Here is a 113,869-nt window from a genome sequence, read left to right on the forward strand (position 1 = left end):
GATGGTACTGCACTCGGGAGGGTGTGGGAGAGTAGGTCGCCGCCGGACAATTTTTTGTGTGTGAGGGCCGCCCTTCGGGGCGGCCCTTTCTGTTTTTGCGGGGGTGTGGGGTCGGCCGGTGGGTGTTGCGGGGCGGGGGTTCCGGTTTCTGGAGGGCCGTCCTGCGGGGCGGCCCTTCTTGCGTTCCCGGGTGTCCTCAGGTTTCCCCGGGTGCTCTCAGGTTTCCGGGCGGTCGGGAGCCCGCCGCCCGAGTCAGTAGGCTGGGAACGTGGACTATCGAGCGGTTGAACGAGCAATCATGCAGCGCGGCGTCGAGTGGAACTTCGAGCCCACTCTGGACAGGATCTCCGCTCTCATGGACGTGCTCGGCTCACCGCAGCACGCCTATCCGGTCGTTCACGTCGCCGGCACGAACGGCAAGTCGAGCACGACGCGAATGATCGAGACCATCCTGAGGGAGAGGAACCTCCGAGTCGGCCGGTTCACCAGCCCTCACCTGATCTCCATGCGTGAGCGCATCTGCATCGACGGAGTTCCGTTGGAGGAGGAGCGCTTCGCGGAGGTCTACCAGGACGTCGCGCCCTATCTTGAGATGATCGACGCGCAGGGCAGGAGACTGTCCTTCTTCGAGACCCTCACGGCGATGGCGTTCGCCGCCTTCGCCGACGCCCCGGTGGACGTCGCGGTCATCGAGACGGGAATGGGCGGCAGCTTCGACGCCACCAACGTCGCCGACGGCACGGTGGCCGTGATCACGCCCGTCTCCCTCGACCACGTCGACTATCTGGGGCCCGACGTGGCGACCATCGCGGGAGAGAAAGCCGGCATCATCAAACCGGGCGCGACCGCCGTACTGGCCCAGCAGGAGCTTCCCGCGGCCGAGGTGCTGATGCGCAGGGCCGCGGAGACCGGGGCCGTCGTGGCGCGTGAGGGGCTGGAGTTCGGGGTCGTCTCCAGAGAGCTGGCGATCGGCGGGCAGCTGCTCCACCTGAGAGGTCTGAAGGGGGACTACGAGGAGGTCCTGCTGCCGCTGTACGGCGCGCACCAGGCGGGCAACGCCGCCTGCGCGCTGGCGGCGGTCGAGGCGCTGACCGCCGGTGACGAGACGCTCGATCCCGAACTGGTCCGGCAGGCGTTCCTGCAGGTGCGGTCACCCGGCAGGCTCGAGGTCGTACGGAGGGGTCCCACGGTCCTCGTGGACGCGGCGCACAACCCGGGTGGCGTCCAGGCGACGCTGGAGGCTGTGCACGAGTCCTTCGACTTCGCCAGGCTCATCGCGGTGGTGGCGGTCTTCGAGGACAAGGACGTGCGGGGCATGCTGGAACTGCTGGAGCCCATGGTCGACGAGATCGTGGTGACCAGGAACTCCTCGCCCCGGTCCATGGACGTCGACGAGCTCGCGGCGCTCACCGGGGACGTCTTCGGTCCTGAGCGGGTGCGCCGGGCCGAGCGGCTCGACGACGCCATCGACCTCGGCATCGGGCTGGCGGACGAGGCGGGGGAGTTCGCGGGAGCGGGGGTGCTGATCACCGGTTCGGTGGTCACCGCCGGAGACGCGCGGCTGCTGCTCAAGGCGGGCGAGGCCGGATGAGCCCGTCCGGAGAGGAAGGACGAAGGATGATCACGGTCACGCCGGGCATGCGCCGGCTCTGTGCCAGCGTGCTCGGGATGGAGGCGATCGTCGCGGGACTGCTCACCCCCGTGGCGATCAACACTCAGGACGTCGCCCCCGCTCCGGCGGTGGCCGTGGGCGTCGGGCTGGCGGTCCTGTGCGTCATCGTCACCGGCCTGCTCAAGCATCCCTTCGCCTACGTCGCCGGAAGCATCGTCCAGGTGCTGGCGATCGTCTCCGGACTGCTGGTCCCGATGATGTTCTTCCTCGGATCGATCTTCGCCGCGCTGTGGATTACGGCGATATTCGTCGCTCACCGTGTCGAGGGCGTGACTTCCCGCTAAAGTCGGCCAACATGGCCGTCCCCCCAACTCAGCCGACGCGGACGGTGGCCGCCGAGCCTGCGGTCCCCACGCGTGCGCCCCGTTCATCCGTGCTGCTCGACGTCGTCCTCGGACTGCTCGTCGCGGTGGCGCTTCCGCTGGCGATCGTCGCCATCCCGAACACCATCTCGGTGGTGGCGGCCCTCCTGCCGCCCGGCGTCTCCCAGATCGAGCTGATCCGGGCGCACGGCCTGGCGCTGCCCTCGATGGTGATGACCGTCCCGCTGGCCGCCCTGATCGTGCGCCGGCTGCGGGCCGCCCCGGTCCTGATGGCCGGGCTGACACTGCTCGCGATCGCCGATGCGGCGGGCGGTTTCGCCGACTCGGCGCTGATGGTCGGAGTCCTCCGGGGGGCACACGGGATCGGTGCGGGCCTGCTCATCCCCGCCACGCTGGTGGCGGTGTGGGAGCGGCCCCGCATGCTGCGGGCCGTGTGGGCGGGCATGCTCGCGACGAGCCTCCTGGCGGCGCAGGCGCTCGCCCTGTGGCCGCTGGACGAGGCCACCTCGTGGCGGGTCACGCTCCAGCCGTACCCGCTGCTGACCGGGATCGCCCTCACGCTCGCGGCCGTCTATCTCGTACTGCGGCTGAAGGGCGGTCAGAACACCGCGCCGCCGCCCGGACCGGGTCCGGCGGAGCGGAGGCGGCTGCTGCTGGCCGCCGTGCCCTCTGTGGGCATCGCGTTCCTGGCCTTCGGCACCACCTTCGACTGGTCGCCGGGACTGGTGATCCTCACGGCGCTGCTGGCCGTCGCCGTGTTGGCGGGGTTCGCCTCCGCGGGGTCCTTCGAGGGGACGGACGGGCGGATTCTCGCCTACACGATGCTGACGGTCGGGGTCGTGATCCTGTCGATGGCGGCCCAGGTCACCTACGTCGAGCTCCGCGGGCTGGGAGGCCCGGGCCTGGCCGCGCTCTGGCCCGCCTTCGTGCTCGCCGGCGTGGCGGCGGTGGCCGCGGCCGTACTGGTGAACCGCCTGGACGACGCGGTCATGCCCATGACGGCGGCGGGCGGCCTGGTGCTCGTGGTGGTCGGCCTGTGCACGGTGAGGTTCCTGCTCCCGGCCGTCGCGGGGCCGGTGCTGATCGCCCCGTTCGTCCTGCTGGCGGCCGGCTCGGCGGTGGCTCTGGCCTCCGCTATGCGGTCGTCCGGCGTGGGGACCTCGCTCTTCGCGCTGTCGCTGTTCTTCCCAGGGGTGCTCGTGGGCTTCCTGCTGGGCAGCGGGATACAGGTCGCCCGCCTGAAGGAGGCGGTCGTGCGGTCGAGGGGCGGCGCGTCCTCGCAGGCGCTGGTCGACGCGTTCGTGAGCGCCCTGCACCTGTGGGCGCTGGTCGGCGGGGGCCTGGTGGTCGTCGTGATCGTGCTCTGTGCGCTCCTGGCGCGCCGGTCGGCGGCGGTGCGGCCGGGTACGGCCGCCGGGGAGCAGGCCGACGTCGGGGCGGAGGAGCGGGTCCCGGACGCGGCCGGGCCCCGGAAGGCCGCACAGGCGGCGGACCGTGCCGGAGCGCCGGAACGCCCGGCCGCCGGGGAGCGGCCCGGCGCCGGTCCGGTGGCGGACGAGCAGGGGAGCCGCTCCGCGGGGGAGCCGGAGACTCCGGAGGGGCCGGACACGGGGCCGGTGGTCCCCTCTCCCATGCCGTCGCCGGAGGACTCCGGGGGGGACGGGCCCGCCGATCGCGGGGAAACCGGCCGAGGACGGTAAACTGCGCCCGTTCACCGCAAGTCTGCGGTCCCATCCCGTTCAAAGGAGAACTTCAGTGTCCGAGCGGACTCTTGTCCTGATCAAGCCCGACGGCGTCGCGCGCGGTCTCATCGGCGACGTGATCGCCCGTGTCGAGCGCAAGGGCCTGAAGGTCGTCGCGATGGACCTGCGCACCCTGGACGCCGAGACCGCCAAGGCCCACTACGCGGAGCACTCGGAGCGGCCGTTCTTCGGTGAGCTGGTCGAGTTCATCACCTCCGGTCCGCTCGTCGCCATGGTGCTCGAGGGCCCCCGCGCCGTCGAGGCGTTCCGTGCGCTGGCCGGTCTGACCGACCCGGTGAAGTCCGCTCCCGGCACCATCCGCGGCGACCACGCCCTGGAGATCGGCGAGAACGTGGTCCACGGCTCGGACTCGCCCGAGTCCGCCGCCCGCGAGATCAAGATCTTCTTCCCGGACCGCTTCTAGGCTCCCGGTTCCGCAGGCCCCGTGAGGCCCCGTCGTCCCGCTGGGACGGCGGGGCCTCACGCATGTGACTGAACGTGAGATTTTTCCGGGACAGGACGGCTCATTGTGGATGGAGATGGGTACATACGGTCACAAAGCGAGTTCGCTCCGTAGTTCTCGCCGATGACCGACGGAAGGAAGGCGGCTTCCCCATGGGCAGCAGGCTCGCATTCCTCGGCCGCGACATGGCGGTCGACCTTGGCACCGCCAACACCCTCGTCTATGTGCGGGGCCGCGGCATCATCCTCAACGAGCCCTCCGTCGTGGCGATCAACACGGTCACCGGGAAGATCGTGGCGATCGGCATCGAGGCCAAGCGGATGATCGGCCGTACCCCCGGCAACGTGACGGCCGTCCGGCCGCTCAAGAACGGTGTCATCACCGACTTCGAGGTCGCCGAGCGCATGCTCCGCTACTTCATCCAGCGGGTGCACGTCCGCCGTCCCTGGGCCAAGCCGCGCGTCATCGTCGCGGTGCCGAGCGGGATCACCGCCATCGAGCAACGCGCGGTGAAGGAGGCCGGCTACCAGGCGGGCGCGCGGCGGGTCTACATCGTGGAGGAGCCGATGGCGGCGGCCATCGGCTCCGGCCTCCCGGTGCACGAGCCGACCGGCAACATGGTCGTCGACATCGGCGGCGGGACCACCGAGGTGGCCATCATCTCGATGGGCGGCATGGTGACCAGCCAGTCGATCCGGGTGGGGGGCGACGAGCTGGACCAGGCGATCGTCAACTTCGCCAAGAAGGAGCACTCGCTCATGCTCGGCGAGCGCACCGCCGAGGAGATCAAGATCTCGATAGGTTCGGCCTGCGCCATGCCGGAGGAGGGGCACGCCGAGATCCGCGGCCGCGACCTGGTCAGCGGCCTGCCGAAGATGATCGTCGTGTCGGCGGGGGAGATCCGGGCGGCCATCGAGGAGCCGCTGAACTCGATCGTGGACGCGGTCAAGACCACGCTGGACAAGTGCCCGCCGGAGCTCTCCGGAGACCTGATGGACCGGGGCATCGTGCTCACCGGGGGCGGCGCGCTCCTGCGGGGCCTGGACGAGCGGCTGAGGGACGAGACGGGGATGCCGATCCACCTGGTGGACAACGCGCTCGACTCGGTCGTGCTGGGCACGGGCAAGTGCGTCGAGGACTTCGAGGCGCTGCAGCAGGTCCTCATCCCGGAGCCGAGACGCTGATGAAGGACACACGGCAGGCACGGGCGACGGTCGGGTTGCTGCTGGCCTCGGCCCTGGTGCTCATGACGGTCGACCACAGGGCGGGAGGGGACTCCCCCCTCGGTCCGCTCCGAGGCGCGGGCACGGCGGTGTTCGGCGCCGTCGAACAGGCGGGCGCGAGTGTCGCGCGGCCGGTGGTCCGCTTCTTCGAGGCGGTGGCGGCCGCACCCGAGGCGCAGCGCAGGGTCGAGGAGCTGCGCGGGGAGAACGAGCGGCTCAGGTACGCGCTGGCCGCGCAGGCGCTGGACCACCGGCGCTCGGCGGAGCTGCACCGCCTGCTGGGCACGGCGGGGCTCGGCGGCTACGAGGTCGTGCCCGCTCAGGTGATCGCCCGCAGGAACGTGCCCGGCTTCGAGGAGGCCGTGGAACTCGACGTGGGCAGCGCCGACGGGGTGCGACCGGAGATGACGGTGCTGAACGGCGACGGCCTGGTCGGAAGGGTGGTCCAGGTGGGACCGTCCACCTCGACCGCCGCGCTGATCAGCGCCCCCGCCTCGTCCGTGGGCGCCCGGCTGGAGGGCAGCGGCGAGATCGGAGTGGTGCGGGGGGCCGGGGAGAACGGCCGGCTGCTGCACTTCCGGCTGCTCGACTCGGCCACGCCGGTCACCCGGGGCCAGCGGATCGTGAGCTTCGGCTCGCAGCGCGGCGTGCCGTACGTGGCGGGGGTGCCGATCGGGGTCGTCGAGCGGGTGGAGGCGACTCCGGGTGAGCTGACCCGGGTCGCGTACGCGCGGCCGTACGCGGACCTGACCGCGTTGAACGTGGTGGGGGTGGTGGTGCGGCCGCCGGCGCGCGATCCGCGCGACGCGGTGCTGCCGCCCGCCGGGCAGAACGGAGCCGGACGGTGAACCGCGACGCGCTCTCCGCGGGCCTGGTCCTGCTGCTGATGACCGTCCAGGTCACGTTCGTCAACCGGCTGCCGCTGCCCGGTGACGCCGCGCCCGACCTGGTGCTGCTCGCGGTGGTGGGGTACGCCCTGGCCCGCGGGGCCCGGGCCGGGGCGGTGATGGGCTTCGCCGCGGGGCTGTTCGGGGACCTCCTGCCGCCGGCCGCCCACGAGATGGGGCAGTACGCGCTGGTGCTGTGCCTGGTCGGGTTCGTGGCCGGGCGTTGGACGGAGAGCCGCCCGGAGGCCGGGCTGGCGGTGGCGCTGGGCTGCGCGGCGCTGGGGCCGGTGGTCGCGGTGGTGGTCGGTGTGGTCTTCGGCGGTGCCGAGGCCGGGGTGGTGGCGCTCTCGGGCGGGCTGCTCCCGGTGATGATCTACAACGTGCTGGCCGCGCCGCCCATGGTGTGGGCGGCGACGAGGGTCGTCCGGGGCCGGGACCGCTCCCGGGTCCGGAGCCGGGAGCGGCGCGCGGGGCGCGCGGGACGTCTGGTGGGAGGCCGTCCATGATCCATATGCGGCGGAGGCTGGCCGTGGTGCAGGTCCTGCTGGTGGTGCTGCTGGTGGTGGTCACCGCGCGGCTCTGGCAGGTGCAGGTGGTGCGCGGCGCGCAGTACGCGGCGGCGGCGACCGAGACGCGCACCCGCGACGTCGTGGTGCCCGCCGTCCGGGGGCAGATCCTCGACTCGGCCGGACGGCCGCTGGTCCGCAACCGGACCACGCTGGTGGTCTCGGTGGACCGGACGAAATTGGGCCGGATGAAGGACAAGGGGGCGGCCGTGATGGCACGGCTGGGATCGGTGCTGGGCCGCGATCCGCAGGATCTCACGCTGCGGCTCCGTCCGTGCGACGCCCGGGTCTCCCGCCCGTGCTGGGCGGGTTCGCCGCACCAGCCGATCCCGGTCGACGCCGACGTGGACACCCCGGAGGCGCTGCAGATCCTGGAGCGGCAGGAGATGTTCCCGGGGGTCACGACCGAGGTGCAGGCCGTACGGGACCATCCGGGCGGCGGCGCGGCCGTGCAGGCGCTCGGCTACCTGCAGCCGGTCACGAAGGAGGAACTGGAGCGGCGCCAGGGGCTGAAGGCGGAGTTCTCCGGGGTGGACATGGCGGGCAGGGACGGCCTGGAGTCGGTGTACGACCAGGAGCTGCGGGGCACCCCGGGGTGGCGCCGGGTCCAGGTGGACCGGCTCGGCAGGGTGCTCGGGGTCGAGCACGAGGTGCAGGGCAAGGCCGGCCACACGCTCATCACCAGCATCGACGCCAGGGTGCAGGCCGTGGCCGAGCGGGCCATCGCCGAGGCGATGAAGGCCGCGCCCAAGGCCGACGGTGCGGCGGCGGTGGTGCTGGACGCCAGGACCAGCCGCGTCATCGCGCTCGCCAGCGCCCCCTCCTACGACCCGGCGGTCTGGGCCGGCGGCATCGGCGAGGAGGAGTACGAGCGGCTGCTGTCCGGCAAGTCCGGCAAGCCGCTGGTCTCACGGGCGATCAAGGGGGAGTTCGCGCCCGGATCGACGTTCAAGATGTCGTCGGTGGCCGCGATGTTCAAGGCCGGCTACCCGATGAACGGCCACTACAACTGCCCCGGCTCCTTCATGGTCGGCAGCCGGGCGTTCCGCAACTTCCGCGGCCGGGCGCTGGGCTCCATGACGCTGCACACGGCGCTGGTGAAGTCGTGTGACACGATCTTCTACAAGGCGGCCTACGAGCAGTGGCTCAAGGACGGCGGGCTGCGGCCGAAGGGCAAGCCCCGCGAGGTGATGGCGAAGACGGCGCGGGCCTTCGGGTTCGGCCGCCCCACCGGGGTCGACCTGCCGGGGGAGTCGCCGGGGCGGATCCCCGACCGGGCCTGGAAGAAGAAGATGTGGGCCGCCACCAGGGACGTGAACTGCAGGCGGGCCAAGGAGGGCTACCAGGACGTCGCGAAGACCGACGCCGGCCGGGCGGCCTTCCTCACCAGGCTGGCGCACGAGAACTGCCTGGAGGGATACCAGCTGCGGCCGGGCGACGCGGCCAACTTCTCCATCGGGCAGGGTGACGTGCTGGTGACGCCGCTGCAGCTGGCGGCGGCGTACGCGGCGCTGGTCACCGACGGGAAGCTGCGCAGTCCCCGGCTGGGCTGGATGCTGGTCCGGCCGGACGGCACCAGGGTCAAGGAGATCAAGGCGCCGGTGCGGGGCACGCTGCCGGTCTCCGCGACCGAGCGGGCCTACATCAAGCGGGCGCTGAGCCAGGTGGCCTCCGACGGTACGGCGGCCGGGGCGTTCACCGGGTTCCCGATGAAGAAGGTGAGGATCGGCGGCAAGACCGGTACCGCCGAGGTGTACGGCAAGGCCGACACCTCGTGGTTCGCCTCGTTCGCCCCGGTGGAGGACCCGCGGTTCGTGGTCGTCGCCATGGTCTCCCAGGGCGGCCTGGGCAGCGCGGCCGCGGCGCCCGCCGTACGGAAGATCTACGAGGGCATCTACGGGTTCACCCCCAAGGGGAAGCCGGCGCCCGCGGCGCTGCCGGGCGGGGCGCCCGCGGCCAGACCTCCGGTGATCAAGCAGGACGGGACCCTCGCATGGTGAACCGGGTGATCGCCGCGGCGGACCGCTCCTTCGCCCGCAGGGCGGTGGGAGCGGCCTCGCCGGTGTGGCGGGTGGACGGGGTGCTGGCGGTCGCGGTGGCGGCGCTGGCGGTGATCAGCGTGCTCATGGTGTGGTCGTCGACCAGGACCTGGGCGCCGGGCAGCACCGGGCTGGTCAAGAAGCACGTGCTCAACCTGGGGGTCGGCGCCGCGCTGGCGGTGGCGGTGACGGCGGTGAGCCACCGGACGGTGCGGGCCTACGCGCCGCTGGTCTACGGGGCGGCCCTGCTCGGGCTGATCCTCGTGATCACACCGGTCGGCGCGGAGGTCAACGGTGCCCACTCCTGGATCATGCTGGGCGGCGGCTTCGCCTTCCAGCCGTCGGAGTTCGCCAAGCTCGGCCTGGTGCTCATGCTGGCGATGCTGCTGGCCCAGCCCGCGGAGGGCAGCGACCGGCCGCGCGGGCCGGACGTCGCGGTGGCGCTGGTGGTCGCGGCCGTCACCATGGGACTGGTCATGCTCCAGCCCGACTTCGGCACCACGATGGTGCTGGGCGTGATCACGGCGGCGGCGCTCGTCCTCAGCGGGATCCGCAAACGCTGGCTCGTCCTGCTGCTGCTCGCCGTGGCGGCCGCGGGCACGGCCGTCTGGCGGCTCGACGTGCTGGAGCCGTACCAGGTGGCCCGGTTCACCGCCTTCCTCGACCCGTCCACCGACCCGCGCGGCGTCGGCTACAACAGCACCCAGTCGCTGAACGCGGTCGGGTCGGGGCGGCTGTTCGGCAAGGGGCTGTTCGGCGGCGGCCAGACCATGGGCAGGTTCGTGCCCGAGCAGCACACCGACTTCGTCTTCACGGTGGTGGGGGAGGAGTTCGGGTTCCTCGGCTCGGTCACCGTGGTGATGCTGCTCGGGGTGGTCCTGCTGCGCGCGGTGCGGATCGCGCGGCGGTGCGGCGACCGGTTCGGCACTCTGGTGGCCGGTTCGATCGTGTGCTGGCTGGCCTTCCAGGCCTTCGTCAACGTCGGCATGACGATCGGGATCATGCCGATCACCGGGCTTCCGCTGCCGTTCGTCTCCTACGGCGGCACCGCGACCTTCGCCAACATGATCGCGATCGGGCTGCTCCAGGCGGTCCATCTGCGGTCGCGGCCCTTCTGACCTCCCCGGGCGTCCCCGGGGAGCGTTACATGAGAGGCTCCCGCATGTGTGCGGAATCCGGCTCTCACTGGCGTTTCCCGCGTCAGGCGAACATTCTGGGAACGACGCCGGAACCCGCGATGACGGAGGGGTCGTGACATCGGAGCTCGCCGAGCGGGAGCGCGCGCTGGAACTGTTGCGCACCGCGTTCCCCGACTACCGGATCGTGTTCAGCAGGGGCCGATGGGCCGCGGTCTCGGCGGGCAGCCCTCCGGGGGTCTGGTTCGCCGAGACCCCGGGCAGCCTGTGCGGGCAGCTCTTCCAGGCCCAGCTGCGCAACGGCGGCACGGTCGTGCCGTTCGGCCGATGACTCCGGGCCCGCGGGGCGGGGACCGTGCCACCCTGGCCTACGCGACCATCATCCGGAACCGGACGCTGGCCGCGCTGCCCGGCCCGCCGACGGCGGCCGACGTCCAGCGGATGGTGGACGAGATCCACGCCTGCGCCCCGCAGCAGACCAGGTTCAAGTGCTGGCGGCTGGCGCACGGCTGGACCGTGGAGGAGGCGATCGAGCACTTCCACGCCATGTGCGACCGGCACGGCGTCAAACGGCGCGGGCTCAGCGAGCGCTCCTGGCGGGAGTGGGAGGCCGGGGCGCGGCCCGACCGCGACTACACCGACCTGCTCTGCCGGCTCTTCGAGACGGGGCCGGTCCAGCTGGGCTTCGCCCAGGACTACACGCCGGAGGGGTTGCGCGCCGCGACGGCGCCGCCGGCGCTGGACCTGATCGCGGCCGCCGCGGACGAGGCGGGCAGCCACGCGGAGCTGGCCGAGGCGAGCGAGCTGGGCGCGGGCGCGCTGGAGCGGTTGCGCACGCAGGTGGTCTGGGTGGGCAAGCGCTACGTCTCCGAGGCCCCGCTGCCCCTGTTCGTGGAGATGCGTGAGCTGCAGGAGCGCACCCGCAGGGCACTGGAGAAGCGCATCCACCCGGGCCAGGCCCGGGAGCTGTACTTCCTCACGGGCGCGCTGTGCGGGCTGATGGCGAACGTCAGCATGGACATGGACCGCCGGATCCCCGCCGACACCCTGGCCCGCGCCGCCTGGACCTACGGCAAGGTGGCCGGGCACGCGGCGCTGATGGGCTGGGCGCGCGGCATGCAGTCGTCGGTGGCGCTGTGGGACCGGCGCCACGGCGACGCGGCCAGGTACGCCGAGGAGGGCCTGACCCACCTGCGCACCGGGTCCGGCGCGACCCGGCTGCACATGCTGCGGGCCCGCGCCTACGCGATGCAGGGCCGCACCGCGGAGGCGGCCGAGGCGCTGGCCCGGGCCGCGGACGCCCGCGCGGGCGGAACCGACGAGCTGCACGACGAGATCGGCGGGGAGTTCGCCTTCCAGCCCGCCAAGGAGCGCTACTACGCGGCGGTCACCCACCTGCACCTGGGAGACCCGGCCCGGGCCGCCTCCTCGGCGCGGGAGTCGCTGCGGCTGTACGCGGCGGGGGAGCCGGAGAACCGCTCCTACGGCTGCGAGTCGATGGCGAGCGCCCACCTGGTGATCGCCCACCTGATGGAAGGGGACGCAGAGGGAGCGGAGGAGGCGATGGCGCCGGTCCTAGCGCTCCCGCCCGACCGGCGGATCGGCAGCCTGGGCGCCACCCTGCGCACCGGGCGCGCACTCGTCGCGGCCCGGCCGGACGGCGAGCGGCTGGCCCGCCGGATCGAGGGCTTCTGCGCCGCGGGCCTGCCGCAGCAGGCCCGGCACGCGATCTCCGAGAGGAACCGATGATGACGATCACCGCCGAGGGCGGGATCCTCGGCCGGGCCGACGCCGCCGCGCTCGCCCTGACCTGTGCGAGGGCCGGCCTGAGCACCGGGGGCGTCACCCTGCTGCGCGACTTCGCCAACGCCGTCTACCACCTTCCCGCCGAAGGCGCGGTGGTACGGCTGGCGCAGGCGTCGCCGGGCCGCCTCGACCGGCTCGCCATCTCCGTCCGGGTCACGCGCTGGCTGGCGGAGCAGGGCTTCCCGACGGTCCGGCCGCTGGAGGTGCGGCAGCCGGTGGCGGCCGAGGGATATCTGGCGACCTTCTGGCACTACGCGGCGCACGTCGGCCCGCGGCCGGAGCCGGGGGACCTCGGGGTGCTGCTGCGGCGGCTGCACGAGCTGCCGCCGCCCCCGTTCGAGCTGCCCGTGCACGACCCCTTCGGGCCGGTGCGCCGGGCGATCGGCGCCAGCCTCGTGCTGGGCGACGACGACCGGGACTGGCTGCTGCGCCGCTGCGAGGGCCTGGCCGAGGCCTATTACGAGCGGGTGAGGTTCGCGCTGCCGTACGGGCTCGTCCACGGCGACGCGCACCGGGGCAACCTGATCCGCGGTGCGGAGGGCCTGCTGCTGTGCGACTGGGACTCGGTGTGCGCGGGGCCCAGGGAGACCGACCTGATCCCGACCCTGCAGGGGGTGCGGTTCGGGCTGACCGCACGCCAGCGCGCGGAATTCAGCCGGGCGTACGGCTGCGACCTGACGGAGTGGGAGGGCTATCCGGTGATGCGCGACATGCGTGAGCTGCAGACCCTCACGGCCGTGCTGCGCAACGGCCACCGCGACCGGCGGGCCCGCGAGGAGCTGCGGCACCGGCTCGACTCGCTGCGAGCGGGCGACGACCGCCCGTGGCACCCCTTCTAGGCCGATACGCTTGAAGGTATGCCTGTCGAGTCACTGTTTCCCCGCCTGGAAGCGCTCCTGCCCAAGGTGCAGAAGCCGATCCAGTACGTCGGGGGTGAGCTCAACTCGACCGTCAAGGACTGGGACTCCGCGGGAGTCCGTTGGGCTCTGATGTATCCCGACGCCTACGAGGTGGGACTGCCCAACCAGGGCGTCCAGATCCTCTACGAGATCCTCAACGAGCTGCCGGAGACGCTCGCCGAGCGGACCTACGCGGTCTGGCCGGACCTGGAGGCGCTGATGCGCGCCGAGGGCGTCCCGCAGTTCACCGTCGACGCGCACCGGCCGGTGCGGGCGTTCGACGTGCTCGGGCTCTCCTTCTCCACCGAGCTCGGCTACACCAACATGCTGACCGCGCTGGACCTGGCGGGGATCCCGCTGATGGCCGCCGACCGCGGCGACGACGACCCGATCGTGCTCGCGGGCGGCCACGCCGCCTTCAACCCGGAGCCGGTCGCCGACTTCCTCGACGCCGCGGTGCTGGGCGACGGCGAGCAGATCGCCATCGCGATCACCGAGGTCGTCCGCGAGTGGAAGGCCGAGGGCTCGCCCGGCGGGCGCGACGAGCTGCTGATGCGGCTGGCCGAGTCCGGCGGGGTCTACGTGCCGAGGTTCTACGACGTCGACTACCACCCCGACGGCCGGATCCGGCGGGTCGCGCCGAACCGCCCGGGCGTGCCGTGGCGGGTGCACAAGCACACCGTCATGGACCTGGACGAGTGGCCTTACCCGAAGAAGCCGCTGGTCCCGCTGGCCGAGACCGTGCACGAGCGGTTCAGCGTGGAGATCTTCCGCGGCTGCACCCGGGGCTGCCGCTTCTGCCAGGCGGGGATGATCACCCGTCCGGTGCGGGAGCGGTCCATCACCACGATCGGCGACATGGTCGACGCGGGCATCCGGGCGTCCGGCTTCAACGAGGTCGGGCTGCTCAGCCTCTCCAGCGCCGACCACTCCGAGATCGGCGACGTCGCCAAGGGCCTGGCCGACCGCTACGAGGGCACCAACACCTCGCTCTCGCTGCCCTCGACCCGGGTCGACGCCTTCAACATCGACCTGGCCAACGAGTTCTCCCGCAACGGCCGCAGGTCCGGTCTGACGTTCGCCCCCGAGGGCGGCTCCGAGCGGATGCGCAAGGTGATCAACAAGATGGTCACCGAGGAGGACCTGATCCGGACCGTCACCACGGCCTACAGCCAGGGCTGGCGGCAGGTGAAGCTCTACTTCATGTGCGGTCTGCCCACCGAGGAGGACATCGACGTCCTCGGCATCGCCGACCTGGCCAAGAAGGTCATCCAGGCGGGCCGGGAGGCCACCGGTTCCCGGGACGTGCGCTGCACGGTCTCCATCGGCGGGTTCGTGCCCAAGCCGCACACGCCGTTCCAGTGGGCGGCCCAGGCCGACCACGAGACGGTCGACCGCCGGCTCAAGGCGCTGAAGGACGCCCTGCGCGGCGACAAGGAGTACGGCCGCGCGATCGGCCTGCGCTACCACGACGGCAAGCCCTCGATCGTGGAGGGCCTGCTCTCCCGGGGCGACCGCCGGGTGGGCGCCGTCATCCGGGCGGTGTGGGAGGACGGCGGCCGGTTCGACGGCTGGAGCGAGCACTTCTCCTACCAGCGCTGGATGGACGCCGCGGCCAGGGCCGGGGTCGACGTCGACTGGTACACCACGCGCGAGCGCGAGGAGAACGAGGTCCTGCCCTGGGACCACCTCGACGCCGGTCTCGACCGCGAGTGGCTCTGGCAGGACTGGCAGGACGCCGTGAACGACGTCGAGGTCGAGGACTGCCGCTGGACGCCGTGCTACGACTGCGGCGTCTGCCCGACGATGGGCACCGAGATCCAGATCGGCCCGACGGGCAGGAAGCTCCTGCCGCTGACCGTGGTGTGACGCGCGGCGCCGCGCGTCACCCCGGGGAAGAAGCCCGCCCCATCGGAGGTTGTCTGGGGTAGACCGTGCCGGGCACGGTCTGCCCGCCGTCAGACGGACCACCACGACCGGAAAGGAAGACACCACTCTGAAACCCGTTCCCGACGGGCCTCCGCCCGCACCCGTGGCGCAGCGCCTGCGCGTGCGCTACGCCAAGCGCGGCCGCCTGCGTTTCACCAGCCACCGCGACATCTCCCGGGCCCTGGAGCGCGCGATCCGGCGCGCGGACGTTCCCGTGGCGTTCAGCGCGGGCTTCTCGCCCCATCCGAAGATCTCCTACGTCGGAGCGGCCGCCCCGACCGGAGTCGCCAGCGAGGCCGAGTACCTCGAGATCAGCGTGACGCGGGAGTGCGACCCCGGCGGCCTGCGCGCCGCCCTGGACGCGTCCCTCCCACCGGGTCTCGACGTGCTCGACGTCGTCGAGGCCGGCACCGGCAGCCTGGCCGACCGGCTGGAGTGCTCGGCGTGGCGGATCCGGCTGCCCGGCGCGGACCCGGCCCTGGCCAGGGCGGCGGTGGAGCGGTTCAACGCCGCCGAGCGGATCGAGGTGGAGCGCCTGACGAAGAAGGGGATGCGCCGCTTCGACGCGCGTGAGGCGGTGGTGAGTCTCGAGGCCGCGGAGGAAGCGGAGGCAACAGCAGGTCAGGCGTCCAGTCAGTCATGTGTCATACTTCGCATGGTTGTACGGCACGCAACTCCTGCCGTTCGACCCGACGACGTTCTCACTGGATTGCGTCTCGTGGCCGACTTCGCGCCGCCGGTCCCTCCCGAGGTGACCAGGCTGGCGCAGGGGCCGCTGGACGTGCGCACCGGTGCGCCCGCCGATCCGTTCGGCCTGGACCGCGACAATTCGCGCGGCGGCGAAACGGAACCGGTGAGCGAGCACGTCGGCGGCGACCTATAGGACTTGGCGCCGGGCTTCGGCCCGGCGGACAGCGAGAGACGAGAGCTCCCGCGCGGCGCGGAGACGCGCCCGGGAGCTGACGGGAGAGCGCCCGCATGCTCGACAACGAGCCCAACGTCGGGGCCAATGGCCCTGCCGGGGACGTAACGGAAAAGACAGTTCAGCCGCGTCGCCGGCGAGCCGCCAGCAGGCCCGCGGGCCCGCCGCCGGAGCCGGAGGATCTGGAGCCCGCTCCGGAGCCGGCCCGGCGACCGGAGCCGGCCGCCGGGATCCCGGAGGCCGTGCAGGCCCCGGCCCCGGAGGAGAGGTCCGCCGGGGCTCCGGCCCGGGAGGAGGAGCCCGCTGTGGCTCCTGGACCCACGCAGGAGGAGGCGCCGCCGAAGCGCGCCACCCGGCGCAGGGCGGCCGCCCCGGCCTCCGCGGAGGAGGCCGCGCCGCCCGCGCGGCGCAGCCGTACCCGCAAGGCCGCGGCCGAGCCCGCCGCGGAGGAGGCCGCCGCCCCGGGGCCCGAGGCCGCCGAGGAGCGCCCCGCGGCCCCGGCCAAGCGGACCCGCACGCGCAAGAAGGCCGTCGAGACCGTTGAGGCGGAGCCGGAGCCGCCCGTCGACCTGACCACGGCCGAGGCCGCGGAGGTCGCGGCGTCGCTGCTGCTCTCTGTGCCCGCCGAGGCGCCGGCGGAGGAGGCCGAGGAGGAGGCCGGCGAGGACCGGCCCGGCCTCTTCACCGACCCGTTCGGGCTGACCGTCCAGGGACACGCAGAGGTGCCCTCGGTGACCTTCCAGGCCCCCGCGGCGGTGTTCCAGCCGCTGTTCCAGGCTCCCGACCCCTCCCTGGTCCAGCAGCCTCCCGCCCGCCCCGCTCCGGCGCAGCCGTTCGAGCCCGCCGGGATCGAGGAGGAGCCCGAGGAGGAAGAGGGCGAGGAGGAGGAGGCCGACGGCGACGACGAGGCCGCCGGCCGCCGTCGCCGCCGCCGCCGGGGCGGCCGCGGGCGCGGGAAGACGCGCGAGCAGGAGGAGGCCGAGAACGGCGACTCCGAGCAGGGCGCGGACGAGTCCGCCGCCGGATCGGCCGAGGCCGAGCGGGAGGAGGCCGAGACGGAGGAGGGCGGCACCTCGCGCCGTCGCCGCCGTCGCCGCCGCCGGGGTTCCGAGGAGGCGGAGGACGTCCAGGAGGTCCCGCCGAACACGGTGGTGCGCATCCGCGCGCCCCGGGCCGGGCGCGGCAGCGCCATGGACGAGGTGCAGAGCGTGCGGGGCTCGACCCGCCTGGAGGCCAAGAAGCAGCGCCGCCGGGAGGGCCGCGAGCTCGGCCGCAGGCGTCCGCCGATCATCACGGAGTCGGAGTTCCTGGCCCGCCGGGAGTCCGTCGAGCGGGTGATGGTGGTCCGCCGCACCGGCGACCGGACCCAGATCGCGGTGCTGGAGGACGACGTCCTCGTCGAGCACTACGTCAACCGCGAGGCGAGCCAGTCCTACGTGGGCAACGTCTACCTCGGCAAGGTGCAGAACGTCCTGCCGAGCATGGAGGCGGCCTTCGTCGACATCGGCAAGGGCCGCAACGCGGTGCTGTACGCCGGTGAGGTCAACTTCGACACCGCCGGGCTGGAGGGCCAGCCCAAGCGCATCGAGGTGGCGCTCAAGTCGGGACAGGCCGTCCTGGTCCAGGTCACCAAGGACCCGATGGGCCACAAGGGCGCCCGGCTGACGTCGCAGATCAGCCTGCCCGGCCGCTACCTGGTCTACGTGCCCGACGGCTCGATGACCGGCATCAGCCGCAAGCTCCCCGACAAGGAGCGGACCCGGCTCAAGAGCATCCTCAAGAAGGTCATGCCGGAGAACGCCGGTGTGATCGTCCGCACGGCCGCGGAGGGCGCCTCGGAGGAGGAGCTCGGCCGCGACGTGGCCAGGCTCTCGGCCCAGTGGGAGAACATCCAGCGCAAGGCCAAGTCGGCCAGCGCGCCCGAGCTGCTCTCCTCGGAGCCGGACCTGACCGTCCGGGTGGTCCGGGACGTGTTCAACGAGGACTTCACCTCGCTGGTCGTCGCGGGCGAGGTGTGGGACACGGTGGACGAGTACGTCCGCTACGTGGCCCCGCACCTGGCCGACCGGCTGACGAGGTGGGACGAGAACGGCGACGTCTTCGCGGCCTACCGGATCGACGAGCAGATCGCCAAGGCGATGGAGCGCAAGGTCTGGCTGCCCAGCGGCGGTTCGCTGGTGATCGACCGGACCGAGGCGATGACCGTCGTCGACGTCAACACCGGCAAGTTCACCGGGCAGGGCGGCAACCTCGAGGAGACCGTCACCCGCAACAACCTGGAGGCGGCCGAGGAGATCGTCCGCCAGCTCAGGCTCCGGGACATCGGCGGCATCATCGTCATCGACTTCATCGACATGGTGCTGGAGAGCAACCGGGACCTGGTGCTGCGGCGGCTGCTGGAGTGCCTGGCCCGTGATCGGACCAAGCACCAGGTCGCCGAGGTGACGTCCCTGGGACTGGTCCAGATGACGCGCAAGCGCGTCGGACAGGGCCTCCTGGAGGCGTTCTCCACCGTCTGCGAGTGCTGCAACGGCCGGGGCCTGCACATCTCGGCCGAGCCGGTCGAGGGCAGGCCCGAGCCGCGCGGCACCCAGGGCAAGATGGCGGTGGAGAAGGCGGTCGCGGAGAAGCTGGCCAAGGACGCGGGGAGCGCGGTCGCGGCCAGCGGGCAGTCCGGACGTGATACGGTGACCGATGCGCTTGACGATGTCCCGGATGAGGACACGCAGGCCGTACAGGCTGCCGGAAGGGGGCGGCGACGCTCCCGCAAGGCCAAGCCGGCCGACTAGGTCCAGCCCGCCCCAGGGCGGGGGACCCATCGGTCCGGTGACCGCCGGCGCGCCATGCCGCGCCGGCAACCCGACGTTCCGCCCGGTTCGACCAGGGCACCGCAGTCCGGTACCCTGGTGAATCGGTGCGCTAGTGGCGCGCCCTGTTCGCGCGCCTACCCGGTTCGTCGGTCCAATTTCGGTGACCACAGCCGGATGCGGGGCGCAGCATCCAGCGAGCAAGTAGGCAGAAGAAGGGTTCCGCGGTGTACGCGATCGTTCGTTGCGGCGGCAGGCAGCAGAAGGTCTCCGTCGGTGACGTCCTCGAGGTGGACAAGGTCGCCGGCGAGGTCGGTTCCACGGTTACGCTGCCGACGGTGCTCGTCGTCAACGACGGCGACGTGACCACCGAGGCGGGCAGGTTCACGGTCGCCGCCGAGATCCTCGGCGAGACCAAGGGTCCGAAGATCCGGATTCTGAAGTACAAGAACAAGACCGGTTACAAGAAGCGCCAGGGTCACCGTCAGCGGTACACCCAGGTGAAGATCACTGGCATCGACCAGGCCTGAGTTTCGGGAGTTTTGCGAGATGGCACACAAGAAGGGCGCGTCGTCCACTCGGAACGGCCGTGACTCGAACGCCCAGCGGCTCGGTGTGAAGCGCTTCGGCGGCCAGCTGGTCAACGCCGGTGAGATCATCGTCCGCCAGCGTGGCACCCACTTCCACCCGGGCGACAACGTCGGCCGCGGTGGCGACGACACGCTGTTCGCGCTGGCCGCGGGCCACGTGCAGTTCGGCTTCAAGCGCGGTCGCCGCGCGGTGAACATCGTCCCGGTCGCGGAGTAGATCCGCACCGACAGACGTTAGGGCAGGGGTGGATCGCGTCCAGCGGTCCACCCCTGTTCGTGTTGCGAAACGGGGCATCCCCGACAGCGGGTCCCGAAGATGGGGGTAGGAGAGCAGACATGCCGGACTTTGTGGACCAGGTGGTCCTGCACATCAAGGCCGGTGACGGGGGACATGGCTGCGCCTCTGTGCATCGGGAGAAGTTCAAGCCGCTGGGCGGCCCCGACGGCGGCAACGGGGGACGCGGCGGCGACGTGATCCTGGAGGTGGACGCGAACACCGCCACCCTGCTGGACTACCACCGCCGCCCGCACCGCAAGGCCGACAACGGCAAGCAGGGGTCGGGCTCCAACCGCGACGGCGCCAACGGGGCCGACGTCGTCCTGCCGGTCCCGTCAGGGACCGTGGTGAAGAACGCCGCCACCGGCGAGGTGCTCGTCGACCTGGTCGGCGCGGGCACCCGCTACGTCGTCGCCGAGGGCGGCCACGGCGGCCTGGGCAACGCCGCGCTGGCCTCCGCCAAGCGCAAGGCCCCCGGCTTCGCGCTGCTCGGCGAGCCCGGCGACGAGCTCGACGTGATGCTGGAGATGAAGAGCGTCGCGGACGTGGCGCTGGTCGGCTTCCCCAGCGCGGGCAAGTCCTCCCTCATCGCGGCGCTGAGCGCGGCCCGGCCGAAGATCGCCGACTACCCGTTCACCACGCTGGTGCCCAACCTCGGCGTGGTCACCGCCGGGGACACGGTCTTCACCGTCGCCGACGTGCCCGGCCTGATCCCCGGGGCCTCCGAGGGCAAGGGCCTCGGCCACGAGTTCCTGCGCCACGTCGAGCGGTGCAGCACGCTCGTGCACGTGATCGACTGCGCGACCATGGAGCCGGGCCGGGACCCGATCAGCGACTACGAGGCGATCGAGGCCGAGCTGGCCGCGTACGGCAAGCTGGAGGACCGCCCGCGCCTGGCCGTGCTCAACAAGACCGACGTGCCCGACGCGCGCGAGCTGGTCGACATCGTCCGGCCGATGCTGGAGGAGCGCGGCATGCGGGTCTTCCCGATCTCCGCGGCCACCCACGAGGGACTCCGCGAGCTGACCTTCGCCATGGGCGAGATGGTCGCCGCCGCCCGCGCGGCCGTCCCGGTGACCGAGCCGACCCGCCTGGTCATCAAGCCCAGGCAGCTCGGTGACGCCGGGTTCGCCGTGCGCCGGGTCGACGAGAACACCTTCCAGGTCACCGGGGTCAAGCCGGAGCGGTGGATCCGCCAGACGGACTTCACCAACGACGAGGCCGTCGGCTACCTCGCCGACCGGCTGGAGCGGCTCGGCGTCGAGGAGGAGCTGCTCAAGGCCGGCGCCAAGGCCGGCGCCGAGGTCGTCATCGGCTCCATGGAGAACGGCTACATCTTCGACTGGCAGCCCACCCTCAACGCCGAGGCGGTGCACCAGGGCCCGCGGGGCACCGACAACCGGCTCGGCTGACCCGATCCTTCCTCCCACCTGCTCCAGAAGAAAGGCACGCGTCGTGACCCCTGCGCGCGATCGGATCCGTACGGCAGCACGTCTCGTCGTGAAAGTGGGTTCGTCCTCGCTCACCACCCCGCAGGGGATGATCGACGTCGACCGGGTGGACGCCCTGGTCGACGTGCTCGCCGCCCGGCGGAGGACCGGCACCCAGATCGTGCTGGTCTCCTCCGGCGCCATCGCGGCCGGGCTCGGCCCGCTGGGCCTGTCCGCGCGACCCCGCGACCTGGCCACCCAGCAGGCCGCCGCCTCGGTCGGCCAGGGCGTGCTGGTGGCCCGCTACACCTCGTCCTTCGCCCGGTACGGCCTGCGCGTCGGCCAGGTGCTGCTGACGGCCGACGACATGATGCGCCGCGCGCACCACGCCAACGCCCAGCGCACGCTCGGCCGCCTGCTGGAACTCGACATCGTCCCGATCGTCAACGAGAACGACACCGTCGCCACCGACGAGATCCGCTTCGGCGACAACGACCGGCTCGCCGCGCTGGTGGCCCACCTGACCCGCGCCGACGCGCTGGTGCTGCTCTCGGACGTGGACGCGCTCTACGACGGCGACCCCCGCAAGGCGGGCTCGCGCCGGCTGGCCGACGTGCGCGGCCCCGAGGACCTGGACGGGGTCGAGCTCGGCGGGAGCGGCGCGGTCGGCACGGGCGGGATGGTCACCAAGGTGCAGGCGGCCAGGATCGCCACCGGCGCCGGCGTGCCCGTGGTGCTCACCGCCGCCGCGCACGCCGCCCAGGCCCTCGCCGGGGCCGACATCGGCACCTACTTCCACCCGGCCGGGCGCCACCCGGGCACCCGGCTGCTCTGGCTGGCCCACGCCGCCACCGGCCGCGGCCGCCTCCACCTGGACCCGGGAGCGGTCGAGGCGGTCGTCGGCCGCCGCAAGTCGCTGCTGCCCGCCGGGGTCACCGGGGTCGAGGGCGATTTCGCGGCGGGCGACCCGGTGGACCTGTGCGGGCCGTTCGGAGGGGTCGTCGCCAGAGGCCTGGTCAACTTCGACGCCGCGGAGATCCCGGACCTGCTCGGCCGGTCCACCCGGGAGCTGGCCAGCAGCCTCGGTCCGGAATATGAACGCGAACTGATCCACCGTGACGACATCGTCATACTGGAGCCCACCCACTAGTCCCCATGGAGTGCGACATGTCTGCGTCGTCGGGAGACCTCACGACCGCTTCCGAGGTCTCCGAAGATTTCCTGAAGGTGGCCCTGGCGGCGAAGGAGGCCGCCACCGAGCTGGCCCCGCTGCCGCGGGCGCCGAAGGACGCGGCGCTGCGGGCGATCGCCGACGCGCTGGTGGCCCGCTCCGCCGAGATCATCGAGGCCAACGCGATCGACGTGGCCAGGGCCCGCGAGAACGGCACCTCCGAGTACATGGTCGACCGGCTCAGCCTGGACGCCGCCCGGATCGAGGCCGTCGCCGACGCCGTGCGGCAGGTCGCCGACCTGCCCGACCCGGTGGGCGAGGTCGTCCGGGGGAGCACGCTGCCCAACGGGCTGGAGCTGCGCCAGCTCCGGGTGCCGCTCGGCGTGGTCGGCATCATCTACGAGGGCCGTCCCAACGTCACGGTCGACGCGGCGGCGCTCTGCCTCAAGAGCGGGAACGCCACCCTGCTGCGCGGCTCCTCCAGCGCGTACGAGTCCAACACGGTGCTCGTGCGGGTCATGCAGGAGGCGCTGGCGGGCACGGAGGTCCCGGCGGGAGCCGTACAGCTGGTGCCCGGGGTGACCCGCGACTCGGTCAAGGCGCTGATGAAGGCCCGCGGGCTGGTCGACGTGCTGATCCCGCGCGGCGGGGCCTCGCTGATCGAGTCGGTGGTGCAGGAGTCGACGGTCCCGGTCATCGAGACCGGCACCGGCAACTGCCACGTCTACGTCGACGCCGACGCCGACCTCGACCTGGCGGTCGAGATCCTGCTCAACGCCAAGGCGCAGCGGCCCTCGGTCTGCAACGCCGCCGAGACGTTCCTCGTGCACGCCGCCGTCGCCGACGCCTTCGTGCCGCGCGCCCTGGCGGCGCTGGCCGAGGCGGGGGTCACGGTCCACGGCGACACGAGGATCGCCGCGTACGGCGACGCCGTGGTCCCGGCCGGCGAGGAGGACTTCCGCGCGGAGTACCTCTCGCTGGACATCGCCGCCGCCGTGGTCGAGTCGCTGGAGGACGCGGTCGCGCACATCAGGAAGTACGGCTCCGCCCACACCGAGGCGATCGTCACCCGATCGGTCACCGCCTCCCGCAGGTTCGTCGCCCTCGTCGACTCCGCGGCCGTGGCGGTCAACGCCTCGACCCGGTTCACCGACGGCGGCGAGTTCGGCTTCGGCGCGGAGATCGGCATCTCCACCCAGAAGCTGCACGCCCGCGGCCCGATGGGGCTGCCGGAGCTGACCTCCACCAAGTGGGTCTACACCGGGGAGGGCCACCTGCGCACGTCCTCGGGCACGGCCATCGCCTCCTGCCCGGGCGAGTCGCGGTAGGGGCGGACGGACCGCGGGGCCCGGGACCGGGCTCCGCGGGTTCCTTCACGGCCTGGTGAAGAGCATTGAAAGTCGCGGTGTGTGAACGTGTCGATGCGCTCCGCAGTGGGCATGGGTGGTTGGATTGGCGTCCATGCAGACCGTGATCGGGATTCTCTTCGTGGGCGTCGTGCTGTTCGGCGTCGACCGTCTGATGCTGTTCCTGGAGAGCCGGGGACACGTGAACTGGCGGCGGAAGGGCCGCCTGGACCTGTCGGCCGGGCCCGTGGCCGAGCTGGAGAGCCTGCTCGTCCCCGACCGGGGGGACGGGGACGGCGGGGACGGCGACGACCGGTGGGAGTCCGCCGAGCGGCACGGGTCCGCGGACCGGCGCGAGTACGCCGGCCGGCCGTGAGCCGCCTCCTCCTCCGCCGCGGTCTCCCTGCACGCTGATGCTTCCGGCTCCGGCGCGTCGCCGGAGATTCGTCGTACCCGCCCGCTATGGTGTGGTCTCCTATGGGTGGAGGGCGGGTGGGCAGGCTCGGGCGCGTCGGCCCGTACACGCTGGTGGATCGCCTCGGCAGGGGCGGCATGGGCGAGGTCTACCTCGCCACGGCCCGGCGTGGGGAGAAGGCCGCGCTCAAGATGCTCCATGACACGGTGGACGCCGACTCGGAGGCCGGCATACGCCTGGAGCGCGAGGTCCGTGCGCTCCGGCGGGTGGAGAGCCCCTACGTCGCCCGGGTGCTCGACGCCGACCTGGACGGCGACCGGCCCTACCTGGTCATGGAGTACATCGAGGGCGACACCCTGCTGGACCGGGTACGGCGCGACGGCCCTCTGGAGGGCGCCGACCTGATCGGCCTGGCGCACGGCCTGGCCACGGCGCTGGCGATCATCCACGCGGCGGGGGTCGTCCACCGCGATCTCAAACCGGCCAACGTCCTGCTCAGCGCTTCGGGTGAGCCCGTGCTCATCGACTTCGGCATCGCCCAGGTGCTGGACGCCACCCGGCTCACGATGACCGGCACCTTCCTCGGCACACCGGGCTACGCCGCTCCCGAGCTGTTCGCCGACGAGCCGGTGGGGGAGCCGGCCGACGTCCACGCCTGGGCGGCGACGGTCGCCTTCGCCGCGACCGGCCGTCCCACCTTCGGCCGGGGCACGGTCGAGGCGCAGATGTACGCCATCCTCAACGGGCAGGCGGATCTGGCCGGTGTTCCCGCGGCCCTCCTCCCGCTGATCCGCGCGGCCCTCCACCGGGAGGCCGCCAAGCGGCCCACGGCGGCCCTCCTCGCGGGCAGGCTGTCCCGGCTGGCGCGGGCCTCCTTCACCGATCCCGTCTCCGCAGGGACGCCGGAGCCGTCCGCGAGGGCGACCGGCCCGCGCCGGGCGGGCACGCAGCAGCCGGGGGCGCAGCGGACCGGCCAGGAGCGGACCGGCCAGGAGAGGACCGGTCTGGAGCGGACGGGCTCGGAGCGGACCGGTTCCGCTCCGGTGGGGTCCGAGCCCCGGATGAGGACCGCGCTGAGGAACGGCGGGGCGCCGCGCGGCGCGCGCTCGACCACGGGGGAGAACGCGAAGGCCGGACGCCGGCTCCCGGTGGTGGAACGGGCGGCTCCGGGAACGGGCAGAGGACGGCAGGGGGACGGCTCTCCGGCGGCGGAGGCCGTGGCGGGCTCTCCGGCGGGGCCGCTGCCCGCGGGGAACCTGACCCTGATCGTCCTCGCGGTGCTGGCGATTCCCTGCGTCGTGACCTCGGTGATCTGGCCGCCGGCCACCTTCGCGGTCACCGCCGTGTTCGTCGTCCTGACCCGCGCTGTCTGGACGGGGCACTGGCTGGTCAGGAGGCACAGGTCGGCCGCCGTCCGGAGGGCCCTGCGGGTGCTCGGCTTCCCGCTCGCCCTCACCGGATCTCTGCTGACCGCCGCGGTCTGGCCGGGCGCCCCCGCGGCGGGGCTGGCCGCGCTCACCCTGTGGCTGACCATGGGCGGGTCGCTGCCCCCGGAATGGTGGCTGCAACCCGCCCCGGTCCCCGTCGCCGTCGCCGGTGTCGTGTTCGGTGTGGTCTGCGGATGGATCACCGGCCGGGAGGTGGAACGGGCCGGTTCCCGGCTGCCGGAGCTCCGCCGGGAGGGCCTGCGCGCGATGGTCGTGCTGGGCGGTTTCGCCGCCGTGTGCACGGCGGCCGTGCGCGTGGTCGCGCTGGTGCTCTGAGAGCCGGTCTTCGCGGGGCACCGGCCCCGGTCGGACTGTCCTAGCTCACCTTGGCGGGAGAGGCGGCCCAGGTGTTGCAGGAGGCGGGGTCACCGGTGGCGTAACCCTGCTTGGACCAGTGGACGCGGCTGGCACCCTTGCCGTAGACGCGGTCCTTTCCCTTCACATCGCCGGTGTCCTTCACCATGCCCATCAGGTGGTTCCAGTTGGAGACCGGCCGTTCCAGCGAGGACCACACGCTCTTGATGAACACGCCGGCCAGGCAGTCCATCTGCAGAGAGTGCCGACGGTGCTGCTCGTTCAGCTCGGAGGTGTTCTTGTAGGGAGCGGCCCGGTAGGCCTCGCCGATTCCGGCGAGCTCCTGCACGTGGTAGGCGTACATCTGGCTCATGAGGTGGAGCAGGTAAAGATCGCCCGTGTTCTGGAGCAGGTTCTTGTGGAGACGGATGGCGATCGTTCTTGACTCAGGGCAGTGCCACGCCTCCGAGTCGCCGAACTTGTGACCGCAGAAGCGGGCGGGGGCCTTGGTGTAGAACTTGACGACGGGCTTGGTGAACTGCAGGCCCGCCGCTTCGAGATGCGTCTTCCACGAGGCGTTCAGGCAGTTCAGCACTGCGGTCAGATACTTCTTGGCCGAAGCGGGGTCGCCGTCCTTGACGGATTTCTCGGCGCATTCCTGCTCGGCGAGTGCGCCGGTGCCGTACAGGGCGTTCTTCGTCAGCGCCTCGTCCTTGATGGGGTAGGCGTGGCGGCGATCATACGGATTCTCATGGGGCCGAACAGTAAACTAGGCCCGTTTTGTGTGCAAATTAGTTTACCTATGCGAAAGGCCCGGAAGGTGAACTCCCGGACCTTTCGTGAACGATAAGGGAACGATACGGCTCAGTTGCCGTCACGGCGGGCGAACCGGTTGAAGATCCGCTCGCCGGCGTTGACCGCGCCCTCTGCCACGTCGCGCAGGACGCCGATGAACGGGTCCTGGGACTGCGACCACGACTCGCGGTAGGACCGGGCGGCGGCCTTGACCTCCTCGGAGATCTTGGCGCTGGAGTCGTCGGCGCGGCGGGGGTAGGCGCCGCCGAGGATCGTGTCGTACTCCCCGCCGCGGCGCCACTTGTCGAGCTCGGCGACGCGGGAGACCGCGAACGGATGGGTCGTGCCGAGCAGGTTCAGGACCTTCAGCAGGCCGTCGCGGACGTCGCCCGCCGTGTCGTACTCGCGGGCCTGGTCGAGGAAGGCCTCGATGTTCATCTCGTGCAGGCGCGAGCCGCCGGCGAGCTTCATCAGCGCCCGCAGGGCGGCGTCGGGGTCCTGGCCGACGAGGAGGCCGCCGCGGTCGGCGGAGAGCTCGGACTTGCGGTGCCACTCCTCCAGGCCCGCCACGATCGCGCGCAGGCCGATGTAGCCGAGCGGGATCCAGGCCACGCGGGTGGCCAGCCGGGTGAGGATGTCCAGCATCGTGCGGTAGACCGCGTGACCGGAGAGGATGTGCGCGGTCTCGTGGCCGATGACGAAGCGCTGCTCCTCCTCGTCCATCAGGTCGAGCAGGCCGGTGGTGACGACGATGAACGGGTCGTCGAAGCCGATGGCCTTGGCCTGGACCTGCGGGCTCTGCTGGACGTAGACCTCCGGGATGCGGTGGAGGTCGAGCACGTAGGCGGCGTCGCGGCCCATGTCGTGCAGGGCGCGGAACTGGGTGTCGCTCGTGCGCACCGCGGAGGCGAGGTAGATCAGGCGCAGGCGGCGCTCGCTGATCAGCCCGGACATCTGCTTGAGGACCGTGTCGAACCCGCTGAGCGAGCGGAGGGCGACCAGCGCGGACCGGTCGGCGGGATGTTCGTAGGCGCGGGAGCTGATGCCGGGGAGCTGCACGCGGTTGCGATCCGGGGTGGTGGTCATGCCCGGCATGCTACGTCGGCCCCGGGCGGCACGCGCGGGGGCTGGTTAAAAGCTCTGTGCGGTTCACGCGTATGGTCCATTTCATGATGAACGCTCCCACCGGCTACGGAAAGCGCCGTCTGGGTGTGATGGGCGGGACCTTCGACCCGATCCACCACGGGCACCTGGTGGCCGCCAGCGAGGTCGCCCACCACTTCGACCTCGACGAGGTCGTCTTCGTGCCGACCGGCCGACCGTGGCAGAAGGCGGACCAGGTCGTCTCGGCGCCGGAGGACCGCTACCTGATGACCGTGATCGCGACCGCCTCCAACCCGCGCTTCTCCGTGAGCAGGGTGGACATCGACCGGCCGGGTCCCACCTTCACCATCGACACCCTGCGGGACATCTCCGTGGCCCACGGCCCGGACACGGAGCTGTACTTCATCACCGGCGCCGACGCCCTCGCCCAGATACTGAGCTGGCGCGACGTGGACGAGCTGTTCACCATCGCGCACTTCGTCGGCGCGACCCGGCCCGGCCACCACCTGCACGACCCCGGCCTGCCCGAGGGGCGGGTGAGCCTGCTGGAGATCCCGGCGCTGGCCATCTCGTCGTCGGAGTGCAGGCAGCGGGTCGCCTCGGGGGAGCCCATCTGGTACCTGGTACCGGACGGCATCGTGCAGTACATCAACAAGCGCGGGCTGTACCGGCGGCCGGAGGGCTGACCGGGCCGTTCGTCATGAACGAACGGCGGGGCACGCCCGTACACCGGGTGGGACACGTCATCGGGGCGGCGGAGCGGGCCGGTCCGCGGGGCCGAGGAACAGGGCGGCCAGGCGGGGGAGGCGGCGGCGGGTCTCGTCGTCGTCGTCCACGTCCCAGTCCTCTCCGGTGGGGTGTTCCAGGAGGTCCATGGCGGCCACCGCGGCCGTCACCACGTCGTCGAACGACTCCGATTCGCCCTGAACGCGTTCGTACGCCCGCTGCGCCGCGTAGGAGGCGTCCTCGCAGCCGATCCAGCCGCCTTCGTCGCGGCTCATCCGTACCACCACGGGAAGCTCCGCGAGCGAGTCGGGGTCGGCGACGGCCCGGGTGAACGTCGCGCGCCCCAGCAGCACCAGCCCCGCGCGGAAGTCGATGAAGCCGTCGTCCCCGCATCCGCCCTGGATGAGATGGGCGGCGTTCCACAGCGGCCACCGGTACGCGGAGTCCGCGACCTGGACGAAGAGCCGCTTGAACGCGATGATCTCAGCGGGTTCCAGCTCGGCGAGCGAGCCGGTCAGGATCTCCACTATGGGGTCGTCCGGCGGGTCCCGGTCGTCGGCCCGGTCACCGGCGGATCTCCGTACTCGCTCGATGATGTCCCACCAGGTGTCGATGTCCACCCTGGTCACCATAGCGACCGGTGCCCTCCCGCCGGTGCGGGCGGAACCGGGCGGCCGGGGTCCGTGCTCCGGCCGTCCCGGCAATCGGTTTGCGGTGTGGAATCGGGTGGCACACGATAGGCGTTGTACTGACTGCCCGCTTTCGCCGCGGGCCGTGCCGGGCATCCTTAGGGGTGACAGCGCCGACTACCGGAGGACTGACCCACACCGTGACCGCAACCGACAGATCCGTCCAGCTCGTCAGGATCGCCGCCGAGGCGGCGGCGGACAAACTGGCCGACGACATCCTCGCCTATGACGTGAGCGACCAGCTCGTCATCACCGACGCGTTCCTGCTCTGCTCCGCCACCAACGACCGCCAGGTCCGCGCCATCGTCGACGAGATCGAGGAGCGGCTGCGGGTCGAGGCCGATGTCAAGCCGGTCCGCCGCGAGGGCGAGCGCGAGGGCCGCTGGGTCCTCCTCGACTTCATCGACATCGTCGTGCACGTCCAGCACGAGGAGGACCGCACCTTCTACGCGCTCGAGCGCCTCTGGAAGGACTGCCCCGCCATCGCCCTGCCGGACAGCGTGACGCAGGTCGCCGCGCAGCGTGCCCGGCCGGCGGCGCCGGAGGACGCTCTGTGAGGCTGAGGCGCACGAGCGCCGGCGAGCACGGCCGCACGGCGGCTCACACCTGGCGGCAGGGGGCCGGATGAGCCGCCGTGTCGTGTGCCTGCGGCACGGCCAGACGCTGTGGAACGTCGAGCGGCGGTTCCAGGGGCACACCGACATCCCGCTGGACGAGACCGGTGCGGCTCAGGCCGCCCGTGCCGCCGGACTGCTCGCCTACCTGCGCCCCGACATGATCGTCTCCTCCGACCTCCAGCGCGCCCTGCACACCGCCAGGGCGCTGGGCGGGGTCACCGGCCTGGACGTGGCCGTGGACAAGGACCTGCGCGAGCGCGGCGGCGGCGAGTGGGAGGGGCTCACCCGGGAGCAGATCTCCACCGGCTGGCCCCGTGAGTTCGCCGCCTGGGAGGCTCCGGGCGGAGAGGACGTCGCCGACGTCGCCGAACGGGTCTCGGCGGCGGTCCGCCGCTGGGCCGCCCGGCTGGAGCCCGACGGGCTGCTGGTCGTGGTCTCCCACGGAGCCGCGATCAGGCTCGGCGTCGCCAAGCTGATGGGACTGCCCCAGGAGCACTGGCCGGCGCTGGGCGGCCTGGGCAACTGCTCGTGGTCGGTGCTGGAGGAGGGACGCAAGGGCTGGCGCCTCATGGAGCACAACGCCGGGACCCTGCCCGAGCCGGTCCAGAGCGACGACAGTCCCGAGGCCACGCGGACCTGATCGCCTGGTCGTACGGCTCGCCCCGGTGACGGGCGCGAGCCGTACGGACGTCGATTAGGTGAACGGGACGATGTCCCTATATGCTTCCGGAGCGCCGCGACGAGAGCACTCGGAGCGGTGACCAGGGGCTATGGCGCAGCTGGTAGCGCGCCTCCATGGCATGGAGGAGGTCTGGGGTTCGAATCCCCATAGCTCCACTCCGGGGCCGTTCTCGAAATGGCCTGGAATGCGTTGACGGGATCCCGTCCGATCACCCGATCGGGCGGGATCCCGTCGTTTTCCGGGTCGGCGCGGCCGCCGGGCGGACTCGCTGGAGCGGCGGGCCGCGGCGCGTGAGACGGCCGTCTCGGAGTCGCTTCACAGGGTGGTCAGACGTTCGCGTTCCGGCGGGACCAGCGGCTGCCGACCAGGCGGCGTGCGGTGCGCGGCGTGCGGTCGCGGGTGTCGGTGCGGAACCAGAGCTGGACCCGGGCGCCGCCGAGGGAGGAGGCGTCGATCCTCAGATCGCCCCCCGAGGACTCCGCGAGCCGGCGGGCGATGTCCAGGCCCAGCCCGGTGGAGCCCGCGCCGCTGGCCCCGCGCCGCAGCGCCGCCGCCGGGTCGGGGATGCCCGGTCCGGCGTCGGCGATGAGCACGCCCACCGTGCCGGAGCCCTGGTGCAGGGTCACGGTGAAGGCGGTGCCCTGGGGGGTGTGCCGGAAGACGTTGCCGAGCAGGGCGTCCACGACGGCGCTGAGCTCGGCCGCCGGGACCGGGACGCGGACGGGCGCGTCCGCGCCGATCAGTTCCCACGGCCGCTGCTGGTCCTCGGCGAGGGCGGACCAGAAGGTGAGCCGCTCGCGCAGCACCTCGGCCGCGTCGCAGGAGACGGCTTCCGGGGCACGGGAGGGGGCGCGGGCCGCCGCGATGATCTGGTCGACCTCGGACTCCAGCCGGCTGAGGGAGTGGCGGCTCTGCTCCGCCTCCGGGCCCAGGTGGTCGAGGCTGAGCCGCAGGGCGGTCAGCGGGGTGCGGAGCCGGTGCGACAGGTCGGCGGCCATCTCGCGTTCGGCGGCGAGCAGCTGCACGACCCGGTCGGCCATGGCGTTGAAGGCCTCCGCCGCGGTGACGAGCTCGGGCGGGCCCTCGGGCCGGATGCGGACGCTGAGGTCGCCGGCGCCCAGCGAGCTCGCGGCCCGGCCGAGCCGCCGAGCCGCCCGCACCATGCGCACGCCCAGCCGGTCGGCGACCAGCACCGACCCCGCGGCCAGCACCACGGCGAGCCCGGCCAGCACCGCCCACGACTGGGCGACGCCCCGGGTCAGCTCCTCGGCGGGCACGAAGACCTCGACGACCACGGTCCGTCCGCCGTCCAGGGCGACCGGGCGCAGCAGGAGGTAACCGGTGCCGGTCTCGACGGTGTCGGCCCTCGTCAGCCGGGAGACCGCGGCCACGGTCGCGGCGGGCGCGCGGACGGTGCCGACCGTGCCGCCGCCCGGCAGGTGCACGGCGATGCGGTCCCGGGCCCCGCTGCTGGCCAGGGCGTGGGGGAGCCGGTTCGGGTCGAGGGTGATCGCCAGCACCGGGACGAGCGCCGAGGCCTGCCGTTCGGCCTCGGAGATGGCCCTGGTGTGGGCGATCTCCTTGACGATGATCCCGAGGGGGATGAGGAAGGCCAGGGCGATCATCGAGGCGCCGGCGAGTGCGAGCAGGGCGAGGGTCCGCCTCATCGGGGTGTGACCAGCATGACGCCGACCCCGCGCACGGTGTGCAGGTAGCGGGGCGCGGAGGCGCTCTCGCCGAGTTTGCGGCGCAGCCACGACAGGTGGACGTCGATGGTCTGGTCGTCGCCGTAGGACTGCTGCCACACCTCGGCGAGCAGCTCCTTGCGGGAGACGACCCGGTCGGCCCGGGCCGCGAGGTAGGCCAGCAGGTCGAACTCCCGGCGGGTCAGCGTGAGCGGCACGCCGTCCACGGTGGCCTCCCTGCGGTCCAGGTCCACGGCGAGTCCTCCCGCGCGGACCACCTTCGACGGTCCGGCGGGCCGCGCGCGCCGCAGGACGGCCTCCAGCCGGGCGTTCAGGTGGTCCCCGGAGAACGGTTTGACCAGGTAGTCGTCCGCCCCGGCCTGCAGCAGGCGGACGATCTCCGCCTCGTCGTCCCGGGCGGTGGCCACGATCACCGGGACGCTGGAGACGCTGCGCACCATCTTCAGCGCCTCCGAGCCGTCCAGGTCGGGCAGGCCGAGGTCGAGGATCACCGCGTCCGGGGGATGCTGGGTGATCTCCCGCAACGCGTCGAGAGCACGCCCCGCGCTGCGCACGGCGTGCCGGCGCCTGCTCAGTTCCTGGATGATCGCGGAGCGTACGTACTCGTCGTCTTCCACCACGAGAACGGTCGCCATGGGGCGTAACCGTAGTGAACAAACAGGCATCTAGGGTAATAATTCACCGCATGCGGCAGAGCTTGGGATTCATCGCGGTGTGGCTCGGCGCCACCGTGCTGGCGACGTGGGTCGCCTGGTTCGGTGTCCGCGACGTGCTGCGCAGCGAGGTCGTCGACGACATGAGGATCGAGCCGCTCAGTGCCGTGAACGGACGGACGGGGGCGGCGGTGCTCCCCGTCGGGGTCCCCGCCGAGTCGACCGCGGGCGTGGGCACCCCGACCGCGACCGCGCGGTCCGAGGCGCCGGAGAAACACGCCCGGACCCGTCCCCCGGCCACCCCCGCGCCGACGGGCACCGCCGAGCCGGTGAGCCCGACCACCGCTTCCGCTCCGCCGGCGACCCGCCCGCCGAGCAGGCCGGCGAGCTCCGGCAGTCCTCGGTCCCGGCCGGACCCGTCCCCCGAGCCCACGGCCACCCGGACCTCGTCGGCGCCGAAGGCCTCGGCGTCGAAGGCTCCCGAGGCCAAGGCGGCCCCGGACGCGAACGTGCGGGTGGTGAACGTGAAGGGCGGCTCGGTGTCGTTCGTCATCGAGAACGGCGTCTGCCGGCTGGTCTCCGCCGCGCCCAACGCGGGCTACGAGACGAAGGTCTCCCAGGCCGACGGGTGGATCCGGGTGGACCTGATCCAGGGGGCGCACGGCTCGTCGGCCTTCTGCATCGGGCACGAGAACCGCACCGACGTCTGGGAGTTCTGACCCGCCGCCTCCGGGAACGCGGCCGGATGACCCGCGGGGACCGCCCCGGGCGGCGGACCCGGACCGCCCCGGGGTCGCGGGACGGGAGGCCACGGGGGCCTCACCGTCCGGAGGTCGCGGCCGTTCGAGTTCGCGGAGCCGTACGTCGGTGTCCGGAGGTCACGGTCGTTCGAGTTCGCGGAGCCGTACGTCGGCGTCGGCGATGCGGTCCTCGCCGAATACGGCCACGCCGTGCTCCTCCAGCAGCGCGGTGGTGACGCCCCGGCCCGGCAGCAGGCGGCCGCGGAAGGTGCCGTCGTAGACGGTCAGGCTCCCGCAGGAGGGACTGCCCTCCTTCAGGATCGCGATCCGGGCGCCCGCGGACCTCGCGGCGGCCAGCGCGGCCCGGGCGCCCGCGAGGAACTCCCCGGTGACGTCCGTGCCGTCGGCGGCCAGGACTCTGGCGGCGCCCGCGAGCACGGCCGCGCCTCCGGCGCCGCCGGAGATCTCCGCGGCGGGGCGGGGGACGGGCAGCCCCCCGGAGACCTCGGGGCAGAACGGGACGAGCCTGCCCTCCTGCCGCCAGCGGGCCAGTACGGCGTCGCCGCTCGTCTTGGCGGCACCGTCGTAGCGGACCTTCCGCCCCATCAGGCAGGCGCTGACCACGATCATCTCCACGCCCTCCAGCGTACGCGCCTCGGATCGGAGGGCGGGAGGGGCGGGCAGTACCCTGTCTGCCATGTCCGCAAACCTCAGGGCGTCCCGATGATCGGGCCGCTCGCCACCGGTCTGATCGTGTTCGCGCTGCTGGTCGCGTTGGCGAGTCTGCTGACCACCGCGCTGAACAAGTCGATGGGCACCGTGCTCCTCGTCGCGCTGGGCGTGCTCGAGATCGGCCTGCTGGTCCAGGCGGGATTCGTGGTCGCCGCGCTGGCCGGAGGAGAGGGGCCGGACGACACCGCCACCTTGATCGGCTACACGGCGGGCACCGTGGTGATCCCTCCGGTCGCCGCGTTCTGGGGGGTGGGCGAGCGCTCCCGCTGGGGTCCCGCCGTGATCGCGGTCGCGGGTTTCGCGATCCCCGGCATGGTCGGGCGGATGCTGCAGATCTGGCAGGGGATGGGATGACCGGGCGCGCAGAGGAGGGCCGGATGGAGAAGGGCCGGCCGGTGGACGGCGGGCACGCGACGGGCGCCGGGCCGGGCCGGGTCCTGGTCGCGGTCTACGGGATCTTCGCGCTGGCCGCCGGAGCGCGGGCGGCGGTGCAGATCTCACGGCAGTTCGGCGAGGCCCCGCTGGCCTACACGCTGTCGGCCTTCGCCGCCGCGGTCTACCTCCTGCTGGCCGTGGCGCTGGGCCGGGGGATGCGCCGCCTGGCGCTGGCGGCGTGCGGCATCGAGCTGGCCGGGGTGCTGATCGTGGGCACGCTGAGCCTGGTGGACCCGGAGGCGTTCCCGAAGGCAACGGTCTGGTCAGGTTTCGGGAGCGGTTACGTTTTCATCCCGTTAGTCCTTCCTGTCCTGGGTCTTTATTGGCTTTCCCGCCGTAGGTAGTTAGGCCGGAGCGCGGCTGGGCAGTCCAGCCTCCCCAACCGCAAACAAGGGAGGCAGACTGTGAGCACGATCGAGCAGTCCATCGACGTGAACGTGCCGATCCGTACGGCGTACAACCAGTGGACGCAGTTCGAGAGCTTTCCCGAGTTCATGGAAGGCGTCGAGTCGGTCAAGCAGCTGAGCGACACCCGGACGGCGTGGATCGTGGAGATCGCCGGCGTCCGCCGCGAGTTCGAGGCGGAGATCACCGAGCAGCACCCCGACGAGCGGGTGGCCTGGAAGTCCGTCGAGCGGCCGCACCAGGCGGGTGTGGTGACCTTCCACCACGTCGCCCCCGACACCACCCGGGTCACGCTCCAGATGGAGTACGACCCGGAGGGCTTCGTCGAGACGGTCGGAGACTGGCTCCAGATCGTCCGGGTCCGCGTCAAGGGCGACCTGGAACGCTTCAAGGCGTTCATCGAGTCGCGCGGCGCCGAGACCGGCGCGTGGCGCGGGGACGTCCCGGACCCGCAGGACCGCGGCGCCGACCCGCTGCTCGGCGGCGGCCTGCCGCCGACCACGCCGGGCCAGGGCCTCTGAGGCTCTCCCGGGGACTCTGAGCTGAGCGAAGGAGCCCGGGTTCCTCTCTGTCAGAAGAGAGGGACCCGGGCTTCCACCTTGTCAGGGATCTGTCAGGGATCCGGAATGTCAGGAACAAATACGGATTTCAGTCCTGTTACAGTTGGAGTCAGCCAATCATCCTATGAATTCACGGACTGAACCGGGAGGACCGAAACCGCATGAGCGTGCTCACCCAGGGGACCCGGGGCCGCACAGGGGAAGCGGCAGGATCCCTGACCTGGCTGCTCGTGCTGGGGATCGTCCTGGCCGCGCTGAACCTGCGCACCGCGGTCACCAGCGTGGGGCCGGTCCTGGACGAGATCTCGGCCGGCCTCGGCATGTCCGGCGCCGGCATCGGGCTGCTCACCACCCTCCCGGTGCTCATCTTCGCCACCGTCGGAGCGGCGACCCCGGCCCTGGCCCGCAGGACCGGAGAGCACCGGCTGCTGCTGCTCGCCCTCCTGGCGCTCGGAACCGGCCTGGTGATCCGCGCGATGGCGGGCTCCGCCGAGCTCTTCCTGTTCAGCAGCGCGCTGGCGCTGTCCGGCGGCGCGGTGGGCAACGTGCTCATCCCCACGCTGATCAAGCGTCACTTCCCCGGCAGGGCCGGGACGATGACCACGGTTTACACCACCGCGCTCGCGGTCGGCACCATGCTCGCCGCCGCGGCGACCGTGCCGATCGAGCGGGCCGCCGACGGCAACTGGCATCTCGCGCTCGGCGTGTGGGGCGCGCTGGCCGCCGTCGCCGCCCTCCCCTGGCTCGTGCTGCTGCGCAGCGAACCGGACAAGGACGCCGGCGCCGGCCGCCTCGGCCTGCGGACGCTGCTCCGCAGCAGGCTGGCCTGGTCGGTCACCGCCTACTTCGGCACCCAGAGCATGGTGGCCTACATCATGTTCGGCTTCCTGCCCCAGATCCTCGTCGACGGCGGCTACACCTCGGGGCAGGCCGGGCTGGTGCTGGGCGTCTTCACCGCGATCGGCATCCCGGTCTCGATGATCACGCCCTCGGTCGCCTCCAGGTTCGCCGACCAGCGGCCGGCGGTGGCCGCGTTCGTCGCCTTCTACCTGGTCGGCTTCCTCGGCCTCTGGCTGGCCCCCGCCGCCCTGGCCTGGCTCTTCGCCGTCCTGGTCGGCATCGGGATGGGGTCCTTCCCGCTCGCGCTGACCATGCTCGCCCTGCGCACCCGCACCCCCGAGGCCACCGCCGCGCTGTCCGCCTTCGGGCAGAGCGCCGGATACCTCATCGCGGGTGCGGGCCCCCTGGTCGTCGGCGTGATGCACGAGGCGACCGGAGGCTGGACGCTCACCTTCCTGCTCCTGCTCGCGGTGGTCACCGTGCAGCTCGCCGCCGGCTGGTACGCCGGCCGCGCCCGTTACCTGGAGGACGAGCGGGTCCAGGCCCGCTGACCCCTCCCGCCCGGCCGCGGCCTGCGCCTCCTCGGGGGCGGCGCAGGCCGCGGCCGGCACCGCGGACGGTACGCGGGCCCGGCGCGGGAGGTCAGGCCGCGACCCGCGCCCCGGCCGCCCGCAGCGCGGCCCGCGCGGCGGCCAGGGCGCTGTGCGTGGAGACCTCGCTGAGCATGCCGGGGGCCGCGACCGAGTCGCCCGCCAGCCAGACGCCGTCCCCCCGGTCGATGACGAAGGCGGCCGCCGTACCGGAAGCGCGAGCGGGCGAGCTCGCCGGGCGTGGGCCTGCGGAACGGCCGGACCAGCCCGCGGGCCGCCATCCGGTGCCACGGCTCGCCGTCGGAGTAGAAGACGTGCGGGCCGTCGTTGGCGACGTACGGCGCCGCGGAGGAGCGGGCCCGCCCGCCCAGGGACCGGTGGGCCTCGTGGAGGGTGACGCGCGCGCCGCCCTCGGCGCAGGCGATGGCCGCGGTGAGCCCCGCGAGCCCGCCGCCGATGATGGTGATCTCTGTGGTCATGCCCTCACGACGCGGCGGGCGGGCGTGTTCGTGACACGGCGGGGACGACGTCCTGGCGGTCCCGGGGGCCGGGAAAACCGTTTGCGGACGCGCCGGGCCGTGTCCGAGCATGGACGGCATGTTCCGGCACGCCGCCTCCGTGACGCCCGCCACCGCGGGCGCACCGGCGCGTGCCTCGATGCCGTTCGGCGGCGCGGAGCGCTGACCTCTTCCCGTGAGTCCGGGTGATCCGGCGGGGAGGGGTCGGCAGGACGCACGGGTCACCGGGGAGACGAGCATCGAAGGAAAGGGAACATGGCCGGGAGCAAGGCCGCCAAGCAGGTCTACACGTGGACCAAGCCGCACCTCAACATCGGCACGATGGGTCACGTCGACCACGGCAAGACCACGCTGACCGCGGCGATCACCAAGGTGCTCAGCGACCGGGGCGGGGCCGACTACGTGCCGTTCGACCGGATCGACCGGGCTCCCGAGGAGGCCGCCCGGGGCATCACCATCAACATCTCCCACGTCGAGTACGAGACGGCCACGCGGCACTACGCCCACGTGGACATGCCGGGCCACGCCGACTACGTGAAGAACATGATCACAGGTGCGGCGCAGCTCGACGGCGCCATCCTGGTGGTGTCCGCGCTGGACGGGGTCATGCCACAGACCCGCGAGCACGTGCTGCTCGCGCGGCGGGTCGGGGTGGAGCACGTCGTCGTCGCGCTCAACAAGGCCGACGGGGCCGACCCGGAGCTGGCCGACCTCGTCGAGCTGGAGCTGCGGGACCTGCTCACCGAGCACGGCTACCCCGGGGCGCCGGTGGTCCGGGTCTCCGGCCTGCGGGCGCTGGAGGGCGACCCGGAGTGGACGGCCTCCGTCGAGAGGCTGCTGCGGGCGGTCGACGACCACGTGCCGGTGCCGGTCCGCTACACCGACGCGCCGTTCCTGCTCCCGGTGGAGAACGTGCTCACCGTCACCGGGCGCGGCACCGTGGTCACCGGGGCGATCGAGCGCGGCACGGTCAGGGTCGGCGACACCGTCCAGGTCGTCGGCCTCGGTGAGGGGTTCACCGCGGTGGTGACCGGGGTGGAGACCTTCGGCAAGGCCATGGAGCGGGGCGAGGCCGGCGACAACGCGGCGCTGCTGCTGCGCGGGGTCCGCCGCGAGCAGGTACGGCGCGGCCAGGTGCTGGCCGCCGTCGGCAGTCAGACGGCCCACCGGCGCTTCACCGCCAGGATCCACCTGCTGACGGCGGCGGACGGCGGACGCGGCACGGCGGTCGCGACCGGTTACCGGCCGCAGTTCTACCTCCGCACGACGGACGTGCCGGGCCGGCTGGAGCTGGGCGGGACCGGGAGCGCGCAGCCGGGGGAGACCGTCGAGGCGGCGGTCGAGCTCGGCCGGCCGGTCGCCCTGGAGGCGGGGCTGGGCTTCGCGATCCGCGAGGGCGGCCGGACGGTGGGCGCGGGGACGGTCCTCGCCGTGCTCGACTGAGGGTTCGCGCTGTTCCCGGGACTGTTCCCGGGACTGTTCCCGGGCCTGTTCCCGGGCCTGTGCTCGAGGTCTGTTCTCCGGCTCGTGCGAGCCGGAGAACGGCGCTCGCCGGCGGTACGCTCCGGTGCCCCGCTCTCCGGGGCGGGCCGCCGGAGCGGCGTCAGGCCGGGGAGGCGAGGCGGGTCAGCTTCTCCGGGTCGGCGACGAGGTAGACCCACGCGCCGATGAACCGCTCGGTGATCCGGCGGCGGCTCGTCCGGTCCACGTCGAACCGCGGCCGCCGCTCCTCGACGTGTTTCCTGGCCCGGCGCGCGAGCTGCCGCACCGTCGCCTCCGTACGGCCGACCGCCTCGCCGATCTCCGCGTACGGCAGGCCGAACGCCTCCCGGAGCACGAACACCGCCCGCTCCAGCGGCGACAACGTCTCCAGCACCACCAGCAGCGCCAGCTCCACCGAGTTGGTCAGCTCGACCCGTTCGGCCACGTCCGGGACGGCGCCCGCCGGATCGGTGCCCACCGGCTCGGGCAACCACTCCCCGACATGGGACTCCCTGCGGGCCTTTGTCCGCCGGAGCCGGTCGACGGCCAGGCGGGTGGTCACCCTGATCAGGTAGGCCCGGTCGTTCTCGACCGCCGCGGTGTCCGCGCCGGACCAGCGCAGCCATGCCTCCTGCACGACGTCCTCGGCGTCCGCGACGGTGCCCAGGATCCGGTAGGCGACCCCGGTCAGCAGGTCGCGGTGCTCCTCGAAGCGCTCGACGGTCACGAGTACACAGACGTATCACGGTCCCCCGCCCGTGACACGGCAGGGAAGGCACTTCCGCCGGGAGGAACGGTGGCGCGAGAGGGGTCCGAAGTGGGCTAGTATTTCTCTGCACCGCAAGGGGCTATGGCGCAGCTGGTAGCGCGCCTCCATGGCATGGAGGAGGTCTGGGGTTCGAATCCCCATAGCTCCACCTCGGGGCCGTTCTCGAAACGGCCCGCAGGTGGTTGACGAGATCCCGCCCGATCGGCTCGATCGGGCGGGATCTCGTTGTTTTCCGGGCCGGTGCGGCCGTCGGCGGGCTCGTCCGGGCGGGTGCTGCGGCCGCTGAGAAGCGGTACCGGCGCTCGTGGGGCCGCTGTCAACAATTGAGGGTGGCGGTGGTCTGGGGCCGGCCAGAGGCGGGATCCAGGGTCACGGGGAATGTTCGCCCGTCGGACACCCGGATCTCGACCGAACTCGGTCCCGTCCACTTGACCGAGTCGAAGGCGTCGTCGGGGACGTCGTCGTTGAAGCAGCCGAGATCCCACTCCCTGCTGAGTAACCCGCTGTCCCGGCGGACGCTGAGCCACATCACCGTGTCCGGACCGAGACCTGCCAGAGACTTCTGGAGCCGGATCCTGTACGGGGCCGGTCCGTCGATGAAGCCGGCCTCCTGGGTAGAGGCGAACGTGAGGGCGACCCACCCTCCGAACAATGCGACACTCGCGCCCAGCCCGGCAAGGACGACGATCACGATCCGCAGCCACATCCGTCGTAGTCCGACGGCAGCCCACGCCATCAGGAGGCAGGCCAGCACACCGAGCGCGAACGGATGGTTCAGATGATCCCTCAAGAGCACCAGGTGGGAGTCATGGAAGTACACCAGGACTGCGAGGCCGCCTGTGCAGAGGGAGGCGGCCGACAGCACGAGTGAGCGAGGAGACATCGCGGCTCCCATCGACGGGGTGACATCAAGATCATGGCAGTACCGCGGTGCGGCAGTCGTGGAGTGCATGGAATCTCGACGAAACCCACACAGCCTTCGGGCCGGTGCTCGGCCGCTGGACGGAGTGGGCGCGGCGATCGTGGAGAGGTGCGCGGGTGGTGTGCGGGCGCGTCACGGGCCGACCGCGAGGGCGGCCGATTCGTGCCGCGCTCTAGGATCGGGTCATGCCGTTGACCGCGAGCGACGTCGACCGGTTCGAGGCCTCCAGGCCGCGCCTGGAGGCCATCGCCTACCGCCTCCTGGGCTCCGCGGAAGAGGCCGAGGACGCCGTGCAGGAGACGTTCCTGCGCTGGCAGGCCGCCGACGTCGGCCGCATCGAGGTTCCCGAGGCCTGGCTGACGAAGGTCCTCACCAACCTGTGCCTCAACCAGCTCACCTCCGCGCGGGCACGCCGCGAGACCTACGTGGGCCAGTGGCTCCCCGAGCCGCTGCTCGCCGGGGACCCGATGCTCGGCCCGGCCGACACCGCCGAGCAGCGCGAATCGGTCTCGTACGCGGTCCTCACCCTCATGGAGCGCCTCTCCCCCAACGAGCGGGCGGTGTACGTGCTGCGGGAGGCCTTCGACTGCCCGCACCGGGAGATCGCCGAGATCCTCGACATCACCGAGGCCGCCAGCCAGCAGATCCTCCACCGGGCCAAGAAGCACCTCGCGGACGGCAGGGCCCGCACCGAGATCGACGGGGCCGCCGCCCGGCGGATCGTCGAGGAGTTCCTGGAGGCCGCCACCAGCGGCCGGATCGAGCCGCTCGTACGCCTGCTCACCGAGGACGCCGTCTCGATCGGCGACGGCGGCGGGAAGGTCCCGGCCCGCGCCAAGGCGTTCGAGGGCGCCGTCGCGGTCGCGAAGTTCCTGCGGGGCCTGTTCAAACCCGGCGAGGCCAAGCGCGCCCTGGTCGGCGGCACGGTCGAGGTCTACGCCTGGACCGCCAACGGCGACCCCGCCGTCGTGGCCGTCGTGGACGGCCGGGTCGTCGGGATCATGTGCCTGGAGGTCACCGCCGGGGGCATCGCCGCGTTCCGCAACCAGATCAACCCCGACAAGCTCGAGCGCGCGACCGCGCACTGGGCGGCCGCCCACCACGGGGAGCCCCTGTTCAGCGCCTTCTGATCGCGGTGTGAGGTGCTTCACACCGTGTTCCTGTCAGGAAACGGCGGGCCGTCCGGTTCAGGTGGCGAACCCCCGCAAGACAGGAGCAAGGAAATGCAGCACCGCATCGTCGTCCTCGGCGCCGGATACACCGGAGCCGTCGTCGCCGGCCGTCTCGCCAAGCGGCTCCGCCGCGAGGACGTCACCGTCACCCTCGTCAACGCCGAGCCCGACTTCGTCGAACGCGTCCGGCTCCACCAGCTGGCGGCCGGCCAGGACCTCAGGCCGCGGCCGCTGCGCGAGGTGTTCGCGGGCACCGGCGTCGAACCGAGGCTCGCGAAGGTCACCGGCGTCGACGTCGACCGCAGGACCGTCGCCGTCACCGACGAGGACGGCGACGGCGAGCTCGCCTACGACACGCTCGTCTACGCCCTGGGCAGCGGCTGGGACACCCAGGGCGTCCCCGGGGTCGCCGAGCACGCCCATGAGATCGCCGGTCGCCCCGGAGCGCTCCGGCTGCGCGAGCGCCTGGCCGGCCTCGACGCCGGGCGGACCGTGGTCGTCGTCGGCGCCGGGCTCACCGGCCTGGAGGCCGCGGCCGAGATCGCCGAGGCCCGCCCGGACCTCGACGTCGCCCTCGCCGTCCGCGGGGGCCTCGGCGACTGGCTCTCGCCCAAGGGCCGCGAGCACCTGCGGAAGGTCTTCGGCAGGCTGGGGATCACCGTGCACGAGCACACCGATGTCACCGGCGTCGAAGCCGACCGCGTCACCACCGCCGACGGCAGGGCCGTCCCGGCCGCGGTCACCGTGTGGACCACCGGCTTCGCGGTCCACCCGATCGCGAAGGCGACCGCCCTGGAGGTCACCGGCACCGGTCAGATCGTGGTCGACGGGACCATGCGCTCGGTCTCGCACCCGGACGTGTACGCCGTCGGCGACGCGGCCATGGCGACGGGTCCCGGAGGCAGGCCGCTGCGGATGTCGTGCGCCTCGGGGACTCCGGCCGCGTGGCAGGCCGCCGACGCGATCGCGGCGCGCCTGACCGGCGGGAAGCTCCCGGCCGCCTCGATCCGCTACTTCAACCAGTGCATCTCACTGGGCCGGAAGGAGGGTCTGATCCAGTACGTCACCGCCGACGACCGCGCCGTGCGGGCGGCCCTGACCGGGCGGCTCGCCGCCGTCTACAAGGAACTGGTCTGCAAGGGGGCCGCCTGGGGTGTCGCCAACCCGACGCTCGGGCTGCCGGTCCGGCGCCGCCGCGTCACGCGGGAGGGGGCCGCGGCGGGCTCGGCCGTCAAGGCGCCGGCGTAGCGCACGAAGCGAGGCGTGCGGACCGCGGGGCAGGCGCTGTGCCGTACCGGCGCGCGCCGGGACGGTCGCCGCCGTGCCCCGGCCGCCGCGGAGGAGTGCGCCACCCTCCTAGAGTGGGTGTCCGTGCTCTACGGCAGATCTGCGGAAATCAGCGCACTCGACGAGGTGATCGAGCGGGCCCGGGGCGGCTCCGGCGGCGCGGTGGTGCTGCGCGGCGAGGCGGGCGCGGGCAAGACGGCCTTGCTCGACGCGGTGGCCGCGCGCTGCGGCGCGATGCGGGTGCTGCGGACCACCTGCGCGGAGCCCGAGGCCGATCTCGCGTTCGCGGTGCTGCACCAGGTGCTGCGGCCGGTGATCGGCTCGCTCGACGCGCTGCCCGAGCCGCAGCGCGACGCCGTGCGCGCGACCCTGGGACTCGCCGCGGGCGGTGCCGGCGACCGGTTCCTGCTGGGCGCCGGCGTGCTCTCGCTGCTGGCCGAGGCCGCCGCGCCGGACGGGCTGGTCTGCCTGGTCGACGACTTCCAGTGGGCGGACCGGGCCTCGGCCGACGCGCTGCTGTTCGCCGCCAGGCGGCTGGGGACGGAACGGATCGCGCTGCTGCTCGCCGTACGCGGGGACGCTCCGGTCAAGGGCGTGCCGCTGACGGTGGACGTGCGGGGCCTGTCCGAGCCCGCCGCGGCCGAGTTGCTGGAGTCCCGCCACGGCGTGCTGCCCGCCCGTGTGGTGGGGGAGCTGGTCAAGCTGACCGGCGCGAACCCGCTCGCCCTGGATGAGATCGCCGCCCGCCTGACGCCCGCGCAGCTCGCCGGGCGCGAACCGCTGCCCGACCCGTTGCCCGGCGGGGTCCGGCTCTTCGGCGAGCGGGTGGCCGCGTTGTCCGCCGCCGCCCGGCTGGTGGCCCTGGTCGCCGCCGTCGAGGCCGACCTCGGCCTGGTCCTGCGCGCCGCCGACCGGCTCTGCGCCGAGCAGGCGATGCGGCCGGGGGCGGAGGCGGACCGGCCGTCCCCGGCCGAGCCGGGGACGGCCGGTCCGGAACCCGCGGAGCCGGAGGCGGCGGCCGGGGCGGGGCTGGCGGCGCTGGCCGGGCTGGAGGAGAGCGGGCTGGCGGCGCTGGCCGAGCTGGAGGAGAGCGGGCTGGCGGGGGTGTCGGGCACGAGCGTGCGCTTCCGCCATCCGCTCGTCCGGTCCGCCGTCCACGAGGCGGCCGCCCCCGCAGACGTCCGCCGGGTGCACGCCGTCCTGGCGGAGCTGACCGACGGCGACCGCCGCGCCTGGCACCTGGCCGGCGCCGCTCTGGGCCGGGACGAGTCGGTCGCCGCCGCGCTGGCGGAGGCCGCGGAGCGGGCGCGTGACCGCGGCGGGTACGGCGCCGCCGCCGCGGCCCTCGCCAGGGCCGCCGGGCTGACCCCCGAGCCGCGGGCCAGGGCCTCCCGCCTGAAGGACGCCGCCGTCGCGGCCTGGCTCGGCGGCCGCCCCGGACAGGCCGAGTCGCTGCTGGCCGAGGCCCGCGAACAGGCCGGCGGGGACGCCGCCCTCGTGATGGAGATCGCCCGGCTCCGGGGCCGGTTCGAGCTGAACTCGGGCAGCGCCGCCGAGGCCGTACGGATCCTGGCGGCGGGCGAGAGCCTGGACATGCTGGCCGATGCGGCGGAGGCGGCCTCCTACGTCGGCGACACCGCGGCCATGGTCGAGCTCGGCCGCAGGGCCGCGGCGCACCCCGAGGGGTTCCTGCGGGACGCGGTGGCCGGGATCGGCCTGACGCTGGACGGCGACGCCGCCGGGCCGGGCCTGCTCCGGAGAGCGCTGGCGCGGGCCGGCGAACTGGAGGAGGCGGCGGAGTACCTGTGGGCGGCGGCCGCGGCCAGCTACCTGGGCGAGCCGGACCTGGCCACCGAGATGGCCGACCGGGCCGGGCGGGTGGCCAGGGTCTCGGGGATGGCCGGGCAGCTGCCCGTGGTGCTGGAGTTCGTGGCCACCGCCGAGCGCATCGCCGGGCGGCTGGCGCGCAGCCGGGCCGTCTCCGAGGAGGGCCTGGAGCTGGCCCGCGAGGCCGGTTACGAGAACACGGTGGCCGCGCACCTGGCCAACCTGGCGGTGCTGGCGGCGCTGCGGGGGGAGCAGGAGGACTGCGAGCGGCACGCCCGTGAGGCGCTGGCCATCGCCGTCCCCCATCGCGTTGGTCTGCGGGTGGGGGTGGCCGCGTACGCGCTGGCGCTGCTCGACCTGTGCCTGGGCCGCTACGCGGCGGCGTACGACCGCTTCACGGCCGTCGTCGCGGCGGGACCGGGCGCCGGGCATCCGACCGTGGTGTGGCGGACGGCGCCGGACCGGGTCGAGGCCGCCGTGGGCGCGGGCGACGAGAGGGGCGCGCGGGCGGCGCTGGAGGCGTACGAGAGGTGGTCGGCGCACGCCGCGACGGCCGAGTCGCGCGCGCTGCTGGCCCGCTGCCGGGGGTTGGTCGAATCGTCGCAGGACGCCCTCGGCGAGGCGCTGCGGCTGCACACCAACCCGTTCGAGGCGGCCAGGACGGCCCTGCTGCTGGGTGAGCGCCTGCGCCGCGATCAGCGGCCGGGCGAGGCGCGGGCGCATCTGCGGACGGCGTGGGAGGCGTTCGAGCGGGCCGGCGCGCGGCCGTGGGCGCGGCGCGCGCAGGCCGAACTGCGGGCGGCGGGCGAGAGCGGGCAGGCCCCGCCCGCATCCGTGCTCGACGCGCTGACCCCGCAGGAGCTGCGCATCGCCGGCCTGGTCGCCGACGGGCTGTCGAGCAAGCAGATCGCCGCTCGGCTCTTCCTGAGCCCGCGCACGGTCGAGTACCACCTGTACAAGATCTATCCGAAGCTGGGCATCGGCTCCCGTACGGAACTGGCGCGGCTGGTAGTTCTACGGAAGGCACCCGTGGCGGAGGACGGCATGCTCTGAGGCATGCAAAATGTGGACATCTGGAGTGAAGAGTTCGGCGCCGAGACCGACGCGCCGATCCTGCTGATCATGGGTTCGATGTCGCAGGGCGTCCTGTGGCCGGACGAGTTCGTCGGCCGGCTGACCGCCGGAGGCCGCCGGGTGATCCGCTACGACCACCGCGACACCGGCATGTCGGGCACCGTCGACTTCGCGGCCGAGCCGTACACCTGGGACGACATCAAGAACGACGTCTACCGCGTGATGGACGCCCACGGCCTGGACAGCGCCCACCTGGTCGGCCACTCGGCGGGCGGGCTGCTCGCCCAGTTCGTCGCCGTGGAGGCACCGGAGCGGGTGCGCTCGCTGACCGTCATCGGCTCCTCCCCGCTCGGCGGCGGCGAGGGTCAGGTGATCATGCGGGCCCTGACAGGGCAGCCGCAGCCCGAGGGGAGCCTGCCGGAGCCGGCACCGGAGTTCGTGGAGTTCTTCAGCGCGCTGATCGCCGCCCCGCCGCCGCAGGACCGGCGCGCGCGGATCGACGTCATGATCGCCGAGCAGCGCGTGCTGCACGGCACCGGGCTGCCGTTCGACGAGGACGCGGCGCGCCGGCTGCAGGAGCGGATCTACGACCGGGCCCGCGACCTGTCGGCGGTGGCCAACCACCGGCTGGCCGCGATGGCCAGGCCTGATTTCGAGCCGGTGGGCGTGCTGCACCGGGTGAAGGCGCCCACCCTGGTCATCGAGGGCAGCCACGAGCCGGCCAAGCCGGGCCACGGCGCGATCATCGCCGAGCGGATCCCGGATGCGCGGCTGATGATCGTGGCGGGCATGGGGCACACGCTGCCCCCGGAGGTGCACGAGGAGCTGGCGGCCGCCGTCCTCGCGCACACGGCCGGGTGAACGCGGCCGCCGGGACCGGGTCGGTCCGGAGCGGGGCCGCCGGGACCGGGTCGGTCCGGAGCGGGGCCGCCGGGGCGGCCGTCGTCCGGACGGTGGACGGTGAGCTCGCCGTACGCCGACAGGAGCCCGGCCAGGTCGCCGGACGCGCCCCGGAGCGTGTGATCCAGGAACGCGGCGCTGGCCCCGGCGGTGATCCGCAGTCCCGAGGCGCGGTCCAGGGAACCGACCAGCGAGGGCACGGGCGGCAGGTAGAACGGTGCGTCGGTGAAGGTGAGATGCGCGGTGCCGGGGACGGTGAGCCGGTAGCCCGCTGCGGTGCCGAGCTCGAGGACCCGGGTGAGGCGGGGGAGGTAGTCCGGGTCGGTGCCCGGTCCGACGGACTGGGTGAGGGCGAGCACCGGCTGGCGCAGCGGCCGTGAGTCGGGTCCGTGGGGATAGCCGTCCAGGTCGATGACGGCCGCGAACCGCGGGTCCTGCCGGGCGGCCTGCAGGGCGGCGGCCCCGCCCAGGGAGTGCCCGGTCGCCGCGGCCCGGCCGGTGTCGAGGCGGCCGGTCATCCCCCGGGCGGGGCCGGGGATCTCACCGCGGTCGACCCGGCCGAGCTGGGTCAGGACGAAGCGGAGGTCGGCGGCCCGGACCGCCGTCCAGGCGGCCGAGCGCCTGGCGTCCTCCGCCTCGTCACCGGTGGCCGCGATCCGGGTGCGGACCGTACGGCCGTCGGAGAGGACGACGGCGGCCGAGTCGTAGGGGTGGTCGAGGGCCGCGACGACGTAGCCGCGGCCGGCCAGCTCCTCCGCCCAGGCGGTGTTCTGGGTGCGCACCCCGCCCAGTCCGGGGGAGAACAGCACGAGGGGGAGCCGTCCGCCGTCCTGGGCCACCGCCGCGCCGGGCACCGCGTTCGTGCGGGCACGCGGAAGTCCGTCGAGCAGGAAGCCCGGCGCGCCGAGATAGTCGGCCAGGCCGTGGGCGACGGTACGCGCCTCCTGGGGGGTGCGCCCGAGGTACTGCGCCTTGGCGGACCTCCCGGTGCCCGCGGGTTCCCTCCGCGCGGGATACCAGAGCTGGACCACGACCGTGCGCCGGTCACCGGGATCGGGGGTGGCGGTCTCGGGGCGGTCCGGGTCGTCCCACTGCACGACGGCGGTGCCGACCGCGTGCGGCCCCGTCGGGTCGGGGAACACCGGCACGGGCAGCGCCCACGCCGCCCCCGCGCCCGCGGCGACCAGGCCGAGGCACGCCGCCGATCCCAGCAGGGCCGGCCACCGCCGGGCCCGCCGCGGGGACGGCCCGGTACGCCGCCGCAGCAGGGGGAGGACGGCGGCCGGGAGCGCGAGCGCGGCGCCCGCGAGCACCGGCACCAGCTGCCAGCGCAGCCCGAGCACGACCAGCAGCGCTCCGGCGGGCACGGCGATCGACGCGGCGGCGAGCGCGAGCGGCCGCCGGGCACGGGCCGGTGACCAGCGGGCCGCCACCAGGGCGACTGCGGCCAGCACGGCCAGGATCTCCAGGGGGGACATGCCGGGTCCCGCGATCATCTCGGTCATCCGGTCATCGTCGGCGGGAGGGCGGCGCGGGCGCATCGGCCGTGAGGCGGGAGTCGTCTACCGCCAGGGTGGCACCGCGCCGGAGGTCTGCGACCAGGGTCGTACCCGCTGCCGCCGGCGCCGCCGGGCGCCGATGCCGCCGACGCGGTGGGCCGCTTCGCGTCCACGGCCCGGGAACGGGCCCGTCACCGGCCTCCGACCCCGCACGCGACCGCCGGTCCGGGGCGCGGCGAGGTTTGGATCTTCCGGATCCGGGCAGCCGTCGGCCGTCCCGATGACGGTTACCAACAGGAGGCGGCCATGCTGCGCAAGCGGCCCGAGGTCGGCACGGTCGCGGTGGTCGCCCACCGGAGGAAGTCGCTCGGCGGAGGACTGGACGAGCTGCGCAGGCTCCTCGCCGACGAGGGGGTGGAGGAGCTCCTCTGGTACGAGGTGCCCAAGAGCAAGAAGGCGCCGAAGAAGGTGCGGAAGGCCCTCAAGGAGGGCGCTCAGCTGCTCCTGGTGTGGGGCGGCGACGGCATGGTGCAGCGGTGCGTGGACGCCGCCGCGGGGTCGAAGGTGACCGTCGGCATCATCCCCGCCGGTACGGCCAACATGTTCGCCGGGAACCTCGGCATCCCGGAGGACCTGCCGGAGGCGGTGCGGATCGCCTTCCACGGCCGGAACCGGAAGCTGGACCTGGGCAAGGTCAACGGCGAGCACTTCGCGGTGATGGCCGGCGTGGGCTTCGACGCGGAGATGATCAAAGACGCCGACCGGGGGCTGAAGGACAGGATGGGCCGGGCGGCCTACTTCTGGACCGGCCTCCGGCACGTCCGGGGCGAGCTCGTCCCGATGAAGATCAAGGTCGACGGGACGAAGTGGTTCGAGGGCGAGGCGAGCTGCGTGCTGTTCGGCAACGTCGGCACGATCACCGGAGGCATCGAGGCCTTCGACGACGCGCGGCCGGACGACGGCTGGCTGGAGGTCGGCGTGACCACCGCCAAGGGGCCCGTCCAGTGGGCCCGCACGCTCGGCCGGATGAGCGTGAGCCGCTCCGACTCCTCGCCCTTCGTCCGCATGACCCGGGCCAGGAAGATCACCGTCAGGCTCGGTGCGCCGATGGCCTACGAGCTGGACGGCGGCGCCAAGGGGACGGTCACCGAGCTCAGGGCCGAGGTCGTGCCCGGCGGGCTCACCCTGCGGGTCCCGGAGCCGGACGAGCCTGAGGCGCCGGACGCGCCGGACGCGCCGGAGTGAGGGCGGCCCGCGGGCGGGGACGCGCCCGGCGGCGGATAACCGGTTGGACCCGGCGCCGCGAGCGGGCAGCATGACGGGCATGTCACTGCGTTTCCACGAGATCGCCGAGAGCGGTCACCGCATCCTGAACCCGTTCACCGAGGAGAAGCTGGCGCTGCTCGGCAGGGTCGCCCGGCTCCGGCACGGCATGCGCCTGCTCGACCTGTGCTGCGGGAAGGGCGAGATGCTCTGCAGCTGGTCCCTGGAGCACGGGATCGAGGGCACGGGCGTCGACATCAGCGAGGCCTTCCTGGACGCGGCGCACGAACGGGCGGTGGAGCTCGGGGTGGCCGGCCGGGTGCGGTTCGAGCGGGGGGACGCCGGGGCCTACCGGGCCGAGCCGGGCTCCTACGACGTCGTGTCCTGCCTGGGGGCGACCTGGATCGGGGGAGGCGTGGAGGGCACGGTCAAGCTCATGCTCCCCGCGCTCGCGGAGGACGGGATCCTCCTCGTCGGCGAGCCGTACTGGACCGACGAGCCGCCCGCCGCGGCGTACGAGGCGTTCGGCTTCGGGCCGGACGACTTCACCTCGCTGGCCGGGACGTTCGACCGCTTCGAGGCGGCCGGGACGGAGGTGCTGGAGATGGTCCTGGCCGACGGCGACAGCTGGGACCGCTACGCGGCGAGCCAGTGGTGGACGGTGAGCGACTGGCTCCGCGCCAACCCCGGCGATCCCGACGCCGGGGAGATGCGCACGTTCCTGGAGCGCGGCCGCCGGTCCCACATCGAGTACGGCAGGCGGTACCTCGGATGGGGCGTCTTCGTGCTGCGCCGCCGTTGACGGTTACCGGCGAGTAGGAATAGGTTCTGCATACCGTCCGGTCGGTCCAAGGGTGCGCCCGTGCGATCCCGGCCGGAACGGCCTGCTCCGCCGACTCCTGGAGGCACGATGACCGACGCCCAGCTCGCCCGGCAGTCCTGGCGCCGCCTGGAGCCCGTCCACGGGATGATCTACTTCGTCCCCGAGGCCGCCGAGCGCTACGCCGCCCTGGGGCTCGACGCCCGCGCGGGCTACTTCGCCTCCCGCTCGGCCGCGTTCGGCGCCGCCTCGCCGGAGCTGGTCATCGCGACCTTCTACAACTTCTGCCCCGAGCTCGTGCGCAAGGCGCTCCCGGCGGCCTGGGACGTCGTGACCCCGGCTCAGATGATCGAGGCGCGCTACGAGGCCGCCGGCGCCGCGCTGCGCCGGGGCGGGGTCCACGAGGTGCCCGGCCTCGCCGAGACGACGGCGCTGGCCAGGCGGGCCGCGGAGCGCGCCTGCGAGCACCCCCAGGGCCGGGCGCTGTTCGCCGCGCACGCCACGCTGCCGTGGCCGTCCGATCCGCTGCTGGAGCTGTGGCACGCCCAGACCCTGCTGCGCGAGTTCCGCGGCGACGGGCACGTCGCGGCCCTGCTCGCCGAGGGGATCGGGCCGCTGGAGGCCCTGGTCCTGCACGGCGCCACCGGGACCACCCCGACGGTCTTCCTGAAGGTCAGCCGGGCCTGGCCCGCGGAGGAGTGGCTGGCGGCGGAGGAGTCGCTGCGCGGGCGCGGGCTGCTGGCGGGGGACGAGCTCACCCGGGAGGGACGGGCCCTGCGGCAGCGCGTCGAGGACCGCACCGACGAGCTGGCCCTGCCCGCCTACGCCGCGCTCTCCGACGACGAGCTCGCCCGCCTGGCCGAGCTGGCCAGGGCCTTCGGCCGCCGGGTGGTCGACGCGGGCCTGCTCAGCATCGGCGGCTGACACCGCCCTCGCGGCCCGCCCGTGCCGCGCCCGCCGACCGCCCCCGTTCGCGCCCGCCCGCCGCGATGACCGGTCGCTGCGGCACGACCGGCCGGGAAGGCCGGACCGGTCTGCTCCTCGGCCCAGGCGTCGATCGCACCGGCGGCGTCGGAGGCGAAGTCCACCTGGAGAGCGCCCGCGTCGTACTCGGCGGCGACGTCCCGGCAGATCCGGCGGAACAGGGAACGGTTCAGGCGGCCCGCACGCCGGTCGTACCGCTCGGCGTCCCGGCCTTCGAAGGTGGACATCGGAGAACACTTCCTCTCGGGGTTGACTTCCGGCCCCACCCTGCATGTTCATGTGAACGTGAAGTCAAGCCCGGAGAGACGGTGGAGATCGGTGCGCTGGCGGCCCGGTACGGCCTGGCCGCGCACGTCCTGCGCCACTGGGAGGCGGTGGGCCTGCTCAGTCCGGCTCGGCAGGGCAACGGCCGCCGCCGCTACGGCCCGCAGGACGACGCCCGGGTCGCGCTGATCGTGCGGGCCAAGGAGGCGGGAGCCTCACTGGAGCAGATCCGCGACCTGCTGACCGCGGGCGACGGGGCGGGCAGGCGCGAGGTCCTCGCTCGGCACCGGGCCGCCCTGGTCCTCCGGATGGAGCGCATCCGCTCGTCCATGGAGATGATCGGGCACGTGATGGAGTGCCCGGCGGAGGACTTCTTCGAGTGCCCGGAGTTCCGGCGGATGCTCGGGGCCGACCAGGCTCAGGCGCCGAAGGCGCGGCGGTAGGCCGACGGTGAGGTGCGCATCGCCCGGGTGAAGTGGTGGCGGAAGGTGACCGGGCTGTCGAAGCCGACCGCGGCGGCGACCTCCTCGACCGGGACGGAGGTGGACTCCAACAGGGGCAGGCTGGCCGCGATCCGCTGGGAGACGACCCAGCGCAGCGGGCTGGTCCCGGTCTGACGGCCGAAGCGCCTGATGAAGGTGCGCGGCGACATGCGCGCGGCCCCGGCCAGGTCGGCGACCGTGATGGGGCCGGAGAGGTGGCTCAGGGCCCAGTCCATCGCGCGGGCCACCGCGTCGTCGTCCTCCACGGGAGCGACCGCCGCCTGCACGAACTGGGCCTGCCCGCCGTCGCGGTGCGGCGGGATGACCAGCCGGCGCGCGACCGTGTTGGCCACGCCCGCGCCGTGGTCCCGGCGCACGAGGTGGACCAGCAGGTCCAGCCCGGCCGCGCTGCCCGCGCTGGTCAGCACGTCGCCGCCGTCCACGTAGAGCACGTCCGGGTTCACCCGGACCGAGGGGAACCTCCGCTGGAGCAGCTCGGCGTACCTCCAGTGGGTCGTCGCCTCCCGCCCGTCCAGCAGGCCGGCGGCGGCCAGCGCGAACGCCCCCGAGCAGATCGAGACGACCCGCGCGCCGCGGTCGCGCGCCGCCCGCAGGGCCGCCGCCACGCCGGGGGAGACCTCGCCCCGCACGTCCGGCACCCCGGGGACGATCACCGTGTCCGCCGCGGCGAACACCTCCAGCCCGTGCGGGGCCCGCATGGTGAGCCCGCCCGCCACCCGCAGGTCCGCCGGGCTCTCCGCGCAGACCGCCAGCTCGTACCAGGGCACGTCCAGCTCGGGCCGGGGGAGCCCGAAGATCTCCACCACGCACCCCAGCTCGAAGGGGGCCATGCCGTCGAAGGCCAGCACGGAGACGGTACGGCGCACGCCGCGCGGAGCCGGGGACGGGAGGGGAGACGCCATGGCGAGATCTTAGCGATGGACGGCGTTCACGCCACTGGTGACGCCGTGCGGGACGCGGCAGCATTTCCCCATGTCCGCAGTCACCGCAGTCCCCGCCGCCGCGAACGCCGCGGCCCTCGCCCACTTCGCCGCGCGCCTGGCGTTCGAGACCGACGTGTCCGACGTCGCCGCCGACCTGGCCGCCGGTGTGCCCGGCATCGTCGTGGTCGACTCCCGCAGCCTGGAGAGCTGGAACCAGGGGCACGTCCAGGGAGCCGTCCACCTGCCCACCGCCGAGATCGCCGCCCGCGCCGCCGAGGCGGTGCCCGCCGGGGCGACCGTGGTCACCTACTGCTGGGGCCCCGGATGCAACGGCGCCACCCGCGCGGCCCTGGAGTTCGCCCGGCTCGGCCACCCGGTCAAGGAGATGCTGGGCGGCTTCGAGTACTGGGTCCGGGAGGGCTTCCCGGTCGAGACCGCCCACGGGGTCTCGCGCCGCCCGGCCGACCCGCTGACCGCTCCGGTCTCCGGCGCCGCCTGCGCCTGCTGACCTCTCAGCCCGCCGGGCGGCCGAGGGGCCGGCCGGGCGGGCCGTACCCGGTGAGGGACGGGCTCATCGTCCCCGGTACGGCGGGCCCGCGCCCATGCGGGGCGGCCCGCCGTACCGGGGACGGGACCGGAACCTCAGGACGGGATCGGAACGCGGATCGGCTCCAGCCCTTCGGGCTCCTTGCCCGGGTAGGCGCCGCTCAGCATGGTGGCGACCGTGTAGAGGTGCCAGGCCGTACCCGGTTTCTTCACGACCGGGTCGGCGAAGAGCCTGCGGACCTCGTCGGGCCTGACGATGGGGGCCAGCAGGTCGAGGTGGGCCAGGACGTGGTCGCGGAGCACGGCGCTGAGCGCCTCGCCCGGGCTGGTCCGCCAGCTCCAGCCGCCCCCGGTCTTCGGCGCGGTCAGGAACCCGGGCCTGCGCTGCCACGGGTAGTACTTCCGGCCCTCGGTGAACCGCCACGGCTTGCCCTCGATCGGCACGTGCCGCAGCCGGGGCGCGAACGTCACGATCAGCTCGTGGATGACCTCCTCCGAGAGCCGCCACGACTGGTCCAGGGCGAGCGCCGCCCGGACCACCCGGTTGTCGAGGAACGGCCGTACCGGGTCGCCCCGGCGCAGCGAGCCCGCCCGGGCGCTCGCCTGCCAGCGGCCGACCTTGTACCAGACGTACATGTGGTCGAGCGCCTCCATGGCGTCCGGCCGCTCCTGCCAGGGCGCGGCGAGCGCGCGGGCGTGCTCGTTGGCCTCGTCGGTGAAGAGGGCGACGTCCTTGGCGAAGAAGGTGGTGTCGATCCGCTTGCGCAGGGCCTTGTCGCTCAGGTCGCTCTGGAGCAGCAGCAGGCTCCCGGCGCGCAGGGTCTCACCGCTCTGCCCCGACATGGTCGGCTTGGCGCTGTAGGGCAGGTAGGTCACGATCGACTCGTAGGCCGAGGTCATGCCCTCACAGGTGCGCAGCGTCTCGTAGGTCCGCGCCAGCGGGTGCTCCACCAGGACCGCGTCCTTCTTCTCGGCGCGGGCCGGCGGGATCACGGTGTGCCCGACTCCGAGCTCGTGGGCGATCCGCCGGGCGAGGACCACGTCCGGGTGGTCGTCGAGACCGTTCGTCGTGGCCCGGAACGGCACCTTCGCGGCGTGCAGCAGGGCCGCCAGCACGCGGGTGTCCCGGCCGCCGGTCAGCGCCAGGTTCACCGGCTCGCCCGCCTCGCGCAGCGGCGCCACGGTCGCCAGCAGCGCCTCGGCCAGCTCTCCGACGAGGGCCCTGCGGCGACGGCCCGAGGCGGGCGCGGGCCCGGCGGCCGGGAGCGGGACCGAGGTGACCGTACGGCGGCCGCCCCGGACGGTGATCGCCGACGACGGCGGCAGCGCGGAGACCCCCGCGTAGGGCGTCTCGTCGGAGAGGAAGAAGCCCTGGCGGACCATCGTCTGCAGCGCGGGCACGTCCCACTCGACACGGTCGCCGCCGCAGGCCAGGTGGACCAGGAGGGCACGGCTGCCGACCACGTGCAGATCGGGGGTCTCGGCGTGGAAGACCGGGCAGACCCGGTTGATCGCGGTGGCCGCGGAGAGCTCGCCGGGGGCCGCCCGGAACACCGAGAAGCACCCGCCGACGGCGTCGGTGCGCAGCTCGGGGGCGTGCGCGAGCCGCTCGACCTCCCGCGGCTCGGCCAGGTGCCCGTTGATCCCGGTCACCCGGTCGGGCTCGGTGAACAGGAGCTCGGGGCGCCGGGAGTCGTCGGGCTCGTTGGTCCAGGCGAACAGGGAGACGCCGGGCCGGTGCCACTCGCGGGCCCGGATGACCTCCGGGGGGACCGGGAACGCGGCGTCGATCGCGCCTCTGACGGTGTGCAGCACCGCATCGGGGATGCCCGCCTGGGGATCCTTGGCCGCCAGTCCGAGATACACGCGCATGGTCCTGGATCATATGTCGTGTTTTTCCACGACAACCCGAGGTTCGGGGAACGACGGGCGTCGCGACCTGACCGCCTCCGCGTGCGGTCGGCCGCGCGGCGGGTCCGGCGGGCGGGATCCGGGACGGCGCGGTTCGAGCGCACGCCCGGGCCCGTGGACGGGACCCGGCCCGGAAGGGCCGATCACACGCCGGACACGGTTCGCGCTCGCTTGGGTCAAGCGCCCGGCGCACGCGGCGGGGGCGCCGTCATAGACGGTGACGCGCATCCCCTGGAGGCGACATGAAGATCCGCCCGCCCGCCATCATCCTCGCCGTGATCGCCCTGCTGCTCGCCGCCGCGTGCGGCGGGCCGTCGTCGGAGAGCGGCACCAGCAAGCCCGTCGGAGAGCCGAGGATCCAGCAGGGCGAGGCCGCCGCCTCGCCGGAGCGGCCGGCGGGCCGGGAGGCCGGAGCCCCGGAGCCCGCGGAGACCGGCGCTCCCGAGGAACGCGACTCCGCTCCCGGGCAGGTCTCCACCTTCGCCCTCGACGTGGACACCGCCTCCTACGGCCACGCCAGGCGGATCCTCACCGAGGGCGGCCGGCCCGACCCCTCCCAGGTCAGGCCGGAGGAGTTCGTCAACTCCTTCCGGCAGGACTACGCCGAGCCCGGCGGGGACGGCTTCGCCGTGCACCTGGACGGGGCGCGCCTGCCGGGCAGCGGGGCCGCGCTGGTCCGGGTCGGCCTGCAGACCCGCGGAGCCGACCCGGAGACGCGGCGCCCGGCGAACCTGACCTTCGTGGTGGACGTGTCCGGTTCGATGGCCGAGCCCGGACGGCTCGACCTGGTCCGGGAGTCGCTGCACAGGCTCGTCGACCAGCTGGGACCGGGGGACCGGGTCGCCGTCGTGGCCTTCAGCGACGAGGCGGAGACGCTCGTCCCGATGACCCCGGCCACCGGCAGGGCCGAACTGCACGCGGCCGTCGAGCGGTTGACCGTACGGCGGTCGACGAACCTGGAGGCGGGACTGACCGCGGGTTACGCCGAGGCGGCCCGGACGTTCCGGTCGATGGCCACCAACCGGGTCATCCTGCTCTCCGACGGCCTGGCCAACACCGGTGAGACGAGCTGGCAGGGCATCCTGAACCGGGTCAAGGAGTCCGCTGGAAGGCGGATCACCCTGCTCTGCGTCGGGGTCGGCCGCGAGTACGGCGACGCGCTGATGGAGCAGCTGGCCGACAACGGCGACGGCGCCGCCGTCTACGTCGGCTCGGCCGACGACGCGCGCGAGGTCTTCGCCGAGCGGCTCACCACGACCCTCGACCTGCGGGCTCGCGACGCCAAGGCCCAGGTCGCCTTCAACCCCTCGGTCGTGGAGTCCTACCGCCTCATCGGTTACGAGAACCGGGAGCTGGCGGCCGAGGACTTCCGCGACGACGCCCGGGACGGCGGCGAGATAGGACCGGGCCACTCGGTGACGGCCCTGTACCGGGTGAGGCTGCGCGCCGGGGCGTCCGGCCAGCTGGCGACGGCGACCGTGCGCTGGCAGGACCCCGACACCCGCCACCCCGCCGAGGCCAGCCGGTCGCTGGACGAGGGCGACCTGTCCGGCGCCCTGTGGGAGGGGACGTCGCCCCGGTTCCAGGTGGACGTGGTGGCCGCGTCCTTCGCCGAGCACCTGCGCTCCCGCGAGGCGACGGCCGGCCTCGGCCTCCGCGAGCTCGGCGGGCACGCGGCCCGCCTGGCGGAGACGACCGAGGACCCGATGGTGACCGAGCTGGCCCGCCTGATCGACCGGGCCGCCGCACTCGGGTAGGGCCGTCCCCGGGAGCCGTGACCGCCGGCCGTGCCCGGCGGTTACGGGGTGCGGGCGGTTGTCCTATACACTGGCGTGGTGCCGCTGGGGTGAACGCCCCGAGCGCGCACCGAGGGGCTATGGCGCAGCTGGTAGCGCGCCTCCATGGCATGGAGGAGGTCTGGGGTTCGAATCCCCATAGCTCCACCTCGGGGCCGTTCTCGAAACGGCCTGGAGTCCGTTGACGAGATCCCGCCCGATCACCCCGATCGGGCGGGATCTCGCGTTTTCGCCACCCGGCGTGTCCGTCCGGTGCGGGGGCGCCGAGCGTCGCCCGGCCCGCCCCGGCTCGCCGGAGAACCGCGCGCAGGCCCCGCCGCGCTCTCCGCAAGGAGATACGGCTGCGGAGCCGGGAAGCCATCGGTCGCCGCCGGATGTGTCGGTGGCGGCGCCTAGGGTCGAGGGGTGGTGGAGACGTCGACCGGTGAGGGCTCCCGGCTGGAGCCGTTCCGGACCGAGCTGACCGGTTACTGCTACCGGATGCTGGGTTCCGGCTTCGAGGCGGAGGACGCGGTGCAGGAGACGCTGCTGCGTGCCTGGCGGTCGTTCGACCGCTACGACGAGCGGCGGGCGTCGCTGCGGACCTGGCTCTACCGCATCGCCACCAACGTCTGTCTCGACATGCTGCGCAGCGCGCAGCGCCGGGCCCTGGCCATGGATCTCAGCCGGGCGGCGGACGCCGGGACGGGCATCGGTGCGCCGCTGCCGGAGCGGGTCTGGATCCAGCCGGTTCCGGACGGCCTCGTGCTGCCGGCGGACGACGGTCCGGAAGAGGCGGCCGTGCGGCGCGAGACGATCCGCCTGGCGTTCGTCGCCGCGCTGCAGCACCTGCCGCCCCGGCAGAGGGCGGTGCTGATCCTGCGTGACGTGCTGTGCTGGAAGGCCGAGGAGGTCGCGCGCCTCCTGGAGACCACCACCGCATCGGTGACCAGTGCGTTGCAGCGGGCGAGGGCGACGCTCAGAGCGGTCGGCGTCCCGCCGGGCGAGCCGTTCCGGCCGTCCGATCCCGCGCAGCGCGAGCTGCTCGCCCGCTACTGCACGGCCTTCGAGCGGCACGACGTCGCCGGGCTGGTGGCCCTGCTCCACGAGGACGCGACGATGTCGATGCCGCCCTTCACCTGGTGGCTCCGCGGCCGTGACCGGATCAGGCAGGCCCTGCTGAGCCCGGCGGCGTCCTGCGAAGGCGCGAGCCTCGTCCCGGTCGAGGCGAACGGATCGCCGGCGTTCTGGCAGCTGCGGCCCGGTCCCGACGGTTCCCGCACGCCGTTCGGGCTGGTCCTGCTGGACGTGTCCGGAGGGCTGATCGGCGGCATCACCGTGTACCTCGACGCCGAGCGGCTGATCCGGCTCCTGGGCTCTCCGGTCGTCTCGACCGGCGTGCCCCGAGGGGCGGCGGGTGGCCCGCGTTCACGACCCTGACGGGAGCACGGCCGACCTGCCCCGGTCCCTCCAGCTTCCTCCCTGCGGTTCTACGCCCTGGTGAGCCAGGTGACCTGGGTGCCGTTGTCGAAGGACTCGCGTCGGGTGGGGGTGAACAGGGTGGGGCTGAACCCTCCGGCGAACATGGGGATGCCCCCGCCGGCCACCACGGGATAGCTCTTGAGGATGATCTCGTCGATCTCCGGGAGCAGGGAGGCGGCGAGCCTGCCGCCGCCGCAGAGGTAGATGTCCATGCCGGTGTCCTCGGCCTTCAGCCGCCGCACGAGCCCGATCGGGTCGCCGGCCTCCACCCGCACCGTGGGGTCGTCGATCGTCAGGGTGCTGGAGACGACGTACTGGCGCAGGTGCGAGTAGGGGCTGGTGGTGGGGACGTCCAGGGCCGGCTCGTAGGTGCCGCGGCCCATCACCAGCGTGTCGAAGACCTTGTTGGGCACGTCGTCGAGGCCGACGAGCCTGCGGATGTGGGTGGGGAGAGTCTCGGGGTAGCGCGCGTTGATCCAGGCGGCCATCTCCTCCGACACCGGGTAGAAGTCGAACTCGGCGTCGGGACCTGCGATGTAGCCGTCGAGGGAGACGCCGATGTAGTAGACGAGCTTTCGCATATTCGATAACTCCTGATGTAGTACTCTGTCTGTAGTGGTTGAAACGTAGTACTACAAGCGGAGTGGTGTCAAGTGCGGAAGAATCCTGAGCGGCGGCAGGCGCTGATCGACGCGGCCATCGAGGTCCTGGCCAGGGAGGGAGCGCGCGGACTGACCTTCCGGGCCGTCGACGTGGAGGCGGCCGTGCCCCCGGGCACGGCCTCCAACTACTTCGCCAACCGCGATGATCTGTTCACCCAGATCGGCGGGCGCATCTACGAACGGCTGCTGCCCGACGAGGCCGCGATCGCCCGCAGCCGGCAGGGCGCGCAGGACGAGACCCGCTACGCCGAGCTCATGCACGAACTGGTGGACCGGGTCTCCGCCTTCGACTCCGGCTACCTGGCCCTGCTGGAACTCCGGCTGGAGTCCACCCGGCGCCCCGAGCTGCGCGCCGTGCTGACCAGGCGCATCCGCGAGGACATCGACGCCAACATCGGCCACCACGCCGCCTCGGGCCTGCCCGGCGACCCGACCTCGGTGGTGCTCCTGTACCTCGCGCTCAACTGGCTCATCGTGGAGCGGCTGACCCTGCCCGACATCTTCACCGAGCAGGAGATCCGCGAACTGGTGGACGCCGCCGTACGAAGGGCGCTGCACACCTGAGGCGTGCGGCCGCCCGGCGGCCCGGGAACGATCACCCCTCGCGGGAGGGAGGGCTCCGGCCGCCCTCCCGCGTTCCGGACGGCTCCGGCGTCAGGCGCGGCTGGGCTCGGGGGTCTCGTCGAGGACCTTGGGCACGCCCCGCAGCGCGAACAGGGACGCCACCGCGAGGACGGCGAGGATGCCCGCCCCGGTGAGCACGGTCGTCTGCAGGGCGTCGACGAACGCCTGCCGCGCGGCGCCGGCGACGGCTCCGGCGAGCTCCCCGGGCAGCGTCGCGGCGGTGGCGAGCGCGCCGCCGAGCGTGTCGCGGACCTGCTCCGCGGCTCCGGCGGGGAGCCCGGCGGGCAGCTCCAGCCCGCCGCGGTAGGCGCTGCTCAGCACGGTCCCGAGTACGGCGATGCCCAGGGCGCCGCCCATCTCGCTCGCGGTCTCGGAGATCGCCGCGGCGGCTCCGGCGCGCTCCCGGGGCGCCGAGGCGATGACGGTGTCGTTGACGACGGCGAAGGTCAGCCCGATGCCGGTGCTGGTGAGGATCATCGTGGCGGCGAGGTAGGGGTAGTGGACCTCGAGGCCCACCTGGCTGTAGAGGGCGAACCCGGCCGCGGCCAGCGCCATGCCCAGCGCGACGGTCCGGGCGCGTCCCATCCTGCTGATCAGCGGGGCCGCGGCCGATCCGCCGATCGCGGCCCCCACCCCGCCGGGCAGGCCCGCCAGGCCCGCCGCCAGCGGCGACCAGCCCAGGACGAGCTGGAAGTACTGGGCGAAGAGGAGCGACATGGCGATCATGGCGAACATGGCGACGAGCGTGGAGCCGACCGCGGCGGAGAACGCGCGGTTGCGGAAGAGCCGGACGTCGATGAGCGGCTCGGCCAGCCGGGCCTGCCGGCGGACGAACACCGCCAGCGTGACGAGGCCGACCACGGCCGCCGCGATCACCGGGGTCTGGCCGACGCCCCCGTGCGCGGCCTCCTTCAGCGCGTAGACGACCGCGACGATCCCGGTGAAGGACAGCGGCACGCTCACCAGGTCGATCCGGCCGGGACGCGGGTTGCGCGACTCGGGCAGCACGGCCAGCCCCGCGACGAGGATCACCGCGACCACCGGCAGGTTGATCAGGAAGACCGATCCCCAGAAGAACTCGTTCAGCAGGGCGCCGCCCACCAGCGGGCCGAGGGCGAAGCCGGCCGCGCCGATGCTGCTCCAGATGCCCACCGCGGTGGTCCGCTCCGTGGAGTCGGTGAAGACGTTGCGGATCAGCGAGAGGGTCGACGGCATGATGGTGGCTCCCGCGACGCCCAGCAGCGCCCGCGCGGCGATGAGCAGTTCGGGGGTGGGGGCGTAGGCGGTCACCAGGGAGGCGGCGCCGAACGCGGCCGTGCCGGCCAGCAGCAGCCGCCGGCGTCCGATCCGGTCGCCCAGGTTGCCCATGGTGACCAGCAGCCCGGCCAGCGCGAAGCCGTACACGTCGGCGATCCAGAGCTGCTGGGTCGCCGACGGGGCCAGGTCCTCGACCAGCTTGGGCACGGCGAGGTGGAGCACGGTCAGGTCGACGGAGAGCATCAGCATGGCCAGGCACGCGATCACGAGCGTGCCCCACTTGCGGGAGTCGTTTCTCATGCCGTCAGCGTCGGCGACGGCGCTGACGGATCACCGACCGAGCACTGACCGAGCACTAACGGACATCGACCGGCTGCTGACGGGTCATCGACCGAGTACGGACGGACATCGACCGGCTGCTGACGGATCATCGACCGAGTGCGGACAGGTGCTCACCGATGACGGTGAGCGGCGCCGGGCGCGGCGCGGCGCCGAGGACGGACCCGCCGCCGCGGACCGCCTCGGCGCCCCGCGCGCGGGCCGCCTCGTAGGCGGCGTCGCCGATCAGGGCGCGGCACCGGGCGGCGACCCGGACGGCGTCGGGATCGTCCGCGGAGGGAAGGCCCCGCAGCGCGGCGCCCGCGCCCAGCAGCAGGGCGGCCCGCTCGCCGTCCCGCTCCAGCATCGCCACCCCGGCGAGGCCTTCGGCGACGCGGGCCGCCAGAGTCAGGTCGCGGGTCCCGCGCCCGGTCGTGAACGCCCGCCGGTACCAGGCCAGGGCCCCGGCGGCGTCGCCCTCCGCCTCGGCCACCCACCCCAGCGCGATGCACACGCGGGCCCGCGTCTCCTCGACGTCGAACCACCCCGCCGAGCACTGGGCGAGCGCCGCCTCGCAACTGCGGCGCGCCTCGTCCAGGTCGCCCCGGAACCGGGCGATCTCGCCCAGTCCGAGGTGGGCGGCGGCCAGCACCTCCCAGGCGCCCGCCCGCCGCCCGAGCTCGGCCGCCCGCTCGTAGTCGGCGCGCGCCCCCGCGGTGTCCCCGTCGCGGAGCCGTCCGTCGGCGCGGCGGTGCAGCAGCTCGGCCACGTCGAGGGTGGCGCCCAGCCGCTCGGCGAGGGCCAGCGCCTGGTCCGTCAGGGAGGAGGCCTTCGCCCGCTCCCCGCGCCGGCCGGCGATGTCGGCCAGGCCGGAGATCGCCTGCGCCATGCCCCACCGGTCGCCGACGGACCGGAAGTCCGCGAGCGCGAGGGCGAACTCCTGCCCGGCCTCCTCCAGATCCCCGTCGAACAGCCGGAAGTACGCCCATCCGAAGTGGCCGATCGCCGAGAGCCACGGATCGTCCAGCTCGATCCGCTCCCAGCGGCGCATCATCTCCTGGGCGACCTCCGGCTCCGGCGGTCCGGCGACCATCGCCCACAGGACGTTGGCGAACGGCTGCCGGGGCATGGTGTCCCGCTCGGTCATGATCTTCCGGACGGTCTCCAGACGGGCGTCCAGCCGGCGGTCCCCGCCGCCGCCCGAGACGGCGGTCATCACGCACAGGGCGTACTCGTCGGCCAGCCCGGCCGGAGGACCGGCGCCGAGCCCGTCCAGGAGGTCGCGGGCGAGCGCGGACGCCTCGCTGCGCAGGGCGCGCAGCCACCAGTAGCACGTCAGGGCGGAGAGCAGCCGCAGGGCCGGTCCGAGATCTCCTGCCCTGATCGCCCGGTGCAGCGCGGCGTGCAGGTTGTCGTGCTCGTGGTCCAGCCGCTCCAGCCACTCCAGCTGCCCGTCGCGGCGCAGGTGGGGGTCGGCGGTCTCGGCGAGGCCGAGGAAGTGGTCCAGGTGGGCCCGGCGCAGCCGCTCCTCCTCGCCCGCCTCGGCGAGCCGCTCGGCGCAGAAGGCGCGGATCGTCTCCAGCATCCGGTAGCGCCCGCCGACCACCTCGACGAAGGACTTGTCCACGAGCGAGGCGAGGACGCCGTCGGCGTCGGCCACCCCGCAGACCCGCTCGGCCGCCTCCAGGGTGGCCCCGCCCGCGAAGACGGTCAGCCGCCTGGCCAGCGTCCTCTCGTCCTCGTCCAGCAGGTCCCAGCTCCAGCCCACGACCGCGTGCAGCGTCCGGTGGCGGGGCTGCGCCGTACGGCTGCCGCGCGACAGCAGCCGGAAGCGGTCGTCGAGCCGGGCGGCGATCTCCACGGCGGTGAGCGAGCGCAGCCTGGCCGCGGCCAGCTCGATCGCCAGGGGCAGGCCGTCGAGGGACCGGCAGATCTGCACGACGGCCCGGGCGGTGGCGTCGCCCGCACCGGGCTCCCCGCCGGAGCCCAGGGTGAAGTCCGGACGCACGGCCGAGGCCCGCTCCGCGAACAGCCGCACCGCGGCCGCCCGCTCCGGGGGGTCGCCCGGTCCGGGCAGCTCCAGGGGCGGGACGGGGCAGAGCACCTCGCCCGTGATGCCGAGCGCCTCCCGGCTGGTGGCCAGCACCCGGACCCCCGGGCAGGCGCTCAGCAGCCGGTCGGCGAGGCGCGCGGCGTCGTCCACCACGTGCTCGCAGTTGTCGAGGACCAGCAGGAGGCTCCGGTCGGCGAGCGCGGTGACCAGCCTGCCGGTCGGGTCGGGCGCGGGCTGCTGCCGGTTCGGCGCCGAGAGCAGACCGGTCTCACGCAGTCCGAGCGCGCCGAGCACCGCCTGCGGCACCTCCGCGCCGTCGCTGAGCGGTCCGAGCTCCACGAAGCGGACCTCGCCGTCCAGGCGCCCGGCGGCCTCGGTGGCGAGCCTGGTCTTGCCGGTCCCGCCGGGACCGGTGAGCGTGACCAGCCGGTCGCCGCCGAGCAGGGCCCGGATCCGCTCCAGTTCGTCCGCGCGGCCGATCAGCGGGGTGAGGTGGGCCGGCAGCCCGCGAGGCCGGTCCGGGGGATGATCCGCGGCACCCGCGGCACCCGCGGCACCCGCGGTGCCGGTGGCTCCGGCGGCGGCGAGGGAGGGGTCGGCCCGCAGGATCGCGAGGTGGGTCGCCGCCAGTTCGGCGGACGGGTCGGCGCCGAGCTCCTCGGCGAGCCGCCGCCGGATCCCCTCGAACACCGCCAGCGCGTCGGCCTGCCTGCCGCACGCGTACAGCGCCCGCATGAGCTGCCCGGCGGGCCGCTCCCGCAGGGGGTGCGCGGCGACCAGCTCCTGGAGCGCGGTCACCGCCTCCCGGTGGCGGCCGGTCGCCAGCCCGGCCTCCGCGCGGTCCTCGGCGGCGGCCAGGCGCGCCTCCTCCAGCCGTACGGCCTGCGCCGCGGCGAACGGCGCGTCGCCGACGTCGGCCAGCGCGGGCCCGCGCCAGAGGCCGAGCGCCTCCTCCAGCAGCGCCGAGGCGCGCTCCGGGTCGCCGGCGGAGAGCGCGCGGCGGCCTTCGGCGGCCAGCCGCTCGAACCGGCACGCGTCGACGGCCTCGGGGTCGACGGCGATCAGGTAGCCCGCCGGGTGGCGGACGACCAGCTCACCACGACCGCTGTCGCCGCCGCCGCCACGGCCGCCGCCGTCGCCGAGGAGGGCGCGGAGCCGGGAGACCTGCGCCTGGAGGGCCCCCACGGAGTCGCCGGGGACCCGGTCGTCGCCGTAGAGGCCGCCGACCAGCCGCTCGACGGTGACGACCCGTCCGGCGTCGAGCAGCAGCAGGGCCAGCAGCGCCCGCAGCCGGGGCCCGCCGACGGCGACGGCGCGCCCGTCGCCGAGCCGGACCTCCAGAGCCCCCAGGACACCGAACCGCATGGGGGGATTGTCCCAGGAGCCGGGGAATCCGGCGAACCAGGAGAACCGGGGAAGAGCCTGAGAACGCGGGCGAGCCGTACGGGAGGGTTCCCGTACGGCTCGCCCCGGCACGGCACGCGAGGATCGCGGAGGCTCGCTGACCATGCCTCTGCGGCCCTCCGCGGCTCTCCGCGGTACGGTCAGCGGACGGTGACCTCCGCGAAGTGGCAGGCCACGGGGTGGCCGTTGCCCCGGTCGACGAGGGCGGGCTCCTCGACGGCGCAGATCTCCTGGGCCTTCCAGCAGCGGGTGCGGAAGCGGCAGCCGCTCGGCGGGTTCAGGGGGCTGGGCACGTCGCCGGTGAGGATGACGCGCTCGCGGGCGCGCTCCTCCTTCGGGTTGGCCGTGGGGGCGGCCGAGAGCAGCGCCTGCGTGTAGGGGTGCGCGGGGCGGTCGTAGAGGTCGTCCCGGGGACCGGTCTCGATGACCTTGCCCAGGTACATCACCGCGACCCGGTCGGAGATGTGGCGGACCACCGACAGGTCGTGCGCGATGAAGATGTAGGCCAGGCCGAGCCGCTCCTGCAGGTCCTCCAGCAGGTTCACCACGCCCGCCTGGACCGACACGTCCAGCGCCGAGACCGGCTCGTCCAGCACCAGCAGCCTCGGCTCCAGCGCCAGGGCGCGGGCGATGCCGACGCGCTGGCGCTGGCCGCCGGAGAACTCGTGCGGGTAGCGGTTGCCGTGCTCGGGGCTGAGCCCGACCAGGCGCAGCAGCTCCGCCACCCGGTCCGGGCCGCCGTCCTTCCAGCGCCCGTGGACCTTCAGCGGCTCGGCGATGATGTCGTTGACCGGCAGCTTCGGGTTGAGCGAGGCGTACGGGTCCTGGAAGACGATCTGCATGTCCCGCCGCACCGGCTGGAGCTGCTTGGCCGACAGGCCGACCAGCTCCCGGCCCTGGAACCGGACCGAGCCGGAGGTGGGCCTGTGCAACTGGAGGATGGCGCGGCCCGTCGTGGACTTGCCGCAGCCGGACTCGCCCACCACGCCGAGGGTCTCACCCTCGTCCACGTGCATGGAGACCCCGCTGACGGCCTGGACCTGGGCCACCACCCGGCGCAGGAGACCGCCGCCGCGGACCGGGAAGTTCATCACCAGGTCCTTGACCTCGAGCAGGTGGGCGCCGGTGTCCGGCTCGCGCTGGGGCGCGGGCGTCTCCTCGGTCTTCACGCTCATGCCACGGTCTCACTCTCGGTGCGGAAGAACTCGGTCGGGTCCTCGGCCGCGGCCAGCCGGTCCCAGTGGTGGCAGGCCGCGTAGTGCCCGCCGCTGTCGGTCTCGGCCAGCGGCGGCTCGGAGGTCCGGCAGACGTCCGTGGCCAGCGGGCAGCGCGGCGAGAAGGGGCAGCCGCTCGGCAGGTTGATCAGCGACGGCGGGGTGCCCTTGATCGGGCGGAGCCGGGCCGAGCCGCTGCCCTTGTCCAGCGAGGGGATCGAGCCGAGCAGGCCCGCGGTGTACGGCATGCGGGGCTCCTCGAACACCGGGTCGGTGTCGCCGAGCTCGACCGGGCGCCCGGCGTACATGACCAGGACCCGGTGGGCCATGCCCGCGATGACGCCCAGGTCGTGCGTGATCAGCACGATGGCGGCGTTGACCGCGTCCTTGACCTCCAGGAGCTTCTCCAGGATCTGCGCCTGGACGGTCACGTCGAGGGCCGTGGTCGGCTCGTCGGCGATGATGACGTCCGGGTTGTTGATGACCGCCATGGCGATCATCGCGCGCTGCCGCATGCCGCCGGAGAACTCGTGCGGGTAGCTGCGCAGCCGCGCCTCGGCCTGCGGGATGCCGACCAGGTCGAGCATCTCCCTGGCCCGGGCCAGCGCGGTCTTGCGCGGCATGAGCTCGTGCGCGAGCACGGCCTCGGCCAGCTGGTCGCCGATGGTGTAGACGGGGTTCAGCGCGGTCATCGGGTCCTGGAAGACCATGGCGATCTTCCGGCCGCGCAGGCCGCGCTGCTTGCGGGCGGACATCTTCAGCATGTCGTCGCCGCGGAACAGGATCCGCCCCTTGACCCGGGCGCTCCTGGGCAGCAGGCCCATGACGGCCAGCGACGAGACCGACTTGCCGGAGCCGGACTCGCCGACGATGCCGAGCACCTCGCGCTCGCGCAGGGTGTAGGAGACGCCCCGGACCGCGTGCACGACGCCGTCCTCGGTGGGGAACTCCACGGTCAGGTCCTCGACCTTGAGGATCTCCTCCTCCGACGGCGGGCGCACGGCGTCCAGCGTCAGGCCGACGTGCACCTCCTCGGCGGAGTCGGTCACGTGGGAGGAGAGCTCGAATGCGTGCGGGTCGTCCGCGCGGGGCTCGATCGGCACGTTCGGGGAAGTCGTCATTAGGCACGCACCCGGGTCTGTCGGGGGTCGAAGGCGTCGCGCAGGCCGTCACCGATGAAGTTGATCGAGAGCGCGATCAGGATGATGAACAGGCCGGGCCACCAGAACAGCCACGGACGGGTCACCATGGCGCTGCGGTAGCGGCTGATGAGCTGGCCGAGCGAGGTGTCCGGCGCCTGGACGCCGAGGCCGAGGAAGGACAGCGCCGACTCCAGCAGCACCGCGTTGGCCACCGAGAGCGTCGCGGCGACGATGATGACGCCGACCGTGTTCGGCAGGATGTGCCGGAAGATGATCCGCTTGGCGGAGGTGCCGACCGCCCGGGCGGCCTCGACGAACTCCTTCTCCCGCAGGGAGAGGAACTCGCCGCGGACCAGGCGGCCCAGCGTCGGCCAGAGCACCACTCCCAGGAAGAGGCCGAGGACGACGGCGCCGCTGTCGCCCATCATCCGGCCGATCACCGCCGCGATGATGAGCACCGGGATGGTGATCATCACGTCGGTGAGGCGCATGAGCGTGGCCTCGGCCGCGCCGCGGAAGTAGCCGGCCACGGCGCCGACGACGGTGCCGATGGCGGTGGCGACGACGCCGACGAGGAACGCGATGATCAGCGACTGCTGGGCGCCGCGCATGGTCAGCGCGAAGTAGTCGATGCCGATGTCGTCCTGGCCGAAGGGGTGCTCGCCGATGCGGAGGCCCTCCCCGCCGAGGAACTCGGGGACCAGGCTGAGGGTGGGCTTGCCCTGGTTCACCAGCGCGCCGGTGTCGAGGTAGCTCTTGTCCCACCAGCCGGGGATGCCGGCGAAGCCGATCGAGCTGAACGCCAGGACGACCACGAAGCCGAAGATGATCATTCCGGCGAGGGCGGCGCGGTGCCGGAAGAACCGGCGGCGGACCATCTGTCCCTGGGTGCGGGCGGTGATGGTCATGCCCTGCGCGTCGGGGGCGGTGTCGGGCCCCGGTGCCTGCGCATTGAGCGTCATGATGGTTCTCCGATCTCAGGACAGCCGGATGCGCGGGTCGAGGTAGGCGTAGAGGATGTCGGCGATCATGTTGAAGACGACGATCGCGGTCCCCGTGACGATGAAGAACGCCATGACCGGTGCGGGGTCGACCTCGCGGAGCCCGTCGATGAACAGGTTGCCCATGCCCTGCCAGCCGAAGACGTTCTCGGTGACGACGGCGCCGCCGATGACGCCGGCGAAGTCGACGGCCATCAGGGTGGTGATCGGGATGAGCCCGTTGCGGAAGGCGTGCTTGACCACGACGGTCCGCTCGGGCAGGCCCTTGGCGCGGGCGGTCCGGACGTAGTCCTGGTTCATGACCTCCAGCATGCTCGCCCGGCTGTAGCGGGTGTAGGTCGCCAGCGAGATCAGGATGAGCGCCATGGTCGGCAGCAGCAGGTGACCGGCGGTGTCCAGGTTCATCTGCCAGAAGTCGCTCTCGAAGTTCGGCGTGCGGGCGCCGATCGTGGAGATCGGGCGGCCGCGCACCGCGGCGCTGTAGCCGTTGAAGGCCTGGAGCATGCGGTCGACGAAGACGACGCCGCCGGTGAACAGGCCGGTCAGCACCGCGGCGGTGATCGCCTGACGGCGCTGGAGCCCGCCGATGCCGTACCCGAGGCCGGCGCAGACCGCGACCGTCAGCAGGGCGAGACCGGCGATCTCCAGCCAGCTGGGGTCGGCCAGCAGCGGGCCGAGGACCTCCGAGGAGGCCGCGCCGATGACGGCGGCGGCCAGGGCGGCGTAGAGGGGTCCGCGCTGCCGCAGCCCGGCGGCCAGGACGGTGAAGCCCACCGCCCCGGCGAGCGCGATCGCGAGGGTGAGCGGGAGTCCGAAGCCCGGGTCGGCGAACCAGCGGGTCACCGACAGGAACGCGAACAGCGCGCCGCCGACGGCGAGGCCGACGGCGAAGGAGATCAGCCGCCGTCTGCGGTCGCCGACGGTGAGGGCGCCGAAGACCAGGCCGGACAGGAGGGCGAGGGCGCCGATGATCGCCGGCGGGATGGCCGGGTCCTTCAGCCAGTTGTTGAACTCGATGGCCATGTACTGCTTGAGCATGACCGCGATCCAGAAGATCGGGAGCGAGAAGCAGACGAAGGCGGCGAAGGTGACGGTGTAGTCGAAGCCGCTGTACTGGCGGAGCGCCGAGATGATGCCGATGATCACGCCGATGATGATGGCCATCACGGTGGCGGCGACGACGAGCTGGAGCGTGGCCGACAGGGCCTCGCCGAGCATGGTCGCCACATCGTGGCCGTCGCGGTTGACGCCGAGGTCGCCGCGGACGATGTTGCCCAGCCAGCTGAGGTAGCGGACGGGGATCGGTTCGTCGAGCTGCATGCGTTCGGTGCGGTCCGCGATCTTCGCGGCCTTGTTGGGGCTGGCGTCCTGGCGGAGGTCTTCCAACGGATCGCCCGAGAGCGCCGTGAGAACGAACATGATGACGGTGGCCGCCAGGAGGACGAAGAACGAGATGACCAGTCTCCGCGCGATGAAGACGATCATTCCGTCACCTCCTGCTCTGTGAGGGGACTGTATGTGCGGACCAGGGCCGGGACCGGAGTCTGGTGATTCTCCGGTTCCGGCCCTGGGGGTGGGTGTTCCGTCAACCGCACGTGCGGTCTGCGGGACCTAGGACGACGGGCAGGCTACGACGCCTACGACATCGCCCACTTGTCCATGTTCCAGGTGATGGTCGACTGCGCGGGGTTCGGAACGACGCCCTGCAGGGTCTCGTCCCAGGCGCTCAGACCCGGGTGCTGGAACAGCGGGATGGTGGCGAGGTCGGCCCAGAGGTTCTTCTCGATCTCGGCGATGATCGGGTCCTGGGCGGCCACGTCGACGGTCGAGTTCAGCTGCGCGACGAGCTCGTCGACCTTCTTGCTGGAGTAGCAGCCGTTGTTGTTGCCCTTGCTCTCGCCGTCGCACTTCTTCGGCGTGGTGAAGGTGGAGGCCCAGCCGCTGACCAGCGAGGAGCCGGACCAGGCGAACAGCGCGACGTCGTAGTTGTTGGCGGGCATCACGGTGCCGAAGAAGTCCTCGGAGCCGCCGTCCTCGATCTTGAAGCCGGCCTTGTTGCAGGAGTCGGCGATGAGCTGCACCGCGGCGGTGCGGCGCGGGTTCGGGGTCTGGTAGCCGATCTTGACCTTGAGCCCGGTCTTGCCGGCCTTCTCCAGGAGGGCCTTGGCACCCTCGATGTCCTGCTGGGCGTAGGCGCCGGGGCCGCCGCTGGCCTGCAGAACGGGGGCGTAGTTGCTCTGGAACGGCGCGACGTTGCGGATGTCGAGGGTCTTGGCGTTGGGGTCGACCGGCTTGATCAGGTTGTCGACGATCAGCTGCCGGGGCACGCACTTGGCGAAGGCCTCACGCAGCGCCTTGTCCTTGAACGGGCTGGAGTCGAAGTTGAAGTCCAGGTGCTCGTAGGTGTACTGGGTGGTGGCGTTGACCTTCACGCCCTCCAGTGCGTTGAGCTGGTTGAGCACGTCCGGGCCGGGCTGCGGCTCGACGATCTGGACCTCGCGGTTCTGCAGCGCCTGGGCCTGCTCGTCCAGGGCGATGAAGCGCTCGACGACGGTCGGGGTCGCCGGCGGGGCGCCCCACCACTTGTCGTTGGCCACGAAGGTCAGCGACTGGCCGGCGTCCAGCTTGGAGAGCTTGTACGGGCCGGAGGAGGGGATCAGAGCGGGGTCGGGCAGCGAGCCCTCGATGACCCAGCCCTCGTTGAAGAACTTGATGCCCTTGGCGAGCTTCTTGTCGTCGAAGTCCTTGACCGCGGCGATGAAGTCCTCCTCCGACAGCCCGTCCTGCTTGGCGATCACGTGGGCCGGCATGACCTCGGCGGTGGCGGGGCCGTTGGCGTGCCAGTCGGCGAAGGGCTTGCTGTAGACCAGGGTGAACTTCTTGCCACCCTTCTCGCACTCGGGGGTCTTGGTGTCCTGCACGCCGTTGGTGTCGGCGGAGGAGAAGCCCTTGACCTTGCCGGACTTGTAGGCCCACCAGAGCATGACGTCGTCGCAGTCGATCGGCGTGCCGTCCGACCAGACGGCCTTGTCGTTGATCGTGTACTCGACGGTCAGCGGGTCGTCGGAGGTCTTCTCGTAGGTGCCGAAGTCCGTGTTCGGGGTGATCTTGCCGTTCTCCCCGTAGATCCAGAAGCCCGTCAGCACGCGCTGCAGCGGGCCGGCGTTACGGGTGGCGTTCTCGGCGGTGGTGTTGTTGTTGTAGGAGTGGAACTCCTGCTCGTAGGCGTAGGTGACCGTCTGCGCCGCGGGAGCGGAGGCCGAGGCCGAACCCGAGGTGGCGGGTTCGCTCGCCGAGTTCTCGCCCGCGCAGGCGCTCAGCAGGAGTGCACCTCCCGCCACTGCAGCTAGAAACTTGCCAGATGTCCGCGTGTGGAACACGGCAGCACTCCTTAGGGATTCGATGTGAGAACAGCCGCCAGCATGATTGAGCAAAGCTGACCATCATGACTTGCAGTCGGACAAGTGGGACTCGGGGTGTGTTGCAGACCTGAGACCGCTACCGTCCCAAGCTGTAACAAAGTCGGGCGTGAAGCGCGAAACCCTGAAATAGGTGATTATCAGGAAAAACGTAACCTTTGCCCGAATAATCCCAATATGTGGGATGACGGAGAGTGATAGGTGGCATCCATCCGGGGAGGGGGTGCATCGGGGAAGTGGTGTATTTCCTGGTCGCGATGCCATCCGAGAGTGGGACTCTCGTCACTTTAGGTGATCATCTGGCCGGAAAGAGCTTTTTCTCTTTCCCTTCCGGAGAGCGACCCCTGACCGCGGCTCGGATCTCCACCGGGCGCCGGGCCGCATCCCCGCCGGACCTCTGACCGGGGGGCCGGCGCCCCGCCCCCCGGCCCCGCCTCGCCCCGCGGAGGGCATCCTTGAAGGCGTGAGCGAATACGACACGGCGGAGCAGAGGGTCCTTCCCCTGGTGGTGCGGATCGAGAGGGCCGCGCCGCCCGAGCGGACCGACGCGCTGGAGGCCGCCGCGCTGGCCGTACTGGCCCTGCTCGGCGACGCCCGGGCGGCGGAGGGCGGAGAGTGGGCCGAGGCCGTGCGGAGCTGGGAACGGGGCCGGATCAGGAAGGTCGTACGGCGGGCGCGCGGAGCCGAGTGGCGGCGCGTGCTCGAACTGCCGGGCCTGACCGTCGCGCACGGCACCGCCGAGGTACGGGTCCATCCGCCGGTCCCGCTGGACGCCTGGCCCCGGGAGCTGGCGAGGCTCCAGGTCTCCGGAACCGAGCTGGCGGACTCCGCCGAACCCGGGCCGCCGGGGGAGGGGGCGGTGCTCTGGATCAACCCCCAGCTCGCGATGTCGGCGGGGAAGGCGATGGCCCAGGCCGGGCACGCCGCCCAGTTCGCCTGGTGGGGGGCAGGCGAGGAGGTCCGGCGGGAGTGGCGCGGGCGGGGGTTCGCGCTCGCCGTGCGGACGGCCGACCCGGCGGCCTGGGCGGCCCTGTCCGGCGGGGACCTGCCGGTGGTCCGGGACGCGGGCTTCACCGAGATCGAGCCCGGCTCGTGCACCGTGGTCGCGGACGCCCCGTGGCTGCGCCCCGGCGGCTCCCGTGCGGGCGGCTCCCTCCGGGGCGCGGCCTCCGGGTAGCGGCCGGGCGGCGACCGGAACGGGAGGAGGGCCGCCAGGCGAGGGGGCGGGAGGAGGCGGACCGGGGGAGACCGGGGGAGACCGGGGGAGACCGGGGGAGACCGGGGGGACCGGGGGAGACCGAGCGGGGGCTGGACGGGGGCTGGGCGGGAGCGGCTCCCGTGCCCGAATCGGAAGGCGAGCGGAACCCACTCGTTCCCGAAGTGTGATGGGTATCGCGGACGAGAAAAGAGGATTTGTCGTACGCTCCCGATCGTGCTCGATGGGTTGGGTGGTACTCCGGGGGCCCGGGAGACGGGTGTCGCCCCCACGTATATGGCGGCCGAGGCGGAGACGTCCGAGCTGCCCAAGATCGTCGTTGAGACACCGCCCGTCCGTCCGGCATCGCCGGTGAAGCGCTCCCGGATCGGCGACCTGCCGATGCGCGTGATCTACCGCGTCCTGGCGGGGGTCACCGCGGTGGTGGTGGCCGCGATCGCCGTCCTGGTCGGGTTCGTGTCCTCCGACTCCGCTGACCGGCCGGGCGAGGAGGCGCCGGGGCGGGTCGCCGCGCCATCCGCCGCGGTGCCCTCGCCCGGCCTCGGTTCGCCGCAGCCCTCCCCTCCGGCGGCGACCCCCTCGCCCCTCGCGGCGACCTCCTCTCCCGCCGCGGCGTCGCCCTCTCCCGGCCCGACACCGGACGGCAGCGCCGTGACCGCCGCGCTGGCGGATCCCCGCGTGCCAGGGCCGCCGCGCGACAGGAAGCTCGCCCGGTTCCCCGGCAAGGCGCTGCCGTCCAAGCGCCGCGTCGAGGACGAGAAGTCCGGCGTGTCGCTGGTCCGGCTGGGCAAGCCGTGGAAGACCTACGGCGCCTCGCCGTTCTCGACCAAGCAGGTGCTGCCCCCGGTGAAGGGCGCGGGGCACCGGGCGATGCTGGTGAGCTGCCCGGTGCCGATCGAGGCGCAGGCGAGCCTGAAGGACACCGCCATCCTGGCCGCGCGCTGGACGCTCAACCACCACCCCAAGGGGAGCAGGCTCCACTGGAGCGCCTCCCAGCCGCTCGAGGACGGCTGGCTGCTCGCCTACCGGGTGACGTACAAGGTGAAGGGCAAGAGCCGCTCCTCCATGGCCGCGGTGGTCCTGAGCGAGTCCGGCCGGGCCAAGCCCGCCATGGTCTTCGTGACGATCCCCGACGCCCAGCGCAAGCGCTGGCGCGACATCAACACCGCGGCCCTCTCCGTCGAGCGGCTGTAGGGCCCGGAACCCGTCCCCTGGCGGACGGGCCCCGCCCGGCGGCGGACCGGCGCGCGGGCGGACGCCGATAGGGTGGGCGCCGTGACCCAGCTCGTGCTCGCCTCGGCCTCGCCCGCCCGCCTCGCCCTGCTCCGCAGCGCCGGGCTCGATCCCAAAGTGATCGTCAGCGGCGTGGATGAGGACGCCGTCACCGCGGACACCCCCGCCGAGCTCTGCCTCACCCTGGCCAGGACGAAGGCCGCGGCGGTGGCGCGGGACCTGGCCGGCCCCCTGGTGATCGGCTGCGACTCGGTCCTGGAGCTCGACGGCGGAGCGTACGGCAAGCCCTCCTCGTCCGAGGACGCCGCGGCACGCTGGCGGCACATGCGCGGCCGGAGCGGCCGCCTGCTCACCGGGCACTGCGTGATCGACACAGCCACCGGCAGGGAGGCCGCCGAGGTCGGCGCCACGACGGTCCGCTTCGGCACCCCGGACGACGCCGAGATCGACGCCTACGTCGCCACCGGCGAGCCCCTGCGCGTCGCGGGGGCGTTCACCCTGGACGGCCCGGGGGGCTGGTTCGTCGAGGGCATCGACGGCGACCACGGCAACGTGCTGGGCATCTCCCTCCCGCTCCTGCGCCGTCTCCTCTCCACCCTGGGCGTCTCCGTCCCCGACCTCTGGCGTCGCGCGGCGGGCGGCGGATCCCGATAATCTTCGCGGCATGGGTGTAATCCGCTCCTTCACCGGCGGTATGGGGTTCTTCCTCCAGGGACTGCGCTGGGTCGCGCGCAACCCGGGGTGGTGGCTGTTCGGCCTGATCCCGGCGCTGATCGTGTTCGTGCTCTACGCCGTGGGGCTCTACTTCCTGGGAACGAGCGCCGGCGACCTGGCCGGGTGGCTGACGCCGTTCGCCGACGGATGGGGCGAAGGGCTCCGGAACACCTTCCGGATCATGGTCGGCGCGGTGGTCTTCGGGGCGGGGCTCGTGCTGGCCGTGGTGACCTTCGCCGCGGTGACCCTGGTCGTCGGCGAGCCGTTCTACGAGAAGCTCTCGGAGAGGGTCGAGCGGACCTACGGCGAGGTGCCCACCGGACACGAGCTGCCGCTGTGGAGATCGATCCCGCGATCGGTCAAGGACAGCCTGGTCACCCTCGGATACGTGCTGCTGTTCACGGTCCCGCTGTTCTTCCTGGGCTTCGTGCCGGTGATCGGGCAGACCGTGGTCCCGGTGCTGGGCGCCATGGTCTCGGGTTTCTTCCTCACGGTCGAGCTCACCGCACTGGCCATGGAGCGCAGGGGCCTGGCCCGCAGGAGCCGGTTCGCGCTGCTCCGCGGGGACAAGGCGCTCGCGCTCGGTTTCGGGGTGCTCCTGTTCCTGCTCTTCCTCATCCCGCTGGGCGCGGTGGTCGCCATGCCCGCCGCCGTCGCGGGGGCGGCCATCATGGTCCGCACGCGGCTGGCCGCCGGCGGTCCGCCCGCCGGGACCACCCCGCGCCAGGCCTTCCCGCCGGGCGGCCCCCCGCCGCAGGCCCCTCCGGGTCGCCTTCCGCCCCGGAGCTCGCCGCCCGGGCCTCCGCCGGGTCGTCTCTGATGCCGGCGACCGGGCCTCCGCCGGGTCGTCTCTGACCCCGCCGGGCCTTTCGGAAAGGGGCCTCGTCCACAGGCGCGCCGGCCGGCCACCGGTCGTCCACAGGGCCGCGGCGGAGAGGGGAGGACCGGCCCCGGCCCGGCGATGCTGTCTGCCATGACGACCCACACCACCGCCTCGCCGGGCCTCCCGGCCGGCCCGCCCGACCTGCTGCTCGGCTCCACCGAGGACGTCCTCGGCGCGGTGCCCTACCTGCTGGGTTTCCACCCCGCCGAGAGCCTCGTCGTGATAGGCCTGCGCGGTTCTCCGCCCAAGGGCCGCGTGCACCTCACCGTCCGGTGGGACCTGCCGCTGGCCGACCGCGATCTCGGCCGGATCCTCCCGCTGCTCCGCAAGGAGGAGATCACCCAGGTCATCGTCGCCGGCTACGGTTCCGGCCCGCTGGTGACCCCGGCGGCGGACGCGGCCGTCGCCCTGTTCCGGGAGGGCGGGATCGGGCTTGTCGACGCGCTCCGGGTGGAGGACGGCCGCTACTGGTCCTACGTCTGCTCACGCACCGACTGCTGCCCTCCCTCCGGCGCGCCGTACGACCGCGAGGCCGGTGCGGTCGCGGTCCGCGCCGTCGCGCACGGGCTGGTGGCGCTGCCCGACCGGGAGACTCTGGAACGCTCGCTCGCCCCCGTCGGCGGGACCGCCCGGACGGCGATGCGCGCGGTCACCGGCCGCGTCGCGGAGGAACTGCGCCGGCGCATCGCCGGCTGCGAGGACCCCGACGGGCTCGCGGCGGAGCTCGTCGCCGACGGGACGGCCCGCGTGCGCACGGCGATCGAGGTCTACGCCGCGGGCGGGCGGCTCGACGACGAGCAGGCGGCCAGGCTCGGGTTCGACCTGGCCGTGATCCGGATCCGGGACGAGGCGTGGGCGCTGATCACCGACGACGCCCACGACGCGCACCGCAGGCTCTGGCAGGACCTCACCCGCAGGCTGGAGCCGAGGTTCGTGCCACCGGCCGCGTCGCTGCTCGCCATGGCCGCCTGGCGCGACGGAGACTCCGCCCTGGCGAGCGTCGCCCTGGCCCGCGCGCACGAGGCCGATCCCGGCTACTCCATGGCCAATCTGCTCATGGACGCGCTGCGGTGCCTGCTCCCGCCGCACGCGCTCAAGGACAGGATGCCCAGCCCCGAGGAGCTGGACCTGCAGATGGGCGTGCCCCGGACGTCCTGGCTGCTCCCCATGGTCGTCCTGCTGGAGGAGCCGCCGACGGGCCCGGCCGGCCCCGCGGGATGAGGCGTCAGCCCTCTTCGCGCTTGCGGCGCTCGTTGTAGGCCCGCATGCGGGGCGGATAACCGGTGAGCTGCACATCGTAGACGGGAAGGGCGAGATCGCGGGCGACCTTGCGGATCACCGCGGGGGCACCGACCCGGCGCCGGGTCCACTCGCCGTCGTCGGCCACGGCCACGGCGGTGGTGTCGGTCGCGAAGGTCTCCGGTTCGACGTAGAACTCCACGCCGCGGCGCGACTTCGCGAAGGCGATGAGCGCCTCGATGTCGGAGTCGTTCGCAGCCCGGTCGAACTTTGCGATCTTCGGCCCGCGCAGACGCCTCAAACCATAGCGATCCCGCCATCTCATGCCCCTTGTTATACCTCCCCTGGCCCCTCCATGGTGGACGCCAGGGGAACTCCAGGGACGGCGTCAGGGGTAACCCCGATGCGCGGGACGACCGCCCCGGACGAACATGGAGGTCACAAGGGCGACGAAGGGAAGGTCGGTTCCATGGCGGGCACAGCGACACCACCGGTGAATCCGCGGCACGGGGGCGTGCCGGCGACGGGGCCCGGGTCCGGTTACGCCGGCCTCCGGGTGAGCAACCAGGACCGGGAGCAGGTGGTCGAGCACGTCAAGGCCGCCTACGCGGAGGGACGGCTCGACGAACTCGAGTTCGACGACCGGCTGGAGCGGGCGATGACCGCCCGGGTCCACGGTGACCTCATCCCGATCATGCAGGAGCTGTACGGCTCCCGCCCACCCCTGCCCGCCCCCTACCCGCCGCAGGCCCGCCCGGCACCGGGCATGGCACACCACGGGCGGCCCCAGGCGCGGACGGGCGGAGACCGGGTGGGCGCGGCCGCGGCGCACCTGCTCCCGCTGGCGGGCCTGTTCGTGCTGGGGCCGCTCGTCATGCTGCTCGCGGCGGGCCGGACCTCCCCCTACATCCGCAGGCACGCCGTGGAGGCGCTGAACTTCCACCTGACCCTGATCGGCGCCACCATCGTGCTGGCGATCACGTTCGTGGGCGCGGTGCTGGTGCCCCTGCTCTGGGTCGGCGGAGTGGTGCTGTCGGTCGTCGGCGGGCTGGCGGCGCTGGGCGAGGGCGACTTCCGCTACCCGTTCACGCTGCGCCCGGTCAAGTGACCCGCGAGGGCGCGCCGAGGACCGGGACGGACCTGGGGGCACACGGGGCGGACCCCGGAGCACGCGGGGCGGACTCCGGAGCACGCGGGGCGGACTCCGGAGCACGCGGGGCGGACTCCGGAGCACGCGGGGCGGACTCCGGAGCACGCGGGGCGGACTCCGGAGCACGCGGGGCGGACCTGGGAGCGCCGGGGCGTGGACGTGCCCGTCGGCGAGGCGGGGCACCGCCGTGCCCGAGGCCCGCGGGCGGGCCTCAGAGCAGCAGCGCGCGGACCGTGTCCACGGTGTCGGCCTGCTCCGGGGTCTTGTCCGGGCGGTAGCGGATCACCCGGGCGAAGCGCAGGGCCATGCCGCCGGGATAGCGGCTGGAGCGCTGGACCCCGTCGAAGGCGATCTCGACGACGAGCTCGGGCTGGACCGTGACGGTCCAGCCGTCGGAGGGGCCGTCGGCGAGCGCCAGGAAGCGCTCGGTCTGCCAGGCGAGCAGCTCGTCGGTCAGACCCTTGAAGGTCTTGCCGAGCATGACGAAACCACCGCCGACCGGATCGCGGGCGCCCAGGTGGAGGTTGGAGAGCCGGCCCTCCCGGCGGCCGCTGCCCCACTCCGCGGCCAGCACGACCAGGTCCAGCGTGTGGCGGGGCTTCACCTTGACCCAGCCCGCCCCGCGACGGCCGGCGGCGTAGGGGCTCTGCGGTGACTTCACCACCACGCCCTCGTGCCCCCGCCGGAGGACCTCCTTGAAGAACGCCTCGCCCTCGGCGGCGTCGTCGGTGACCAGCCGGGGTGTGATCAGCTCCGCGGGAACGGCCCGGACGAGCTCCGCGTGGCGCGCCTCGTCGGGCAGGTCGAGGAGATCGGCTCCTCCCACCCGCAGCGCGTCGAAGAAGAACACGCTGAGCGGGGTCGACCGGCGGGCCCCCGCCACGTCGGCCCGGCTGGCCACCCGGCCGGAGGTGACCTGGAAGGGCTCCGGGAGGCCGTCCGGCCGCAGCGCGATGACCTCGCCGTCCAGGACGAGGTCGGTGCCGGGCAGGGCGCCGACCGCCTCGACCAGCTCGGGCACCTGAGCGGTGATGTCGTCCAGGGTGCGGGTGAAGACGGACACGGCGTCGCCGGACCGGTGGGCCTGGACCCGCACGCCGTCGAGCTTCCACTCGATCGCGGCCCGCCCGCCCACCCGCTCCAGTGCCGCGGCGACGGAGGGCGCGCTCTGCGCGAGCATCGGCGAGACCGGGCGGCCCACCTCCAGCCTGAAGGAGCGCAGTGCCTCGACCCCGCCGGACAGAGCCGCCGCGCCCACGGCGGGCAGCCAGCCGCGCAGCGTCAGCGCCCGCCGCACCTCGGCGGCCGGTGTCCCCGACGCCTTGGCGACGGCCTCGACCATCACTCCGTCGAGCGCGCCCTGGCGGAGCTCACCGCGGACGAGCCGGGACAGGAAGGCCTGCTCGGGACCGGTGAGCGCGGCGAACAGCTCGTTCAGCAGCGCCCGGCGCGCGCTCTGGGAACCGGGACCGCTCTGCGTCTTGACGCGGGTGAGGAGGGCGTCGACCTGCAGCAGGGTCGCGGTGGCGGCGATCCGGGGCTCGGGGAGGTCCCGCAGGGCCGCCAGGCCGACGCCGATCTGCCGCTGGGGCAGCTCACCGGAGAGGTAGGCGATCGCGATCTCCGCCTCGTCCGGGCCGACCCGGCCGAGGAGCTCCGCGAGATGCCGGACCTTCGCCAGCCGGGCGGAGTCGGCGGCCACGGCCGCGGAGGTGCGCGCGAGATCGATCAACAGCACACGGCCAGCCTACGAGGCCGCGGTGACATTCCGGCGGCGGAGGTCTCCCGGGGGTCCCGTTCCGGCCGGCGGACCCGGCGGACCCGGTGAACCCGGCGGTGCTCGGTCGCCGTACGGCGGGGCGGGCGGTGCGGACCGGACGGCCCCGTTCGGGCGGGCCGGTCCGCGGGAGACGCGGCGGGCCGCCCCCGACGGGAGCGGCCCACCGGTCGCCTCAGCGGACCCCGAGCAGGTCCACGACGAAGATGAGGGTCTCGCCGGGCTTGATGCGGCTGCCCGCGCCGCGGTTGCCGTAACCCAGGTGCGGCGGGATGGTGAGACGGCGGCGGCCGCCGACCTTCATGCCCGCGACGCCCTGGTCCCAGCCCGCGATGACCTGGCCCGCGCCGAGCGAGAACTCGAAGGTCTCGCCCCGGTTCCAGGAGGCGTCGAACTCCTCGCCGGTGGAGAAGGCGACACCGACGTAGTGCACGCTGACCTGGTGGCCAGGCTTGGCCTCCGGGCCGTCTCCCTCGACGACGTCGACGATCTGCAGCTCCTTGGGCGCGTCGCCCTCAGGGAAGTCGATCTCCGGCTTCTCCAGTGCCACGTGGTTTCTCCTTGATCTGGTGCGTGCCGGCCGATGCCCGACCGGCCGAACGACTCTACGGGGTCCGGGGCCCGGCGGTGGGCGAAGGGGTACGGTCGGCCGGTCCGTCAGGCGGAGTCGCGGACGACCAGCTCCGTGGGCAGGATCACCGGAGCGTCCACGTCCTGCCCCGAGGCGAGCGCGAGGACGAGCCGGGCCAGTTCCCGGCCCATCTCGTGGAGGGGCTGGCGGACCGTGGTGAGCGGCGGCTCGGCGTAGGAGGCGGCGGGCACGTCGTCGAAGCCGACCACGGCCACGTCGTCCGGCACGCGGCGCCCGGCCTGCCGCAGCACCTGCAGGGCGCCGAGCGCCATCATGTCGCTGGCGGCGAACACCGCGTCGAGCCCGGGATCGTCCCGCAGCAGCTGGCGCATGGCCGCGACGCCCGACTCGCGGGTGAAGTCGCCCACCGCGACGATGGAGCGCCGGTCGGAGTCGCGCAGCGCGTTGCGGTAGCCGGTGAGCCGGTCGATCCCGGCGACCATGTCCTGCGGCCCGGCGATCGTGGCGATCCTGCGGCGGCCCGCCGCCACCAGGTGCCCCACGGCCTGCTCGGCGCCGCCGACGTTCTCCGTGTCCACGCAGGGCAGCGCGCCCTGCACTCCGGCGTGCAGGGGCCGTCCGCTGCACACCACGGGCACGCCCCGGCGGGCCAGTGCGGCGGGCAGCGGGTCGGCCCCGTGCATCGAGGCGACGATCACGCCGTCCACGTGCCCGGCCGTGGCGTAGCGCTCGACCCGTTCCTGCCCGCGCGGCGAGCCGGCGAGCATGAGCACGAGGTGCTTGTCCGCGGCCTCCGTCTCCCGGCTGACGCCGCGGATGATGCTGGCGAACATGGGGTCGTCGGAGAAGACCCGGGTGGGCGGTTCGGAGAAGACCAGCGCGACGGAGTCGGCCCGCTGGGTCACCAGGCTGCGCGCCGCGAGGTTGGGGACGTAGCCCAGCTCCTCCACGGCGCGCAGCACCGTCGCGCGGATCTCCGGATTGACGTGCGTCGAGCCGTTGACCACGCGGGAGACGGTGGCCCGGGAGACTCCCGCCCTGGCCGCCACCCTCTCCAGCGTCGGCCGGGCGGTCACCGGGTCACGCCTGGACCCCGTTGCGCCGGATGACCTCGCGGTACCACAGCGCGCTGTCCTTGGGGACGCGGCGCTGCGAGGCGTAGTCGACGTAGACCAGCCCGAAGCGCTTGGCGTAGCCCTCGGCCCACTCGAAGTTGTCCATCAGCGACCAGACCAGGTAGCCGCGCAGGTCGGCCCCGGCCTCGATCGCGGCGTGCGCGGCGCGGAAGTGGCCGTCGAGGAAGGCGATCCGCCGCTCGTCGGCGACCCGGCCGTCGGCGAGCACGTCGTCGAAGGCGGCGCCGTTCTCGGTGATGATCAGCGGCGTGCCCGGATAGTCGCGATTGAGCCGGAGCAGCAGCTCGGTGAGGCCGGACGGCTTGACCGACCAGCCCATCGCCGTCTTCTCCTCGTCGCCCTGGACGAACGCGATGCCCTCGCTGCCCGGGTGGACCGGGTTGGCCTGCTGCCCGGCGCGCAGCTCCACGGTGGTGGGGCTGTAGTAGTTGACGCCCAGCAGGTCGATCGGCGCGCCGATGATGTCGAGGTCGCCGTCGCGGACGAAGGACCAGTCGGTGAACCGGCGGGCGCGCTCCACGACGTCGGCGGGGTACTCCCCGCGCAGGACCGGGTCGAGGAAGATCCGGTTCTGCAGGCCGTCGATGTGCGCGACGGCCTCGGGGTCGGAGCCCGAGATCGGGGCCAGGTTGAGGGTGATGCCGACCTGCCGGGCCCCCGCGGCGCGCAGTTCGGCCACCGCCAGGCCGTGGCCCAGCAGCAGGTGGTGGACGGCGGCGTAGGCGTCGCCCGGGTTCGTGCGGCCGGGGGCGTGGACGCCCGCGCCGTAGCCGAGGAAGGAGGAACACCAGGGCTCGTTGAGCGTGGTCCAGGTGCCGACCCGGTCGCCGAGCCTGCCGTACACGACGGCGGCGTACTCGGCGAAGCGCTCGGCGGTCTCCCGGTTGGTCCAGCCGCCCCGGTCCTCCAGGCTCTGCGGCAGGTCCCAGTGGTAGAGCGTCACGATGGGCGTGATGCCGCGTCCGTGCAGCTCGTCGACCAGCCGCTCGTAGAAGTCCAGGCCGCGGGGGTTGACCGGGCCGGAGCCGTCCGGCTGGATCCGGGGCCAGGCGATGGAGAAGCGGTAGGCCTGGACGCCGAGGTCGGCCATCATCGCCACGTCGTCGCGGTAGCGGTGGTAGTGGTCGCACGCGACGTCACCGGTGTGGCCGCCGACGACCTTGCCGGGCGTCCGGGAGAAGGTGTCCCAGATGGACGGCCCGCGGCCGTCCTCGTTCGCGGCGCCCTCGATCTGGTAGGAGGCGGTCGCCGTCCCCCAGAGGAAACCCTGCGGGAAGGTCAGGTCGCCGGTCCCCCCGGTCTCCGCTGCGACTCCCGCCGACATCCCCATGGACAGGGTCATGTCTCACCGCCCTTTCGCCTCGCCGTCAACCCCGCCTCGCCCCGAACGGCAGAGAGCGCTCTCACACAGCATCGTGGGTGCGTGACGGGCCTGTCAAGGCGGATCATCCGCCTCCGAGGGAAGGGGGAGTGTGAGAAGTCGTTGACTTGGCGTTCACTCAGGGCTACCGTCCTCGGTCAGAGAGCGCTCTCTTGCCCTTGCTCGCCCCGGCGGCCCGTTCTGCGGCGCCGGCAGCCCGATACCCGAGGAGGTATCCATGGGCTTCCCATCCCCCTTGCGCAGAGTAGTCGCCGCGGTTGCCGTCCTGGCCACGGCCGTGGTGACCCCGGTGGTCCTGGCGTCCCCGGCCGCCGCCGTGGCGGTCGGCGCGGGCGGTTACGCCTCCGCCCGCCCGGCCGGCACCGCCGGCCCCTCCGATTCCGACGGCGCCGCCGTCAGCCCCAAGGTCACCAGCCGGATGGCCGGCCGCGCCGTGCCGACGAACGACTGGTGGTCCTCGCTGGTCTTCCAGCGCTACGCGGGCAACCCCTACTCCGAGAACATGTACGCCCACCCGCTCTCGTTCCACGCGAACGCCAAGGGCATCAGCGTCGGCTACCCGGACAAGCCGAACATCACCTCCGACGGGCGGATGTACGAGTTCGTCCACGCGAGCGACCTCAACGTGGGCGTCTCCGGCCTCAACGCCGCCAGGACCGAGGTGGACGGCTGGGGCGACTGGAACGTCGTGCCGCGCTGGAGCGACGGGACCCGCACGCTGCGGACCACGATCGCGCACGGCTCGCCGTACGTCTACGCCGAGGCCTCGGGCGGCAACGCACTGGTGGAGTTCACCGGCCCGGCCAGCGTCTGGCAGAACGGCGGCAACGTGCTGGGAGTGACGGTGAACGGCCGCGACTACGGCCTGTTCGCCCCCTCCGGGACCAGCTGGTCGCTGACCGGCACCGCCTCCGCGAGCGCCCCGGCCGCCTTCTTCTCGGTCGCGGTCCTGCCCTCCCGGGCGGCGCTCCCGCTGTTCGAGAAGTACGCCTACTCCTTCGTCACCGACACCCGGGTGAGCTGGTCCTACGACGCCGCCGCGGGCCGGATGCAGGCCGTCTACACCGCGTCCACCACCGCGAGGCAGGGGAGTCGGACCGGCACCCTGCACGCCCTCTACCGCCACCAGTGGGCGAACTCCTCCGACCCGATGACGGCCCACCGCTACGTCTCACCGCGCGGTGAGATGCGCGTGCGCGAGGGCGCGTCGTTCACCACGAACGCGGAGTTCAACGGAGTGCTGCCCGCCCTGCCGCTCGCGCCCGGCGCGGACAAGGCCAGGCTGCGGGCCGGCATCGACGCCGAGCTGAACGCCTCCGACCCCTACAAGGGCGCCGCCGACACCTACTGGACCGGCAAGGCCCTGTGGCGGATCGCGGCGCTCATCCCGGTCGCCAACCAGATCGGCTACACCGCCGGCCGGGACAAGGCGATCGGCCTGGTCAAGAGCCGGCTGGCCGACTGGCTCACGGCGGGCTCGGGGGAGACCGGCAGGCTCTTCGCCTACGACTCCACCTGGAAGACGCTGATCGGCTACCCGGCGGGCTACGGCACCGACAAAGAGCTCAACGACCACCACTTCCACTACGGCTACTACGTGCTGGCCGGAGCGATGGTGGCCCAGCACGACCCGGCCTGGGTCTCCGACTCGCAGTACGGCGGCATGCTGAAGCTGCTGGTCAAGGACGCGGCCAACTACGACCGCTCCGACAGCCGGTTCCCGTTCCTGCGCAACTTCGACCCCTACGCCGGGCACGCCTGGGCGTCCGGGCACGCGGGCTTCGGCCACGGCAACAACCAGGAGTCGTCGTCGGAGTCGATGATGTTCAACGCCGCCGCGGTCCTGTTCGGCCAGGCGACCGGCGACACCGCCCTGCGCGACGCGGGCATCTACATGTACACGACCGAGCGCGAGGCCATCGGCCAGTACTGGTTCGACGCCGACGGCGCGGTCTTCCCGCCGGGCTTCGGCCACGACACCGTGGGCATGGTGTGGGGCGCCGGCGGCAGCTACTCCACCTGGTGGACGGCGAACGCCGAGGAGATCCACGGCATCAACATGCTCCCGATCACCGGCGGCTCGCTCTACAACGGCGCGTGGAAGGCCGACATCAAGCAGAACATCAGCGAGCTGCGGGCCTCCAACGGCGGCCAGGAGACCGAGTGGCGCGACGTCATCTGGCAGTTCCTGGCCATGGCCGACCCCGCCGCCGCCCAGTCGCTGTGGCTGGGGGCCGACCCGGCACCCGAGGACGGTGACTCGCGCGCCCACGCCTACCACTGGATCTCCGCGCTGAACGCCTGGGGCACCCCCGATCACTCGGTCACCGCGAACGTGCCGACGTACGCGGTGCTGGGCAACTCGGCGGGCAGGACCTACGTGGCCTACAACGCCTCCGGCAGCGCCGTCACGGTCCGGTTCTCCGACGGGCAGACGCTCGCCGTACCGGCCCGGGCGATGGCCTGGCGCGGCCCGGCGGGCAGCGGGACCGAGCCGGGAGGCGGCCCCGGCCCGAGCCCCACGGCGACGCCCACCGTCAGCCCCACGCCCACCAAGAGCCCGACGCCGACCCCGACGCCGAGCCCCACGAAGACCCCGACGCCCACTCCGACGCCCACCCCCACGGCGGGCGGGGTCGACGCGCGCTCCACCATCCAGGCGGAGAGCTACCAGGCCCAGTCGGGGACGGCCCTGGAGGACGCCTCCGACACCGGAGGCGGCAAGAGCGTCGCGTTCGTCTCCAACGGCGACTGGCTGCGCTTCGACGGCGTCCGCTTCGGCTCCGCGGCGGCAGGGCAGTTCAAGGCCCGGGTCGCCTCCGGGGCGGGGGCAGGGGTCAGCGGACTGGTCCAGGTCCGCCTGGACAGCCCCACGGCGGCGCCGATCGGCGACTTCGCGGTGGGCAGCACCGGCGGCTGGCAGAGCTGGCGGACGATCGCGGCGAACATCTCGGGCGTCACGGGCACCCACACGGTGTACATAACCTTCAGCAGCGGCCAGCCGGCGGACTTCGTCAACCTCAACTGGTTCACCTTCTCCACGAACTGATCCCGCGGGTGCGTCTCCTGCGGGCGCGTCCGGACCGATCCCGCGGGGGCGTACGGCGAGCCGTGCGCCCCCGCGACCGGAGGGCGGGGACCTGACGGTCCCCGCCCTTCCTGTTCTGAGAGCGCTCTCACAACGAACGCATAACCTGAATGCCCTGAATGACACCCAGATTTCTCAAATGCGTAACCGTAGCATCACAGTCATTGACATCCCGTTGCTGGGCGACAAGGCTACAGAGAGCGCTCTCACACTGGTTTGAGCCATCCGGCCACCATGGCGGACCGGTAACGCGGTGACCCCACGCGCCTGTCGCGGGCGGTCCAGCCGGTCCCGCCAGCCGGGGCCGGCCCGGCAAAGTAATGGAGGAAGGGTCCATGTCGCTCCTCTCTCGGCCTGCACGCGCCGCCCTCGTCGCGGGTACCGCGGGCCTGGCGCTGGTCGCCACCGGTTGCGGCTCTTCCGAGCCCTCGACCCCTGCGGCGGGCGGCGGTGGCAGCACATCCGCCGAGTGCGCCCCGTTCGAGCAGTTCGGAAAGCACGACGGCAAGAAGGTCTCGATCTACTCCCCGATCCGGGACACCGAGGCAGACCTGTTCCAGCAGACCTGGGTGCCGTTCGAGAAGTGCACCGGGATGAAGATCAGCTACGAGGGGACCGGCGAGTTCGAGGCGCAGATCCAGGTCCGCGCCGACGGCGGCAACCCGCCGGACCTGGCCTTCTTCCCGCAGCCCGGCCTGCTGGAGCGCTTCGTCAAGGCGGGCAAGCTCAAGCCCGCCTCGGCCGAGGTGAAGAAGCTGGCCGAGCAGAACTGGTCGGCCGACTGGGTGAAGTACGGCACGATCGACGGCACCTTCTACGCCGCCCCGCTGGGCGCCAGCGTGAAGTCCTTCGTCTGGTACTCGCCGGGCATGTTCAAGGAGAAGGGCTGGGCCGTCCCCACGACCTGGGACGAGCTCATGACCCTCACCAACACGATCGCGGGCACCGGGATCAAGCCGTGGTGCGCGGGCATCGAGTCCGGTGAGGCCACCGGCTGGCCGGCCACCGACTGGATCGAGGACATCCTCCTGCGCGAGCTCGGCCCCGAGGGCTACGACGACTGGGTCGCCCACAAGATCCCCTTCAACGACCCCAAGATCGTCGCCGCGGTCGACAAGGTCGGCGCGATCCTGAAGGACGAGAAGTTCGTCAACGGCGGCTACGGCCCGGTCAAGAGCATCGCCAGCACCGCCTTCCAGGAGGGCGGCGTGCCCATCACCGAGGGCAAGTGCGCGCTGCACCGCCAGGCCTCCTTCTACGCCAACTTCTGGCCCGAGGGCACCAAGGTGGCCGAGGACGGCGACGTCTTCGCCTTCTACCTGCCCGGCAACGACCCGGCCAAGAAGCCGGTGCTCGGCGCCGGCGAGTTCGTCGGCGCCTTCGCCGACCGGCCCGAGGTCCAGGCCGTCCAGGCCTACCTGGCCACCGGCGACTACGCCAACGCCCGCATGAAGCTGGGCACGTACGTCTCGGCCAACAAGGGCGTCGACATCGCCAACGCGCAGAACCCGATCGACAAGCTCTCCATCGAGATGCTCCAGGACCCGAACACGGTCTTCCGGTTCGACGGCTCCGACCTCATGCCGGCCGCGGTCGGCGCGGGCACCTTCTGGAAGGGCATGACCGACTGGATCAACGGCAAGGACACCAAGACGGTCCTCGACTTCATCGAGACCTCCTGGCCCAAGTCCTAGTCCCAGGACTTCCCGTGGCGTCCGGCTCCCGCCGGGGTTCGACGACCCCGTCGGAGCCGGACGCTCCCGTATCGGCCCGATCCTTCCGGGAGTTCCCTCGATGAACCTGGACTTCGACTTCGCCGCGGAGCAGCCGAAGCTCCTGCAGCTGCTGTACGGCGTGGTCGCGTTCTGCGCCGTGGTCGCGCTCCTGCTGCTCCTGCTCGACCGCGCCCCCATGCGGCAGAAGGCGCGGCTGCACGCCACCATCCTGCTCGCCCCGGCGCTCCTGCTGCTCGCGATCGGCCTGATCGTGCCCGGCGTGCGCACCACCCTGCTGTCGTTCATGAGCGGCGACGGCGCCTCCTGGGTGGGGCTCGACAACTACATCTGGATGTTCACCCAGCCCGAAGCGGTCACGGTGCTCCGCAACACGCTCATCTGGGTCGCCCTGGTCCCCATCCTGGTGACAGCGGTCGGCCTGCTCTACGCGGTCCTGGTCGACCGGAGCCGCTTCGAGTCCGTCGCCAAGTCGCTGGTCTTCCTCCCGATGGCCATCTCCTTCGTCGGCGCCGGCATCATCTGGAAGTTCGTCTACGCCTACCGGCCCGAGGAGAGCGAGCAGATCGGCCTGCTCAACCAGATCGTGGTGGCCCTCGGCGGCACGCCCCAGCAGTGGCTGCTGGAACCGCCGCTCAACACCCTCTTCCTCATCGTGGTCATGGTGTGGATCCAGGCCGGGTTCGCCACCGTAGTGCTCTCCGCCGCGATCAAGGGCATCCCCGCCGAGATCGTCGAGGCGGCCAAGCTCGACGGGGCCTCCCCGACGCAGATGTTCTTCCGGGTGACGCTGCCGAGCATCCGCTCGGCGGTGGTCGTGGTGGTGGTCACCCAGTCGATCGGCACGCTCAAGCTCTTCGACATCGTCCGGACCATGACCGGCGGCCAGTTCGACACCAGCGTCATCGCCAACGAGATGTACAACCAGGCGTTCCGGTACGGCGAGACGGGCAAGGGCGCGGCGCTGGCCGTCTTCCTGTTCGTCCTGGTCACCCCCATCGTCGTCTACCAGATCCGCCAGCGCAGGGAGGCCGTCCGATGACATCCGTCTCGCCCGCCGTCACGGCGGTACGGCCCGGTGCCGAGCAGGCTGCCGGGCGGGTCAGGAAGCGGCTGAGCGGCAGGGTCGCCAGCGCCGTGGCGATCGTCATCGCCGTGCTGTGGACCACGCCCACCTTCGGTCTGTTCCTGTCGTCGCTGCGGCCGGAGGACCAGATCAAGACCACCGGCTGGTGGTCGTTCTTCTCCGACCCGCAGCTCACCCTGGAGAACTACCAGGAGGTGCTGTTCGGCACCTCCTCGTCCTCCGGGAAGATGGCCAGCTTCCTGATCAACTCGATCGTCATCACGATCCCGTCGGTGCTCTTCCCGCTGGCCTTCGCCGCCTTCGCGGCGTACGCGCTGGCCTGGGTGCCGTTCCGCGGGCGGAACTGGATCTACATCGGCATCTTCGCGCTGCAGGTCGTCCCGCTGCAGATGGCGCTGGTCCCACTGCTGTCGTTCTTCTCCGAGGGCGTCTCGGTCTTCGGCCTGCAGCTCATGCCGGCCTGGGAGCTGGAGGGGCCCGCGCGCTTCGCGCAGGTGTGGTTCGCGCACACCTGCTTCGCCCTGCCGCTCGGCGTCTTCCTGCTGCACAACTTCATGTCGGAGCTGCCGGGCGAGCTGATCGAGGCGGCACGGGTGGACGGCGCCACCCACGGCAGGATCTTCCGGAGGGTGGTCCTCCCGCTGGTCGCGCCGGCGCTGGCCACCTTCGGCATCTTCCAGTTCCTCTGGGTCTGGAACGACCTGCTGGTGGCGCTGATCTTCGCGGGGGGCACGCCCGACAGCGCCCCGATGACCGTACGGCTGGCGCAGATGGCGGGAACGCGCGGCAACGAGTGGCAGCGGCTGACGGCCGGGGCCTTCGTCTCGCTCGTCATCCCGCTGATCGTCTTCCTGTCCATGCAGCGCTACTTCGTCCGCGGCCTGCTCGCGGGCAGCGTCAAGGGATGAACCGGGGCCGGGACGCCGGGCCTGCCGACGGGCCCGGCGCTCCGGCCCCGGCGGGCCCGCGATGGGCTATCGTCGTGGCGACCGAAGATCCGAGCCGGAGGCCCAGTCGGAGGCCAAGATGAAGCGCCCCACCCTGGAGGCGGTCGCCGCCCGCGCGGGAGTGTCGCGGGCCACCGTCTCCCGCGTGGTCAACGGCCAGCCCACCGTCGCCCCGGGCATCCGCGACGTGGTGATGCGGGCCGTCGAGGAGCTCGGCTACGTCCCCAACGCGGCGGCCCGCACCCTCGTCAACCAGCGCACCGACTCCATCGCCCTGGTCGTCTCGGAGTCGCCCACCCGGGTCTTCTCCGACGACCCGATGTTCTCCACCGTGATCCGCACGGCCAGCGCGGAGCTGGAGGCGGCCGACAAGCAGGTCGTCCTGATGCTGACGGGCTCGGCCCGCAGCCACGCCCGCGTGGAGCGTTACATCGCCGGCGGCCACGTGGACGGCGTCATGATCATTTCGATGCACGGCGCCGACCCGCTGCCCGCCGCGATCACCCGCATGCGCGTGCCCGTCGTCTCGTACGGCCGGCCCGCCGTGCCCGTGGACCTGCCGTACGTCGACAACGACAACGTGGGCGGCGCGGCGACGGCCGTGCGCCACCTGATCGAGAGCGGCCGCCGCCGGATCGCCACGGTCGCCGGCCCCCAGGACATGATCGGCGGCCAGGACCGCCTGGCCGGCTACCGGAACGTCATGCAGGGCTCCGACCGCCGCTCGATCGTGGCGGTCGGCGACTTCACCCGCGAGTCCGGCGCGGTGGCGATGCGCCAGCTCCTGGAGGACGACCCCGCGCTCGACGCGGTCTTCGTCGCCAACGACCTGATGGCGATCGGCGCGCTGCAGGCGCTGCGCCAGGCGGGCCGCAGGGTGCCGGACGACGTCGCGGTGGTGGGCTTCGACGACATCGAGGCGGCCCGCTACACCGAGCCGCCCCTGACGACGGTCCGCCAGCCCGTCGTCGAGCAGGCCACCGCGATGGTCCGCCTCCTGCTCGGCCTGGCCTCCGGCGGCCCGGCGGACCCGATCATCCTCCCCACCGACCTGGTGGTCCGCGAGTCGGCCTGACCGGGTCCGGGCTCGCCCGGACCGCTCCGGGGAGCCTGTGAGCGTTTCGGACGGGACCGCGGCGGGCCGTCGCACGGGGCGGGGACCCCGACGGCCCGCCGACCGCTCCCGGACGGGGCGGGACGACTACCGGACCAGGTCCGCGAACAGGTTCCGCAGCTCCAGGTGACCGGCCTTGAGCTCGGCCACGTCACCTTCGACGCGCTTCATAGAGAGCTCGAGGTTGCCGACGGAGCGCTTCACCGTGACGATCTCCTCGCGGAGCTCGGCGTATCCGGCCCGCATCTCCTGACGGAACTCGTCCTGCCCCTTGCGGAGCTCTTCCGTGGTGGCCCGGAGCTCGTCCTGCCCCTTGCGGAGCTCCTCGGTGGTGGCCCGGAGCTCCTCTTGGCCCCTGCGGAGCTCCTCCGTGGTGACCTTGAGTTCTTCCGTGGTGACCTTGAGACCGTCGGTGGTGACCTTCAGTCCGTCGGTCGTGGTTTTGAGCTCACCTGTGATCGTGCGCAGGTCCTTGAGGACCTCGAAGATGGCCGCGGTGGTCGCCCGGTGCTCGTGGGCCTCCACACGAAGCTCGGCCACCCCGAGCTCCAGGGCACGCATGCGGATCTCTGACGTCGCGTCTGACACGACAGCTCCTCGTCGTTGTCGCGGAAAAGGGGAAGCGTAGGGGTCGACACGGTGGAGGGAGACGCGTGTCCGCAGGGAGAAGACTACGCACGGCGCAGCGGTGATCGCTACACGTGGTCAGGGCCGGGGTGACAGAAGTCGTACCGGGTGGAAGAAAGAGCCACCCGGCACGGGGTGCAGGGTGGCGGGTGACTCTTCGCGCGGTAGGCGGGCCGGAGGTTCCGGAGCGCCGGGACGGTGAGGGCGCCGGGTCCGGTACGGCGCCGCGACTCCGTACGGCTCTCCGATCCGGCCCGGTGCGGTTGTGCGGTGCCGTACGGCTCTGCGGCCCGGCGCCGTTGGGCGGTTCCGTACCACTGCCGCTGCGCGGACCGGTGCGGCTGTGGTGCCGTACCACTGCGCGAACGCTGCGCGGACCGGGAGCGCGGCCCAGGGCGGAGCACGGGGCGGCGGCCGGGTTCTCAGGGCCGGCGCTGCTCCGGGGCGATCGGCCGCTGGGCCGCGGGGTCGTAGACGCCGGCGGAGGCCGGCGGCTCGACCACCACGGTGTCGGCCGGGCGCGCGCCGCCGTCCAGGATGGCGCGGGCGTGGTCGACGTGCGAGGCCGCGACCAGCACGTCGTAGCGGCCCGCGACGATGGCGCTGCGCGAGGCGAAGTCGCGCTTGCCGCCGGTGAAGAAGTGGTTGAGGAACCCGAACGCGGCCCCCATCAGGGCACCCCACAGGCCCGCCCAGAGCACCAGCACGAAGAAGGAGAGCGTGGTCGAGGTGAACAGGCCGAGGAACGCCCCGACCACGAGTCCGAAGACCAGGCCGCTGCCCGCGCCGGCGAGCGCGGCCCGGCCGTTGGTCATCCGGCCGGTGACGGTCTCCTCCATGCGCAGGTCGCTGCCGACGATCGCGACGTTCTCCACGGGGAACCCGGCGTCCGAGAGCGCGTCCACGGTGCGCTGCGCGGCCGCGTAGTTGTCGTAGCCGACCAGAGTCCTGCGGTCGACGACGACCGGCGCCTCGACGCCCATGTGCAACTGTGTCATGGTCCTGTCGCCTTTCCGAGTGGTTGTGGCTCGGGAGAAGCGGCTACCCATGATGCGCCGGGGAATGCGCGTCCCGGACGGAAACCGCCCGGGACGGCGGCTCACCAGCTCTGGTGGAGCGGCATGCCCTCGGTGTATCCGGACGAACTCTGCACGCCGACCACCGCGCGCTCGTGGAACTCCTCCAGGGTGGAGGCGCCGGCGTAGGTGCAGGAGGAGCGCAGGCCCGCCACGATGGCGTCGATCTGGTCCTCGACGCTGGGCCGGAGCGGGTCGAGGTACATCCGGGAGGTGGAGATGCCCTCCTCGAACAGCGCCTTGCGGGCCCGGTCGAAGGGGGAGTCCTCGGCGGTGCGGAGCTTCACCGCGCGGGCCGAGGCCATGCCGTAGTTCTCCTTGTACCGGCGGCCGTCGGCGTCGGTGCGGGCGTCCCCGGGGGACTCGTAGGTGCCCGCGAACCAGGAGCCGATCATCACGTTGGCCGCCCCGGCCGCCAGGGCCAGGGCGACGTCGCGGGGGTGGCGGACGCCGCCGTCGGCCCAGACGTGGCGGCCCAGGCGGCGGGCCTCGGCGGCGCACTCCAGGACCGCGGAGAACTGCGGGCGTCCGACGCCGGTCATCATCCGGGTGGTGCACATGGCGCCCGGCCCGACGCCGACCTTGACGATGTCCGCGCCCGCCTCGACCAGGTCGCGCACGCCGGCGGCGGTGACGACGTTGCCCGCGACGACCGGCACGCCGGGACCGAGCGCGCGCACCGACCGCAGGGCGCCGATCATCTTCTCCTGGTGACCGTGCGCGGTGTCCACCACCAGGCAGTCGATCCCCGCCTCCAGCAGTTCCTTCGCCTTGGCGGCCACGTCTCCGTTGACCCCCACGGCGGCGGCGATCCGCAGCCGGCCCGAGGCGTCGACGGCGGGCCGGTAGAGGGTGGCGCGCAGCGCGCCGGTCCTGGTCAGGATGCCGACCAGGCGCCCGTCGCCGTCGACGACCGGGGCGAGCCGGTGGCGGCCGTCGTGGAGCCGGTCGAACGCCTCGCGCGGGTCGAGCCCGGCGGGCAGGGCGAGCAGGTGGTCGGACATGACCTGGGAGAGCTGGGCGTACATGTCGACGCCCTGGCAGTCGGCCTCGGTGACCACGCCGATCGGGCGGTTCGCGTCGTCGACGATGACGACCGCGCCGTGGGCGCGCTTGGGCAGCAGGCTGAGCGCCGCGCCGACGGTGTCGTGCGGGGTGAGGGTGAGGGGGGTGTCGTGGACCAGGTCGCGCCGCTTGACCCAGTCGACGACGTCGGCGACCACGTCGATCGGGATGTCCTGCGGGAGCACGGCGATGCCGCCGCGCCGGGCGACGGTCTCGGCCATCCGGCGCCCGGCGACCGCCGTCATGTTGGCGACGACGACGGGGATCGTGGTGCCGGTCCCGTCGGAGGTGGACAGGTCGACGGCGAGCCGCGAGCCGACCGAGGAGCGCGCCGGGACCATGAACGCGTCGCTGTAGGTCAGGTCGTGGGTCGGAGTCGTCTCGTTGAGGAATTTCACCAGGCACCTACAGTGTGGAAGTCCGGCCGGTCAGGGCCGGGAAGCTGACTGGCACTACCTTATGTGTGGGCGGTCAGCGGTGTTCCTTCCCCGTTTCCCGGCCGGCCATGGGGGCTGGACGGTCACGATGAGCACTAAGATCCGGTTTGCGTGTTTGTCGGGGTGGTCGCATGAGGAGGCGCTGTGAACGTCGTTGATCGGCCGGAGATACTCGTGGTGGGCCACGCCGTACGGACGTCCAACGCCGACGAGCTGGACCCGGCGCGGGCGAAGCTGCCGGCGCTGTGGCAGCGGGCGGGCGTCCCGGGGGCCTTCGCGCACGTCCCGGGGCGGGTGGACGAGAACCTGTACGCGGTGCTGACCGACTACGAGAGCGACCACCACGGGTTCTACACGCAGATCGTCGGGGTGGCCGTGCGCACCGCCGCCGCGCTGCCCGAGGGCATGGTCGCGGTCCGGGTGCCGGGCGTCCCGGCGCTGAAGCTGGAGGCCCGGGGGTCCATGCCGGGCGCGCTGGTGGAGTCGTGGCAGCGCCTGTGGAAGCACACCGAGTCCGGCGGCACCCCGCCCCGGGCCTTCAGCACCGACCTGGAGGTCCACCACCGCGAGGGCGTGGACCTCTACGTGGCCGTCTTCCCGCCGATGCACTGACCGCCGGCCCCGACGCACTGGCCGCGCCGGCCCGACGCGCCGACCGCCGGCGCCGGTGCGCCGTGCCTACGCGCCGATCCCCGGCGTGCCGGTCGCCGCTCCGCCGTCGGCGGACGAGGACCGCTCGTCCTCGTCCTCGTCGTCCGGGGGCGGGTCGGGCATCCGCCAGCAGGAGACGATCAGCGGCAGCACGAAGTGGGTGAGCGCCACGGCCAGGGAGAGGTAGAGCAGGGTCGACCCGGGCACCATGTGCTCGCGGCCGCGCAGCAGGCCCACGCCCAGCGTCAGGCAGGCGAGGGCCGCGAGCAGGCGGGTCATCAGGCGGTGGGCCACGGCGGTGGCCCGCAGCCGCTCGCCCACCTGGCGCTCGTCCAGGTTCCGTTCGGTGAGCGCGGTCATGCCCCGGGTGGCGACGTTCATCAGCGTCACGGCCGGAAAGTAGACCACCGCCATGACCGCCATGAGGGCGAAGACGATCCAGCGTGTCCCGCCGTCCGGCCCGATGATCCACACCACCCCGGCCATGGCCCAGGCGAGAGCCAGGGAGAACGCCCCGGCCGCGGCGAGCAGCCGGCGGCGGCCCTGCGTGGCGTACCAGCCCGGCAGGATGTCCATCTGCACGGCCTCGGCCTGGCTGATCCGCCAGGGGGCCTTGCGCCCGTCGGTCATTTCGGTTCACTTCCCAGCCGCGGGAACGGCTTCAACGAGAAAACGACTTCCATGGGGACCTCGAAGTACTCGGCGATGCGCAGGGCGAGGTACAGGCTCGGGCTGTACTCGCCCCGCTCCAGGTAGCCGATGGTCTGGTAGTGCACCCCGAGCGCCGTCGCGAGCTCCTTGCGCGACACGCCGCGCTCGGCCCGGAGCATCGGGATGCGGTTGTGGACCTCTTCCGCACTCATCGCGGCCTCCTGCGGGTCATGACGACTGGGCGGCGAGCTGCCGTTCGGCGAGCCGCGAGCCGGACTCCCGCCGGGTGACCCGGCGGACCAGCACGGGGGCGAGCAGCATGCCGGCCACCGCCCAGGCGGCCAGCACCGCCGCCACGTACGGCAGGCGCCAGCTCCCGCCGATCTCCGCGGCGAGCATCGTGTCGGGCAGGAAGGCGGCGCGCAGTCCGAGTCCCTGCCAGTAGAGCGGGAACGCCTGGGCGATCCACTGCACGGCCTCCGGCATGTAGGTCACCGGGAGCATGACCCCGGAGGTGACCATCAGGCCCATCATCGGCAGGCCCAGGACCGCGCCCGCCGCCTTCGGACCGGGCAGCAGGCAGCCGATCGCCGCGCCCAGCGGGACGACGGCCACGGTGCCCAGCAGCAGCACCCAGAGCAGCGCCGGCCAGTCGTGCGGCAGCGGGGCGCCGCCCACGGCGACGCCGGTGGCCAGGATCAGCGCGCTCTGCACGGCGATCTGGCAGAGCAGGGTGACCGCCCGCCCGACGAGGTAGGCGGATATCCCGCCGGGGACGGTCCGCAGCCGCAGCAGCGTCCCCTCCTCCCGGTCGGCGGCCAGCGCCATCGGCAGGGTCATCAGGGCGTTGGAGAAGACGGTGAAGGCCAGGAAGCCGGAGGTCATGAACATGCCGGAGGACACGTCCGTCCCCTTCACCTGCTCGTCGCCGATCCAGAGCAGCAGCAGGGCGAAGATGCCCGCCGTGCCGACCAGGGTGGTGGTCAGCTCTCTGCGGTTGCGCAGCAGCTGCATGTGCTCCGCCCAGCCCCGCTTGATCCCGATGCGCAGTGCCCTGCCGTTCATGCGGCCCTCCCGATCAGCTCCAGGTAGCTCTCCTCCAGCGACGGCCGCCGGATCTCCAGTCCGGGGACCGGACCGCCGAACCTCTCGTGCAGCTCCCACGCCGCCCGAGAGGGGTCGTCGGTGGTCAGGGTCCGTTCGCGGCCGTCCTCCAGCCATCGCACCCGCGACTGCGCCTGTACGGCATGCGCCAGCTCGGCGGGGGTCCCGCAGGCGGTGATGCGGCCGCCGGTCAGGATCGCGGTCCGGTGCGCCAGCTTCTCGGCCTCGACCAGGTCGTGCGTGGTGAGCAGCACCGTCATGCCGTCGTCGGCCGCGAGCTTCTCGAGCAGCAGGTGGAACTCCTGCCGTGCCTCCGGGTCGAAGCCGGTGGTCGGCTCGTCCAGGAAGAGCAGCTCGGGCCGGCCGACGATGCCCAGTGCCACGTCCAGCCGGCGGCGCTGCCCGCCGGACAGGCGGCCCACCTGCTGACCGGCCTGCCCGGTCAGGCCGACGGCGGCCAGCAGCCCGTCCGGGTCGTGCGGGTCGTCGTAGAACTCGCTCAGGTGGGCGACGAGCTCCCGGACGCCCCACCTGTTGTGGTCGCGCCAGTTCTGCAGGACGATCCCGAGCCTGGCCCGCCAGGCGTCGGCGCCCTTCTCCGGGTCGGTGCCGAGCACGCTCACCTCGCCGGCCGACCGGTTCCTGAAGCCCTCCAGGATCTCGATCGTGGTGGTCTTCCCGGCGCCGTTGGGGCCGAGCAGGGTGAAGATCTCCCCGCGCCGGATCTCCAGGTCGACTCCCCGCAACACCTCGGCCGCGCCGTACTTCATCCGCAGGCCGCGCACACTCACTGCAGCACTCATGTGAATGAATGTAGTAGAAGTACTACATTCCAAGCAAGTCCTACGACGAAGGGCGGCACACCTGCGTCCAGGCGTGCCGCCCTCGGAGAGGCGTGCAGGGCCGGGGCGCCGACGGAGAAGGGCCGGTCAGCGGCCGTGCGGAGGGATCCGGCCGGCGGTCAGGCCGGCACCCCGGACTCGCGCAGCTTCGCGGCGGTCAGGCCGCTACCCCGGTCCCGCGCAGCTTCGCGGCGGTCAGGCCAGCACCCCGGCCTCGCGCAGCTTCGCGGCGGTCTCGTCCGGCAGGCCCCAGGAGGACAGATCCGCCAGCCGGGTGGCGGGGGAGAGGTCCGGCCCGGGCGCGCCCAGCAGCCGGGGCGCCGGGGCGGGCTGCCGGACCCCGTCCACCTCGACGAACGTGCCGCGCGCCCGGTTGTGCGGATGGTCGGCGGCCTCGGCCATGTCCAGCACGGGGGAGACGCACGCGTCCGTGCCGTCGAAGACGGCCTCCCACTCGGCGCGCGTCCTCGACCGGAACGCCTCGGCCAGCCGCTCGCGCAGGGCGGGCCAGTTGGCCCGGTCCTCGCGGTCGGGCAGGTCGGTCAGGCCCATGAGCGAGACCAGCTGCGCCCAGAACCGCGGTTCCAGGGCGCCCACCGCCATGTACCCCCCGTCGGCCGTCTCGTAGGTGTCGTACACCGGCGAGCCGGTGTCGAGCAGGTTGGTGCCGCGCGGGCCCCAGAAGCCGGACTGCACGCCGTGGTAGAACATCGCGAACAGCGTGGCCGCCCCGTCGACCATGGCGGCGTCGACCACCCGGCCCTCGCCGGTGCGCTCCCGCTCGATCAGGGCGAGCAGCACGCCGTACGCCAGCATCAGGCCGCCGCCGGCGAAGTCGCCGAGGATGTTGATGGGCGGCGTAGGCTTCTCGCCCGCGCGGCCGAGCATGGAAAGCACGCCGGAGATCGCGATGTAGTCGATGTCGTGCCCGGCCGTCGGCGCCAGCGGGCCGTCCTGGCCCCAGCCGGTCATCCTCCCGTAGACCAGGCGCGGGTTGACGGCGTGCAGGTCGTCCGGGCCGATGCCCAGCCGCTCGGCGACCCCCGGGCGGAAGACCTCGATGACGACGTCGGCGTGCGCGGCGAGCTCCTTGAACGCGGCGACCCCCTCGGGCGACTTCAGGTCCAGGCCGACGGTCCGCTTGCCCCGGTCCATCACGTCGCGGCGCGGCCGGTCCCCGGCGGCGGCCACGGCGGCGACCCGCTCGACCCGCAGCACCTCGGCACCGTGGTCGGCCAGCATCATCCCGGCGAACGGTCCCGGGGCCAGTCCTGCCAGCTCCAGCACGCGGACCCCGGCCAGCGGGCCCTTCCTGGGCGTGTGATCCATCGGTGACTCCTCGGTGCGCCCCGGAACGCGGCCGGGCGCGGTCGTGGCGGACGATCGCCCGGTGACGCCGGGCTTCCCCTCCGGGCAAGTAGAACAACATTCGGATCGCCCTGGCAAGACGCCCCACCCGCCGACCCCCACCTGTGGGAAACTTGCGGCCGTCGGTTTGGCAACGGGGAGAGTCGTATGGCATATCCGCACGGGGAACGGATGATCGCCGGGCGCTACAGGCTGATGCGCGAGCTCGGCCGCGGCGGGATGGGCGTGGTGTGGGAGGGGCACGACACGCTCCTCGACCGCCCGGTCGCGGTCAAGGAGGTGCTGCTCCCGCCGCACCTGTCCCCGGCGGAGCAGGAGCGCCAGCTGACCCGCACCTCGCGTGAGGCCAGGACCGCGGCCCGGCTCAACCACCACGGCATCGTCGCTGTCTACGACGTGGCCGAGGAGGACGGCCGCCCCTGGATCATCATGGAGCTGGTCAGGGCGCGGGGCCTGGACGAGGTCGGCACGCTGCCGGTGCCCCAGGTGGCCGCGATCGGCCGCCAGGTGCTCTCGGCGCTGCACACCGCCCACCGGGCGGGGATCCTGCACCGCGACGTCAAGCCGAGCAACGTCCTGCTCACCCCGGACGGCCGGGCCGTGCTCACCGACTTCGGCATCGCCACCGTGGAGGGCGACGCCTCGCTCACCCAGACCGGCATGGTCACCGGATCGCCCAGCTTCCTGCCGCCGGAGCGCGCCGTGGGCACGGACGCCGGCCCCTGGTCGGACCTGTGGTCGCTCGGCGCCACACTGTACGCGATGCTGACGGACGGCAGGGGGCCGTTCGAGCGGCGCGACGCCATGGCCACCCTGGGGGCGCTCCTCACCGAGGAGCCCGACCTCGGCCGGGTCCACCCGGCGATGCGCGAGGTCCTCGCCGGGCTGCTCCGGCGCGACCCGGCGCACCGTCTCACCGCCGGGCACGCGGACGCGCTGCTGGCCGCGGTGAGCGGAGAGCCGTCCGGACCGCTCGGCCGCACCGCCGAGAGCCGCACGGCCCCCGGCCGCACCGTGCCGGGCCGCCCGGGACAGGGCCGTCCGGACCCCGGACACCGGCCACAGGGTCCGGGGCAGGGCCATCCGGACCCCGGCCGCCCGGGACAGGGCCGTCCGCCCCACGGCCATCCGCCCCACGGCCATCCGTCCCAGGACGGCCTCCCGCCGGACCGCACTCCGCAGGGCCGTACCGCGCAGGGCCGTCCCGTCGGGGAGCACACGGGACGGCACGGTGCCGGCAACGGGGACGGCCGTACGGCCCCCGCCCCGCACTCCCCGCGCTCCCGCGGCGTGCGGGCCCCGGTGGCGGTGGCCGCGGTTCTGGCGGTGCTCCTGGCGGGCGCCGGCGCCGCCGGATGGGTCATGTCCGGGGCGGGGGAGACCTCCGCCTCCCGGGCCGACCCGGGCCCGCCCGAGGTCCTCCCGGCGCCGGAGGAGGAGGCCCGGTCCGAGACGCCGGAGGAGTCGCCCACCCCCACCCCCGAGCCCACCCGGAGCCGCCGGGTGGCCGCCGCCGAAGCCGGGACGGAGCAGTGGAACGGCGAGGACCCGGAGCGGTGGTCCATCCGGTACCCGGCGGGCTGGAAGCCGGAGCACATCGCCGAGACCGGATACACCCACTGGACCAGTCCCGACGGCGACGCGCACATGTCGGTGGAGGTGCTGCGCCCCGTCTCCGGGCTGGAGACGGTCCAGGAGAGCCTGCGGGAGGAGCTCGGCCGGTGGAGCGACATCTCCGCCGAGGAGACCGCGGAGGTCCCCACCTCGTACGGCAGGGCGCTCGACTGGCGGTTCGGCTGGGTGATGAAGGGCGGGGGCGGGGCGGAGTGGGCCTCGCCCGGCACGGACTACCGCGAGGTGCGGCGCTTCGTCGAGCGCGGCGACACCGCCATCGTGCTCACCTGGACCACCGCGGAGTCCCGGTGGGGCAGGCACCAGGCCATGATGCGCCGGGTGCTCGACAGCTTCCGGCTGGAGCGCGAGGGATGACGTGGCACGCGGGGAAGCCCGTCCCTCCCCCGTCCCGAGAGTTTTCGCGCGTTTAACGCACCCCTCCTGGCCGCACGGGCAACGGCGAGATAACGTGCTAGAGGCGATCTTTCCTGTCGAGAGCCTGGGGGTGATGTCCTGTGACGCCCACGACACCTATGTCGGCGCACCGGCGGGCGGTCGAGCAGATCAGGGAGTCCTACGCGGCGATCCCCTCCGGGGCCGCGCCCCGGCTGGCCAAGGCCACCACCAACCTCTTCCGGTTCCGCGACGGCGCCCGCGCGGCCCGGCTCTCCGCCAGGGACCTGGACCGCGTCATCGAGGTCGACCCGGTCGCGATGACCGCCGAGGTCCAGGGGATGACGACCTACGAACACCTCGTGGACGCCACGCTTCCGCACGGGCTCATGCCGTACGTCGTGCCCCAGCTCAAGACCATCACGCTCGGCGGCGCGGTGACCGGCCTCGGCATCGAGTCCACCAGCTTCCGGGACGGGCTGCCGCACGAGTCGGTCGAGGAGCTGGAGATCCTCACCGGTGACGGGCGCGTCGTCGTCGCCCGCGACGACAACGAGCACCGCGAGCTGTTCCGCGCCTTCCCCAACTCCTACGGCACGCTCGGCTACGCGCTGCGGATCCGGATCCGCCTCAAGCCGGTCCTGCCGTACGTCCGGCTGACGCACCTGGAGTTCACCGACGCCCACAAGTGCATGCTCGCCATGAACGAGATCTGCGAGCGGGGCGAGCACGACGGCGAGCCGGTCGACTTCGTGGACGGCACCTACTTCGCCCCCGACGAGCTCTACATCACCCTCGGCCGGTTCGCCGAGCGCGCGCCGTACGTCTCGGACTACACCGGCATGCGGATCTACTACCAGTCGATCAGGACCAGGACCCGCGACTGGCTGACCGTCCGCGACTACCTGTGGCGCTGGGACACCGACTGGTTCTGGTGCTCGCGCGCCTTCGGGGTGCAGGACCCGCTGGTGCGCTCGCTGATGCCGCGCCGGTGGATGCGGTCCGACGTCTACCGCAGGCTCGTCGGCCTCGACCGCAGGTACGGCGTGACCGCCCGGCTGGACCGCTGGCAGGGCCGGCCCGTGCACGAGTCGGTCATCCAGGACATCGAGGTGCCGGTCGAGCGCGGCGCCGACTTCCTGGAGTTCTTCCACGAGAAGGTCGGCATGACGCCGGTCTGGATGTGCCCGCTCAGGTCGGCGGAGGAGTGGCCGCTCTATCCGCTGGAGCCCGGCCGGCTGTACGTGAACTTCGGCTTCTGGGGGGTCGTCCCGCTGCCCCGGGGCCGGTTCGACGGCCACCACAACCGGCTGATCGAGCACGAGGTGCACGCGCTCGAGGGCCACAAGTCTCTTTACTCCACGTCGTTCTACCCCCGGGACGAATTCTGGCGCCTCTACAACGGGGACGCCTACTGGCCGGTCAAACGGGCGTACGACCCCGGCGGCCGGCTGCTCGATCTCTACGACAAGTGCGTACGGGGGCGCTAGGGAGGTTTGCTTCTGTGAGGCTCGCGGAGATCTTCGAGAACGTCGTCGGTCCCGATGCGGGCATCGGTTTCGCCGCCTACGACGGCAGCAAGACCGGTCCCTCCGACGCGGACGTCACCCTGGAGGTGAAATCCCCCATCGCGGTGGCCTACCTGGCGCAGGCGCCCGGCGAGCTCGGTCTCGCCCGGGCGTACGTGTCGGGCCACCTCGACGTGCACGGGGACATGTACACCCTGCTGTCGCGGATGTGGTCGCTGACCGTCAACGACCTCACGGTGGCCGAGAAGCTCGCCACCGTCCGGGCCCTGGGCGTCAAGCCCCTGACGATGTGGCTGCCGCCCCCCGCCCAGGAGGTACGGCGCAGCATGATGGCCAGGCTCGGCAGCCGGCACGCCAAGCGGCGGGACGCCGAGGTGATCCACCACCACTACGACGTGTCCAACACCTTCTACGAGTGGGTGCTCGGCCCCTCCATGGCCTACACCTGCGCGGTCTTCCCCACCGCGGAGGCGTCCCTGGAGGAGGCGCAGTTCGCCAAGTTCGACCTGGTGGCCAGGAAGCTGGGACTGGCGCCGGGGATGCGGCTGCTGGACGTGGGCTGCGGCTGGGGCGGCATGGCCATCCACGCCGCCCGCGAGTACGGCGTCAAGGTGCTGGCCGTCACCCTCTCCCGGCAGCAGGCGGAGTGGGGGCAGAAGGCCGTCGCCGAGGCGGGGCTCGGCGACCTGGTCGAGATCCGGCACTCCGACTACCGCGACGTCAGGGAGACCGGGTTCGACGCGGTCAGCTCGATCGGCCTGACCGAGCACATCGGCCGGGACCAGCTGCCGTTCTACTTCCGCTTCCTGCACGGCAAGCTCCTGCCCGGCGGGCGCCTGCTCAACCACTGCATCACCCGGCCCACCGGCAGGGAGAAGACGATCAACACCGGCGGTTTCATCAACCGCTACGTCTTCCCCGACGGGGAGCTGGAGTCCGTCGGCACCCTGATCCGCGAGATGGAGGACACCGGCTTCGAGATCCGCCACGAGGAGAACCTCCGCGAGCACTACGCCCGGACCCTCCGCCACTGGTCCGCCAACCTCGACGACCGCTGGGAGGACGCCGTCCGGGAGGTGGGCCGGGGCCGGGCCAGGGTCTGGCGGCTCTACATGGCCGGCTGCGTGGTCGGCTTCGAGCGCAACAAGATCCAGCTCCACCAGGTGCTGGCGACCAGGCTCGACTCCCAGGGCGGCGCCCGCATGCCGCTCCGCCCGGCCCGCGACTGGCCCTGACCCGGCACGGGGGCCGCGATGCGTCCGGACGGACGCCGCGGTCCCCGCCGCGCCGGGCGGGGTGACGCGGCCCCTTCGGGAGGGCGGACCGCCATGGTCCCCGACCGGCCTGCCGGTCGGGGGGCGGTCAGGCGGCCATGATCGGGTCGGCGGAGTCGGCCGTGACCCAGCGGCCCCTGCCGAGGCGCTTGGCCGAGTACATCGCGGTGTCGGCCGCGCGCAGGATCCCCACCGCGGCGTTCCCGGACGCCTCGCCGGCGCAGGCGGCGATGCCGACGCTGGCTCCGACGGAGAGCTCGTGCCCCCGGAACGGCACCGGAGCGGAGACCTCGTGCAGGACGCGCTCGGCCAGGCGTACGGCGTCGTCGTGCGAGGCCCCGGGGCAGAGCAGGACGAACTCGTCGCCGCCGAGCCGGGCGACCAGGTCGCCGCCGCGCACCGCGGCCGACAGGCGCCCGGCGACCGCGCCGAGCACCGCGTCGCCGGCCTCGTGGCCGTGGGCGTCGTTGACGGCCTTGAACCCGTCGAGGTCGAGGTAGAGCACCGCCACGCCGGTGCCGGGTGTACGCATGACCCGCTCCAGGGTGTCGTTCAGCACGGTCCGGTTGGCCAGCCCGGTCAGCGGGTCGTGGTGCGCCTGGTAGGCCATCTGGGCCTGCAGCCGCTCCTGCTCGCGGACCGCCATGGTGAACCGGGTCAGCACGAAGGCCGCGCAGCCCGAGCCGGCCAGGATGAGCGCCAGTTCCTCGCCGCTGAAGCCGGAGTGCCGCAGGGCCAGGGCGGGCGTGCCCAGCAGGGCCATACCGAGGAAGAGGACCCGCGCCGGGTGGAGGGTGCCCATGCGGGAGCCGGGACGGGTCAGCTCGGCGTGACCGGGATGCAGCATGGCCGCGACGAGCACCGCGTGGCCGAGCAGCAGCCCGGCCCCGAGCCGCTCCACGTACGAGTAGTCGAGCACGTAGGGCAGCAGGTTGTAGCCGAGGTCGACGGCCAGGTAGGTGAAGACGGCGGTGAGCAGCAGGTAGGTCGGGGTGCCGCGCTCGCCGGGGGACAGGACGAGGAACAGCGCGGCGGCCAGCAGCACGATGTCGCCGACCGGGTAGAGAGCGGGCACGATCGTCTCGGCGAGGGTGTACCCGCCGCCGAAGAGGGGTTCGATCAGGAACTGCCAGGAGGCGAGGGCGGCCACGGTGGCGAGGGTCAACGCGTCGAGCGCGCCGGCGCGGAGCCTGCCGGGCGCCCGGTGGCGGGCCATCAGGACCAGGGCCGCGGCGATGAGGGGGTAGCCGCCGAGCCAGAGGACGTCGCTGATCCCGACCGGGGGCACCTCTCCGGTGAGGAAGAACACCAGCTCGATCACGTCACCGGTCAGCCAGAGCATCTGGGCGAGCGCGATGAGCAGCCACGGACGGCGGGCGGCCCCCGCCCCGGAGCGCAGCGCCGCCCACCACGCCAGGGCGCAGACCACGCCGTACACGGCGAAGTAGAGGATCTGGCCCACCGTCGATGCGTACGTGGCGGCGGTCACCGCCGAAGCCGCGACCGCCGCAGTGAGGAAAAGCCCTGTCTTCCCGACCGTCATGTCCGTCCTGTCGGCACCGCGGGCCGGAACCTGAGGAATCCGGCCGGTCAAGGCGGCGACCATCCGGGGTCCGGGCGATCCGGGTGACCTGGGCGATCCGGCCGGGCGCGGTGGCGGACGCCCTCCGGAGGTGCGGAGCCCCCGGATCCCGGAGGGGACCCGGGGGCTCCGCGGAACGCGGGACTAGCGGAGCTCGCGCTTGAGGATCTTGCCGGTGGCGGTCATCGGCAGCGCGTCGCGGAACTCGACGACGCGCGGGTACTTGTAGGCCGCCATGTTCTCCCTGCACCAGGAGATCAGCTGCTCCTCGGTGAGGCCGGCGCCGGGGGTGCGGATGACGTACGCCTTGACCTCCTCGCCGTGCGAGTCGTGCGGGACGCCGACCACCGCGGCCAGGGAGACCTCGGGGTGGGTCATCAGGACCTCCTCGATCTCGCGCGGGTAGACGTTGAAGCCGCCCCGGATGATCATGTCCTTGGCCCGGTCGACGATCGTGTAGTAGCCGTCGGCGTCCCTGGTGGCGATGTCACCGGTGCGGAACCAGCCGTCCTTCATGACCTCGGCGGTCGCCTCGGGCCGGTTGTAGTAGCCCTTCATCACGTTGTGCCCGCGGATCGCGATCTCGCCCGGCCCCTCGCCCTCGACCGTGTTCCACTGGCCGTCGACCAGCTTCATCTCCACGCCCCAGATCGGGGTGCCGATGGTGCCGGGCTTGGTGGGCCTGCCGAGCTGGTTGAAGCTGGCCACCGGGGAGGTCTCCGACAGGCCGTAGCCCTCCAGGATGCCGATGCCGAAGGTGGCCTCGAAGTCCTTGAGGACCTCGACCGGGGAGGAGGCGCCGCCCGCCACGGCGGTGGTGAGCGAGGAGGGCACCTCGTCGCCGTCGGCGTGGATCTTCGTCAGCATGCCCCAGTACATGGTCGGCACGCCCGCGAACAGGGTGACGTTCTCCTTGCGCATCAGCTCCAGCGCGGGGCCGGGCTCGAAGCGCGGCAGGAGCACGAGGGTGGCGCGGCGGCGGAACCCGGCGTTCATGACCACGGTCTGGCCGAAGGAGTGGAAGAGCGGCAGCACCGCGAGGTAGGCGTCGCCGTCCTCGGCGCGCGGGTACATCTCGTCCGAGACCATGGCGTTCATCAGCATGTTCATGTGGGTCAGCTCGGCGCCCTTGGGGCGGCCGGTGGTCCCGCTGGTGTAGAGGATGACGGCGGTGTCGTCGGGCGCGGTCTGCGCCGTCTCGAACTCGCCGGAGACGCCGTCCAGCGCCGCCCAGATCGTCTCGCCGTGCGCCGACTCGGTGGCGAAGGGGGTGGCGGGCAGCACGAAGAAGTGCTCGGCGCCCTCGGCGCCCTCGAAGCCCTGCCTGCCGCGCTCGCCCAGCGGCAGGTCCGGCAGCCCCTCGAAGCAGAAGAGCGCCTTGGCCTCGGAGTCCTGCAGGTGGTAGGTGATCTCCGGGGCCTGCAGCAGGATGTTGAGCGGCACGACGGTCGCCCCGGCCTTGAGGATCCCGAAGTACACGAACGGGAAGTACGGCAGGTTCGGGCAGGCGAGCGCGACCTTGTCGCCCTTGCCGATCCCGCGCGAGACCAGCAGGTTGGCAACCTGGTTCGCGACTGTGTTGACCAGGGAGTACGGCAGCCGCAGGTCTCCGTAGACCACCGCGGTGCGGTCGGGGCACTCCCGGGCGCTGTCCTCCAGCACGATCGACAGGTTGAGCATGGGTTGGGTCCTCCTCCGGACAAGCTCTGGCCCGTTCATCCTGGCAGGCAGAGCATACCTACCGGTAGGTAAGCAAGGTTACAAATTGACGGGCAAAGCGCCGGAGCGTATGCAGGTAAGAGCCCGCTTACGGGGAGGCGAGCCCACCGTCCGCCGGAGGAAGGGGCAGCGCGCATGGAGTACGACTACGTGGTCGTGGGAGCCGGATCGGCGGGATGCGTCCTGGCGAACCGGCTCTCGGCGGACCCGTCGGTGAGCGTCGCACTGCTCGAGGCGGGCGGCTCCGACGCGAGGCTCGAGGTCCGCATGCCCGCCGGGTTCGCCAAGCTCTTCAAGACGCCCTGCGACTGGAACTTCACCACCGCCGGGCAGACCGGGCTGTCCGGCCGGGAGCTCTACTGGCCGCGGGGCCGGATGCTCGGCGGCTCCTCCTCGCTCAACGCCCAGATGTGGGTCCGCGGGCACCGGGCCGACTACGACGGCTGGAACGTGCCGGGCTGGTCCTACGACGAGGTCCTGCCGTACTTCCGACGGGCCGAGCGGCGCGTCGGCAGCAACCGCGGCGGGGTGTACGGCAGCGACGGCCCGATCCACATCTCCGAGCTGCGCAGTCCCAACGTCACCACGGCCGCGTTCCTGGCGGCCTGCGCCGAGCTCGGGCTCACCCGGCTGGAGGAGTTGAACGGCCCCTCCAACGAGGGGTACTGCCGGACCCCCGTCACCCAGAACCGCGGCCGCCGCTGGAGCGCCGCCGACGCCTACCTCAGGCCCGCGCTCAGGCGGCCCAACCTCACCGTGGTCACCGGCGCGCACGCGCGCCGGGTGCTCGTCGAGGACGGCCGCGCGGCGGGCGTGGAGTACGGCCCCGGCCCGGGACCGGGCGGTTCCGGTGCCGCAGCCGGCCCCGGCGGCGCGGTGGTGCGCGCGCGGCGGGAGGTGATCCTGTCGGCCGGCGCGATCGGCTCGCCCCACCTGCTGATGCTGTCGGGCATCGGCCCGGCCGAGGCCCTGCGGGAGGAGGGCGTCGAACCGCTCCGCGACCTGCCGCAGGTCGGCGCCAACCTCCAGGACCACCTGGCCTCGGGGATCTTCCTGCAGTGCCCCCGGCCGGTCACGCTCGCCGGGGCCGAGTCGGTGCCGAACCTGCTCCGCTTCCTGATCGGCCGGAGCGGCATGCTCACCTCCAACGTCGGCGAGGCGGTGGCCTTCATCCGCACCGGCCCGGCCGAGCCGGCCCCCGACATCGAGCTGATCTTCGCCCCCGGCCCGTTCGTCGACCACGGTCTGACGCCGCCGTCCGGGCACGGACTGACCATCGCCTCGATCCTGCTCCAGCCGGAGAGCCGCGGCCGGATCACGCTGAGCGGCCGCGACGTGGTGATCGACCCCGGCTACCTGACGGCCGAGGCCGACGTCCGGCGGCAGGTGGCCGGGCTGCGCCGGGCCAAGGAGCTGTTCGCCACCGCGGCCCTCGCGCCGTTCGCGGGGCCGCCGATGGCCCCGTACTGGGGCCCGGAGACCGACGAGGAGCTCGTCCGCTGGATCCGGGAGCGCAGTGAGACCCTCTACCACCCGGTCGGCACCTGCCGGATGGGCGGCGACGAGGAGTCGGTCGTCGACCCGTCGCTGCGGGTCCGGGGGGTCTCCGGGCTGCGCGTCGCCGACGCCTCGGTCATGCCGGTCATCAACCGGGGCCACACCCACGCCCCCGTGGTCATGATCGCCGAAAGGGCCGCCGAGCTGGTCGCGGCGGACCGGGCGGCGGTCATGTGAACGGCCGGCGGTGCGGCGGTCGCGTGACGACCGGGCGACGGCCGGGTGAGCGGATGTGGTATGACTCACACTTGACGTAAGTGAGCACTTGCCGAAATCTGGGGCCATGACGGTGAACACGGCGGACATCGACCTGTCAGAGATCCCGTTCTGGGCCCTGCCGCAGCCCGAGCGGATGGCCGCCTTCAAGCGCCTCCGCGAGCTGGACCGGCCCGTGTTCGTCAAGGAGAACAAGGTGCCCTTCGTCGGCCACGGGCCCGGCTACTACGCGCTCGTACGGCACGCGGACGTCACCGAGGCCAGCCGGAACGCCGGTGTCTTCAGCAGCGAGCCGACGGCCAACAGCATCGTCGACCTGCCCCGGTGGCTGGCGGTCTACTTCGGCTCGATGATCAACATGGACGACCCCCGGCACGCGCGGCTGCGGCGCATCGTCTCGCGGGCGTTCACCCCCCGGATCCTGTCCAAGATGGAGGAGGACCTGCAGCGGGCGGCCACCCGGATCGTGGACGAGGCGATCACGGAGGGCCCCGGCGACTTCGTCGCCCAGATCGCCGCCCGCCTCCCGGTCCAGGTCATCTGCGACATGATGGGCGTCCCCCCGGAGGCCCACGGCCGGGTGCTCCGCGCCACCAACATCATCCTGGGCAACTCCGACCCCGAGTACACCGGCATCCAGCCCGAGCTCAGGCGCTGGAACGTCGCGCGCGGGCTGGTCAAGCTGATGGGCGCCGGACGCGAGCTCAACCACCTGGCCGCCCGGCTCGGCCGCGAGCGCCGGGGCCGCTCCACCGGCGACCTGACGAGCCTGCTGGTCAACGGGGAGGAGTCCCTCACCCCGCAGGAGCTCGGCTCGTTCTTCATCCTGCTCGTGGTGGCCGGGAGCGAGACCACCCGCAACGCGATCTCCCACGGCCTGAAGCTGCTCACCGACCATCCGGAGCAGCGCGCGCTGCTGACGGAGGACTTCGAGGGCCGCATCGCCGGGGCGGTGGAGGAGATCGTCCGCCACTCCACCCCGGTGATCCAGTTCCGCCGGACGCTCACCCGCGACCACTCGATGAACGGCATGGACTACCGGCGGGGCGACAAGGTGCTCCTCTTCTACAACTCCGCCAACCGCGACGAGTCCGTCTTCACCGATCCGGACGCCTTCGACATCACCCGCCACCCCAACCCGCACGTCGGGTTCGGCGGTCCCGGCCCCCACTACTGCCTGGGCGCCCACCTCGCCCGCCGGGAGATCACCGTGATGTTCCGCGAACTGCTCACCCGGCTACCGGAGATCCGCTCCACCGGAGAGCCCTCCTATCTGCTGTCCAACTTCATCAACGGCATCAAGCACCTGCCGTACACGGCCTGACGCGCGGCCGCGCCGGTCCGGGGACTCCTGCTCGTGAGGAGGCCCGCCGGTTCGCAGACCCGGTCCGGAGTGCGGGGCGGGCGCGCCGCCGGTGGAACGTGTTCTCGGTTCGGGCCGTCCCGTCGGAGAGGCGGCATCCCTCGGTCCGTCAGGCCCGGAAGGGGTGGCGGGACCGGAGGCCGTGTGGCAGGATCGGTGAAACCGAATGCTGTTCTAGTGGAGGCTCGCGTGACGGTTTCGCTGGGCGAGATCGACCTTTCCGACCTGGCATTCTGGGAGCGGCCGACGGCCGAGCGGGAGGCGGCCTTCGCCGTGCTCCGCGCCCAGCCCGGCCCGGTCCGCTTCCCCGAGCCGGAGATCCCCTTCGCCCCGCCGGGGCCGGGCTACTACGCGCTGGTCAGGCACGCCGACGTGGTGGACGCCAGCCGCAACGCGGAGGTCTTCTGCTCGGGCCGGAGTTCGACGAGCATCCAGGACCTGCCCGCGGAGTTCAACGAGTACTTCGGCTCGATGATCAACATGGACGATCCCCGGCACGCGCGGCTGCGGCGCATCGTGTCCCGGGCCTTCACCCCGAAGATGATCGGCCGGTTCGAGGCCGACGTCCAGGCCGAGGCCACCCGGATCGTCGACGCCCTCATCGCCGGGGGTCCCGGGTGCGACTTCGTCACCGAGGTGGCCGCCCGGCTCCCTTTGAAGATCATCTGCGACATGATGGGCATCCCCGAGGAGCACTACGGGACGGTCTTCGAGGCGTCGAACATCATCCTGTCCGGTGGGGACCCCGAGTTCATGGACGACCCCGCCCGCGCGGCCGAACTGCTCCTCGGTGCGGGGCAGCGCCTGCAGGAGCTGGTCGTCTCGCTCGCCGACGCCGGCGGAGACAACCTCATCACCTCGCTGACCAGCGCCAACATCGACGGCGAGAAGCTGACGATGCAGGAGCTGGGCTCGTTCTTCATCCTGCTGGTGGTGGCGGGCAACGAGACCACCCGCAACGCGATCTCCCACGGCCTGCACCTGTTCACCGAGAACCCCGGCCAGCGGGAGCTGCTCCTGGCCGACTTCGACGGGCGCATCGCCGGCGCGGTCGAGGAGGTCGTACGGCTGGCCTCCCCGGTCACCTGGATGCGCCGCACCGTCACCCGCGACCACGAGATGAACGGCCACCTGTACCGCAAAGGTGACAAGGTGCTGCTCTACTACTGGGCGGCCAACCGGGACGAGGCGGTCTTCACCGACCCCCACCGCTTCGACATCCTGCGGACCGAGGGGCCGCACGTGGGCTTCGGCGGGCCGGGACCGCATTTCTGCCTGGGCGCCCACCTCGCCCGCCGCGAGATCACGGTGATGTTCCGCGAGCTGTTCACCCGGGTCCCGCAGATCCGCTCGGTCGGCGAGCCCGACCGTCTCCGCTCCACCTTCATCAACGGCATCAAGCACCTGCGGTGCGATTTCTGAGGCCGGCCCCGTCGACCCCGTCAGGCCTGGCGGGGCGGCGCCGACCGGGCTCACCGGCCTGAGCCCGGTCCACCGGCCTGGGCCCGGCTCACCGCGCTGAGCCCGGTTCATGGATCCGAATCCGGTTCATCGACCTGAGTCCGGCTCATTGACCTGAGCGAGTACGCCCGCCAATGATGGGCGGTATGAGCGCGATGCCCGGCGAGCGCGAGCCGATCACCTCGGTAGCCGACTTCGACCTGTCCGACTACGCCTTCTGGGCCAGGCCGATGCGCGAGCGGGAGCGGGCCTTCGAACTGCTGCGCGCCCTGCCGAGCCCCGCCTTCTACGCCGAGCCGGAGGTCTCCTTCGCACCCCGGGGCCCCGGCTACCACGCGCTGGCCAGGCACACCGACATCCTGGAGGCGAGCCGCAACCCCGAGGTGTTCTGCTCGGGGGACGGCGGCGCCACCAACATCCCGGACATGCCGCCGGAGTTCGCCGAGTACTTCGGCTCGATGATCAACATGGACGATCCCCGGCACGCGCGGCTACGGCGCATCGTGTCCCGGGCCTTCACCCCGAAGATGATCAAGCAGTTCGAGACCGACGTCGAGGCGGCGGCGGCGAGGATCGTCGACGACCTGCTCGACAAGGGACCGGGCTGCGACTTCGTCACCGAGGTGGCCGCCCGGCTCCCCTTGAAGATCATCTGCGACATGATGGGCATCCCGGAACGGGACTACGGCTTCGTCTTCGACCGCTCCAACCGGATCCTCGGCGGCTTCGACCCCGAGTACGGCGGGGGCGACCCGGCCACCGTCGCGGAGCACCTGCTGACCGCGGGCATGGAGCTCGACCGGCTCGTCCAGGACCTCGCCGCGTACCGGACCGAGCACCCCACGGGCGACCTCACCTCCGCCCTGGTCAACGCGAACATCGACGGAGAGCGGCTCACCGGCCGGGAGCTGGGCTCGTTCTTCATCCTGCTGGTGGTGGCGGGCAACGAGACCACCCGCAACGCCATCTCCTACGGCCTGCGCCTGCTCACCCGCAACCCCGACCAGCGCGCGCTCTGGCTGACCGACATCGACGGCCACGCCCCCGGCGCGGTCGAGGAGATCGTACGGCTGGCCTCCCCGGTGAACTTCATGCGCCGCAAGGTCACCCGCGACCACGAGATGAACGGCACCCTCTATCGCAAGGGGGAGAAGGTCGTCCTCTACTACTGGTCGGCCAACCGGGACGAGTCGGTCTTCACCGACCCGCTCCGGTTCGACATCCTGCGGACCGAGGGGCCGCACGTGGGCTTCGGCGGGCCCGGGCCGCACTTCTGCCTGGGCGCCCACCTCGCCCGCCGGGAGATCACGGTGATGTTCCGCGAGCTCCTCCGCCGGGTCCCGCACATCGAGGGCGGCAGTCCCCAGCGGCTCTACTCCAGCTTCATCAACGGCATCAAGCACATGCGGTGCGACTTCTAGGACGGCGGTCCGCCCGCGTCCTAGCCCGCGGTCGTCCTGATCGCCTTGAAGACGGTGTTGACGTCGGGCAGCAGTTCCTTCTTGGCGTCCGGCACCGACATGTAGACGATCGAGGGCAGGTCGGCCCCGGTGCTCACGGCCGCCACGACCACGGTGGTCACGGACCCGTCCGAGGTGATCTCGTAGGCGGCGAGCTGCGCCGGCAGACCGCCGACCGACAGCGTCTGCTGGGCCGTCTTGCGGGCGCTGTTGCCCTCGGGGAAGAACTTCCTGCGCGCGGCGAGCGTGACCGCGTTGATCACCGGGGCGAGGTTCTCCGGCGAGGTGTAGCGGCTCTTCAGCCGGGGCGAGAGCGGACCCGACATCACCTGCGCGAACTGGGACCTGCCCGCCGAGTCCTGCCCGGCCGGGACGTACTGCCGCGTGCTGAAGCCGTACGTCGTGGGCACGGTCGGGCGTGTGTCCAGCCGCCACGGGGCGCCGAGCCGGGGGAGGGTCAGCGCGGCCCTGGCGTCGGTGAGGGTGCCGGCGACCGGTGAGGCGTCGCCCTGGAACCTCGGCAGGCGGGGGACCTTCTTCGGGGCGGTGCTCGGCTTGGGGGTGGCGGAGGGCTTGGTCGCGGCGACCGCGCTGCCGTCGTCGGTGGCGGCCAGCGGGCCGGCCAGGAACGCCCAGAGCACCGCGCCGACCAGCGCGATCACCGCGGATCCGGCGAGCGCGAAGACCCAGACGGGCCTGCCGTTCCCGGCGAGGTCCTCCTCCTCGCCCATGGCCTGGTAGTTGTCGCCGAAGACGGTGTTCCACAGCTCCTGCTGCCGCTCCGGCGGCGGGGTCTTCGGCCCGCTGATCTGGCCGGCGGTCACGAAAGGCCGGTTCGGGTCGGAGGGGTCCCGGCTCAGGTGACCGCCTGCCCGGT

Annotated in this window: 96 protein-coding genes, 3 tRNA genes and 2 pseudogenes (1 of these 101 cut by a window edge); 65 read left to right on the plus strand and 36 right to left on the minus strand. The window is 72.8% G+C overall.

The annotated features are described in order from the left end of the window. The first annotated feature begins 298 nt into the window (after nt 1-298). The 22 genes from IEZ06_RS09725 to IEZ06_RS09830 all read left to right on the plus strand — a co-directional run bounded on the left by IEZ06_RS09725 (nt 299) and on the right by IEZ06_RS09830 (nt 25,406). Entirely contained in the window at nt 299-1,591 is a 1,293-nt protein-coding gene (locus tag IEZ06_RS09725; RefSeq protein WP_189236520.1) for a bifunctional folylpolyglutamate synthase/dihydrofolate synthase, read from the plus strand. 26 nt (nt 1,592-1,617) lie between these two features. Further along, nucleotides 1,618-1,956, plus strand: coding sequence for a DUF4233 domain-containing protein (locus IEZ06_RS09730; protein ID WP_189236361.1), 339 nt, complete (start codon nt 1,618-1,620; stop codon nt 1,954-1,956). 11 nt (nt 1,957-1,967) lie between these two features. Further along, nucleotides 1,968-3,695, plus strand: a complete 1,728-nt coding sequence (locus IEZ06_RS09735) for a hypothetical protein (protein ID WP_229797911.1) — start codon at nt 1,968-1,970, stop codon at nt 3,693-3,695. 55 nt (nt 3,696-3,750) lie between these two features. Further along, a complete protein-coding gene (ndk, locus tag IEZ06_RS09740) occupies nt 3,751-4,161 on the plus strand; it encodes a nucleoside-diphosphate kinase (protein WP_189236363.1) in 411 nt (136 codons plus the stop codon). 191 nt (nt 4,162-4,352) lie between these two features. Next, a complete protein-coding gene (locus tag IEZ06_RS09745; RefSeq protein ID WP_189236364.1) occupies nt 4,353-5,384 on the plus strand; it encodes a rod shape-determining protein in 1,032 nt (343 codons plus the stop codon). Further along, a complete protein-coding gene (gene mreC, locus IEZ06_RS09750; RefSeq protein ID WP_189236365.1) occupies nt 5,384-6,271 on the plus strand; it encodes a rod shape-determining protein MreC in 888 nt (295 codons plus the stop codon). Before IEZ06_RS09745 ends, mreC begins: the two co-directional genes overlap by 1 nt. Continuing rightward, nucleotides 6,268-6,816: a rod shape-determining protein MreD gene (mreD, locus tag IEZ06_RS09755; protein ID WP_229797912.1), complete on the plus strand. Its 549-nt coding sequence runs from the start codon at nt 6,268-6,270 to the stop codon at nt 6,814-6,816. The genes mreC and mreD overlap by 4 nt, the downstream gene beginning before the upstream one ends. Beyond that, a complete protein-coding gene (gene mrdA, locus IEZ06_RS09760) occupies nt 6,813-8,876 on the plus strand; it encodes a penicillin-binding protein 2 (protein WP_189236366.1) in 2,064 nt (687 codons plus the stop codon). The genes mreD and mrdA overlap by 4 nt, the downstream gene beginning before the upstream one ends. Continuing rightward, the gene (rodA, locus tag IEZ06_RS09765) at nt 8,870-10,033 is read left to right on the plus strand and encodes a rod shape-determining protein RodA (RefSeq protein ID WP_189236367.1); all 1,164 of its coding nucleotides are present in this window, start codon (nt 8,870-8,872) and stop codon (nt 10,031-10,033) included. Before mrdA ends, rodA begins: the two co-directional genes overlap by 7 nt. A gap of 133 nt (nt 10,034-10,166) precedes the next feature. Beyond that, on the plus strand, nt 10,167-10,382 hold the full coding sequence (locus IEZ06_RS09770) for a hypothetical protein (RefSeq protein ID WP_189236368.1): 216 nt from the start codon (nt 10,167-10,169) through the stop codon (nt 10,380-10,382). Then, the gene (locus IEZ06_RS09775) at nt 10,379-11,800 is read left to right on the plus strand and encodes an NsdA family TPR-like regulatory protein (RefSeq protein ID WP_189236369.1); all 1,422 of its coding nucleotides are present in this window, start codon (nt 10,379-10,381) and stop codon (nt 11,798-11,800) included. The genes IEZ06_RS09770 and IEZ06_RS09775 overlap by 4 nt, the downstream gene beginning before the upstream one ends. After that, complete coding sequence (locus IEZ06_RS09780; protein ID WP_189236370.1) at nt 11,797-12,696, plus strand: phosphotransferase enzyme family protein; 900 nt, start codon at nt 11,797-11,799, stop codon at nt 12,694-12,696. Before IEZ06_RS09775 ends, IEZ06_RS09780 begins: the two co-directional genes overlap by 4 nt. An 18-nt stretch (nt 12,697-12,714) precedes the next feature. Next, complete coding sequence (locus tag IEZ06_RS09785; RefSeq protein ID WP_189236371.1) at nt 12,715-14,625, plus strand: TIGR03960 family B12-binding radical SAM protein; 1,911 nt, start codon at nt 12,715-12,717, stop codon at nt 14,623-14,625. Between the two features lie 163 nt (nt 14,626-14,788). Continuing rightward, the gene (locus IEZ06_RS09790; RefSeq protein WP_189236372.1) at nt 14,789-15,568 is read left to right on the plus strand and encodes a TIGR03936 family radical SAM-associated protein; all 780 of its coding nucleotides are present in this window, start codon (nt 14,789-14,791) and stop codon (nt 15,566-15,568) included. 95 nt (nt 15,569-15,663) lie between these two features. Further along, nucleotides 15,664-18,396, plus strand: coding sequence for an Rne/Rng family ribonuclease (locus IEZ06_RS09795; RefSeq protein WP_189236373.1), 2,733 nt, complete (start codon nt 15,664-15,666; stop codon nt 18,394-18,396). A 245-nt stretch (nt 18,397-18,641) separates the two neighbouring features. Continuing rightward, nucleotides 18,642-18,944 (plus strand): 50S ribosomal protein L21, encoded by a 303-nt coding sequence (gene rplU / locus IEZ06_RS09800; RefSeq protein ID WP_068898894.1) that lies wholly within the window; start codon nt 18,642-18,644, stop codon nt 18,942-18,944. Nucleotides 18,945-18,963: 19 nt separating this feature from the next. Beyond that, nucleotides 18,964-19,221 (plus strand): 50S ribosomal protein L27, encoded by a 258-nt coding sequence (gene rpmA, locus IEZ06_RS09805; protein ID WP_068898892.1) that lies wholly within the window; start codon nt 18,964-18,966, stop codon nt 19,219-19,221. Nucleotides 19,222-19,340: 119 nt separating this feature from the next. Then, nucleotides 19,341-20,693 carry a GTPase ObgE gene (gene obgE / locus IEZ06_RS09810; RefSeq protein ID WP_189236374.1) on the plus strand — a complete coding sequence of 451 codons (1,353 nt, stop codon included), beginning with the start codon at nt 19,341-19,343 and terminating at the stop codon, nt 20,691-20,693. Between the two features lie 43 nt (nt 20,694-20,736). Then, nucleotides 20,737-21,861, plus strand: a complete 1,125-nt coding sequence (proB, locus tag IEZ06_RS09815; protein ID WP_229797913.1) for a glutamate 5-kinase — start codon at nt 20,737-20,739, stop codon at nt 21,859-21,861. Nucleotides 21,862-21,878: 17 nt separating this feature from the next. Beyond that, nucleotides 21,879-23,210, plus strand: coding sequence for a glutamate-5-semialdehyde dehydrogenase (locus IEZ06_RS09820; RefSeq protein ID WP_189236375.1), 1,332 nt, complete (start codon nt 21,879-21,881; stop codon nt 23,208-23,210). Nucleotides 23,211-23,343: 133 nt separating this feature from the next. Beyond that, nucleotides 23,344-23,604 (plus strand): hypothetical protein, encoded by a 261-nt coding sequence (locus tag IEZ06_RS09825; RefSeq protein ID WP_189236376.1) that lies wholly within the window; start codon nt 23,344-23,346, stop codon nt 23,602-23,604. A gap of 116 nt (nt 23,605-23,720) precedes the next feature. Beyond that, a complete protein-coding gene (locus IEZ06_RS09830; RefSeq protein WP_189236377.1) occupies nt 23,721-25,406 on the plus strand; it encodes a serine/threonine-protein kinase in 1,686 nt (561 codons plus the stop codon). Nucleotides 25,407-25,446: 40 nt separating this feature from the next. Here the strand turns inward: IEZ06_RS09830 and IEZ06_RS09835 are convergent, their stop codons facing one another. Continuing rightward, nucleotides 25,447-26,142: a neutral zinc metallopeptidase gene (locus tag IEZ06_RS09835; protein WP_308427633.1), complete on the minus strand. Its 696-nt coding sequence runs from the start codon at nt 26,140-26,142 to the stop codon at nt 25,447-25,449. 146 nt (nt 26,143-26,288) lie between these two features. Then, the gene (locus IEZ06_RS09840) at nt 26,289-27,314 is read right to left on the minus strand and encodes a M48 family metallopeptidase (RefSeq protein WP_189236379.1); all 1,026 of its coding nucleotides are present in this window, start codon (nt 27,312-27,314) and stop codon (nt 26,289-26,291) included. A 74-nt stretch (nt 27,315-27,388) separates the two neighbouring features. On the opposite strand from IEZ06_RS09840, the gene nadD reads away from it, so the two are divergent. Beyond that, the gene (gene nadD / locus IEZ06_RS09845) at nt 27,389-28,009 is read left to right on the plus strand and encodes a nicotinate-nucleotide adenylyltransferase (protein ID WP_189236380.1); all 621 of its coding nucleotides are present in this window, start codon (nt 27,389-27,391) and stop codon (nt 28,007-28,009) included. Nucleotides 28,010-28,066: 57 nt separating this feature from the next. Here the strand turns inward: nadD and IEZ06_RS09850 are convergent, their stop codons facing one another. Next, complete coding sequence (locus tag IEZ06_RS09850) at nt 28,067-28,669, minus strand: DUF4240 domain-containing protein (RefSeq protein ID WP_189236381.1); 603 nt, start codon at nt 28,667-28,669, stop codon at nt 28,067-28,069. 209 nt (nt 28,670-28,878) lie between these two features. Here IEZ06_RS09850 and rsfS point away from each other — a divergent pair, with 209 nt between their 5' ends. From rsfS to IEZ06_RS09865, 3 genes are all read left to right on the plus strand, one after another. Next, nucleotides 28,879-29,295, plus strand: a complete 417-nt coding sequence (gene rsfS, locus IEZ06_RS09855; protein ID WP_068898876.1) for a ribosome silencing factor — start codon at nt 28,879-28,881, stop codon at nt 29,293-29,295. Between the two features lie 67 nt (nt 29,296-29,362). Further along, nucleotides 29,363-29,995 carry a histidine phosphatase family protein gene (locus tag IEZ06_RS09860; protein WP_189236382.1) on the plus strand — a complete coding sequence of 211 codons (633 nt, stop codon included), beginning with the start codon at nt 29,363-29,365 and terminating at the stop codon, nt 29,993-29,995. Nucleotides 29,996-30,119: 124 nt separating this feature from the next. Further along, a tRNA-Ala gene (locus IEZ06_RS09865) sits at nt 30,120-30,192 on the plus strand. A gap of 171 nt (nt 30,193-30,363) precedes the next feature. On the opposite strand, the gene IEZ06_RS09870 is transcribed toward IEZ06_RS09865, so the two are convergent. Both IEZ06_RS09870 and IEZ06_RS09875 read right to left on the minus strand, forming a co-directional pair. Beyond that, nucleotides 30,364-31,704 (minus strand): sensor histidine kinase, encoded by a 1,341-nt coding sequence (locus IEZ06_RS09870; RefSeq protein WP_189236383.1) that lies wholly within the window; start codon nt 31,702-31,704, stop codon nt 30,364-30,366. Then, a complete protein-coding gene (locus IEZ06_RS09875) occupies nt 31,701-32,378 on the minus strand; it encodes a response regulator transcription factor (protein WP_068898867.1) in 678 nt (225 codons plus the stop codon). Before IEZ06_RS09875 ends, IEZ06_RS09870 begins: the two co-directional genes overlap by 4 nt. Before the next feature lie 50 nt (nt 32,379-32,428). Between IEZ06_RS09875 and IEZ06_RS09880 the strand changes: the two genes are divergently transcribed. Continuing rightward, nucleotides 32,429-33,115 (plus strand): hypothetical protein, encoded by a 687-nt coding sequence (locus IEZ06_RS09880; RefSeq protein ID WP_189236384.1) that lies wholly within the window; start codon nt 32,429-32,431, stop codon nt 33,113-33,115. A 159-nt stretch (nt 33,116-33,274) separates the two neighbouring features. Here the strand turns inward: IEZ06_RS09880 and IEZ06_RS09885 are convergent, their stop codons facing one another. Next, nucleotides 33,275-33,772 carry a 2-thiouracil desulfurase family protein gene (locus IEZ06_RS09885; protein ID WP_189236523.1) on the minus strand — a complete coding sequence of 166 codons (498 nt, stop codon included), beginning with the start codon at nt 33,770-33,772 and terminating at the stop codon, nt 33,275-33,277. Nucleotides 33,773-33,859: 87 nt separating this feature from the next. Between IEZ06_RS09885 and IEZ06_RS09890 the strand changes: the two genes are divergently transcribed. From IEZ06_RS09890 to IEZ06_RS09905, 4 genes are all read left to right on the plus strand, one after another. Then, nucleotides 33,860-34,222, plus strand: a complete 363-nt coding sequence (locus tag IEZ06_RS09890; RefSeq protein ID WP_189236385.1) for a hypothetical protein — start codon at nt 33,860-33,862, stop codon at nt 34,220-34,222. A gap of 23 nt (nt 34,223-34,245) precedes the next feature. Next, the gene (locus tag IEZ06_RS09895; protein ID WP_189236524.1) at nt 34,246-34,647 is read left to right on the plus strand and encodes a hypothetical protein; all 402 of its coding nucleotides are present in this window, start codon (nt 34,246-34,248) and stop codon (nt 34,645-34,647) included. A 60-nt stretch (nt 34,648-34,707) separates the two neighbouring features. Next, entirely contained in the window at nt 34,708-35,229 is a 522-nt protein-coding gene (locus IEZ06_RS09900; protein ID WP_229797915.1) for an SRPBCC family protein, read from the plus strand. 200 nt (nt 35,230-35,429) lie between these two features. Continuing rightward, on the plus strand, nt 35,430-36,659 hold the full coding sequence (locus tag IEZ06_RS09905; RefSeq protein WP_189236386.1) for a CynX/NimT family MFS transporter: 1,230 nt from the start codon (nt 35,430-35,432) through the stop codon (nt 36,657-36,659). Here the strand turns inward: IEZ06_RS09905 and IEZ06_RS37465 are convergent. Continuing rightward, a complete protein-coding gene (locus IEZ06_RS37465) occupies nt 36,626-37,456 on the minus strand; it encodes an FAD-dependent oxidoreductase (RefSeq protein WP_308427630.1) in 831 nt (276 codons plus the stop codon). The genes IEZ06_RS09905 and IEZ06_RS37465 overlap by 34 nt on opposite strands. A 15-nt stretch (nt 37,457-37,471) precedes the next feature. Between IEZ06_RS37465 and tuf the strand changes: the two genes are divergently transcribed. Continuing rightward, on the plus strand, nt 37,472-38,659 hold the full coding sequence (gene tuf / locus IEZ06_RS09915; protein ID WP_189236387.1) for an elongation factor Tu: 1,188 nt from the start codon (nt 37,472-37,474) through the stop codon (nt 38,657-38,659). 175 nt (nt 38,660-38,834) lie between these two features. On the opposite strand, the pseudogene IEZ06_RS09920 reads toward tuf, so the two are convergent. Next, nucleotides 38,835-39,425, minus strand: a pseudogene (locus tag IEZ06_RS09920) (sigma-70 family RNA polymerase sigma factor); the annotation flags it as partial. 117 nt (nt 39,426-39,542) lie between these two features. Here IEZ06_RS09920 and IEZ06_RS09925 point away from each other — a divergent pair. After that, nucleotides 39,543-39,615: transfer RNA gene (locus IEZ06_RS09925), tRNA-Ala, on the plus strand. 168 nt (nt 39,616-39,783) lie between these two features. Here the strand turns inward: IEZ06_RS09925 and IEZ06_RS09930 are convergent. Beyond that, nucleotides 39,784-40,419, minus strand: coding sequence for a hypothetical protein (locus IEZ06_RS09930; protein ID WP_189236388.1), 636 nt, complete (start codon nt 40,417-40,419; stop codon nt 39,784-39,786). 155 nt (nt 40,420-40,574) lie between these two features. On the opposite strand from IEZ06_RS09930, the gene IEZ06_RS09935 reads away from it, so the two are divergent. From IEZ06_RS09935 to IEZ06_RS09950, 4 genes are all read left to right on the plus strand, one after another. Next, nucleotides 40,575-41,519 carry an RNA polymerase sigma-70 factor gene (locus IEZ06_RS09935; RefSeq protein ID WP_189236389.1) on the plus strand — a complete coding sequence of 315 codons (945 nt, stop codon included), beginning with the start codon at nt 40,575-40,577 and terminating at the stop codon, nt 41,517-41,519. A 93-nt stretch (nt 41,520-41,612) separates the two neighbouring features. Next, complete coding sequence (locus tag IEZ06_RS09940) at nt 41,613-42,809, plus strand: NAD(P)/FAD-dependent oxidoreductase (protein ID WP_189236390.1); 1,197 nt, start codon at nt 41,613-41,615, stop codon at nt 42,807-42,809. 15 nt (nt 42,810-42,824) lie between these two features. Then, nucleotides 42,825-45,728 (plus strand): AAA family ATPase, encoded by a 2,904-nt coding sequence (locus IEZ06_RS37145; protein ID WP_268245587.1) that lies wholly within the window; start codon nt 42,825-42,827, stop codon nt 45,726-45,728. A 3-nt stretch (nt 45,729-45,731) separates the two neighbouring features. Next, entirely contained in the window at nt 45,732-46,610 is an 879-nt protein-coding gene (locus IEZ06_RS09950; RefSeq protein WP_189236391.1) for an alpha/beta hydrolase, read from the plus strand. Nucleotides 46,611-46,774: 164 nt separating this feature from the next. Here the strand turns inward: IEZ06_RS09950 and IEZ06_RS09955 are convergent. Further along, a pseudogene (locus IEZ06_RS09955) lies at nt 46,775-48,190 on the minus strand (alpha/beta hydrolase family protein); the annotation flags it as partial. A 264-nt stretch (nt 48,191-48,454) separates the two neighbouring features. On the opposite strand from IEZ06_RS09955, the gene IEZ06_RS09960 reads away from it, so the two are divergent. The 4 genes from IEZ06_RS09960 (at nt 48,455) to IEZ06_RS36185 (ending at nt 51,922) form a co-directional block, all read left to right on the plus strand. Beyond that, a complete protein-coding gene (locus IEZ06_RS09960; RefSeq protein WP_189236392.1) occupies nt 48,455-49,393 on the plus strand; it encodes a diacylglycerol/lipid kinase family protein in 939 nt (312 codons plus the stop codon). A gap of 79 nt (nt 49,394-49,472) precedes the next feature. Further along, nucleotides 49,473-50,213, plus strand: a complete 741-nt coding sequence (locus IEZ06_RS09965; protein WP_189236393.1) for an SAM-dependent methyltransferase — start codon at nt 49,473-49,475, stop codon at nt 50,211-50,213. Between the two features lie 108 nt (nt 50,214-50,321). Then, nucleotides 50,322-51,155, plus strand: coding sequence for an SCO6745 family protein (locus tag IEZ06_RS09970; protein ID WP_189236394.1), 834 nt, complete (start codon nt 50,322-50,324; stop codon nt 51,153-51,155). A 368-nt stretch (nt 51,156-51,523) separates the two neighbouring features. Next, on the plus strand, nt 51,524-51,922 hold the full coding sequence (locus tag IEZ06_RS36185; protein WP_203871880.1) for a MerR family transcriptional regulator: 399 nt from the start codon (nt 51,524-51,526) through the stop codon (nt 51,920-51,922). On the opposite strand, the gene ftrA is transcribed toward IEZ06_RS36185, so the two are convergent. Next, nucleotides 51,898-52,884: a transcriptional regulator FtrA gene (gene ftrA, locus IEZ06_RS09980; protein WP_189236396.1), complete on the minus strand. Its 987-nt coding sequence runs from the start codon at nt 52,882-52,884 to the stop codon at nt 51,898-51,900. The two genes, IEZ06_RS36185 and ftrA, sit on opposite strands and share 25 nt — an antisense overlap. A 70-nt stretch (nt 52,885-52,954) precedes the next feature. Here ftrA and IEZ06_RS09985 point away from each other — a divergent pair, with 70 nt between their 5' ends. Continuing rightward, nucleotides 52,955-53,413, plus strand: a complete 459-nt coding sequence (locus IEZ06_RS09985; protein ID WP_189236397.1) for a rhodanese-like domain-containing protein — start codon at nt 52,955-52,957, stop codon at nt 53,411-53,413. Nucleotides 53,414-53,547: 134 nt separating this feature from the next. Here the strand turns inward: IEZ06_RS09985 and IEZ06_RS09990 are convergent, their stop codons facing one another. After that, entirely contained in the window at nt 53,548-55,323 is a 1,776-nt protein-coding gene (locus IEZ06_RS09990; protein WP_189236398.1) for an asparagine synthase-related protein, read from the minus strand. Between the two features lie 281 nt (nt 55,324-55,604). Between IEZ06_RS09990 and IEZ06_RS09995 the strand changes: the two genes are divergently transcribed. The 3 genes from IEZ06_RS09995 (at nt 55,605) to IEZ06_RS10005 (ending at nt 58,577) form a co-directional block, all read left to right on the plus strand. After that, nucleotides 55,605-57,119: a vWA domain-containing protein gene (locus tag IEZ06_RS09995; RefSeq protein ID WP_189236399.1), complete on the plus strand. Its 1,515-nt coding sequence runs from the start codon at nt 55,605-55,607 to the stop codon at nt 57,117-57,119. Between the two features lie 113 nt (nt 57,120-57,232). After that, a tRNA-Ala gene (locus tag IEZ06_RS10000) sits at nt 57,233-57,305 on the plus strand. Nucleotides 57,306-57,563: 258 nt separating this feature from the next. After that, a complete protein-coding gene (locus tag IEZ06_RS10005; protein ID WP_203871879.1) occupies nt 57,564-58,577 on the plus strand; it encodes a sigma-70 family RNA polymerase sigma factor in 1,014 nt (337 codons plus the stop codon). Between the two features lie 50 nt (nt 58,578-58,627). On the opposite strand, the gene IEZ06_RS10010 is transcribed toward IEZ06_RS10005, so the two are convergent. Beyond that, nucleotides 58,628-59,200 carry a dihydrofolate reductase family protein gene (locus tag IEZ06_RS10010; protein ID WP_189236400.1) on the minus strand — a complete coding sequence of 191 codons (573 nt, stop codon included), beginning with the start codon at nt 59,198-59,200 and terminating at the stop codon, nt 58,628-58,630. A 72-nt stretch (nt 59,201-59,272) separates the two neighbouring features. Here IEZ06_RS10010 and IEZ06_RS10015 point away from each other — a divergent pair, with 72 nt between their 5' ends. Next, nucleotides 59,273-59,845, plus strand: a complete 573-nt coding sequence (locus IEZ06_RS10015) for a TetR/AcrR family transcriptional regulator (RefSeq protein WP_189236401.1) — start codon at nt 59,273-59,275, stop codon at nt 59,843-59,845. 90 nt (nt 59,846-59,935) lie between these two features. Here the strand turns inward: IEZ06_RS10015 and IEZ06_RS10020 are convergent, their stop codons facing one another. From IEZ06_RS10020 to IEZ06_RS10050, 7 genes are all read right to left on the minus strand, one after another. Beyond that, entirely contained in the window at nt 59,936-61,462 is a 1,527-nt protein-coding gene (locus tag IEZ06_RS10020; RefSeq protein ID WP_189236402.1) for an MFS transporter, read from the minus strand. A gap of 127 nt (nt 61,463-61,589) precedes the next feature. Continuing rightward, nucleotides 61,590-64,898 (minus strand): ATP-binding protein, encoded by a 3,309-nt coding sequence (locus IEZ06_RS10025; protein WP_189236403.1) that lies wholly within the window; start codon nt 64,896-64,898, stop codon nt 61,590-61,592. Between the two features lie 179 nt (nt 64,899-65,077). Beyond that, nucleotides 65,078-66,112, minus strand: coding sequence for an ABC transporter ATP-binding protein (locus IEZ06_RS10030; RefSeq protein WP_189236404.1), 1,035 nt, complete (start codon nt 66,110-66,112; stop codon nt 65,078-65,080). Beyond that, nucleotides 66,109-67,272 carry an ABC transporter ATP-binding protein gene (locus tag IEZ06_RS10035; protein ID WP_189236405.1) on the minus strand — a complete coding sequence of 388 codons (1,164 nt, stop codon included), beginning with the start codon at nt 67,270-67,272 and terminating at the stop codon, nt 66,109-66,111. Before IEZ06_RS10035 ends, IEZ06_RS10030 begins: the two co-directional genes overlap by 4 nt. Then, on the minus strand, nt 67,272-68,255 hold the full coding sequence (locus IEZ06_RS10040; protein ID WP_189236406.1) for an ABC transporter permease: 984 nt from the start codon (nt 68,253-68,255) through the stop codon (nt 67,272-67,274). Before IEZ06_RS10040 ends, IEZ06_RS10035 begins: the two co-directional genes overlap by 1 nt. A 15-nt stretch (nt 68,256-68,270) precedes the next feature. Beyond that, nucleotides 68,271-69,779, minus strand: a complete 1,509-nt coding sequence (locus IEZ06_RS10045; protein ID WP_189236407.1) for an ABC transporter permease — start codon at nt 69,777-69,779, stop codon at nt 68,271-68,273. Between the two features lie 152 nt (nt 69,780-69,931). Next, nucleotides 69,932-71,635: an ABC transporter family substrate-binding protein gene (locus IEZ06_RS10050; protein ID WP_229797916.1), complete on the minus strand. Its 1,704-nt coding sequence runs from the start codon at nt 71,633-71,635 to the stop codon at nt 69,932-69,934. 541 nt (nt 71,636-72,176) lie between these two features. Here IEZ06_RS10050 and IEZ06_RS10055 point away from each other — a divergent pair. From IEZ06_RS10055 to IEZ06_RS10075, 5 genes are all read left to right on the plus strand, one after another. Beyond that, a complete protein-coding gene (locus tag IEZ06_RS10055) occupies nt 72,177-72,890 on the plus strand; it encodes a peptidyl-tRNA hydrolase (protein ID WP_203871878.1) in 714 nt (237 codons plus the stop codon). A gap of 255 nt (nt 72,891-73,145) precedes the next feature. Further along, the gene (locus tag IEZ06_RS10060; RefSeq protein WP_189236409.1) at nt 73,146-74,123 is read left to right on the plus strand and encodes a hypothetical protein; all 978 of its coding nucleotides are present in this window, start codon (nt 73,146-73,148) and stop codon (nt 74,121-74,123) included. 81 nt (nt 74,124-74,204) lie between these two features. After that, nucleotides 74,205-74,816 (plus strand): Maf family protein, encoded by a 612-nt coding sequence (locus IEZ06_RS10065; protein ID WP_189236410.1) that lies wholly within the window; start codon nt 74,205-74,207, stop codon nt 74,814-74,816. Between the two features lie 10 nt (nt 74,817-74,826). Further along, nucleotides 74,827-75,696, plus strand: a complete 870-nt coding sequence (locus tag IEZ06_RS10070) for an EI24 domain-containing protein (RefSeq protein WP_189236411.1) — start codon at nt 74,827-74,829, stop codon at nt 75,694-75,696. 153 nt (nt 75,697-75,849) lie between these two features. Further along, entirely contained in the window at nt 75,850-76,980 is a 1,131-nt protein-coding gene (locus IEZ06_RS10075; RefSeq protein WP_189236412.1) for a DUF4192 domain-containing protein, read from the plus strand. 4 nt (nt 76,981-76,984) lie between these two features. On the opposite strand, the gene IEZ06_RS10080 is transcribed toward IEZ06_RS10075, so the two are convergent. Further along, a complete protein-coding gene (locus tag IEZ06_RS10080; protein WP_068898800.1) occupies nt 76,985-77,323 on the minus strand; it encodes a hypothetical protein in 339 nt (112 codons plus the stop codon). Between the two features lie 231 nt (nt 77,324-77,554). Between IEZ06_RS10080 and IEZ06_RS10085 the strand changes: the two genes are divergently transcribed. Continuing rightward, entirely contained in the window at nt 77,555-78,106 is a 552-nt protein-coding gene (locus IEZ06_RS10085) for a DUF1707 and DUF4870 domain-containing protein (protein ID WP_229797917.1), read from the plus strand. Between the two features lie 253 nt (nt 78,107-78,359). On the opposite strand, the gene IEZ06_RS10090 is transcribed toward IEZ06_RS10085, so the two are convergent. From IEZ06_RS10090 to IEZ06_RS10105, 4 genes are all read right to left on the minus strand, one after another. After that, nucleotides 78,360-79,886, minus strand: coding sequence for an ATP-dependent DNA ligase (locus IEZ06_RS10090; protein WP_189236413.1), 1,527 nt, complete (start codon nt 79,884-79,886; stop codon nt 78,360-78,362). 214 nt (nt 79,887-80,100) lie between these two features. After that, a complete protein-coding gene (locus IEZ06_RS10095; protein WP_189236414.1) occupies nt 80,101-80,475 on the minus strand; it encodes an FKBP-type peptidyl-prolyl cis-trans isomerase in 375 nt (124 codons plus the stop codon). Nucleotides 80,476-80,582: 107 nt separating this feature from the next. After that, nucleotides 80,583-81,593, minus strand: a complete 1,011-nt coding sequence (locus IEZ06_RS10100) for a LacI family DNA-binding transcriptional regulator (protein WP_189236415.1) — start codon at nt 81,591-81,593, stop codon at nt 80,583-80,585. A 4-nt stretch (nt 81,594-81,597) separates the two neighbouring features. Beyond that, nucleotides 81,598-82,995, minus strand: coding sequence for a GH1 family beta-glucosidase (locus tag IEZ06_RS10105; protein ID WP_229797918.1), 1,398 nt, complete (start codon nt 82,993-82,995; stop codon nt 81,598-81,600). A 256-nt stretch (nt 82,996-83,251) separates the two neighbouring features. Between IEZ06_RS10105 and IEZ06_RS10110 the strand changes: the two genes are divergently transcribed. From IEZ06_RS10110 to IEZ06_RS10130, 5 genes are all read left to right on the plus strand, one after another. Next, nucleotides 83,252-86,083 (plus strand): glycosyl hydrolase, encoded by a 2,832-nt coding sequence (locus IEZ06_RS10110; RefSeq protein ID WP_189236416.1) that lies wholly within the window; start codon nt 83,252-83,254, stop codon nt 86,081-86,083. A gap of 374 nt (nt 86,084-86,457) precedes the next feature. Then, nucleotides 86,458-87,816, plus strand: a complete 1,359-nt coding sequence (locus IEZ06_RS10115) for an ABC transporter substrate-binding protein (RefSeq protein WP_189236417.1) — start codon at nt 86,458-86,460, stop codon at nt 87,814-87,816. 106 nt (nt 87,817-87,922) lie between these two features. Further along, the gene (locus tag IEZ06_RS10120; protein ID WP_189236530.1) at nt 87,923-88,897 is read left to right on the plus strand and encodes a carbohydrate ABC transporter permease; all 975 of its coding nucleotides are present in this window, start codon (nt 87,923-87,925) and stop codon (nt 88,895-88,897) included. Further along, on the plus strand, nt 88,894-89,850 hold the full coding sequence (locus IEZ06_RS10125) for a carbohydrate ABC transporter permease (protein ID WP_189236418.1): 957 nt from the start codon (nt 88,894-88,896) through the stop codon (nt 89,848-89,850). The genes IEZ06_RS10120 and IEZ06_RS10125 overlap by 4 nt, the downstream gene beginning before the upstream one ends. A gap of 118 nt (nt 89,851-89,968) precedes the next feature. Next, entirely contained in the window at nt 89,969-90,964 is a 996-nt protein-coding gene (locus IEZ06_RS10130) for a LacI family DNA-binding transcriptional regulator (protein ID WP_189236419.1), read from the plus strand. Between the two features lie 126 nt (nt 90,965-91,090). On the opposite strand, the gene IEZ06_RS10135 is transcribed toward IEZ06_RS10130, so the two are convergent. From IEZ06_RS10135 to IEZ06_RS10145, 3 genes are all read right to left on the minus strand, one after another. Next, a complete protein-coding gene (locus IEZ06_RS10135; RefSeq protein WP_189236420.1) occupies nt 91,091-91,591 on the minus strand; it encodes a hypothetical protein in 501 nt (166 codons plus the stop codon). A 461-nt stretch (nt 91,592-92,052) separates the two neighbouring features. Continuing rightward, entirely contained in the window at nt 92,053-92,628 is a 576-nt protein-coding gene (locus IEZ06_RS10140) for a YflT domain-containing protein (protein WP_189236421.1), read from the minus strand. A gap of 101 nt (nt 92,629-92,729) precedes the next feature. Further along, entirely contained in the window at nt 92,730-94,169 is a 1,440-nt protein-coding gene (locus IEZ06_RS10145) for a GuaB1 family IMP dehydrogenase-related protein (protein WP_189236422.1), read from the minus strand. Nucleotides 94,170-94,352: 183 nt separating this feature from the next. On the opposite strand from IEZ06_RS10145, the gene IEZ06_RS10150 reads away from it, so the two are divergent. After that, nucleotides 94,353-94,820, plus strand: a complete 468-nt coding sequence (locus IEZ06_RS10150; RefSeq protein ID WP_189236423.1) for a GyrI-like domain-containing protein — start codon at nt 94,353-94,355, stop codon at nt 94,818-94,820. A 66-nt stretch (nt 94,821-94,886) separates the two neighbouring features. Here IEZ06_RS10150 and IEZ06_RS10155 read toward each other — a convergent pair whose 3' ends face one another. The 5 genes from IEZ06_RS10155 to IEZ06_RS10175 all read right to left on the minus strand — a co-directional run bounded on the left by IEZ06_RS10155 (nt 94,887) and on the right by IEZ06_RS10175 (nt 98,785). Further along, entirely contained in the window at nt 94,887-95,489 is a 603-nt protein-coding gene (locus tag IEZ06_RS10155; RefSeq protein WP_189236424.1) for a hypothetical protein, read from the minus strand. Then, nucleotides 95,486-95,722 (minus strand): helix-turn-helix transcriptional regulator, encoded by a 237-nt coding sequence (locus IEZ06_RS10160; RefSeq protein WP_189236425.1) that lies wholly within the window; start codon nt 95,720-95,722, stop codon nt 95,486-95,488. Before IEZ06_RS10160 ends, IEZ06_RS10155 begins: the two co-directional genes overlap by 4 nt. A gap of 16 nt (nt 95,723-95,738) precedes the next feature. Next, nucleotides 95,739-96,575, minus strand: coding sequence for an ABC transporter permease (locus IEZ06_RS10165; protein ID WP_189236426.1), 837 nt, complete (start codon nt 96,573-96,575; stop codon nt 95,739-95,741). Next, entirely contained in the window at nt 96,572-97,417 is an 846-nt protein-coding gene (locus tag IEZ06_RS10170) for an ABC transporter ATP-binding protein (protein WP_189236427.1), read from the minus strand. The genes IEZ06_RS10165 and IEZ06_RS10170 overlap by 4 nt, the downstream gene beginning before the upstream one ends. Nucleotides 97,418-97,651: 234 nt before the next feature. Next, nucleotides 97,652-98,785 (minus strand): CaiB/BaiF CoA transferase family protein, encoded by a 1,134-nt coding sequence (locus IEZ06_RS10175; protein ID WP_189236428.1) that lies wholly within the window; start codon nt 98,783-98,785, stop codon nt 97,652-97,654. 186 nt (nt 98,786-98,971) lie between these two features. Here IEZ06_RS10175 and IEZ06_RS37150 point away from each other — a divergent pair, with 186 nt between their 5' ends. The 3 genes from IEZ06_RS37150 (at nt 98,972) to IEZ06_RS10190 (ending at nt 103,595) form a co-directional block, all read left to right on the plus strand. Beyond that, the gene (locus IEZ06_RS37150; RefSeq protein WP_268245588.1) at nt 98,972-100,813 is read left to right on the plus strand and encodes a serine/threonine-protein kinase; all 1,842 of its coding nucleotides are present in this window, start codon (nt 98,972-98,974) and stop codon (nt 100,811-100,813) included. Nucleotides 100,814-100,971: 158 nt separating this feature from the next. Then, on the plus strand, nt 100,972-102,321 hold the full coding sequence (locus IEZ06_RS10185; protein ID WP_189236531.1) for an FAD-binding oxidoreductase: 1,350 nt from the start codon (nt 100,972-100,974) through the stop codon (nt 102,319-102,321). Between the two features lie 14 nt (nt 102,322-102,335). After that, on the plus strand, nt 102,336-103,595 hold the full coding sequence (locus IEZ06_RS10190; RefSeq protein WP_189236429.1) for an SAM-dependent methyltransferase: 1,260 nt from the start codon (nt 102,336-102,338) through the stop codon (nt 103,593-103,595). A gap of 127 nt (nt 103,596-103,722) precedes the next feature. Here IEZ06_RS10190 and IEZ06_RS10195 read toward each other — a convergent pair whose 3' ends face one another. Both IEZ06_RS10195 and IEZ06_RS10200 read right to left on the minus strand, forming a co-directional pair. Then, entirely contained in the window at nt 103,723-105,123 is a 1,401-nt protein-coding gene (locus IEZ06_RS10195; RefSeq protein ID WP_203871875.1) for a GGDEF domain-containing protein, read from the minus strand. A 237-nt stretch (nt 105,124-105,360) separates the two neighbouring features. Then, the gene (locus tag IEZ06_RS10200) at nt 105,361-106,896 is read right to left on the minus strand and encodes a long-chain-fatty-acid--CoA ligase (RefSeq protein WP_189236431.1); all 1,536 of its coding nucleotides are present in this window, start codon (nt 106,894-106,896) and stop codon (nt 105,361-105,363) included. Between the two features lie 174 nt (nt 106,897-107,070). Here IEZ06_RS10200 and IEZ06_RS10205 point away from each other — a divergent pair, with 174 nt between their 5' ends. The 4 genes from IEZ06_RS10205 (at nt 107,071) to IEZ06_RS10220 (ending at nt 112,953) form a co-directional block, all read left to right on the plus strand. Further along, complete coding sequence (locus IEZ06_RS10205; protein ID WP_189236432.1) at nt 107,071-108,669, plus strand: GMC family oxidoreductase; 1,599 nt, start codon at nt 107,071-107,073, stop codon at nt 108,667-108,669. A 106-nt stretch (nt 108,670-108,775) separates the two neighbouring features. Next, the gene (locus IEZ06_RS10210) at nt 108,776-110,032 is read left to right on the plus strand and encodes a cytochrome P450 (RefSeq protein ID WP_189236433.1); all 1,257 of its coding nucleotides are present in this window, start codon (nt 108,776-108,778) and stop codon (nt 110,030-110,032) included. Nucleotides 110,033-110,260: 228 nt separating this feature from the next. After that, entirely contained in the window at nt 110,261-111,493 is a 1,233-nt protein-coding gene (locus IEZ06_RS10215; protein ID WP_189236434.1) for a cytochrome P450, read from the plus strand. A 185-nt stretch (nt 111,494-111,678) separates the two neighbouring features. Continuing rightward, nucleotides 111,679-112,953, plus strand: a complete 1,275-nt coding sequence (locus tag IEZ06_RS10220) for a cytochrome P450 (protein ID WP_229797919.1) — start codon at nt 111,679-111,681, stop codon at nt 112,951-112,953. 20 nt (nt 112,954-112,973) lie between these two features. On the opposite strand, the gene IEZ06_RS10225 is transcribed toward IEZ06_RS10220, so the two are convergent. After that, nucleotides 112,974-113,869: the 3' portion of a hypothetical protein gene (locus IEZ06_RS10225; RefSeq protein ID WP_189236436.1), read on the minus strand. The gene runs 802 nt beyond the window's last position; only the last 896 of its 1,698 coding nucleotides appear in the window; its start codon lies beyond the right edge, outside the window; its stop codon occupies nt 112,974-112,976.

The organism is Planomonospora antibiotica, assembly GCF_014647955.1.
Lineage (GTDB): Bacteria > Actinomycetota > Actinomycetes > Streptosporangiales > Streptosporangiaceae > Planomonospora > Planomonospora parontospora.

Excerpts from the sequence above, each read along its gene's own strand:
- mrdA (WP_189236366.1), top strand. The coding sequence starts at position 6,813 with ATGATCCATATGCGGCGGAGGCTGGCCGTGGTGCAGGTCCTGCTGGTG.
- IEZ06_RS09840 (WP_189236379.1), bottom strand. The coding sequence starts at position 27,314 with ATGCCGGGCATGACCACCACCCCGGATCGCAACCGCGTGCAGCTCCCC.
- ftrA (WP_189236396.1), bottom strand. The coding sequence starts at position 52,884 with ATGGCGTCTCCCCTCCCGTCCCCGGCTCCGCGCGGCGTGCGCCGTACC.
- IEZ06_RS10075 (WP_189236412.1), top strand. The coding sequence starts at position 75,850 with ATGACGACCCACACCACCGCCTCGCCGGGCCTCCCGGCCGGCCCGCCC.
- IEZ06_RS10205 (WP_189236432.1), top strand. The coding sequence starts at position 107,071 with ATGGAGTACGACTACGTGGTCGTGGGAGCCGGATCGGCGGGATGCGTC.
- IEZ06_RS10110 (WP_189236416.1), top strand. The coding sequence starts at position 83,252 with ATGGGCTTCCCATCCCCCTTGCGCAGAGTAGTCGCCGCGGTTGCCGTC.
- IEZ06_RS09820 (WP_189236375.1), top strand. The coding sequence starts at position 21,879 with ATGTCTGCGTCGTCGGGAGACCTCACGACCGCTTCCGAGGTCTCCGAA.
- IEZ06_RS09875 (WP_068898867.1), bottom strand. The coding sequence starts at position 32,378 with ATGGCGACCGTTCTCGTGGTGGAAGACGACGAGTACGTACGCTCCGCG.
- IEZ06_RS10020 (WP_189236402.1), bottom strand. The coding sequence starts at position 61,462 with ATGAGAAACGACTCCCGCAAGTGGGGCACGCTCGTGATCGCGTGCCTG.
- IEZ06_RS09870 (WP_189236383.1), bottom strand. The coding sequence starts at position 31,704 with ATGAGGCGGACCCTCGCCCTGCTCGCACTCGCCGGCGCCTCGATGATC.
- rodA (WP_189236367.1), top strand. The coding sequence starts at position 8,870 with ATGGTGAACCGGGTGATCGCCGCGGCGGACCGCTCCTTCGCCCGCAGG.
- IEZ06_RS09965 (WP_189236393.1), top strand. The coding sequence starts at position 49,473 with ATGTCACTGCGTTTCCACGAGATCGCCGAGAGCGGTCACCGCATCCTG.
- IEZ06_RS09860 (WP_189236382.1), top strand. The coding sequence starts at position 29,363 with ATGAGCCGCCGTGTCGTGTGCCTGCGGCACGGCCAGACGCTGTGGAAC.
- IEZ06_RS09735 (WP_229797911.1), top strand. The coding sequence starts at position 1,968 with ATGGCCGTCCCCCCAACTCAGCCGACGCGGACGGTGGCCGCCGAGCCT.
- IEZ06_RS09880 (WP_189236384.1), top strand. The coding sequence starts at position 32,429 with ATGCGGCAGAGCTTGGGATTCATCGCGGTGTGGCTCGGCGCCACCGTG.
- IEZ06_RS09990 (WP_189236398.1), bottom strand. The coding sequence starts at position 55,323 with ATGCGCGTGTATCTCGGACTGGCGGCCAAGGATCCCCAGGCGGGCATC.
- IEZ06_RS09825 (WP_189236376.1), top strand. The coding sequence starts at position 23,344 with ATGCAGACCGTGATCGGGATTCTCTTCGTGGGCGTCGTGCTGTTCGGC.
- IEZ06_RS09970 (WP_189236394.1), top strand. The coding sequence starts at position 50,322 with ATGACCGACGCCCAGCTCGCCCGGCAGTCCTGGCGCCGCCTGGAGCCC.
- IEZ06_RS09995 (WP_189236399.1), top strand. The coding sequence starts at position 55,605 with ATGAAGATCCGCCCGCCCGCCATCATCCTCGCCGTGATCGCCCTGCTG.
- IEZ06_RS09935 (WP_189236389.1), top strand. The coding sequence starts at position 40,575 with ATGCCGTTGACCGCGAGCGACGTCGACCGGTTCGAGGCCTCCAGGCCG.
- IEZ06_RS09905 (WP_189236386.1), top strand. The coding sequence starts at position 35,430 with ATGAGCGTGCTCACCCAGGGGACCCGGGGCCGCACAGGGGAAGCGGCA.
- IEZ06_RS09775 (WP_189236369.1), top strand. The coding sequence starts at position 10,379 with ATGACTCCGGGCCCGCGGGGCGGGGACCGTGCCACCCTGGCCTACGCG.
- nadD (WP_189236380.1), top strand. The coding sequence starts at position 27,389 with ATGATGAACGCTCCCACCGGCTACGGAAAGCGCCGTCTGGGTGTGATG.
- mreC (WP_189236365.1), top strand. The coding sequence starts at position 5,384 with ATGAAGGACACACGGCAGGCACGGGCGACGGTCGGGTTGCTGCTGGCC.
- IEZ06_RS09890 (WP_189236385.1), top strand. The coding sequence starts at position 33,860 with ATGATCGGGCCGCTCGCCACCGGTCTGATCGTGTTCGCGCTGCTGGTC.
- IEZ06_RS09745 (WP_189236364.1), top strand. The coding sequence starts at position 4,353 with ATGGGCAGCAGGCTCGCATTCCTCGGCCGCGACATGGCGGTCGACCTT.
- IEZ06_RS09930 (WP_189236388.1), bottom strand. The coding sequence starts at position 40,419 with ATGCACTCCACGACTGCCGCACCGCGGTACTGCCATGATCTTGATGTC.
- IEZ06_RS09895 (WP_189236524.1), top strand. The coding sequence starts at position 34,246 with ATGGAGAAGGGCCGGCCGGTGGACGGCGGGCACGCGACGGGCGCCGGG.
- IEZ06_RS09725 (WP_189236520.1), top strand. The coding sequence starts at position 299 with ATGCAGCGCGGCGTCGAGTGGAACTTCGAGCCCACTCTGGACAGGATC.
- IEZ06_RS10200 (WP_189236431.1), bottom strand. The coding sequence starts at position 106,896 with ATGCTCAACCTGTCGATCGTGCTGGAGGACAGCGCCCGGGAGTGCCCC.
- IEZ06_RS37465 (WP_308427630.1), bottom strand. The coding sequence starts at position 37,456 with ATGCTCGTCTCCCCGGTGACCCGTGCGTCCTGCCGACCCCTCCCCGCC.
- IEZ06_RS09795 (WP_189236373.1), top strand. The coding sequence starts at position 15,664 with ATGCTCGACAACGAGCCCAACGTCGGGGCCAATGGCCCTGCCGGGGAC.
- IEZ06_RS10030 (WP_189236404.1), bottom strand. The coding sequence starts at position 66,112 with ATGAGCGTGAAGACCGAGGAGACGCCCGCGCCCCAGCGCGAGCCGGAC.
- IEZ06_RS10125 (WP_189236418.1), top strand. The coding sequence starts at position 88,894 with ATGACATCCGTCTCGCCCGCCGTCACGGCGGTACGGCCCGGTGCCGAG.
- IEZ06_RS10080 (WP_068898800.1), bottom strand. The coding sequence starts at position 77,323 with ATGAGATGGCGGGATCGCTATGGTTTGAGGCGTCTGCGCGGGCCGAAG.
- tuf (WP_189236387.1), top strand. The coding sequence starts at position 37,472 with ATGGCCGGGAGCAAGGCCGCCAAGCAGGTCTACACGTGGACCAAGCCG.
- IEZ06_RS10160 (WP_189236425.1), bottom strand. The coding sequence starts at position 95,722 with ATGAGTGCGGAAGAGGTCCACAACCGCATCCCGATGCTCCGGGCCGAG.
- IEZ06_RS10010 (WP_189236400.1), bottom strand. The coding sequence starts at position 59,200 with ATGCGAAAGCTCGTCTACTACATCGGCGTCTCCCTCGACGGCTACATC.
- IEZ06_RS10185 (WP_189236531.1), top strand. The coding sequence starts at position 100,972 with ATGTCGGCGCACCGGCGGGCGGTCGAGCAGATCAGGGAGTCCTACGCG.
- IEZ06_RS10070 (WP_189236411.1), top strand. The coding sequence starts at position 74,827 with ATGGGTGTAATCCGCTCCTTCACCGGCGGTATGGGGTTCTTCCTCCAG.
- IEZ06_RS09780 (WP_189236370.1), top strand. The coding sequence starts at position 11,797 with ATGATGACGATCACCGCCGAGGGCGGGATCCTCGGCCGGGCCGACGCC.
- IEZ06_RS09785 (WP_189236371.1), top strand. The coding sequence starts at position 12,715 with ATGCCTGTCGAGTCACTGTTTCCCCGCCTGGAAGCGCTCCTGCCCAAG.
- IEZ06_RS10045 (WP_189236407.1), bottom strand. The coding sequence starts at position 69,779 with ATGATCGTCTTCATCGCGCGGAGACTGGTCATCTCGTTCTTCGTCCTC.
- IEZ06_RS10025 (WP_189236403.1), bottom strand. The coding sequence starts at position 64,898 with ATGCGGTTCGGTGTCCTGGGGGCTCTGGAGGTCCGGCTCGGCGACGGG.
- IEZ06_RS10115 (WP_189236417.1), top strand. The coding sequence starts at position 86,458 with ATGTCGCTCCTCTCTCGGCCTGCACGCGCCGCCCTCGTCGCGGGTACC.
- IEZ06_RS09985 (WP_189236397.1), top strand. The coding sequence starts at position 52,955 with ATGTCCGCAGTCACCGCAGTCCCCGCCGCCGCGAACGCCGCGGCCCTC.
- IEZ06_RS10105 (WP_229797918.1), bottom strand. The coding sequence starts at position 82,995 with ATGACCCTGTCCATGGGGATGTCGGCGGGAGTCGCAGCGGAGACCGGG.
- IEZ06_RS37150 (WP_268245588.1), top strand. The coding sequence starts at position 98,972 with ATGGCATATCCGCACGGGGAACGGATGATCGCCGGGCGCTACAGGCTG.
- IEZ06_RS10155 (WP_189236424.1), bottom strand. The coding sequence starts at position 95,489 with ATGACCGACGGGCGCAAGGCCCCCTGGCGGATCAGCCAGGCCGAGGCC.
- IEZ06_RS10170 (WP_189236427.1), bottom strand. The coding sequence starts at position 97,417 with ATGAGTGCTGCAGTGAGTGTGCGCGGCCTGCGGATGAAGTACGGCGCG.
- IEZ06_RS09960 (WP_189236392.1), top strand. The coding sequence starts at position 48,455 with ATGCTGCGCAAGCGGCCCGAGGTCGGCACGGTCGCGGTGGTCGCCCAC.
- IEZ06_RS10040 (WP_189236406.1), bottom strand. The coding sequence starts at position 68,255 with ATGACGCTCAATGCGCAGGCACCGGGGCCCGACACCGCCCCCGACGCG.
- obgE (WP_189236374.1), top strand. The coding sequence starts at position 19,341 with ATGCCGGACTTTGTGGACCAGGTGGTCCTGCACATCAAGGCCGGTGAC.
- IEZ06_RS09940 (WP_189236390.1), top strand. The coding sequence starts at position 41,613 with ATGCAGCACCGCATCGTCGTCCTCGGCGCCGGATACACCGGAGCCGTC.
- IEZ06_RS10130 (WP_189236419.1), top strand. The coding sequence starts at position 89,969 with ATGAAGCGCCCCACCCTGGAGGCGGTCGCCGCCCGCGCGGGAGTGTCG.
- IEZ06_RS09950 (WP_189236391.1), top strand. The coding sequence starts at position 45,732 with ATGCAAAATGTGGACATCTGGAGTGAAGAGTTCGGCGCCGAGACCGAC.
- IEZ06_RS10035 (WP_189236405.1), bottom strand. The coding sequence starts at position 67,272 with ATGACGACTTCCCCGAACGTGCCGATCGAGCCCCGCGCGGACGACCCG.
- IEZ06_RS10140 (WP_189236421.1), bottom strand. The coding sequence starts at position 92,628 with ATGACACAGTTGCACATGGGCGTCGAGGCGCCGGTCGTCGTCGACCGC.
- IEZ06_RS10165 (WP_189236426.1), bottom strand. The coding sequence starts at position 96,575 with ATGAACGGCAGGGCACTGCGCATCGGGATCAAGCGGGGCTGGGCGGAG.
- IEZ06_RS09730 (WP_189236361.1), top strand. The coding sequence starts at position 1,618 with ATGATCACGGTCACGCCGGGCATGCGCCGGCTCTGTGCCAGCGTGCTC.
- rpmA (WP_068898892.1), top strand. The coding sequence starts at position 18,964 with ATGGCACACAAGAAGGGCGCGTCGTCCACTCGGAACGGCCGTGACTCG.
- IEZ06_RS10220 (WP_229797919.1), top strand. The coding sequence starts at position 111,679 with ATGAGCGCGATGCCCGGCGAGCGCGAGCCGATCACCTCGGTAGCCGAC.
- IEZ06_RS10210 (WP_189236433.1), top strand. The coding sequence starts at position 108,776 with ATGACGGTGAACACGGCGGACATCGACCTGTCAGAGATCCCGTTCTGG.
- IEZ06_RS10175 (WP_189236428.1), bottom strand. The coding sequence starts at position 98,785 with ATGGATCACACGCCCAGGAAGGGCCCGCTGGCCGGGGTCCGCGTGCTG.